Source organism: Halochromatium glycolicum, from assembly GCF_016584085.1.
Classification (GTDB): Bacteria; Pseudomonadota; Gammaproteobacteria; order Chromatiales; family Chromatiaceae; genus Lamprobacter; species Lamprobacter glycolicus.
Genome location: NZ_NRSJ01000021.1, coordinates 1 through 113,572 on the forward strand (window position 1 = coordinate 1; position 113,572 = coordinate 113,572).

Annotated in this window: 105 protein-coding genes, 1 tRNA gene and 1 pseudogene (1 of these 107 cut by a window edge); 34 read left to right on the plus strand and 73 right to left on the minus strand. The window is 64.8% G+C overall.

Going from position 1 to position 113,572, the window contains the following annotated elements; all coding sequences use genetic code 11:
* Positions 1–214 precede the first annotated feature (214 nt).
* The 10 genes from CKO40_RS12225 to mobB all read right to left on the minus strand — a co-directional run bounded on the left by CKO40_RS12225 (position 215) and on the right by mobB (position 8,876).
* Positions 215–421 (minus strand): PDDEXK family nuclease, encoded by a 207-nt coding sequence (locus CKO40_RS12225; protein WP_200346500.1) that lies wholly within the window; start codon positions 419–421, stop codon positions 215–217.
* A gap of 41 nt (positions 422–462) precedes the next feature.
* Positions 463–879 (minus strand): CBS domain-containing protein, encoded by a 417-nt coding sequence (locus tag CKO40_RS12230; protein WP_200346501.1) that lies wholly within the window; start codon positions 877–879, stop codon positions 463–465.
* 36 nt (positions 880–915) lie between these two features.
* Positions 916–1,152, minus strand: coding sequence for a hypothetical protein (locus CKO40_RS12235; protein ID WP_200346502.1), 237 nt, complete (start codon positions 1,150–1,152; stop codon positions 916–918).
* Between the two features lie 90 nt (positions 1,153–1,242).
* A complete protein-coding gene (gene nqrF / locus CKO40_RS12240; protein WP_200346503.1) occupies positions 1,243–2,463 on the minus strand; it encodes an NADH:ubiquinone reductase (Na(+)-transporting) subunit F in 1,221 nt (406 codons plus the stop codon).
* Positions 2,464–2,494: 31 nt separating this feature from the next.
* Entirely contained in the window at positions 2,495–3,103 is a 609-nt protein-coding gene (nqrE, locus tag CKO40_RS12245; RefSeq protein WP_200346504.1) for an NADH:ubiquinone reductase (Na(+)-transporting) subunit E, read from the minus strand.
* Positions 3,104–3,209: 106 nt separating this feature from the next.
* Positions 3,210–3,872, minus strand: coding sequence for an NADH:ubiquinone reductase (Na(+)-transporting) subunit D (locus CKO40_RS12250; protein ID WP_200346505.1), 663 nt, complete (start codon positions 3,870–3,872; stop codon positions 3,210–3,212).
* Between the two features lie 46 nt (positions 3,873–3,918).
* Positions 3,919–4,755 carry a Na(+)-translocating NADH-quinone reductase subunit C gene (locus CKO40_RS12255; RefSeq protein WP_200346506.1) on the minus strand — a complete coding sequence of 279 codons (837 nt, stop codon included), beginning with the start codon at positions 4,753–4,755 and terminating at the stop codon, positions 3,919–3,921.
* Positions 4,745–5,965, minus strand: coding sequence for an NADH:ubiquinone reductase (Na(+)-transporting) subunit B (locus CKO40_RS12260; RefSeq protein WP_200346507.1), 1,221 nt, complete (start codon positions 5,963–5,965; stop codon positions 4,745–4,747). The genes CKO40_RS12255 and CKO40_RS12260 overlap by 11 nt, the downstream gene beginning before the upstream one ends.
* 56 nt (positions 5,966–6,021) lie before the next feature.
* A complete protein-coding gene (locus CKO40_RS12265; protein ID WP_200346508.1) occupies positions 6,022–7,458 on the minus strand; it encodes a Na(+)-translocating NADH-quinone reductase subunit A in 1,437 nt (478 codons plus the stop codon).
* Positions 7,459–7,766: 308 nt separating this feature from the next.
* Entirely contained in the window at positions 7,767–8,876 is a 1,110-nt protein-coding gene (mobB, locus tag CKO40_RS25155; RefSeq protein WP_200346509.1) for a molybdopterin-guanine dinucleotide biosynthesis protein B, read from the minus strand.
* A 410-nt stretch (positions 8,877–9,286) separates the two neighbouring features.
* On the opposite strand from mobB, the gene CKO40_RS12275 reads away from it, so the two are divergent.
* The 3 genes from CKO40_RS12275 to CKO40_RS12285 all read left to right on the plus strand — a co-directional run bounded on the left by CKO40_RS12275 (position 9,287) and on the right by CKO40_RS12285 (position 13,461).
* Positions 9,287–9,952: an exopolysaccharide biosynthesis protein gene (locus CKO40_RS12275; protein ID WP_200346510.1), complete on the plus strand. Its 666-nt coding sequence runs from the start codon at positions 9,287–9,289 to the stop codon at positions 9,950–9,952.
* Between the two features lie 800 nt (positions 9,953–10,752).
* Positions 10,753–12,420 carry an energy-dependent translational throttle protein EttA gene (ettA, locus tag CKO40_RS12280; RefSeq protein ID WP_200346511.1) on the plus strand — a complete coding sequence of 556 codons (1,668 nt, stop codon included), beginning with the start codon at positions 10,753–10,755 and terminating at the stop codon, positions 12,418–12,420.
* 174 nt (positions 12,421–12,594) lie between these two features.
* Positions 12,595–13,461, plus strand: coding sequence for an ATP-binding protein (locus CKO40_RS12285; protein WP_200346512.1), 867 nt, complete (start codon positions 12,595–12,597; stop codon positions 13,459–13,461).
* 36 nt (positions 13,462–13,497) lie between these two features.
* On the opposite strand, the gene CKO40_RS12290 is transcribed toward CKO40_RS12285, so the two are convergent.
* A complete protein-coding gene (locus CKO40_RS12290; RefSeq protein WP_200346513.1) occupies positions 13,498–13,926 on the minus strand; it encodes a hypothetical protein in 429 nt (142 codons plus the stop codon).
* A 310-nt stretch (positions 13,927–14,236) separates the two neighbouring features.
* Between CKO40_RS12290 and CKO40_RS12295 the strand changes: the two genes are divergently transcribed.
* Complete coding sequence (locus CKO40_RS12295; RefSeq protein WP_200346514.1) at positions 14,237–15,442, plus strand: AI-2E family transporter; 1,206 nt, start codon at positions 14,237–14,239, stop codon at positions 15,440–15,442.
* A 246-nt stretch (positions 15,443–15,688) separates the two neighbouring features.
* On the opposite strand, the gene CKO40_RS12300 is transcribed toward CKO40_RS12295, so the two are convergent.
* The 4 genes from CKO40_RS12300 to sufB all read right to left on the minus strand — a co-directional run bounded on the left by CKO40_RS12300 (position 15,689) and on the right by sufB (position 19,906).
* Positions 15,689–16,126: an SUF system Fe-S cluster assembly protein gene (locus CKO40_RS12300; protein ID WP_200346515.1), complete on the minus strand. Its 438-nt coding sequence runs from the start codon at positions 16,124–16,126 to the stop codon at positions 15,689–15,691.
* A gap of 42 nt (positions 16,127–16,168) precedes the next feature.
* The gene (sufD, locus tag CKO40_RS12305) at positions 16,169–17,530 is read right to left on the minus strand and encodes a Fe-S cluster assembly protein SufD (protein WP_200346516.1); all 1,362 of its coding nucleotides are present in this window, start codon (positions 17,528–17,530) and stop codon (positions 16,169–16,171) included.
* Positions 17,527–18,279 (minus strand): Fe-S cluster assembly ATPase SufC, encoded by a 753-nt coding sequence (gene sufC, locus CKO40_RS12310; RefSeq protein WP_200346517.1) that lies wholly within the window; start codon positions 18,277–18,279, stop codon positions 17,527–17,529. The genes sufD and sufC overlap by 4 nt, the downstream gene beginning before the upstream one ends.
* 142 nt (positions 18,280–18,421) lie before the next feature.
* Positions 18,422–19,906: a Fe-S cluster assembly protein SufB gene (sufB, locus tag CKO40_RS12315; protein WP_200346518.1), complete on the minus strand. Its 1,485-nt coding sequence runs from the start codon at positions 19,904–19,906 to the stop codon at positions 18,422–18,424.
* A gap of 301 nt (positions 19,907–20,207) precedes the next feature.
* Between sufB and CKO40_RS12320 the strand changes: the two genes are divergently transcribed.
* From CKO40_RS12320 to CKO40_RS12330, 3 genes are all read left to right on the plus strand, one after another.
* On the plus strand, positions 20,208–21,263 hold the full coding sequence (locus CKO40_RS12320) for a Fe(3+) ABC transporter substrate-binding protein (protein WP_200346519.1): 1,056 nt from the start codon (positions 20,208–20,210) through the stop codon (positions 21,261–21,263).
* A gap of 184 nt (positions 21,264–21,447) precedes the next feature.
* Positions 21,448–23,130 carry an ABC transporter permease gene (locus CKO40_RS12325; RefSeq protein ID WP_200346520.1) on the plus strand — a complete coding sequence of 561 codons (1,683 nt, stop codon included), beginning with the start codon at positions 21,448–21,450 and terminating at the stop codon, positions 23,128–23,130.
* Positions 23,131–23,195: 65 nt separating this feature from the next.
* Positions 23,196–24,383, plus strand: a complete 1,188-nt coding sequence (locus tag CKO40_RS12330; protein ID WP_200346521.1) for an ABC transporter ATP-binding protein — start codon at positions 23,196–23,198, stop codon at positions 24,381–24,383.
* A gap of 834 nt (positions 24,384–25,217) precedes the next feature.
* On the opposite strand, the gene CKO40_RS12335 is transcribed toward CKO40_RS12330, so the two are convergent.
* Entirely contained in the window at positions 25,218–25,841 is a 624-nt protein-coding gene (locus CKO40_RS12335) for a L,D-transpeptidase (RefSeq protein WP_200346522.1), read from the minus strand.
* A gap of 98 nt (positions 25,842–25,939) precedes the next feature.
* On the opposite strand from CKO40_RS12335, the gene CKO40_RS12340 reads away from it, so the two are divergent.
* On the plus strand, positions 25,940–26,326 hold the full coding sequence (locus CKO40_RS12340; protein WP_242477003.1) for a nitrous oxide-stimulated promoter family protein: 387 nt from the start codon (positions 25,940–25,942) through the stop codon (positions 26,324–26,326).
* A 69-nt stretch (positions 26,327–26,395) separates the two neighbouring features.
* On the opposite strand, the gene CKO40_RS12345 is transcribed toward CKO40_RS12340, so the two are convergent.
* A complete protein-coding gene (locus CKO40_RS12345; RefSeq protein WP_200346523.1) occupies positions 26,396–26,974 on the minus strand; it encodes an NnrU family protein in 579 nt (192 codons plus the stop codon).
* A 205-nt stretch (positions 26,975–27,179) separates the two neighbouring features.
* On the opposite strand from CKO40_RS12345, the gene CKO40_RS12350 reads away from it, so the two are divergent.
* Positions 27,180–28,226 carry a M14 family metallopeptidase gene (locus tag CKO40_RS12350; protein WP_242477004.1) on the plus strand — a complete coding sequence of 349 codons (1,047 nt, stop codon included), beginning with the start codon at positions 27,180–27,182 and terminating at the stop codon, positions 28,224–28,226.
* 211 nt (positions 28,227–28,437) lie between these two features.
* Here CKO40_RS12350 and CKO40_RS12355 read toward each other — a convergent pair whose 3' ends face one another.
* Entirely contained in the window at positions 28,438–29,034 is a 597-nt protein-coding gene (locus tag CKO40_RS12355; protein WP_207173600.1) for an NUDIX hydrolase, read from the minus strand.
* 41 nt (positions 29,035–29,075) lie between these two features.
* Positions 29,076–29,879 (minus strand): MBL fold metallo-hydrolase, encoded by an 804-nt coding sequence (locus CKO40_RS12360; protein WP_200346524.1) that lies wholly within the window; start codon positions 29,877–29,879, stop codon positions 29,076–29,078.
* A gap of 120 nt (positions 29,880–29,999) precedes the next feature.
* Between CKO40_RS12360 and CKO40_RS12365 the strand changes: the two genes are divergently transcribed.
* The 3 genes from CKO40_RS12365 (at position 30,000) to phoR (ending at position 32,435) form a co-directional block, all read left to right on the plus strand.
* Positions 30,000–30,314 carry a hypothetical protein gene (locus CKO40_RS12365; protein ID WP_200346525.1) on the plus strand — a complete coding sequence of 105 codons (315 nt, stop codon included), beginning with the start codon at positions 30,000–30,002 and terminating at the stop codon, positions 30,312–30,314.
* 42 nt (positions 30,315–30,356) lie between these two features.
* On the plus strand, positions 30,357–31,037 hold the full coding sequence (gene phoB / locus CKO40_RS12370; RefSeq protein WP_200346526.1) for a phosphate regulon transcriptional regulator PhoB: 681 nt from the start codon (positions 30,357–30,359) through the stop codon (positions 31,035–31,037).
* A gap of 66 nt (positions 31,038–31,103) precedes the next feature.
* Entirely contained in the window at positions 31,104–32,435 is a 1,332-nt protein-coding gene (gene phoR, locus CKO40_RS12375) for a phosphate regulon sensor histidine kinase PhoR (RefSeq protein WP_200346527.1), read from the plus strand.
* A gap of 156 nt (positions 32,436–32,591) precedes the next feature.
* On the opposite strand, the gene CKO40_RS12380 is transcribed toward phoR, so the two are convergent.
* The 4 genes from CKO40_RS12380 to CKO40_RS12395 all read right to left on the minus strand — a co-directional run bounded on the left by CKO40_RS12380 (position 32,592) and on the right by CKO40_RS12395 (position 37,296).
* Positions 32,592–32,825 (minus strand): BolA family protein, encoded by a 234-nt coding sequence (locus tag CKO40_RS12380; protein ID WP_200346528.1) that lies wholly within the window; start codon positions 32,823–32,825, stop codon positions 32,592–32,594.
* A gap of 314 nt (positions 32,826–33,139) precedes the next feature.
* On the minus strand, positions 33,140–34,456 hold the full coding sequence (locus CKO40_RS12385; RefSeq protein ID WP_200346529.1) for a homoserine dehydrogenase: 1,317 nt from the start codon (positions 34,454–34,456) through the stop codon (positions 33,140–33,142).
* A gap of 286 nt (positions 34,457–34,742) precedes the next feature.
* Positions 34,743–35,957: an alanine transaminase gene (gene alaC, locus CKO40_RS12390; protein WP_200346530.1), complete on the minus strand. Its 1,215-nt coding sequence runs from the start codon at positions 35,955–35,957 to the stop codon at positions 34,743–34,745.
* 277 nt (positions 35,958–36,234) lie between these two features.
* On the minus strand, positions 36,235–37,296 hold the full coding sequence (locus tag CKO40_RS12395) for an Sfum_1244 family protein (RefSeq protein WP_200346531.1): 1,062 nt from the start codon (positions 37,294–37,296) through the stop codon (positions 36,235–36,237).
* A gap of 178 nt (positions 37,297–37,474) precedes the next feature.
* On the opposite strand from CKO40_RS12395, the gene CKO40_RS12400 reads away from it, so the two are divergent.
* Positions 37,475–38,029, plus strand: coding sequence for a hypothetical protein (locus tag CKO40_RS12400; protein WP_200346532.1), 555 nt, complete (start codon positions 37,475–37,477; stop codon positions 38,027–38,029).
* A 30-nt stretch (positions 38,030–38,059) separates the two neighbouring features.
* Here CKO40_RS12400 and CKO40_RS12405 read toward each other — a convergent pair whose 3' ends face one another.
* On the minus strand, positions 38,060–39,040 hold the full coding sequence (locus CKO40_RS12405; RefSeq protein ID WP_200346533.1) for a DMT family transporter: 981 nt from the start codon (positions 39,038–39,040) through the stop codon (positions 38,060–38,062).
* Positions 39,041–39,132: 92 nt separating this feature from the next.
* Positions 39,133–39,957, minus strand: a complete 825-nt coding sequence (locus CKO40_RS12410) for a DNA-formamidopyrimidine glycosylase family protein (RefSeq protein WP_200346534.1) — start codon at positions 39,955–39,957, stop codon at positions 39,133–39,135.
* Positions 39,958–40,701: 744 nt separating this feature from the next.
* On the opposite strand from CKO40_RS12410, the gene CKO40_RS12415 reads away from it, so the two are divergent.
* Positions 40,702–41,055, plus strand: coding sequence for a Fis family transcriptional regulator (locus tag CKO40_RS12415; protein ID WP_200346535.1), 354 nt, complete (start codon positions 40,702–40,704; stop codon positions 41,053–41,055).
* Here the strand turns inward: CKO40_RS12415 and CKO40_RS12420 are convergent.
* Positions 41,052–41,753, minus strand: coding sequence for an SDR family NAD(P)-dependent oxidoreductase (locus tag CKO40_RS12420; RefSeq protein ID WP_338074168.1), 702 nt, complete (start codon positions 41,751–41,753; stop codon positions 41,052–41,054). The genes CKO40_RS12415 and CKO40_RS12420 overlap by 4 nt on opposite strands.
* A 456-nt stretch (positions 41,754–42,209) precedes the next feature.
* On the opposite strand from CKO40_RS12420, the gene CKO40_RS12425 reads away from it, so the two are divergent.
* Positions 42,210–43,133, plus strand: coding sequence for an NAD(P)H-binding protein (locus tag CKO40_RS12425; RefSeq protein WP_200346537.1), 924 nt, complete (start codon positions 42,210–42,212; stop codon positions 43,131–43,133).
* A 94-nt stretch (positions 43,134–43,227) separates the two neighbouring features.
* On the opposite strand, the gene CKO40_RS12430 is transcribed toward CKO40_RS12425, so the two are convergent.
* The 4 genes from CKO40_RS12430 to CKO40_RS12445 all read right to left on the minus strand — a co-directional run bounded on the left by CKO40_RS12430 (position 43,228) and on the right by CKO40_RS12445 (position 48,020).
* Positions 43,228–43,698, minus strand: a complete 471-nt coding sequence (locus CKO40_RS12430; RefSeq protein ID WP_200346538.1) for a rhodanese-like domain-containing protein — start codon at positions 43,696–43,698, stop codon at positions 43,228–43,230.
* A gap of 130 nt (positions 43,699–43,828) precedes the next feature.
* Positions 43,829–44,476 carry a response regulator gene (locus CKO40_RS12435; RefSeq protein WP_200346539.1) on the minus strand — a complete coding sequence of 216 codons (648 nt, stop codon included), beginning with the start codon at positions 44,474–44,476 and terminating at the stop codon, positions 43,829–43,831.
* A complete protein-coding gene (locus CKO40_RS12440; protein WP_200346540.1) occupies positions 44,476–46,188 on the minus strand; it encodes a GAF domain-containing sensor histidine kinase in 1,713 nt (570 codons plus the stop codon). The genes CKO40_RS12435 and CKO40_RS12440 overlap by 1 nt, the downstream gene beginning before the upstream one ends.
* Complete coding sequence (locus CKO40_RS12445) at positions 46,185–48,020, minus strand: ABCB family ABC transporter ATP-binding protein/permease (protein ID WP_200346541.1); 1,836 nt, start codon at positions 48,018–48,020, stop codon at positions 46,185–46,187. The genes CKO40_RS12440 and CKO40_RS12445 overlap by 4 nt, the downstream gene beginning before the upstream one ends.
* A gap of 204 nt (positions 48,021–48,224) precedes the next feature.
* On the opposite strand from CKO40_RS12445, the gene CKO40_RS12450 reads away from it, so the two are divergent.
* Both CKO40_RS12450 and CKO40_RS12455 read left to right on the plus strand, forming a co-directional pair.
* Entirely contained in the window at positions 48,225–48,629 is a 405-nt protein-coding gene (locus tag CKO40_RS12450) for a S24 family peptidase (protein ID WP_200346542.1), read from the plus strand.
* Entirely contained in the window at positions 48,626–48,763 is a 138-nt protein-coding gene (locus CKO40_RS12455) for a DUF29 family protein (protein ID WP_200346543.1), read from the plus strand. Before CKO40_RS12450 ends, CKO40_RS12455 begins: the two co-directional genes overlap by 4 nt.
* A gap of 59 nt (positions 48,764–48,822) precedes the next feature.
* On the opposite strand, the gene pepN is transcribed toward CKO40_RS12455, so the two are convergent.
* Complete coding sequence (gene pepN / locus CKO40_RS12460; protein ID WP_200346544.1) at positions 48,823–51,471, minus strand: aminopeptidase N; 2,649 nt, start codon at positions 51,469–51,471, stop codon at positions 48,823–48,825.
* Between the two features lie 256 nt (positions 51,472–51,727).
* Here pepN and grxC point away from each other — a divergent pair, with 256 nt between their 5' ends.
* From grxC to CKO40_RS12475, 3 genes are read left to right on the plus strand one after another with little or no spacing between them, the layout of a single operon-like run.
* Positions 51,728–51,985 carry a glutaredoxin 3 gene (grxC, locus tag CKO40_RS12465; protein WP_200346545.1) on the plus strand — a complete coding sequence of 86 codons (258 nt, stop codon included), beginning with the start codon at positions 51,728–51,730 and terminating at the stop codon, positions 51,983–51,985.
* The gene (locus CKO40_RS12470; protein WP_200346546.1) at positions 51,982–52,389 is read left to right on the plus strand and encodes an RNA-binding S4 domain-containing protein; all 408 of its coding nucleotides are present in this window, start codon (positions 51,982–51,984) and stop codon (positions 52,387–52,389) included. The genes grxC and CKO40_RS12470 overlap by 4 nt, the downstream gene beginning before the upstream one ends.
* A 45-nt stretch (positions 52,390–52,434) precedes the next feature.
* Positions 52,435–52,899, plus strand: a complete 465-nt coding sequence (locus CKO40_RS12475; protein WP_200346547.1) for a hypothetical protein — start codon at positions 52,435–52,437, stop codon at positions 52,897–52,899.
* 13 nt (positions 52,900–52,912) lie between these two features.
* Here CKO40_RS12475 and CKO40_RS12480 read toward each other — a convergent pair whose 3' ends face one another.
* The 3 genes from CKO40_RS12480 to gmk all read right to left on the minus strand — a co-directional run bounded on the left by CKO40_RS12480 (position 52,913) and on the right by gmk (position 56,501).
* On the minus strand, positions 52,913–55,282 hold the full coding sequence (locus CKO40_RS12480; RefSeq protein ID WP_200346548.1) for a RelA/SpoT family protein: 2,370 nt from the start codon (positions 55,280–55,282) through the stop codon (positions 52,913–52,915).
* Positions 55,269–55,547 (minus strand): DNA-directed RNA polymerase subunit omega, encoded by a 279-nt coding sequence (gene rpoZ, locus CKO40_RS12485; protein ID WP_200346549.1) that lies wholly within the window; start codon positions 55,545–55,547, stop codon positions 55,269–55,271. The genes CKO40_RS12480 and rpoZ overlap by 14 nt, the downstream gene beginning before the upstream one ends.
* Before the next feature lie 306 nt (positions 55,548–55,853).
* The gene (gene gmk / locus CKO40_RS12490) at positions 55,854–56,501 is read right to left on the minus strand and encodes a guanylate kinase (protein WP_242477005.1); all 648 of its coding nucleotides are present in this window, start codon (positions 56,499–56,501) and stop codon (positions 55,854–55,856) included.
* Positions 56,502–56,693: 192 nt separating this feature from the next.
* Here gmk and CKO40_RS12495 point away from each other — a divergent pair, with 192 nt between their 5' ends.
* The 6 genes from CKO40_RS12495 to CKO40_RS12520 all read left to right on the plus strand — a co-directional run bounded on the left by CKO40_RS12495 (position 56,694) and on the right by CKO40_RS12520 (position 64,684).
* Positions 56,694–57,815: an aminotransferase class V-fold PLP-dependent enzyme gene (locus tag CKO40_RS12495; RefSeq protein WP_200346550.1), complete on the plus strand. Its 1,122-nt coding sequence runs from the start codon at positions 56,694–56,696 to the stop codon at positions 57,813–57,815.
* Positions 57,816–58,041: 226 nt separating this feature from the next.
* The gene (locus CKO40_RS12500; protein ID WP_200346551.1) at positions 58,042–58,554 is read left to right on the plus strand and encodes a hotdog domain-containing protein; all 513 of its coding nucleotides are present in this window, start codon (positions 58,042–58,044) and stop codon (positions 58,552–58,554) included.
* A gap of 101 nt (positions 58,555–58,655) precedes the next feature.
* A complete protein-coding gene (locus CKO40_RS12505; RefSeq protein WP_200346552.1) occupies positions 58,656–60,224 on the plus strand; it encodes a GGDEF domain-containing protein in 1,569 nt (522 codons plus the stop codon).
* 149 nt (positions 60,225–60,373) lie between these two features.
* A complete protein-coding gene (pap, locus tag CKO40_RS12510) occupies positions 60,374–61,930 on the plus strand; it encodes a polyphosphate:AMP phosphotransferase (protein ID WP_200346553.1) in 1,557 nt (518 codons plus the stop codon).
* Positions 61,931–62,235: 305 nt separating this feature from the next.
* Positions 62,236–63,981, plus strand: a complete 1,746-nt coding sequence (locus CKO40_RS12515; protein ID WP_338074169.1) for a PhoX family protein — start codon at positions 62,236–62,238, stop codon at positions 63,979–63,981.
* Positions 63,982–64,027: 46 nt separating this feature from the next.
* The gene (locus tag CKO40_RS12520; protein WP_200346555.1) at positions 64,028–64,684 is read left to right on the plus strand and encodes a thiopurine S-methyltransferase; all 657 of its coding nucleotides are present in this window, start codon (positions 64,028–64,030) and stop codon (positions 64,682–64,684) included.
* Between the two features lie 89 nt (positions 64,685–64,773).
* Here CKO40_RS12520 and CKO40_RS12525 read toward each other — a convergent pair whose 3' ends face one another.
* The 5 genes from CKO40_RS12525 to typA all read right to left on the minus strand — a co-directional run bounded on the left by CKO40_RS12525 (position 64,774) and on the right by typA (position 70,465).
* Entirely contained in the window at positions 64,774–65,502 is a 729-nt protein-coding gene (locus CKO40_RS12525) for a PP2C family protein-serine/threonine phosphatase (protein ID WP_200346556.1), read from the minus strand.
* A gap of 91 nt (positions 65,503–65,593) precedes the next feature.
* The gene (locus tag CKO40_RS12530; protein ID WP_200346557.1) at positions 65,594–66,199 is read right to left on the minus strand and encodes a DNA-deoxyinosine glycosylase; all 606 of its coding nucleotides are present in this window, start codon (positions 66,197–66,199) and stop codon (positions 65,594–65,596) included.
* A 209-nt stretch (positions 66,200–66,408) separates the two neighbouring features.
* Positions 66,409–67,311 (minus strand): DMT family transporter, encoded by a 903-nt coding sequence (locus tag CKO40_RS12535; protein WP_200346558.1) that lies wholly within the window; start codon positions 67,309–67,311, stop codon positions 66,409–66,411.
* A 137-nt stretch (positions 67,312–67,448) separates the two neighbouring features.
* Positions 67,449–68,504, minus strand: a complete 1,056-nt coding sequence (gene dusA / locus CKO40_RS12540; RefSeq protein WP_200346559.1) for a tRNA dihydrouridine(20/20a) synthase DusA — start codon at positions 68,502–68,504, stop codon at positions 67,449–67,451.
* A gap of 149 nt (positions 68,505–68,653) precedes the next feature.
* Positions 68,654–70,465, minus strand: coding sequence for a translational GTPase TypA (gene typA / locus CKO40_RS12545; RefSeq protein ID WP_200346560.1), 1,812 nt, complete (start codon positions 70,463–70,465; stop codon positions 68,654–68,656).
* Between the two features lie 296 nt (positions 70,466–70,761).
* Between typA and CKO40_RS12550 the strand changes: the two genes are divergently transcribed.
* A complete protein-coding gene (locus tag CKO40_RS12550) occupies positions 70,762–72,555 on the plus strand; it encodes an AAA family ATPase (protein ID WP_200346561.1) in 1,794 nt (597 codons plus the stop codon).
* A 30-nt stretch (positions 72,556–72,585) separates the two neighbouring features.
* On the opposite strand, the gene CKO40_RS12555 is transcribed toward CKO40_RS12550, so the two are convergent.
* Positions 72,586–73,491 carry a bile acid:sodium symporter family protein gene (locus CKO40_RS12555; RefSeq protein ID WP_200346562.1) on the minus strand — a complete coding sequence of 302 codons (906 nt, stop codon included), beginning with the start codon at positions 73,489–73,491 and terminating at the stop codon, positions 72,586–72,588.
* Positions 73,492–73,783: 292 nt separating this feature from the next.
* On the opposite strand from CKO40_RS12555, the gene CKO40_RS12560 reads away from it, so the two are divergent.
* The gene (locus CKO40_RS12560; protein WP_200346563.1) at positions 73,784–74,470 is read left to right on the plus strand and encodes a hypothetical protein; all 687 of its coding nucleotides are present in this window, start codon (positions 73,784–73,786) and stop codon (positions 74,468–74,470) included.
* 63 nt (positions 74,471–74,533) lie between these two features.
* Here CKO40_RS12560 and CKO40_RS12565 read toward each other — a convergent pair whose 3' ends face one another.
* Both CKO40_RS12565 and CKO40_RS12570 read right to left on the minus strand, forming a co-directional pair.
* On the minus strand, positions 74,534–75,586 hold the full coding sequence (locus tag CKO40_RS12565) for a biotin--[acetyl-CoA-carboxylase] ligase (RefSeq protein ID WP_200346564.1): 1,053 nt from the start codon (positions 75,584–75,586) through the stop codon (positions 74,534–74,536).
* A 15-nt stretch (positions 75,587–75,601) separates the two neighbouring features.
* Positions 75,602–77,521, minus strand: coding sequence for a M61 family metallopeptidase (locus tag CKO40_RS12570; protein ID WP_200346565.1), 1,920 nt, complete (start codon positions 77,519–77,521; stop codon positions 75,602–75,604).
* A 670-nt stretch (positions 77,522–78,191) separates the two neighbouring features.
* On the opposite strand from CKO40_RS12570, the gene CKO40_RS12575 reads away from it, so the two are divergent.
* On the plus strand, positions 78,192–78,803 hold the full coding sequence (locus CKO40_RS12575) for an ElyC/SanA/YdcF family protein (protein ID WP_200346566.1): 612 nt from the start codon (positions 78,192–78,194) through the stop codon (positions 78,801–78,803).
* A gap of 96 nt (positions 78,804–78,899) precedes the next feature.
* On the opposite strand, the gene CKO40_RS12580 is transcribed toward CKO40_RS12575, so the two are convergent.
* Positions 78,900–79,076: a PLDc N-terminal domain-containing protein gene (locus CKO40_RS12580; RefSeq protein WP_200346632.1), complete on the minus strand. Its 177-nt coding sequence runs from the start codon at positions 79,074–79,076 to the stop codon at positions 78,900–78,902.
* 110 nt (positions 79,077–79,186) lie between these two features.
* Here CKO40_RS12580 and CKO40_RS12585 point away from each other — a divergent pair, with 110 nt between their 5' ends.
* From CKO40_RS12585 to CKO40_RS12595, 3 genes are all read left to right on the plus strand, one after another.
* Positions 79,187–80,215 carry a diacylglycerol/lipid kinase family protein gene (locus CKO40_RS12585; protein WP_200346567.1) on the plus strand — a complete coding sequence of 343 codons (1,029 nt, stop codon included), beginning with the start codon at positions 79,187–79,189 and terminating at the stop codon, positions 80,213–80,215.
* A 292-nt stretch (positions 80,216–80,507) separates the two neighbouring features.
* Entirely contained in the window at positions 80,508–81,905 is a 1,398-nt protein-coding gene (gene sthA, locus CKO40_RS12590; protein WP_200346568.1) for a Si-specific NAD(P)(+) transhydrogenase, read from the plus strand.
* Between the two features lies 1 nt (position 81,906).
* Positions 81,907–83,364 carry a 2Fe-2S iron-sulfur cluster-binding protein gene (locus CKO40_RS12595; RefSeq protein ID WP_200346569.1) on the plus strand — a complete coding sequence of 486 codons (1,458 nt, stop codon included), beginning with the start codon at positions 81,907–81,909 and terminating at the stop codon, positions 83,362–83,364.
* A gap of 230 nt (positions 83,365–83,594) precedes the next feature.
* Here the strand turns inward: CKO40_RS12595 and CKO40_RS12600 are convergent, their stop codons facing one another.
* From CKO40_RS12600 to CKO40_RS12615, 4 genes are all read right to left on the minus strand, one after another.
* Complete coding sequence (locus CKO40_RS12600; protein WP_200346570.1) at positions 83,595–84,398, minus strand: DUF2189 domain-containing protein; 804 nt, start codon at positions 84,396–84,398, stop codon at positions 83,595–83,597.
* 268 nt (positions 84,399–84,666) lie between these two features.
* Entirely contained in the window at positions 84,667–84,855 is a 189-nt protein-coding gene (locus CKO40_RS12605) for a hypothetical protein (RefSeq protein ID WP_200346571.1), read from the minus strand.
* A gap of 492 nt (positions 84,856–85,347) precedes the next feature.
* Positions 85,348–85,746 carry an H-NS histone family protein gene (locus tag CKO40_RS12610; RefSeq protein WP_200346572.1) on the minus strand — a complete coding sequence of 133 codons (399 nt, stop codon included), beginning with the start codon at positions 85,744–85,746 and terminating at the stop codon, positions 85,348–85,350.
* 685 nt (positions 85,747–86,431) lie between these two features.
* Positions 86,432–86,516, minus strand: a tRNA-Leu gene (locus tag CKO40_RS12615).
* A 248-nt stretch (positions 86,517–86,764) separates the two neighbouring features.
* Between CKO40_RS12615 and CKO40_RS12620 the strand changes: the two genes are divergently transcribed.
* Positions 86,765–87,496 (plus strand): hypothetical protein, encoded by a 732-nt coding sequence (locus CKO40_RS12620; protein WP_200346573.1) that lies wholly within the window; start codon positions 86,765–86,767, stop codon positions 87,494–87,496.
* Positions 87,497–87,622: 126 nt separating this feature from the next.
* Here CKO40_RS12620 and CKO40_RS12625 read toward each other — a convergent pair whose 3' ends face one another.
* Positions 87,623–88,873, minus strand: coding sequence for an SPOR domain-containing protein (locus tag CKO40_RS12625; RefSeq protein WP_200346574.1), 1,251 nt, complete (start codon positions 88,871–88,873; stop codon positions 87,623–87,625).
* Between the two features lie 140 nt (positions 88,874–89,013).
* Between CKO40_RS12625 and CKO40_RS12630 the strand changes: the two genes are divergently transcribed.
* On the plus strand, positions 89,014–89,871 hold the full coding sequence (locus CKO40_RS12630; RefSeq protein ID WP_200346575.1) for an SDR family NAD(P)-dependent oxidoreductase: 858 nt from the start codon (positions 89,014–89,016) through the stop codon (positions 89,869–89,871).
* A gap of 43 nt (positions 89,872–89,914) precedes the next feature.
* On the opposite strand, the gene CKO40_RS12635 is transcribed toward CKO40_RS12630, so the two are convergent.
* The 25 genes and pseudogenes from CKO40_RS12635 to miaA form a co-directional block, all read right to left on the minus strand.
* Entirely contained in the window at positions 89,915–90,727 is an 813-nt protein-coding gene (locus tag CKO40_RS12635) for a TatD family hydrolase (RefSeq protein ID WP_200346576.1), read from the minus strand.
* Positions 90,728–90,736: 9 nt separating this feature from the next.
* On the minus strand, positions 90,737–91,108 hold the full coding sequence (locus CKO40_RS12640) for a PilZ domain-containing protein (protein ID WP_200346577.1): 372 nt from the start codon (positions 91,106–91,108) through the stop codon (positions 90,737–90,739).
* 18 nt (positions 91,109–91,126) lie between these two features.
* On the minus strand, positions 91,127–92,167 hold the full coding sequence (gene holB, locus CKO40_RS12645; protein WP_200346578.1) for a DNA polymerase III subunit delta': 1,041 nt from the start codon (positions 92,165–92,167) through the stop codon (positions 91,127–91,129).
* Positions 92,160–92,840, minus strand: a complete 681-nt coding sequence (gene tmk / locus CKO40_RS12650) for a dTMP kinase (protein WP_200346579.1) — start codon at positions 92,838–92,840, stop codon at positions 92,160–92,162. The genes holB and tmk overlap by 8 nt, the downstream gene beginning before the upstream one ends.
* Positions 92,840–93,871 carry an endolytic transglycosylase MltG gene (gene mltG, locus CKO40_RS12655; protein ID WP_200346580.1) on the minus strand — a complete coding sequence of 344 codons (1,032 nt, stop codon included), beginning with the start codon at positions 93,869–93,871 and terminating at the stop codon, positions 92,840–92,842. The genes tmk and mltG overlap by 1 nt, the downstream gene beginning before the upstream one ends.
* Entirely contained in the window at positions 93,868–94,830 is a 963-nt protein-coding gene (gene pabC, locus CKO40_RS12660) for an aminodeoxychorismate lyase (RefSeq protein WP_200346581.1), read from the minus strand. The genes mltG and pabC overlap by 4 nt, the downstream gene beginning before the upstream one ends.
* Entirely contained in the window at positions 94,790–96,028 is a 1,239-nt protein-coding gene (fabF, locus tag CKO40_RS12665) for a beta-ketoacyl-ACP synthase II (protein ID WP_200346582.1), read from the minus strand. The genes pabC and fabF overlap by 41 nt, the downstream gene beginning before the upstream one ends.
* A gap of 156 nt (positions 96,029–96,184) precedes the next feature.
* Entirely contained in the window at positions 96,185–96,421 is a 237-nt protein-coding gene (gene acpP, locus CKO40_RS12670; RefSeq protein WP_200346583.1) for an acyl carrier protein, read from the minus strand.
* 150 nt (positions 96,422–96,571) lie between these two features.
* A complete protein-coding gene (fabG, locus tag CKO40_RS12675) occupies positions 96,572–97,327 on the minus strand; it encodes a 3-oxoacyl-ACP reductase FabG (RefSeq protein ID WP_242477008.1) in 756 nt (251 codons plus the stop codon).
* Positions 97,320–98,264, minus strand: a complete 945-nt coding sequence (fabD, locus tag CKO40_RS12680; RefSeq protein WP_200346584.1) for an ACP S-malonyltransferase — start codon at positions 98,262–98,264, stop codon at positions 97,320–97,322. The genes fabG and fabD overlap by 8 nt, the downstream gene beginning before the upstream one ends.
* Positions 98,265–98,280: 16 nt before the next feature.
* Complete coding sequence (locus CKO40_RS12685; RefSeq protein WP_200346585.1) at positions 98,281–99,240, minus strand: beta-ketoacyl-ACP synthase 3; 960 nt, start codon at positions 99,238–99,240, stop codon at positions 98,281–98,283.
* Entirely contained in the window at positions 99,237–100,292 is a 1,056-nt protein-coding gene (gene plsX, locus CKO40_RS12690; RefSeq protein WP_276570814.1) for a phosphate acyltransferase PlsX, read from the minus strand. The genes CKO40_RS12685 and plsX overlap by 4 nt, the downstream gene beginning before the upstream one ends.
* A 122-nt stretch (positions 100,293–100,414) precedes the next feature.
* A complete protein-coding gene (gene rpmF / locus CKO40_RS12695; protein WP_200346586.1) occupies positions 100,415–100,591 on the minus strand; it encodes a 50S ribosomal protein L32 in 177 nt (58 codons plus the stop codon).
* Positions 100,592–100,633: 42 nt separating this feature from the next.
* Positions 100,634–101,215, minus strand: coding sequence for a YceD family protein (locus tag CKO40_RS12700; RefSeq protein ID WP_200346587.1), 582 nt, complete (start codon positions 101,213–101,215; stop codon positions 100,634–100,636).
* A gap of 64 nt (positions 101,216–101,279) precedes the next feature.
* Positions 101,280–102,413, minus strand: coding sequence for a sodium ion-translocating decarboxylase subunit beta (locus CKO40_RS12705; protein WP_200346588.1), 1,134 nt, complete (start codon positions 102,411–102,413; stop codon positions 101,280–101,282).
* 4 nt (positions 102,414–102,417) lie between these two features.
* A complete protein-coding gene (oadA, locus tag CKO40_RS12710) occupies positions 102,418–104,214 on the minus strand; it encodes a sodium-extruding oxaloacetate decarboxylase subunit alpha (protein WP_200346589.1) in 1,797 nt (598 codons plus the stop codon).
* 120 nt (positions 104,215–104,334) lie between these two features.
* Complete coding sequence (locus tag CKO40_RS12715; RefSeq protein ID WP_200346590.1) at positions 104,335–104,595, minus strand: OadG family protein; 261 nt, start codon at positions 104,593–104,595, stop codon at positions 104,335–104,337.
* A gap of 65 nt (positions 104,596–104,660) precedes the next feature.
* Positions 104,661–105,956, minus strand: coding sequence for an adenylosuccinate synthase (locus CKO40_RS12720; protein ID WP_200346591.1), 1,296 nt, complete (start codon positions 105,954–105,956; stop codon positions 104,661–104,663).
* Between the two features lie 83 nt (positions 105,957–106,039).
* Entirely contained in the window at positions 106,040–107,224 is a 1,185-nt protein-coding gene (locus tag CKO40_RS12725) for an ATP phosphoribosyltransferase regulatory subunit (protein WP_200346592.1), read from the minus strand.
* A gap of 11 nt (positions 107,225–107,235) precedes the next feature.
* Positions 107,236–107,421 carry a DUF2065 domain-containing protein gene (locus CKO40_RS12730; RefSeq protein WP_200346593.1) on the minus strand — a complete coding sequence of 62 codons (186 nt, stop codon included), beginning with the start codon at positions 107,419–107,421 and terminating at the stop codon, positions 107,236–107,238.
* Positions 107,422–108,168: 747 nt separating this feature from the next.
* A complete protein-coding gene (gene hflC / locus CKO40_RS12735; RefSeq protein WP_200346594.1) occupies positions 108,169–109,095 on the minus strand; it encodes a protease modulator HflC in 927 nt (308 codons plus the stop codon).
* Positions 109,095–110,270, minus strand: a complete 1,176-nt coding sequence (gene hflK / locus CKO40_RS12740; protein WP_200346595.1) for an FtsH protease activity modulator HflK — start codon at positions 110,268–110,270, stop codon at positions 109,095–109,097. The genes hflC and hflK overlap by 1 nt, the downstream gene beginning before the upstream one ends.
* 685 nt (positions 110,271–110,955) lie before the next feature.
* Positions 110,956–112,206: pseudogene (hflX, locus tag CKO40_RS12745) on the minus strand (ribosome rescue GTPase HflX); the annotation flags it as partial.
* Positions 112,207–112,263: 57 nt separating this feature from the next.
* Positions 112,264–112,515 (minus strand): RNA chaperone Hfq, encoded by a 252-nt coding sequence (gene hfq, locus CKO40_RS12750; protein ID WP_200346597.1) that lies wholly within the window; start codon positions 112,513–112,515, stop codon positions 112,264–112,266.
* A 154-nt stretch (positions 112,516–112,669) separates the two neighbouring features.
* Positions 112,670–113,572 carry the 3' portion of a tRNA (adenosine(37)-N6)-dimethylallyltransferase MiaA gene (miaA, locus tag CKO40_RS12755; RefSeq protein ID WP_200346598.1) on the minus strand. Its footprint extends 87 nt past the window's final position, so the window shows 903 of its 990 coding nt (coding positions 88–990); its start codon lies off the right edge, out of view; it ends in the stop codon at positions 112,670–112,672.

A 113,572-nucleotide genomic window follows, 5' to 3' on the forward strand; every position in this document is an offset into this window, starting at 1 on the left:
CGCGCAGCAGTCCCGCGACGCTGAGGTGCTGGCGTGAGAACGGACCACTCATCAATACCTGCCTCGCAGCTTGAGAAGGTCGTGGCAGTATACTGATTCGGCTTCAAAAGTTTACGAAAGATTTTTTTCGGCTCAAAGCCAACTTATTGTTTCTAAAGCAGATATTTTTGCGGCGGGAATTGCTGGGATTGCCGCGCCCGTTCAGGAGATGGGGTCAGAACAGATCCCGACAATCGAGGACCAGATCCGGCACGCTGGCGACCTCGACATGGGATCGATCCGTTACACGGAACCGAGCGCTGTAGCGCCCCCCATCGGGGGCACGATGAACATCCAGATGACCGCCTTGCAGGTCGATGAGCCAGACCTCCGGGATCTGGAACAGGGCGGAGCCCGAACGATTCGCCCTCGCGTGAAACAACAATTGTTCGGGGATGGCGGACGCGCTGCAGTGGTGACGGCTCAGATGCGATGCCGATCCGGCTGCCAGGCGACCTCGAGCTGCTTGAGCACGTCGCGGCGGCTGATGATCCCGATCAGCCGCCCCTGCTCCATCACTGGGAGCCGCCGGAAGTTGCTGCTCGCGAAGCGCTCGGCGACCTCGGTCACCGGCGTGTTCGCATCCACGGTGACCACGTCCGGGCTCATGAAGTTGGCGACATGGCCGCCGTCTTCGCTGTAGTAGCCAGCGCCGAGCGCGATCTGCATGCAGTCGCGCTCGGTGAGGATGCCGACCAGATTACCGACCTGGTCGGTCACCGGCGCACCGGACAGGCGCTGCTCGATCAGGATGCGCAGCGCCTCGAGCACGTCCATCTCCGGTCGCAACGTCACCAGTCCGCGCGACATCGCCTGTTTGGCCGTCTTGGTCTCTATCATCTGCGCGCGTCCTCTCCCAGCGGGCAAGGTTCGGAATCAGTCAGGCTCCGGCGTCTGGGCCGCGGGTCCTTGCGAGCGATTCGGACACACCCGACCACTGCGACAGGCGCCGCCACAATCTGAGCTTAGCCCAGGAATCTGATTCAGCCCACCGCAGCTGCCGGTGACAGCGCCGCGACCGGCAAGCACACCGGCGGCCAGCCCGGCAAAGGCCAGCGAGAAGAACAGCAGGGCGAACAGGAACTCGAGCATCGCGATCAAAACCGTAAACACTGGCTAAACACTGGCTAACGTTCATGGCACCGCGCGCCACCCCGGACGATGAATGGCGCGTGATTCACGGTAACGACACGTATCGCGACATCAGCCACCGAAGTCATCGAGCAGGATGTTGTCGTTCTCGACGCCGAGACTGTGGAGCATGCCGATCACCGAGGCGGTCATCATCGGTGGGCCGCACATGTAGTACTCGCAATCCTCCGGTGCCGGGTGGTCCTTCAGATAGCGTTCGTAGAGCACCGTGTGGATGAAGCCGGTCTCGCCCTGCCAGTTGTCCTCTGGTTGCGGCGACGAGAGCGCGATATGCCAACTGAAGTTGTCGTGCTCGCGGGCCAGGGCGTCGAAATCCTCTTGGTAGAAGATCTCGCGCTTGCTGCGCGCACCGTACCAAAAGGAGATCGTGCGCTGGCTTTTCAAGCGCTTGAGCTGATCGAAGATGTGGCTGCGCATCGGTGCCATGCCGGCGCCGCCGCCGACGAAGATCATCTCGGCCTCGGTGTCCTTGGCGAAGAACTCGCCGAAGGGCCCGGAGATGGTCACCTCGTCGCCCGGTTTGAGCCCGAAGATGTAGCTCGACATGATCCCGGGCGGGACGTCCGGGTGATCCGGCGGCGGGGTCGCGATGCGGACATTGAGCATGATGATGCCCGCCTCGTCCGGGTAGTTGGCCATCGAATAGGCGCGCGTCACCGGATGCTTGGTGCCCGCCTCGAGCTCCCAGAGATCATAGCGATCCCAGTCCTCGCGCAGGTGCTCGGGGATGTCGAAGTCCTTGTATGAAAGATGATACGGCGGACATTCGATCTGGATATAACCGCCGGCACGGAAGGCAACCTCCTCGCCCGGTGGTAGCTCCAGGATCAGCTCTTTGATGAAGGTCGAGACGCTGCGGTTGGAGCGCACCCGGCAAGTCCAGCGGCGCACCCCGAAGACCTCGCGCGGCAGCTCGATGCGCAGGTCGTCCTTGACCGCGACCTGGCAGGCGAGCCGATAGCCCTCGTTGGCCTCGCGCCGGTTGATCAGGCTGGACTCGGTCGGCAGCAGCGTGCCACCGCCCTCCAGCACGCGCACGCGGCATTGCCCGCAGGTGCCGCCGCCGCCGCAGGCCGAGGGCACATAGAGACCCGCATCGGCGAGCGCACCGAGCAGCTTGCGGCCGGCGCTGGTGACGATGTCGCGCTCCTCGTTGATGTCGATGTGGACATCGCCGGTCGGCACCAGGACCCGGCGCGCGCCGAGGATCAGCACCACGAGCGCGAGCACGACCGCGGTGAAGATCAGGATGCCGAGGGTCAGAGAGAGCATGGGGCGACCTCCAAGTACCGCATGGGCGCGCTCACAGCTGGATACCCGAGAACGACATGAAGGCCATCGCCATCAGGCCGGTGGTGATGAAGGTGATGCCGAGTCCCTGCAGCCCATCGGGCACATCGCTGTACTTGAGCTTCTCGCGGATACCGGCCAGCAGCACCAGCGCCAGCGCCCAGCCGAGCCCGCTGCCGAAGCCGTAGACGGTGCTCTCGGGCAGGTTGTAGCCGCGCTCGACCATGAACAGCGAGCCGCCGAGGATGGCGCAGTTGACGGTGATCAGCGGCAGGAAGATGCCGAGCGCCTGATACAGCGCCGGGAAGTAGCGATCGAGCGACATCTCCAGGATCTGGACCATCGCCGCGATCACGCCGATATAGGTGATCAGCCCCAGGAACGACAGATCGAGCTCGGGCAGGCCCGCCCAGGCCAAGGCGCCTTCCTGCAGCAGATACTGATGGATCAGGCTGTTGACCGGCACGGTGATGGTCTGCACGACGATCACCGCGACCCCCAGCCCGAGCGCGGTCTCGATGCGCTTGGAGACCGCCAGGAAGGTGCACATGCCGAGAAAGAACGCCAGCGCCAGGTTCTCGACGAAGACCGCCTTGAACAGCAGCGACAGATAATGCTCCATCAGTGATCTCCAGCCAGGCGCGGGCGCGCACCACCGCTCGGGCCGAAGCGGAGCACCGCGGCCCAGGCGCGCGCCGGCGTCGCACAACAGACTCGCGCCGCGGCCATCAGCTGCCCTCCGTGCGATGCACGATGTTGATACGGTATTCGGGCTTCTCGACCTGGGCCGGCTTCCAGGTGCGGATCGCCCAGATCATCAGTCCGATGATGAAGAAGGCGCCCGGGGCGAGCAGCATCAGCCCGTTCGGCTCGTACCAGCCGCCCTCCTTGACCAGGGGCAGCACCTGCGCGCCGAGCAGGCTGCCCGAGCCGAAGAGCTCGCGGATCGCCGCGACGCTGATCAGGATGACGCTATAGCCGATCCCGTGACCGAGCGCATCGAGGAAGGTCGGCCAGGGCGGGTTCTTCGACGCGAACGCCTCGGCCCGGCCGAGCACGATGCAGTTGGTGATGATCAGGCCGACGAACACCGAGAGCTGCTTCGAGAGCTCGTAGGCAAAGGCCTTGAGCACCTCGTCGACGATGATCACCAGCGAGGCGATGATGGTCATCTGGATGATGATCCGGATGCTACTCGGCATATGGTGCCGGATCAGGCTGATCAGGACGCTGGCGCTGACGATCACCGCGGTCAGCGCGATGCTCATCGTGATCGCCGGCGCCAGCTTGGTGGTGACCGCCAGCGCCGAGCAGATGCCCAGGATCTGCAGCGTGATCGGGTTGTTGTCGACGATCGGCTCGAGCACGAGCCGCCCGAATGTCTTCTCCATTGCGTATCGCCCCCTTCTGTCGTCGCCCCTTGGCTCAGCGACGGCCTCAGCCGCGATCGGATCGGATGCGGTCCAGGAACGGGCCGTAGCCGCGCTCGCCGAGCCAGAACCGCATCAGGTTGGCGACGCCGTTGCTGGTCAGCGTGGCGCCGGAGAGCCCATCGACCCGGTGCTCGGCGTTGGGCGAGGACGGATCGACCCCGCCCTTGACCACCTCGATCACCGGCTCGCCGTCCTCGATCAGCACCTTGCCCGACCACGCGGACAGCCATTGCTCGCTTGCGACCTCGCTGCCGAGGCCGGCGGTCTCGCGCTGCTCGTAGATCGTGAAGGCCTTGGCGGTGCGCCCATCGGGTGCCAGCGCGACCAGTCCATGCATCGTCGACCAGAGTCCGGCCCCATAGACCGGCAGGATCAGGGTCTCGAGCTCGCCGTTGCGGCGCACCAGGTAGACCGGCATCCGATCCGGGCGGCGATCGATATCGGCCGGGTCGCTGTCACCGAGCGCCGTGCTGGCAGACGGGTCCTGGGCGGCCTCGCGATAGGAATAGGTCAGCGGATCGGCGCCCTCGACGAACTCGCCACTGTCGAGGTCGACCAGCTGGGTCTCGATCTGGCCGAAGGCCTCGTCGAGCGAGCGCCCGCCCGTCGACAGCCCGGCCACGTTGACGATCTCCTCCTTCAGCGCCAGCGCCGCGTTGCGCTCCTGCAGCGGCCGCAGCGCCACGGCGGTGGCCGAGACCACCACCGAGCAGGCCAGGCAGAGCGCCAACGCAACGGCCAGGGTCTTGCGCGGATCATCGTTCGGGAGCCGGAACACCGCCAATAGGGGCCCGAGGCGTCCAGCCCGGGCGTTGTCGCGGATCGGCGCATCAGCCCGCATGACGCTTCGCCCTCCGCCGGATGTTGGCCTGCACCACGAACCAGTCGATCAACGGCGCGAACAGGTTAGCGAACAGGATCGCGAGCATCACGCCCTCTGGATAGGCCGGATTCAAGACCCGGATCATCACCGTCATGAAGCCGATCAGCGCCCCATAGATCCATTTGCCGGCCTCGGTCATCGACGCCGAGACCGGATCGGTGGCCATGAAGACCAGCCCGAAGGCGAGCCCACCGAGCACGAGGTGCCAGTGCCAGGGCACGGCAAAGGCAGGATTGGTCTCGCTCCCGAGCGCGTTGAATAGCAGGGCGCCGGCGACGACCCCGAGCAGCACGCCGGCCATGATGCGCCAGGAGGCGACGCCGGTGTAGAGCAGGAAGAGCGCGCCGATGATGATCATCAGCGTCGAGGTCGAGCCGATCGAGCCCTGGATGGTGCCGAAGAAGGCCTGCCACCAGCTGATCCCGGCGGCCTGGATCGCCGACACCCCGCCCTCGGCGGCAAGCATCAGCGGCGTCGCCCCGCTGAAGCCATCGACCGCGGTCCAGACGGCGTCACCGGAGATCTCGCTCGGATAGGCGAAGAACAGGAAGGCACGCCCGGTCAGGGCCGGGTTCAGGAAGTTCTTGCCGGTGCCGCCGAAGACCTCCTTGCCGATCACGATCCCGAACGAGATCCCGAGCGCGACCTGCCACAGTGGGATATCGGGCGGCAGGGTCAGCGCGAACAGGATCGAGGTGACGAAGAAGCCCTCGTTGACCTCGTGGTTGCGCACCAGCGCGAACAGCACCTCCCAGAAGCCGCCCGCGGCCAGGGTCACGATGTAGATCGGCAGGAAGTAGACCGCACCATGCCAGAAGTTGTCCCAGAGGCTGCCGGGATCATTGCCGCCGGCACCGAGTAGCCACAGCAGGCCGCCGCGCCAGCCCTCGACCTGCTCGATGCCCATCGCGGCCATCGCGCTGTTCGCCTGAAGGCCGATGTTGATCATCCCGAACAGCGCCGCCGGCAGCACCGCGATCCAGACGAAGATCATCACCCGTTTCAGGTCGATGCCATCGCGCACATGCGGCGTGCCGGCGGTCACCGTCGACGGCGTGTAGAGGAAGGTGTCGACCAGCTCGAACAGCGCCCCGAAGCGCTCGTAACGGCCGCCGGGGAGGAAATGCCGTTCCTGCCGATCGAGATACTTGCGCAGGGCCTTAATCATCCGAACCTCGGGCGCTGCTCAGGTGTTCGTCGCGGAGCGAAGAGCCGATCATTGCGTCAGTGATTCTCGTGCCAGATCTTCTCGAGGTTGCGCCGCAGCGCCGGCGCGAAGTCGTGCTTGCCGCAGTCGACGAAGCTGCACAAGGCCAGGTCCTCCTCGTCGAGCTCGAGCGCACCGAGCTTCTCGGCGGTTTCGAGGTCGTCGACCAGGAGCGCGCGCAGCAGCTGCGTCGGCAGCAGGTCGAGCGGCATCACCCGCTCATAGGCACCGATCGGCACCATCGCGCGCGGGCTGCCGTGCTGAGAGGTGCCGAGCGCCAAACGCCCCCCGGGCTGCAGCCCGGACCAGAACACGTTCAGCGACGAGTAGCGCCCTTTGCCGGGCTTGAGCCAGCCGAACCACTCGCGCTCGCGGTCCTCGGCCAGCACCGTGATCTGGTTGTGGAAGCGCCCGAGATAGGCGCTGGTGCCGACCGCATGGCGCCCGCTGAGCACCGAGCCCGAGATCACCCGCGCCTCATGCCGGCCCTGCAGCTCGCCGCTGATCAGATCATTGGTGCTGGCGCCGACGCGGGTGCGGATCAAACGCGGCTTGGCCACCATCGGGCCGGCCAGCGAGATGATCCGGGTCGGATCGATACGCCCGGTGCGGAAGAGCCGGCCGATCGCAATGACGTCCTGATAGCCGATGTGCCAGACGCTGCGCTGCAGCGAGGCCGGATAGAGGAAGTGGATGTGGGTGCCGACCAGCCCGGCCGGATGGGGGCCGGCGAACTCGACCGTCTCGAAGCCCGACGACGCCGGCACCGGCGCGGCCGCGCCCGTGGCCTGGACGCAAAAGCGCGGGCCGTCGGTGAGCTTCGCGATCACCCGCAGCCCGTCCGCGAAGGCCTCCCCGGCCTCGCCGATGACGAGACCGGGATCGGGCGCAAGCGGGTGCGTGTCGATCGCGGTGACGAACAAGGCCGCCGGGTTGCTGTCCGGCGGCGGGATCATGCTGAACGGACGCGTCCGGAACGCCAGCCAGGCGCCAGCGGCGAGCAGATTCTCGGTCACCTGCTCACGGGTCAAGCCCTCGAGCTCGTCGGCCGCGTACCGATTGAAGGTCTCTTGATCAGGCTCGGCCGCCTCACCGTCCCGGGCCTCGTCGAGCCGGATCACGATGGTCTCGAGCGCCCGGCGCGGACCGCGGTGGATGGCCTCGACCACCCCACTGCCCGGGGCCGTCGCGGCGACCTCGCGATAGGCCTTGCGGCGCGTGATCGGCTGGCCGAGCCGCACGCGATCACCCACCTCGATCTCCAGCGACGGCAAGCGCTTGACCCCGACGCAGTCGTAGCCGTTGTGGGCAACGTGGCGCATCGCCGGGCCGGCATCGATCACCGGGCTCGGCTCGCCGCTGAGCGGGATATCGAGGCCACGCTTGAGCTTGAAGCGCCGCGTTGTCGACTGCTGCGCCGAGCGATTGGCTGTGAGCGATTGGAAGACTGCCACTGAGATCGGAGAGCCGTTGCTTAGGTTGCAAGATTCAGACGCGCGTTCTCGCCAACGCCCGCCAAGGGGGGCATGAACATGACCCTGAGAGAACGGGGCACTCAGTGAGTACTTGGTAATATACGATCCCTTGCTCGGACGCGAGCGTCAAGTCTCGCGAGCCCTTCGCTACTCTCACGGTGTCGGGCGCCCGGCCGGTGATGATGCCGACTTCACCGGACAGGACGCCGTCATCGCGTGTTCGGCAGGTTCGGCTTCGGCGGCTGCAGCTGACATAGCAATGGATCGATGCGGTTAGTGCCCTGATATTAGTCAGCGCGGCCCGACGTTTCCAAGAAGTGGATACGCGCCGAGAGCTCGAGCGTCGCAGCGGCATGGGCGGCGTTGCGAACGGTCTTGCCGCACGCATAGACACCCTGTCGGGCAATGAGGCAGACCGGGGAAGAAGCAAGGGCTTGCGCCACCTTGCTCGGCGCCTCATCCAGCATGGCGTCTGACCTGACATCCAGCACTGGAACCGACCCAAGCAGACGCATGCCCTCAAGATCGGGCGGCTCGAAATCGCGCCCGGCAAAGCTCGCCGCAACCGAGTGCGGCCCACGAGAATGCAGGATCGCAGCGGTCTCGGGAGACTGACGATAGACGGCGCGATGGATTGGCGCATCCACCGCTACCCCGTTGGGCCAAGCACCGTCGAGCGAACAGGCGATCAGGTCCGCAACGCTCATCGCATCCGACAGCCCCGCGCTCGGCGTGATCCAGACATGCTCACCCCGGCGCACCGAGGCGCTACCGAATTCGGCTTCGTTGCTGCCGGTCAGGCGCAGGCGCGCGAGATGGCCGATCAGCGCCTCGCGCGGATCATCACTCCGGGCACGGGCCGGCGTGGCCTGCCGGCGCACCTGCTCGGCGATCAGGTCCGCCAACGCCTCCGGGTCGCTGAGCGGAACCACCGGCGGGTGCGGCCGCACCGCCAGCGGATCATCGCTCGCCACCGCGATGACCCCATCGTCCTGCGGATAGAGCGGCGCCTTGGCGACCGCCGCCCGGAACACCTCGATCTTCGGCACGGCTGCGCCGCGGAAGCCCTCGATCAACAGGAGATCGAGACTGTCCGCATCGAAGCGCGCCCGCAAGGCATCCAGCCCAGCCGGATGATCCTCGGCGCGCTGGTTGCTGCGGCTGAGCAGCGCCCAGTGCTCGCCCGAGACCAGCATGACCTGCCGCGCGCCGGCCGCCGCGACCTCATAGCTGTCCTTGCCGGGCCGGTCCAGCGCGAAGCCATGATGGGCATGCTTCAAATAGCCGATCCGCAGACCGCGCTGACGCAGTAGTGGCACCAGCTTGCGCAGCAGCGTCGTCTTGCCGCTGCCGCTCGGCGCCACGAACCCGATGGCAGGAATCGGTGGTGCATCCATCCGGGGAGCCCTCAAGCAAAGCGGTTAGGAGGCGGCTAGGAGCCCGAATCGCGCGCTGCCTCACGGACGAGGCGAGAGCAGCATGCAGCGAGCCGAGCGATCGCCCGTCACCGCGAAGCCTCGTCCCGAACAGTCTATCCGAAAGAAGACGGTCGATGTCTGGGCCCTGACGTCAGGGCGCTGACGTCAGGGCCCTCTGGGCGCCTTGCTGCAATGGCGAAGCAGGGGCTTGGCGATACCCTCCCCGGGCGCGAGAACGGCCGCGGCAAAACAGTTCGGCGGTGCATCCGGGGGTGGGTAAAGGCGAAGGCAAAAAAAGGGCGGCATCGTCGCGTTCGGCGCTGTACCATCCACGCCGGCTCCAGCGGGTCGCGCAACCGCCGAACCAGACATCTCCAAGGTCATCCTTCATGAACGACAACCCTGTCGACACAGCAACTGACGAGGTCGTCCCGCGCGGCGGCCTGATCGCGGCCCTCCAGGTCATCGCCGCCGAGGCCCCGGCGGAGGGCATGACCCTGCACGATTTCACCCACGCGCTCGGCGAGCGGGCCTTCGGTCTAATGCTGTTCGCGCTGTCGATCCCGGTCTGCATTCCGCTGCTCTACGGCATCCCGCAGATCGTCTCGCTACCGATGATGGCCGTCGCAATCCAGATGGCCCTCGGTCGTGCGGAGCCCTGGATGCCGCAACGCTTTGGCGAGCGGATGCTCGGCAAGGCCGGTCTGCAGCAGATGGCTGCGGGCGCCGGCAACTATTTCGGCTGGATCGAGCGCCTGGCGCGACCGCGTCTGCTGCTGTTGTCCGGGCCGACCGCGGAGCGGCTGGTGGGCGCCGTGTTCGTTGTCTTCCTCGCCAGCATCCTGATTCCCCTGCCAGCCACCAACACCCTGCCCGGCATCGGTATCGCGATCGCCTCCATCGGCCTCATCACCCGCGACGGCCTGCTGGTGCTCGCCGGCCTCGCCATCGGGGTCGCCTGGATCGCCCTGTTGCTCGTCGGCATCGCACTCTTCGGCCCCGCCTTCATCGATCTCCTCAAGGACGCGGTCAAGTCCCTTCTCGGCCTCGGCTGACGGCAGCGCGGCCTTAGGCGATTTCTGTCAAAGCTCATACCGCCTTGCTGGTCTTTTCGCTCGCCTTCTTCGTCGCGCCGCCGGTCACATAGCCCGGCTATGCTCCCGGCGACGCTCCTCGAAGGCAAACGAACATCCTGCGCAATTCGGTACGAGCTTTTCCGGCAATCGCCTTAGAGGCCCGATCGAGGCAGCCGCTTGACTCGCGCAACCTCCTGATCAATCAGGCTAAAAGGGGGCATTCTGTCAGGGCTTCTGACGCTGGCAGCCAACGCCCCCAAGTCCTTCGCAGCGCCGTGGCCGTGCGCAGCGCCATCGCAGCGCGAGCAGCGCATACCGGTTCAGCTCGACGAAGCGCCGTGCCCCGGGTCCTGCGGTCACTGACGCCTCGAGATTGTCGGTCACCACCAACCGCCGTCTTGAATCCCCCATCCGAACAGGCGCAAAATGAAGGGTTCGTGCCGCGGCGCGCTGCAGCGGGACCCCGGCTTCCGGCACCCAGTTTCTGCCACCCTGCGCGGCCACCCTGTGCGCCTGGGCAAGCGCATCAGCTGCGCTCGGCTGGCGCTTGAGCCACTGATCGCGCGGTTCCTTCCTTCGTGGCTGGGCGCCTCTTCGTGGCTGGGCGCCAATGGGGTGCCAGTGGGGGCGTGAGTGGAGGCGTCAGGGGGGCACCACTGAGGGGGCACCGGGCGAATCACGAAGCCTTGGAGCAAAGAGCAACGCCTGAGACCCGGTTTAGAGCGGGCCGGGCCGCATTGCTCGTCGCTGTTGGTCAATACTAGCCAGGTTGGATCGAGATGGCGCAATACATCTACACCATGAACCGGGTCGGCAAGGTCGTGCCGCCCAAACGCGTGATCCTGCGCGACATCTCGTTGTCGTTCTACCCGGGCGCCAAGATCGGCGTGCTCGGGCTCAACGGCGCCGGCAAGTCGTCGCTGCTGCGGATCATGGCCGGACTCGACACCGAGATCGAGGGCGAGGCGCGGCCGCAGCCCGGGATCAACGTCGGCTTTCTGCCGCAGGAGCCGCAGCTCGACGAGACCAAGGACGTGCGCGGCAATGTCGAGGAGGCGGTCGCACCGATCAAGCAGGCGCTCGAGCGCCTGGACCAGGTCTATGCCGCCTATGCCGAGGAGGACGCCGACTTCGATGCCTTAGCCAAGGAGCAGGCCGAGCTCGAGGACCTGATCGAAGCGACCGACGGGCACAATCTGGATCGAACGCTCGACCTAGCCGCCGACGCGCTGCGGCTACCGCCCTGGGAGGCGCAGGTTTCAAAGCTCTCCGGCGGTGAGCGCCGGCGCGTCGCGCTGTGCCGACTGCTGCTGTCGAAGCCGGACATGCTGCTGCTCGACGAGCCGACCAACCACCTCGATGCCGAATCGGTCGCCTGGCTCGAGCGCTTCCTCAAGGACTACACCGGCACCGTGGTCGCGGTGACCCATGATCGCTACTTCCTCGACAACGTTGCCGGCTGGATCCTGGAGCTCGACCGCGGCCACGGCATCCCTTGGCAGGGCAACTACTCGAGCTGGCTGGAGCAGAAGGAGAAGCGCCTGGAGCAGGAAGAGAAGGCCGAGCAGGCGCGCATCAAGGCGATGAAGCACGAGCTCGAATGGGTGCGCACCAACCCCAAGGGACGCCAGTCGAAGAGCAAGGCGCGCCTGGCCCGCTTTGAGGAGCTGCAATCGCAGGAGTATCAGGCCCGCAACGAGACCAACGAGATCTATATCCCGCCCGGTCCGCGCCTCGGCGATCTGGTGATCGAGGCCAACGGGCTGCGCAAGGCCTACGGCGATCGGCTGCTCTACGACGACCTCTCGTTCAACCTGCCCAAGGGCGGCATCGTCGGCGTGATCGGCCCGAACGGCGCCGGCAAGACCACGCTGTTTCGGATCATCACCGGGCAGGAGGCGCCCGACGCCGGCGAGCTGCGGGTCGGCGAGACGGTCGAGATCGCCTATGTCGATCAGAGCCGCGACGCGCTCGATGACAAGAAGACGGTCTGGGAGGAGGTCTCGGACGGCGCCGACAATATCATTGTCGGCAAGTACGAGATGCCCTCGCGCGCCTATGTGAGCCGCTTCAACTTTAAGGGCGCCGATCAGCAGAAGCGCATCGGCGACCTCTCGGGCGGCGAGCGCAACCGCGTCCATCTGGCCAAACTGCTCAAGAGCGGCGGCAATCTCTTGCTGCTCGACGAGCCGACCAACGACCTCGATGTCGAGACCTTGCGCGCGCTCGAGGAGGCCGTGCTCAACTTCCCCGGCTGCGTGGTCGTGATCAGCCATGATCGCTGGTTCCTCGATCGGATCGCGACCCACATCCTCGCCTTCGAGGGCGAGTCACAGGTGACCTGGTTCGAGGGCAACTATGCCGATTATGAGGCCGATCGCCATCGCCGCCTCGGCGACGAGGCCGATCAGCCGCACCGTATCCGCTACCGGCCGCTGACCGGCTGAGCGTCGGCGTGAGGTCGATGTCTCGCCCAGCCCCGATCGCGCAAACGCGGCCCGAGCGAGCCCGGCTCGCCTGGGCCCAGCGCGAACGCATCCCGCGCAGACGGACGCGGTTTGAACGGTCCCACTGTGAACAGCCGCGCCATCGTCCGAGCGCCTCGCGGCGAGGATTCGCTGATGGATGAGCTGACACGCCTGATCGGGCGCCTCGATACCCTGCTCGACCGCGTCGAGCCTTGGCTGCCGGCGCCGCGCGCGACCGACTGGAACGCAGTCGCCTGGCGCTGGCGCAAGGAGGGTCGGAGCGGCCATCTCGAAGCGATCCGCCGACCGCATCAGCTCGCGCTCGATGACCTCTGCTGCATCGAGCGCCAGCGCGACGAGATCGACCGCAACACGCGCCAGTTCCTCGCCGGCGGCGGCGCCAACAATGTGCTGCTCTCAGGCTCGCGCGGGACCGGCAAGTCGTCGCTGATCAAGGCCCTGCTCAGCACCTATCAGGATCAAGGACTGCGTCTGATCGAGGTCGACAAGGATGACCTGATCGATCTGCCCGGGATCATGGCCGAGATCGACGGCCGCCCCGAACGCTTCATCCTCTACTGCGACGATCTCTCGTTCGAGGCCTCGGAGTCGGCCTACAAGGCGCTGAAGGCGGCGCTCGACGGCTCACTCAGCGCCCCGCCCGAGAACCTGCTGATCTACGCGACCTCGAACCGGCGCCACCTGCTGCCCGAGTATCAGTCCGAGAATCGAGACGCGCGCATGGTCGACGGCGAGATCCATCAGGGCGAAGGGGTCGAGGAGAAGATCTCGCTCTCGGACCGCTTCGGGCTCTGGCTGTCATTCTATCCATTCAGCCAGGAGCAGTATCTAACCGTCGTCCGGCACTGGCTCGAACGGCTCGGTATCCGCGACCCCGATCCCGCCGCGACCGAGCACGCGGCCCTGCAATGGGCCCTGCGTCGCGGCTCGCGCAGCGGCCGCACCGCCTGGCAATTCGCGCGCGATTGGGCCGGCCGACGGACCCCTGAGACGCGCTGACGTCGGCAGCGCCCACAATACAAAGCCCAGCGCACGTTAGCTGGCGTTTGGTACCTGGACACCATGGTCAGCAAGCCACTGCACATCGAGCTGCCAGGTGACCCGCTCGACATCCGGCTGGCCCAGCACCAGACCTTGGGCGCGTTTCTGGTGATCGATCAGGTCTTGTTGGGCTGCAATGACCTTGGGATCATCCTGAGCCAGGCCAGCGAGCTCAGGATGGATGATCTCCAGAAAACGGATGGCCGGGACCTTAAAGTTGCGCGGCGAGGAGAGCGTTGCGACACCGTTGTCCAAGGACACCATCCGGAATTGGTACGGATACTCGGCGAGCTTTGCATCCGCCTCCAACATGTCGTTGATCTCCCATACGCGGGGCTGCCAGATCGACGAAATCCACCAGGCGACCAGCGCGATCACGACGACGCCGAGAACGATGCTGTAGTTGCGCGTAAACTTATCCATTCGATTTGCCTCTCTAAGGTTCAGCACTCAGCTTTGGCGCTGGAGCTTGGCATTGAGATTGATCACTCAGCTCAGGGGCTCAGCTCAGGGGCCCAGCTCAGGGGCTCAGCACCGCTTGAGTGCGATTTGCCATTGATCATCGCCTTACCGAACCGAGAACTCCATGAAAATGGTCAACAATGTGCTGCAACACCGAGCAGATGAGGCTGTCCGACCGGCCACCTCAGAACGACAAGCAGGGCACTGACCAACCCGTTCGAACGACGCTAGGTCACGCCACCCGCGCGGAAGCGGTCTCGAGGTCGAGCTGATGCGACAGGATGTAATCAACAAAGTGGTCTTGCTGATCTTGGTCGCAGTGATCTCACTGCTGTTCCTGACCATGATCCAGCAATTCCTGGTCGCGATCTTCATGGCTGCCGTGTTCGCGGCGATGACGCACCCGATCTATCTCAAGCTGAGCGAGTGGTTTGGCGGACGCCACTATCTCGCCTCGATTGTGACATTGCTGTTGCTGTTGTTCACCGTGCTGATCCCGGTGGTCGTGCTGAGCGCGGTCTTCGTCGGACAAGCCGTCAATGTCGGCCAATCACTGACGCCAATCGTGGTCGACTTTCTGAAAGAGCCGGGCAGCTTCGCCGAATTCCTGCAGCGAATCCCGTTCTATGAGGAATTGCTGCCGTACGAGGACGAGCTCACCTCCAAGGTCGCCGCCTCGGTCGAGGCGCTCGGCAAGATGCTCGTCGGTGGTCTGTCCTCGATCGCGCTAGGGACCGTCAACTTCCTGTTCGTGACGGTCGTCTTCTTCTACACCCTGTTCTTCTTCCTGATCGACGGCAAGGAGGTGGTCGAGGCGATTCGCTATTACCTGCCGCTTGAGGACCGGGACGAGCGGGTGATGCTGAACAAGTTCACCTCGGTGACCCAGGCGATGGTGACCGGCACGCTGTTGATCGGCGTCTTGCAGGGCGCGCTCGCCGGTATCGCCTTCGCCATCGCCGGCCTTCCGAACGCGGTCTTCTGGGGTACCGTGATGGCGGTGCTCTCGATCATTCCGGGGATCGGGTCAGCGCTGGTTTGGGCCCCGGCCTCGGTGATCCTGCTCGTGCAAGGGAACATCGGCGCTGGTATCGGACTCTTCGCCTTCTGCGCATTGGTGGTCGGCAGCATCGACAACGTGCTGCGTCCGATTCTGGTCGGAAAGCATACCGACATGCACGAGCTGATGATCTTCTTCGGAACCCTGGGCGGGCTATTCATGTTCGGGATGGCTGGCCTGCTTATCGGCCCCGTCATCGCGTCCCTATTCATCACGATCTGGGAGATCTACGGCGAGGCATTCAAGGACCTGTTACCAGCCGTGAACGCGGACAGCGATGAGGCCGAGGGCGAGACAGCGCCCGCAGCAGCCCATCAATCGCCGAACGAGAGCGACGAGGAGCAGGCCGTCATCTTCACCGACGACGAAACCGACCCCTCGCCGGATACCGACGAAGCACCGAGAAGCAGCAGTTGAACGACCACGCGCTTCGGCAGTTTCCAATCACCAACTCCACCCTGGCCTGATCGTCGCAACGCGCCAGTGCGACGATCATGGTGCGTTTAGGCGATTTCTGTCAAAGCTCATACCGCCTTGCTGGTCTTTTCGCTCGCCTTCTTCGTCGCGCCGCCGGTTACATAGCCCGGCTATGCTCCCGGCGACGCTCCTCGAAGGCAAACGACAATCCTGCGCCATTCGGTACGAGCTTTTCCGGCAATCGCCTTAGAGCATTCCGAGCGTCAGCTTCGCCTCGTCGGACATCGTCTCGGGGCTCCATGGCGGGTCCCAAACCAGCTCGACCTCGACCTCGCCCACGCCGTCGACGGTCTTGACCGCATCCTTGACCATCACGGGCATCATACCCGCGACCGGACAGGCCGGTGCGGTCAGGGTCATATCGACATCAACATCGCCGTTGTCGGCGATGTCGATCCGGTAGATCAGACCGAGATCGTAGATATTGACCGGAATCTCCGGATCATGGACATTACGCAGCGCCGCAATGATCGGCTCCCGCAACGCTTCCGGGTCATCCAACGCACCTTCAGGGCCGCTGTCCTCGGCCTCTGCAGTCAACGCCCCTTCCCCGGGCAGGTCATCGCGGTCGACCTGTGCCCGGTCACCCAGGCCAAAGCCGGCAAATCTGGCTAGTCGGTTCATCAGCGCATCACCTCGGCTGCATAAGAGGATCGATGATCGGGCTCACTCGAGCGGGGCCTGTTCAAGCCGCTGACCAACCTGTTCAGCGACATAGTCACGCAACGACTCGGGTCCGAGGGCGTCGATAATCTCGCCGGCGAAACCGAGACAGAGCATCCGCCGGGCGAGTGACGCCGCGATTCCGCGCGAACGCAGGTAGAACAGCATCTCCGGCTCGATCTGACCGACCGTCGTGCCATGGCTGCACTTGACGTCGTCGGCGTAGATCTCGAGCTGGGGCTTGGTATCCACCTCGGCGTTCGGTGACAGGATCAGATTGCGGTTCGACATCTCAGCATCGGTCTTCTGCGCATCGCGCGCGACATAGACCAGCCCATCGAACACCGCGCGTCCCTTGCCGTAGAGAATCCCTTTGAAGGTCTCGCGGCTAGCGCAGTTCGGCAATGCGTGGCGGACATCCATGTGATAGTCGATCAACTGTTGATCGCCGGCCAGATACAGCCCCTTCAGATCGCACTCGGCATGCTCGCCTGCGAAGCGGGTGACTAGATCGGTCCGCGCCCAGGTCCCACCGAGGCCGATGTTGGTCCCGGCATAACGGCAATTGGCCTCCTGGCTGAGGTACAGACCGGTAATGTGGAACGCATTGCGGCTCTCCTGCTGGATACGCGTATGCTTGAGCACCGCATCCCGGCCGAGCGCGATCTCGAGCACCGAGTTGGTGCAGTAGAGGGCGTCGCCGAGGCTGACATAGCGCTCGATGACCTGTGCCTGGGCGCCGTCACCGAGGCTCAGCAGGTTACGCGGTTGCGCGACCCGAGGCTCATCCATGCCGATCGATAGATGGATGACCTCGATCGGCCGTTCGGCGATGGCGCCGCGATCGAGCTGCAGTACTAGGCCGTCGTCGATCGCGGCGGTGTTCAGCGAGGCGAAGACATGACGCCCTTCACCGGCGATCCGCGTCAGGACGCCCTTCACCGAGGCCGGATCAGATTCGAGCAGATCGCGCAGGCTACCGATCCGGACCCCCTTGGGCAGCTCGCCAAGGCTTGAGAGGGCATCGGAGAAGCGGCCGTTGACCAGGACGACGCGATGCGCATCGAGCTCAGGGATCAGGAACTCACCGATATCGTCCGGCGTCAGCGCGGTGACCGGCTCATCGACATTGACGAAGCCCTGCTCGATCAGCTTACGCAGCCCGGTGTAGCGCCAGCCCTCCGACTTGTTGGTCGGCACCAGCTGGGTTCGCACGCGTGCTGCGGCCTGCTCCCGCTCCGACTCGAGCCAATCGATGCCGCCCGCGCTATTCTGATCACCGTTGCCGCCGAGCCCCTGGAGCCAGCCGGCAAAGGCCTCTGCCGCATCGGCCTGGCCCGTGCGTTGATGGACCGCCGCATTCATGCCGCTTCTCCCTCGACGATCCAGCCATAGCCCTTCTCCTCGAGCTCGAGCGCAAGCTCTTTGCCGCCGGAGCGAATGATCCGACCCTTGGCGAGCACATGCACGTGGTCGGGCTGGATGTAGTCGAGCAGCCGCTGGTAATGGGTCACGACGATCATCGAGCGCTCCGGGCTGCGCAACGCATTGACACCATCGGCGACGATGCGCAGGGCGTCGATGTCGAGACCGGAGTCGGTCTCGTCGAGGATCGCCAACTTCGGCTCCAACAACGCCATCTGGAAGATCTCGTTGCGCTTCTTCTCACCGCCCGAGAACCCGAAGTTGACCGGGCGCTTCAGTAGGCTGTCGTCGAGATGAAGGATCTTCAGCTTCTCCTTCATCAGCCGCATGAAGGAAACGGCATCCAATTCCTCCTCACCACGCGACTTGCGGATCGCATTCAGCGCCGCCTTCAGGAAGTACATGTTATTGACGCCGGGCAGCTCGACCGGATACTGAAATGCCAAGAACAGCCCAAGCCGCGCCCGTTCCTCGGGCTCGAGCTCGAACAGGTCTTCACCGTCCAGCTCAGCGCTGCCGCCGGTCACCTCGTAGCCCTCGCGGCCAGAGAGCACATGGGCAAAGGTGCTCTTTCCAGAGCCGTTCGGCCCCATGATCGCATGGACCTCGCCCGGCTTGACCTCGAGGTCGAGGCCCTTGAGGATCGGCTCGTCTCCGACGCTGGCCTTCAGGCCCTTTACTGACAACATCGTTCTACTCCAAATCGTGTATGGGCCGGCCGACCCTTAACGGCCGCGCTCAAAGCCCGCGCCTTCGTTGAATTCAGGATTGCCAACGCATGGGATAACGCATGGGATCGCACGCGGCAGGCGCCCCATGTGTCGGTCGGTATCAGCCCACCGCCCCTTCGAGGCTGATGCTCAACAGCTTCTGGGCCTCGACCGCGAACTCCATCGGCAGCTCGTTGAAGACCTCTTTGCAGAAACCGTTGACGATCATCGAGACCGCATCCTCTTCCGTCAGCCCGCGCGCGCGGCAGTAGAACAGCTGGTCCTCGCTGATCTTAGAGGTCGTTGCCTCGTGCTCCATCTTCGCACTCGGGTTCTTGACCTCGATGTACGGGAAGGTGTGCGCGGCCGATTGGTCGCCGATCAGCAAGGAATCGCACTGGGTATGGTTGCGCGCGCCCTCGGCCTTGCCGGCGATGCGCACCAACCCGCGATAGGCCTGCTGGCCGTGCTGGGCGCTGATGCCCTTACTGACGATCGTCGAGCTGGTGTTCTTACCCAGATGGATCATCTTGGTGCCGGTGTCGGCCTGCTGCATCCCCTTGGTCACCGCGACCGAGTAGAACTCGCCGACCGAGTCGTCGCCGCGCAGGATGCAGCTCGGATACTTCCAGGTGATCGCCGAGCCGGTCTCGACCTGGGTCCAGCTGATCTTCGAGCGCGCGCCGCGGCAATCGCCGCGCTTGGTGACGAAGTTGTAGATGCCGCCCTTGCCGTTCTCGTCGCCTGGATACCAATTCTGAACCGTCGAGTACTTGATCTCGGCGTCATCGAGCGCGATCAGCTCGACCACGGCCGCATGCAGCTGATTCTCGTCGCGCTGCGGCGCCGTGCAGCCCTCGAGATAGCTCACATAGCTGCCCTCATCGGCGACGATCAGGGTACGCTCGAACTGGCCGGTCTTGGCCTCGTTGATGCGGAAATAGGTGCTGAGCTCCATCGGGCAGCGCGTGTTCTTCGGCACGTAGACGAAGGTGCCGTCGGTGAACACCGCCGAGTTGAGGCCGACATAGAAGTTGTCGGTCGGCGGCACCACGGTGCCGATGTACTTCTGCACCAGCTCCGGGTACTCCTGTAGGGCCTCGGAGATCGAGCAGAAGATCACCCCGGCCTCGTGCAATTTCTCGCGGAAGGTGGTCGCGACCGAGACGCTGTCGAAGACCGCATCGACGGCGACGCCGGCGAGCGCCTTCTGCTCCTCGATCGGGATGCCGAGCTTCTCGTAGGTCTCGAGCAGCGCCGGATCGACCTCATCCAGGCTCTTCGGCCCGTCCTTCTTCTTCGGCGCCGAGAAGTACGAGATCGACTGGTAGTCGATCGGCGGATAGTGCACCGAGGCCCAGTTCGGGGTCGGCATCTCCAGCCATTTCCGATAGGCGGCGAGACGCCACTCGGTCATCCACTCGGGCTCACCCTTGCGCGCCGAGATGGTCCGGATCACGCCCTCGTCTAGACCGGGCGGCAAAGTCTCCGACTCGATCTCGGTGATGAAACCGTGCTCATAGCCGGCGTTCACCAGCTCATCGTACTGGCCGGTCGTCTCGACCTTCTCTTCGGCCGTGGTGGCCTCTGCAGGGATAGCGCTCATGGGAACCGCTCCGATACCTGAGTAGATTACTAGGTTTATAGTACGACGCAAATCCTCGGTTTCAAGGCCCGTCGTAACACAATCATCGACACCCCGGTTGAGGGGTTGCTGTTAGCTGGCGCAGAGATCATTGCCGGTGCGCGAACTTTCAAGCATCCGGCTCGGATATCGATCCGCCGTTAATCGCAACTGTTCTCATCACTCTTGTTATTTGTCTCGGGTTCACCCAAACTCGCCCTGGGTTTAGCGCATCGATCAGCTTGACCACTTCAACCAACCTCAACGGAGTCGAAAACCTATCATGATACCTTTCCATCACCATTCGCTCTTGGCCGGCTTGCCGCTGTTGGGACTTGCCCTGGCACTCGGCACGCCGCCTGCGCTGGCCGAGACCGAGGAGGTCAACCTCTACTCCGCCCGCAAAGAGGCCCTGATCAAGCCCCTGCTGGAGCGCTTCACTGACGAGACCGGGATCGAGGTCAACCTGGTCACCGGCAAGGCCGATGCACTGCTGCAGCGGCTCAAGAACGAGGGGCGCAACAGTCCAGCCGACGTGCTGCTCACGGTCGATGCCGGGAACCTGCACCGTGCCAAAGCGGCCGGACTGACCCAGGCATTCGAATCGGAAACCGTCACCGAGGCCGTTCCGGAAACCTACCGCGATCCTGAAGGGCATTGGACGGGCCTCTCGCTGCGGGCGCGCCCGATCATGTATGTGAAGGGCGAGGTCGACCCCTCTGAGCTCTCGACCTACGAGGCCCTGGCCGATCCTAAATGGAAGGGCCGCATCTGCATCCGCTCCTCGAGCAATGTCTATAACCAATCCTTGGTCGCCTCGCTGATCGCCGCAGACGGGACCGAGACGACCGAAGAATGGGCAGAGGGGATCGTCGCCAATATGGCACGCCCGCCCAAGGGCGGCGACCGTGACCAGATCAAGGCAGCCGCTGCTGGTCAATGCGATATCGCAATCGCGAACACCTACTACCTCGCTGGAATGCTGAAGTCCGATGATCCGGGCGAGAAGGAGCCGGCCGAGAAGGTCGCCATCTTCTGGCCGAACCAGCCCGGCTCCGGTGACGGACGGGGCACCCATGTCAATGTCAGCGGCGCCGCGGTCACCGCCGCGTCGGAGAACACGGACGCCGCGGTCGAACTGATCGAATTCCTGGTCAGTCCAGAATCGCAAGCCTGGTACGCGAAGGTCAACGGTGAGTATCCGGTCCGTGAAGGGGTCGAGATCAGCCCGGTCCTCGCCGAATGGGGCGAGTTCAAGGCCGACGGCCTTGACCTGGTGAAGCTCGGCGAGCTGAACGCCGCTGCCGTGAAGCTGATGGATCGCGCCGGCTGGAAGTAGCGACGATCTGCCGGCGCCGTTACGCTCGGGCCGCGCGGCGCCGGCGAGCCCCCTGAGCCTGGAGCAGATCGCTCAGCGAGCCCGGACACCATCCGCGCATGCGACTTGGGGGGCATCGCGAACCGCTATAAGATGCATCCCTCCCGCGTTTGTCTTCTCCCTGGCTCGATCCTCCTCCGCATACATGGCTGTCTCCGCTCCTGCCGTTGCCCGGCACGACCCCGTCGACCGGCGGCGCTTCGGGCAGCACCTCTGGCCGACGCTCGTGATCACGATCGCACTGCTGCTGGCGCTCCCGGTCGCGGTGGTCGTCGGCTTCGTCTTCGTCCCGGCCGGCGAGGTCTGGCAGCACCTGGTCGAGACGGTGCTGCCCGACTACGTGAGCAATTCGCTGCTGCTGATGCTTGGGGTCGCCCTCGGGACCCTGATCGGCGGCGTCGGCACCGCCTGGCTGACGAGCATGTGCCGCTTCCCGGGCCGCGCCCTGTTCGAGTGGGCGCTGCTGCTGCCGATGGCGATGCCGGCCTACATCATCGCCTACACCTATACCGGCATGCTCGATTTCGCCGGACCGGTGCAGACGCTGATCCGCGACCTGACCGGCTGGGGCTGGGGCGACTATTGGTTCCCGCAGATCCGCTCATTGCCAGGCGCCGCGCTGATGCTGTCGCTGGTGCTCTACCCCTATGTCTATCTGCTCGCGCGCGCGGCCTTCCTGAGCCAATCCCTGTGCGTGCTGGATGTCAGCCGCACCCTCGGCAACGGCCCCTGGCGGACCTTCTTTACCGTGGCATTGCCGCTGGCCCGACCGGCGATCGTCGCCGGGCTGTCACTGGCGCTGATGGAGACGCTGGCCGACTACGGGACCGTCCAGTACTTCGGGGTGCCAACCTTCACCACCGGCATCTTCCGGACCTGGTTCGGACTCGGCAATCCGGCCGCGGCGGCACAGCTCTCGGCGCTGCTGCTGGCGTTCGTGTTCGCGCTCATCCTGCTCGAGCGCTGGTCGCGCGGCCAGGCACGCTATCACAGCACCAGCCAGCGGCAGCAGTCGATTCGGCGGCTGCACCTGCGCGGCAGGCAAGCGGCGGCCGCGTTCGGCTTCTGCGCGCTGCCGTTGACCCTCGGCTTCCTGCTGCCCGCCGGCCAGCTCGCTGCCTGGTGGCTGACGGTGGCCGATCAGCGCCTGGATGCCGAGTTCGCGACGCTCGCCCTCAATAGCCTCGCGCTGGCCGCTGGTGCCGCGGTCCTGGCGCTCGCGCTTGCGCTCCTGCTCGGCTATGGTCACCGGCTGCGCCCCACCAAGCCGGTGCAGGCGGCGGTCCGCGTCGCCGGCCTGGGCTACGCGGTGCCCGGGACCGTGATCGCGGTCGGGGTGATGATCCCGTTCGCCTGGCTCGACAACAGCGTCGATGCCTGGATGCGCGCGACCTTCGGCGTCTCCACCGGCCTGCTGCTGAGCGGCACCCTGGTCGCCGTGATCTTCGCCTATCTGGTGCGCTTCCTGGCCGTCTCGCTGCAAACGGTGGAGTCTGGGCTCGGCAAGATCCGCCCGTCGATGGACGAGGCCGGGCGGGCGATGGGACTCAGGCCGCGGCAGGTGCTCGCGCGCATCCACATGCCGATGCTCCAGGGCAGCCTGCTGACCGCGCTGCTGCTGGTGTTCGTCGATGTGCTCAAGGAGCTGCCGGCGACGCTGATCCTGCGCCCGTTCAACTTCAACACGCTGGCGGTACGCGCCTACGAGCTGGCCTCCGACGAACGGTTGGCGGACTCGGCCCCGGCCGCGCTGACGATCGTCGCCGCCGGGCTGATCCCGGTGATCATCCTGAGCCGCTCGATCACCCGTTCCCGCGCCAGCCTCTGAGCCAGCCCCTAAGCAGAGAGCAGAGAGCAGAGAGCAGAGAGCAGAGAGCAGAGAGCAGAGAGCAGATGGAAGCAAACCTCGACCCCTCGGTAAAGGGCCTGAACGATCATGGCGACGCGCCACCCCAGGGCCTAAGCGGCTCGCAGCCGCTGTCTCAGGATCACCCGGCGGTCAGGTTGGCCGTGCGCGACGTCGATGTTGCCTATGGCGAGCAGCCGGTCGTCCGGGACGTCCGCTTCGAGCTCGAGCGCGGCACGATCGGCTGCCTGCTCGGTCCGAGCGGCTGCGGCAAGACCACCCTGCTGCGGGCCATCGCTGGCTTCGAGCCGGTCAGCCGCGGCCAGATCCTGATCCGCGGTCAGCGCGTCTCGCGCGCCGGCTGGACGCTCGCGCCCGAGCAGCGTCAGGTCGGCATGGTGTTCCAGGACTTCGCGCTGTTCCCGCATCTCACCGTCGCGCGCAATGTCGGCTTCGGCCTGCGCGCGCTGAGCCGGCGCGAACGGCAGCGTCGTATCGACGAGCTGCTGGAACTGGTCGGGCTGAGCCAGGCCGCGCGCCGCTATCCGCATGAGCTCTCCGGCGGGATGCAGCAGCGCGTTGCGCTGGCCCGGGCGATGGCCCCGCAGCCGGACATCCTGCTGCTCGACGAGCCATTCTCGAGTATGGATGCCGAGCTGCGCGAGCAGTTGGCGCGCGAGGTGCGCGCGGTGCTCAAGCGCGAGGACGTCACTGCGGTCCTGGTCACCCATGACCAGCTCGAGGCCTTCGCGATGGCCGACAGGATCGGCGTGATGAACGCCGGCAGCGTGCACCAATGGGATACCGGCTTCGGCCTCTATCATCAGCCGGCCGACCGCTTCGTCGCCGACTTCATCGGTCAGGGCGCCCTACTGCCCGCGCATGTGCTCAATGCGACCCAGGTCAGGACCGAGCTTGGCCGCATCAGCGGCGCGCAGCCGCATGGCCTCGAGCCGGGCAGCGCGGCAGAGGTGCTGATCCGCCCGGACGACCTGGTCTACGACGAGTCCAGTCCGCGGCAAGCCAGCATCGTCGAGCGCGCGTTTCGGGGCGCGGAGTTCTTGTACACCCTTCAGCTTGAGAGCGGCGCCGAGGTGCTCTGCCTGGTGCCGAGCCACCACCGGCACGCCGTCGGCGAGACGATCGGCATCCGGCTCGAGGCCGATCACCTCGTCGCCTTCGCCTGCCCAGACAGCGCTGCCCACCGCGGGCATCGAGAGGGGACCGCGCTGTAGCCATTCGGCCTGATCGCCGGACAGAAGGCGCCGGAACAGTCAGCATCGATAGGCTCAGCCTGCCCGGAAACCAGGGCGGGAGACTCTAGCACCTGGCGTGGCGCCTCCCCTGAACCTGAGACAGCCGGTTAGCAGCCGAGAACGCGCGGCGTTTCCTCACGCAGGGCATTGCGGCTTAGGCGATTCTGTCAAAGCTCATCCCGCCTTGTTGCTCCTTTCAACCGCCTTCTTCTCGCGCCGCCCGTCACGGAGCCCGGCCCGGTTCCCGACGACGCTTCTCTGACGCAAACGAAACGCTTACGCAATCCGGTGAGGGCTCGTCCGGCAGCCGCCTTAGACACCCTATCAAAATGCCCGCTTAGCCTACACAAGCTGCTGAATTTTCAAGCCGCAGAGGGCATTCTGTTAGGGCTTATTGGGGCAATGGCGGCTCAGCGCGCGTCGTCTTGCGAGTCGTCATCCGGTGCCGGCTCACGTTTTCGCACGATTGCAGGCCGCGGCGCCGGGCCCTCACCATCGCGAAACAACCAGACGAAGCCGCCAACCATCGCCAAGAAAGCGAGACCGAGAAAGACATTGGTCCAAAACATTGTACTAACCGAAAGCGCAGCCGATTATCAGTGACCAGATTGTAGCCCGAATCCCGGGCGGCGCGCCGCGCGGAGGGCGAAACCTCGATTGGTTGGTCGCATCCGGCGACCGCACCCGCGGCAGTGCAGCCGGGACGGCTCTCAGCGCAGGTACTGAATCCTGACCAGACCCTAGCCAGCTATGGAGCGCGTGATCGTTTCCAGCCCTTCGTCCGCCTGCATCCCTCTTCCCCCCGGGCGCCATTCAGTCCGCCACGACGATGCGGTCACCGACCCGGATACGCTCGAACACGAACCTGGCATCGGCATGCCGCAGCCGGACACAGCCGTGGGATTCCGGCTTTCCGGTGACATAGCCTTCATGGACCCAGTAGGGGCCGCGGAACTGGAGTGCGTACGGCATCGGTGTCGGCCGCTCGAAAAAGTTGGTGTAGCTACCAGAGCGCTTGTCGACATCCTTACGCTGAACGCGGTAGTCGCCTTTCGGCGTCGGGTGCTCCGGTGTCCCGGCCGAGATCGGGCCGGTCCAGACCAGCTCGCCGTCCTCGAAGTAGTGAAAGCGCTGCTTGGCAAGGCGGATATCAAGCTGTCGTTTCTCGGCCGGCGGCAACGCATCCGGATCAGGCGGCGGAGGATTCACCTCCTGCGAGACCGGCGGCGGTAAGGACGAATCGCCAATCGTTTCCGCCTTATTGGCCGACTCAGGCGCGGCCCCGGCATCGCCCCCCGACAGAGACGGGCTTGGCACTGCGGAGACGCTGGCCTCAGCCGGGATCGACGCACTCGGAGGAAGCGACGGATAGGGCTGTGCTGCGCAGCCCAGGAGCAGCGCGCAGCCGAGCGGCGCCAGCCATTGCAACCCCTGCATGGGGAATACCTCCGCGACAGTTCGGTCAACCTCGCTCAACGTCAGATTCGGTTGACAATTATCAAACCGCTCTAGTGCGGTTTCCCGATAATAGCCCCATGCAGATGCCAGTCCAACACCCCACGCCGCCGGCCAAGCCCAAAGCGAAGCGCTCGCGGCGACCGCCGAATCAGGGCCCCCGCATCCGCCGCGAGAAGCGCACGATCAGCGCAATGCTCGGCATCTACTGCCGAGATCACCATGCCGGGCGTCCAGGGTCTCTCTGCGCTGAGTGCGACGCACTACTGCGATATGCCCATCAACGGCTCGACAACTGCGCCTTTGGCGAGCTCAAGCAGCCCTGCAATCAGTGCAGTGTCCACTGCTACAGCAAGACGCTGCGCCCGCGCATCATCGAGGTGATGCGCTACGCTGGGCCGCGAATGACCTTGCGCTACCCGATCCTCAGTGCCTTCCATCTGCTCGACAAGCTCCGGGCGCATTGAGCATCGGGAGCCGCTCGGTCTGTCTGCACCCAGCGGCTCGAACCGCCCTGAACGAGGGCGCGGGGCCGTTCAGCCGAGAGGCGCGACCCCGAACAGCGCCTCGTGCCACCAGAACAGGAACAGCAGGTAGAGCAGAACGCCACCGCCGAGCGCGATCGCATCATTGAAGCGACCGGCTGGCGCGCCGGGCACCGGCGTCGGTGCACGCCGCTTCAGCGAGATCCGGTCCGTCACCGCCCATGCCAAGAAGCTGCCGAAGAGCAGCAGATCAGCGAGGGTCCCGTTGGCGAGTAGATGTGCCAGCGCCCAGACCTTGACCGCGAGCAGCATCGGATGCTTCGTCACCGTCTGGATCCGACCCGGCAGATAGGCGGCGAGCAGCAGCACGAAAACCGGCAGCATCAGCAGCAGTGTCACATGGCGCAGCCAGAGCGGCGCCTGGTAGATCAGAATCGGATCGACCGCGCGGCGCGCATCGGCGTAGCCGTTTACGATCAGTACCAGCCCGATGAGCGCAATCACCCCATAGACGGCCTTCCAGGGCAGCTCCCCGAAGCGTGCGACCATCCGGTCGCGCCAGGCAACGTCAACGATGGCCACCGAATGGACACCGAGGAACAGAATGAGACCAGCAATCAAGAGCAGCATAACGTGGCGTCTCCCAAAGTCGACTTACACCAGCGGCGTCGGGCGCGTCGACCCGGGTCACCGCAGGAAGGTTATTGTTGGATACGGATGGTAGATGGCGGGAGCTGATTCCGCTTCAGATGCTAGAGTACCCCATCAAGGGCCTTGCCGACGCCACTGCCGGTCCCACCGAGCCACCGAGCCACCTAAGGAGAAGCCTTCCCGCATGACCGCAGACTCGATGAGATTGCACGAGCTGGATCGACTCCCGGATGGACTGCTCGAGCTCAACAGCGCCGAACTGGCGACGCATCTCCAGGGTCCGACCCTGATCCACCTACCCGGCGAGCGCGAGCAGCCACTGTTTGTTTCGGTGCTGATCCACGGCAACGAGCCGGTTGGCTGGGATGCTGTACGGCTGTTGCTGCGCCAGTCGATCGAGCGCCATGGCCACCTGCGGCTGCCGCGGGCGATGAGCCTGTTCATCGGCAACGTGCATGCCGCGGCGGCGAATGCGCGCCATCTTCCGGATCAGCCGGATTTCAACCGCGTCTGGCCCGGCGCCGACACCCCCGCTTCGCCGGCCCACACACTGATGGCCCAAGTGGTCGAGCGCATGGCGCAACGTCAGGTCTTCGCCAGCATCGACCTGCACAACAACACCGGCACCAACCCGCATTACGCCTGCGTCAACCTTGTGGACAACCGATATCTCCACTTGGCGCGATTGTTCTCGCGCACGGTCGTCTTCTTCGTCCGCCCAAAAGGGGTCCAATCCCAGGCCATGTCTCGCCTGTGCCCAGCGACGACGCTGGAATGCGGACGTGTCGGCGATCGCCATGGCGTGGAACATGCGCGCGAGTTCATCGACGCCTGCCTCCACCTCGCGGAGGTTCCGGATCAGGCGCTGCCCCCTCAGGATGTCGACCTCTTCCATACGGTCGCCCAGGTGACCATCCCTGAGCATGTCAGCTTCGGCTTTCCGCCACACGATGCCCAGCTCATCCTGTCACCGGAGCTGGAGCGTTTCAACTTTCGCGAGCTACCAGCCGGAGCCTCATTCGCGCGCATCCGCGACGGTGGCCATGTCGTGGTTCGCGACGAGCACGGACGTGACGTGTCCGACCGGTTCTTCGCGGTCGATGATGGCGAGTTGAAGCTGCGCGAGCCAGCCATGCCCTCGATGCTGACCGCTGACGCCACCGTGATCCGTCAAGATTGCCTCTGCTACCTGATGGAGCGCTTCAGCCACCATCTCCCGCATCGCCATTGAGATGCAGACGAGTGAGACGCAGACGGCGCCGATGCGGGCAACCCCCCAGTTACCAGAGTAGGCTCGAGCCCCGCACAGGCTCCAGCACGACGCGACCAGGAGCTGTCCGTCATGGGCTTGCCGACGCTGACGCGAGCGGTCGCTCTGTCATCGGGAGCCAGTCCCTCTAGAGCAACCTGGCTGTGGCCGCATCGGCTCGCAGCGCGCCAGACTATTCGGCAACCGTCAGCAACTGATGGTCGACCAGGCTCTCGCTGCCTTGGCGCAGGAACGCAGCAGCGCGGTAGAGCCCGACCAAGGTCTTGGCGTCGGTGATGGTGCCGTTCAGACACCACTGCAGGACCTTGTCGAGCGCGACCCAGTGCACCTCGATCACCTCGTCTGCACCATGCCCGAGGTCGACCTCGCTGAGCCCACGCGCCAGGAACAGGTGGATGACCTCGGCGAAGACGCCGGGCGAGCTGTGCATCTGCCCGAGCGAGTCCCAGGTGGCCGCAACCAGACCCGCCTCCTCGGCAAGCTCCCGCTCGGCTGTCACCGCAGGGCCCTCACCCGGATCGAGCTTGCCGGCCGGGAGCTCCCAGAGCCAGCCGCCCGCAACATGGCGGTACTGCCGCAGCAAGCACACCCGCCGGCGCTCGTCCAGCGCAACCGCTGCCGCACCGCCGGGATGTCGGATGACCTCGAGATCGACCTGGCGCCCGTTGGGCAGGCGGACGCGCTCTACCCCAACGTCGACAATCTTGCCGTGAAATGCCGGCCGTTCAGCGATATCAGTCTCGATGTCGGTCGATTCGTCTAGGCTCAATATCGGATTCCCTGGCTTAAGATGGCCAAGCCTACAGCATACTACCAGCCAACCGCTCCAGGTAAAGGTTGAACGCGCCCGTCCCCGCTGGCAACGCTGTCGCCACCAGGACGGCGTTCCAGCGGAAAACGCTCGCCCGGACGTGCGATCCTGAAACCGGCCCGCTCGATCTGCTCGCCATCGCGCTCCGAGGCGTAATGATAGAAGACCATCCGCCGCCACTGTTCCAGATTATAGGCGATGCGGATCTCATCAAGCGCCGTATGGGACGGATTCGCGGCAGTGCTGCAATCATGAAAGACCCATTCGCCGCGTCGCGCGAAACGATTCAACACCTCCGGGATCGGGCAGGTATCACCGGTGAACAGGAACACACCCTCGAGGGCGAGCCCGAAGGCCGCGAGATACTCGTGATGCCGGACCGGGAAGACGGTGAAGCTCAGCCCGCGGTGCCAGAAGGCCTCCGAGACCGGGATCAACTGAAAGACATCCCAGAAGTTGCAGCCGCCTTCTGCGAGGAGGCTCGGGTAATCAGCGAGCCTGCGCTGGAGCACCGAGACCAAGCTCACGGGCACGAACAAGCGCACCGGTGTTGGCGTCTGGGCTGCGGTTGCGAGCCGATAGAACAGGCCCTCCAACCCGCCGATGTGGTCCAGATGGGCATGGGTGATGAACAGCGCCGAGGGCAGCGCGCCGTATTGCTCGAGGTACGCCGCGATCGTGTGGGGTCCACAATCGATCAACAGCGACGGCCGCTCGCCCGCTTCGAACACCGCGGCGGACGAGCCGAGCGAGACCGCCTGAGCGTTACCGACACCCAGGAAGCGCAGGCCCAGGTCTGACATGATTGACGGTCCAGGAAGGTTGAGGATGATCCAGCCCTGCGTCCACGGGCCAGCGAACAAAGGCGACTGCAGTCGAAACCGTTTCAGCGCCTCATCCTAACCAAGCGAGGTGACAAAATCATGGCGACCCGAAACGAATCGAAGACCCAACCCGGCCAATCCGAGAGGCCTGAGGACCACTCTGAGCCCTTACTTCCCAACCTGAGGCCTTGGAGCAGCCTCGAAAACGACGAAAAGACCAGGCTGCAAGTCGCCTATGGGCAGTGGCTCGACCAGCTGCCTCCGACCTGCTCGCTCGAGACCAAGATCGCTCGATTCACCGCCTGGCTCGAGCAGCGTGGGATCGACTACGACGCCCGTCATGACACCCGTCATGACACCCGTCATGACACGCGTCATGACGGGCGTCATCTGGCTGTAACGGATCGTACATAGAATGCGCGGCATCGCCCGGAGTGACAGCGCGAGAATCCGACTATGGCAACCGTAATGATCGTCGACGACGAGCCCGATATCCGCGAAGTGATGCGCTTCGCCCTCGAGGAAGGCGGGTTTCGCACCCTCGAGGCCGGCCATGCCGATGAGGCCCGCAAGCTGCTGCCCGAGCACCCAGACCTGGTGCTGCTCGACTGGATGCTGCCCGGTCGCTCTGGGCTCGAGCTCGCGGCTCAGCTCAAACAGAGCCCGAAGACCCGCCATGTGCCCATCATCATGGTCAGCGCGCGCGGCGAAGAAGAAGACCGTGTGAAGGGGCTGGACACAGGCGCCGACGATTACATCACCAAGCCGTTCTCGCCGCGCGAGATGGTCGCCCGCGTCAATGCGGTCCTGCGCCGCAGCCGGCCCGATGACATCAATGACCAGACCGAGATCGGCGGCCTGACGATCGACAATGTCAGCCACCGGGTGAGCGCAAACGGGATCGCGATCGATATCGCACCGACCGAGTACCGGCTGCTCCATTTCTTCATGACCCACGCCGATCGCGCCTTCAGCCGCTCGCAGCTGCTCGATCAGGTCTGGGGCGATCAGGTCTATGTCGAGGAGCGCACCGTCGACGTCCATGTGCGCCGACTGCGCAAGGCACTCGAGAAGACCGGACACGAGAACCTGCTGCAAACGGTGCGCGGGGTGGGTTACCGTTTCTCGGACAAATGATGCCGCCCCTGCCCGCCCAGTCTGCTGTCGGCCCCGCTGTCGGGCATCGCGCCCGCCACTGAAGCGATGGCCCGCGGCATCCCATTCGAGCTACTCCTCGTCGTCGCAGCCGGCATCGGGGCAGCGGTGCTGGTCCTGGCCGGCTTCAGCAGCTCCCAGGCGCTGCTGCTCGCGCTCCTCCCCGTGGTCGCCCGCCACACCTGGAACCTGTTCCGGCTCGCCCGGCTGATCCGGCGCCAGCACCGCCTGGTACCGCCGTTCCCGTTCGGGGTCTGGGGCGACATCTATCGCGCGATCGGGCAATACCAGCAGCGCGGCCGCAAGGGCCGCAAGCGCCAGCTGCGCTTCTTCCGGCGCTTCCGCGAGGCCGCGAACTCGGTCCCTGATGCGCTGGTGGTGCTGGATAAGAACCGCCGCATCGAGTGGGCCAACCCCGCCGCCCAGATCCTGATGGACCTGCACTGGCCGCGCGACGACGGCAAGCCCTTCACCGAGGTGTTCGCCCACCCCGAGCTCGCGGACTACATCCGCGCCGGCGAGTATGTCCGGCCGTTGGAGGTAGCGCCCGCACACAACCGGTCGATCATGCTCAGCATCCGGGTCGCCCCATTCGGCGAGCGCAAGAAGCAGCGCCTCGTGGTCGGTCGCGATATCACCAAGGTCTTCCATCTGAACCTGATCCGACGCGATTTCGTCGCCAATGCCTCACATGAGCTGCGGACACCGCTGACGGTGATCAGCGGCTTCCTCGAGACCTTGGTCGAGTCGTCACAGACAGCGCCCGGGCATCGGCGACCGCTCAATTTGATGCAGAATCAGGCCGAGCGGATGCGCCGCATCATCGAGGACCTGCTGACGCTATCGCGGCTCGAGATGGATGAGCATGCGAGCGATATCGCGCCGGTGGACGTTCCCTGCGAGCTCGAGCAGATTGTGGGCGATGCCTATGCGCTGAGCGGTGGACGCCATCGTTTCACGATCGATGTGGACCCCGACCTGTTCCTGCTCGGCAAGGATACCGAGCTCCGCAGCGCCTTCTCGAACATCCTCTTCAACGCGGTCAAGCACACGCCAGCGGCCACGCGGATCGCGCTGAGATGGGCGCAAACAACGGACGGCCCGGTATTCACTGTCCAGGATGACGGCCCCGGCGTCGAGGCCGAGCACATCCCCCGCCTGACCGAGCGCTTCTATCGGGTCGACAAGGCGCGCTCGCGCGAGTCGGGGGGGACGGGGCTCGGCCTGGCGATCGTCAAGCACGTCCTCAGCCGCCACGATGCCCGGCTGTCGGTCGCCAGCGAGCCTGGGCAGGGCGCGACCTTCACCTGTCACTTCCCACCCGGCAGCGCCATCATTGCCTCAGAACGCACCGGCGCCGAGGTCGAGCCATCCTGCTAAGGCGATTTCTGTCAAAGCTCATACCGCCTTGCTGGTCTTTTCGCTCGCCTTCTTCGTCGCGCCGCCGGTCACATAGCCCGGCTATGCTCCCGGCGACGCTCCTCGAAGGCAAACGAACATCCTGCGCAATTCGGTACGAGCTTTTCCGGCAATCGCCTAAGCCGGCCGCTGATCCGGTGTCAATGTCTTGATCGAGAGGGCATGGAGCTCGCCGGAGGCGATCTGCTCCCTGACCGTGTCCATCACCAATCGTTGCTTCTTGATCGGCGTGAGTCCGGCAAAGGCGTCACTGACCACCACCGCCTCGAAGTGGCTCCCGTCACCGGTGACCTCGACCTCGGCGTCGGGGAGCCCGGCCCGGATCAACTGTGCGACTGCTTCTGTTTGCATCATGCTGACAACTCGTCGTCTGGAGGGCGCGATCGGCCCGAAACATTCACTGCCGCCAATGTTGGGCTGTTTGGTCGATCCCCAACCCCTGTTCAGGACCTGCTCAGGACCTGCTCAGGACCGAGCTGCCAGACCCGCGAGCCGGGCCTTCCCACCGAACGCCCCACCAAACCGACCAGCCTGCACCGGCTCGGGACCGCTCGGGGCCGCACGCAGCGCGCTAGGCCCGCCTCGCAGGCGGGCAGCCGAAGGCGCTCGGGGCGGCACGGCGGCGATCATAGCCCCGCCTGCGCGCAGCCGAATCCGAGCCGGGCCTAGCCGTCGAGGGTCTCCATCCGCAGCCGCACGACCTCGCCGCTGACGCCGTCGGAGGCCTGGATGCGCGCGATGGCGCGATCCATCGCGGCCTCGCGCACGCGATGCGTCAGCAGGATCAGCGGCACCGTCATCTCGCCGGCGGCCGGCTCCTTCTGCTTGATCGCCTCGATGCTGATCCCCTCCTCGCTCAGGATGCCGGCAATGCTCGCCATCACCCCGGGCCGGTCGAGCGCGGTGATGCGCAGATAGTAGGCGGTCTCGACCGCCGCGATCGGCAGCACCGGGGTATCGGTCAGCTCGTCGGGCTGGAACGCCAGATGCGGCACCCGATTGGTCGGGTCGGTCGTGAGGGCGCGCACCACATCGACCACATCGGCCACCACCGCCGAGGCGGTCGGCAAGGCACCGGCGCCGGCGCCGTAGTAGAGCGTCGGCCCGACCGCATCGCCCTTGACCAGGACTGCATTCATCACCCCATCGACGTTCGCGATCAGACGCCGGTGCGGGATCAGGGTTGGGTGCACCCGCATCTCGATGCCGTCGGCAGCGCGCCGGGTGATGCCCAGGTGCTTGATCCGGTAGCCGAGCTCGGCGGCGAAGGCGACATCCTGCGGCTCGATCCGCGAGATCCCCTCGGTGAAGGTCTTGTCGAATTGCAGCGGGATGCCGAACGCCAGCGAGCCGAGGATCGTGAGCTTGTGCGCGGCATCGGTGCCCTCGACATCAAAGGTCGGATCGGCCTCGGCATAGCCGAGCCGCTGCGCCTCGGCCAGCACATCGGCGAACTCCCGCCCCTTGTCGCGCATCTCGCTGAGGATGAAGTTGCCGGTGCCGTTGATGATCCCGGCGATCCACTCGATCCGGTTCGCCGCCAGCCCTTCGCGCACCGCCTTGATGATCGGGATACCGCCGGCGACCGCCGCCTCGAACGCGACCATCACGCCCTTGGCCTGGGCGGCGGCGAAGATCGCGTTGCCGTGCAGCGCGATCAGCGCCTTGTTGGCGGTGACCACATGCTTGCCGTTCTCGATCGCCTTCAGCACCAGCTCGCGCGCCGGCGAATAGCCGCCGATCAGCTCGATGACGATATCGACCTCGGGATCATCGACGACCGCGAACGCATCGTCGCTGATGCGATCGATCTGCTCGATCCCCTCGATCCGCTCGGGCTCATACTGGCGGGCCGCGGCATGGGTGATGCGGATGCCGCGCCCGGCGCGGCGGGCGATCTCGTGGGCGTTGCGCGTCAGCACGGTGACGCTGCCACCGCCAACGGTCCCCAATCCCAGCAGGCCGATCTTGACCGGTTCCATAGACTCTCCTCAGTTCTCAATGCTGATCACGGCGACGCGGCCGCGCATGAATGATGCCCGTGTCGAGCGGTGTCGGCCGGGTGTCCGCTGCTTGGGGTGTCGATCGCCCGGACGGCGATCGCCAAGCCCCCATGGATGGGTTCACGGCGTCCCCAAGCAGCGGGCACCCGGCCGGCGCCGCGGCGGTTCAACTGGCGCCGCAGCGGTTCAGCCGGCGCCGCGGCGGTTCAGCTGGCGCCCCAGCGGTTCAGCCGGCGCCGCGGCGGTTCAACTGGCGCTACGGCAGTTAAGCCTCGGACGGCGACCCCGCCCGCGCATCCTCACGGAACATCTGCTTGATGCCGCGCACCGCCTGACGGGTACGATGCTCGTTCTCGATCAGGCTGAAGCGCACATGATCATCGCCATAGTCGCCGAAGCCGACCCCTGGCGAGACCGCGACCTTGGCATCGCGCAGCAACTTCTTCGAGAACTCGAGCGAGCCCATCGCCCGATAGGCCTCGGGGATGCGCGCCCAGACGAACATGGTCGCCTTTGGCCGCTCGACCGGCCAACCGGCATCGTTGAGGCCATCGCAGAGGCAGTCGCGCCGGCTCTGGTACATATCGCGGATCTCGCGCACGCAGTCCTGCGGCGACTCGAGCGCATGGATCGCGGCGACCTGGATCGGCGTGAAGGTGCCATAGTCGAGATAGGACTTGATCCGCGCCAGCGCCGCGATCAGCTGCGGATTCCCGCACATGAAGCCGATGCGCCAGCCCGGCATGTTGTAGCTCTTCGACATCGAGAAGAACTCGACCGCGATGTCCTTCGCGCCCTCGACCTGCAGGATCGACGGCGCCTTGTAGCCGTCGAAGACGATGTCCGCATAGGCGATATCGTGCACCACCCAGATGCCGTGCTCGCGCGCGATCGCGACCACCTGCTCGAAGAACGGCAGATCGACGCACTGGGTGGTCGGATTGCCCGGGAAGTTCAGCACCAGCATCTTCGGCCGCGGCCAGGAGTCCAGGATCGCCCGGCGCAGCTCCTCGAAGAAATCGACCTCCGGCGTCAGCCGCACATGGCGCACATCGGCGCCGGCGATGATGAAACCATAAGGGTGGATCGGATAGGCCGGATTCGGCACCAGCACCGTGTCACCGGCGCCCATGGTCGCGAGCGCCAGATGGGCCAGGCCCTCCTTGGAGCCGATGGTCACGATCGCCTCGCTGTCGGGGTCGAGCTCGACATCGTAGCGATCCAGGTACCAGCGCGAGATCGCCCGGCGCAGACGCGGGATGCCGCGCGAGACCGAGTAGCGATGGGTGTCGCGGCGCTGCGAGGCCTCGACCAGCTTATCGACGATATGTTGCGGCGTTGGCTGGTCCGGATTGCCCATGCCGAAGTCGATGATGTCCTCGCCACGCGCGCGCGCCGCCGCCTTCAGCTCGTTGACGATGTTGAAGACATAGGGCGGGAGCCGCTCGATGCGGCGAAAGCTCGGCTGCGGGGCGACCACGGAGACCTCGGGGTAGGAGCATTGAACGAATCTGACGAGTGTACCGCCGCGCCGCCCGGATCAAAAGCCAGCGGGGCTAGCAGACAATGGCAAGCGGCCAGCGCCGCGCGCGACAGGCATCACTCCGTTTGGCCCGCGGCTGCTTGGTGGCCAGGGCGAGCGCCTGCGCCAGGTCGGTGCCAACGTGGTGGACCGACGATCGGTCAGCCGTGCCGCTACCGGCCCTTTCAAGGACCCCGGGCGCCTTGCAGTCGATCAACGCGGCTCGCTCATCCCGTTACAGATGCCGATCCGAGACCAGGTCCCGGATCGGCCCGACCGCATTCGCCCCGTGCTGTCGATGCAGCGCGAGCATCGCCTCGCCGAGCTCGCGCCAATGATCCCGGCCACGCTCAGCGACCTGCCAGAGATCGCGCGGATCGCCGTTGGCGCGCCAGGCCTCGTAGGCATCGGCCAAGGCCGGGAAGATCGACTTGCGCATGTTGGTCAGATTGCCGAGATAGAAATGCAACGCCGCCGGCTGGGCCGCGAGATCCGCGCGCTCCAGCAGCCGCGGCAGGGTCACCAGGCAGTCGGCGAGGTGATCCCGGACCGCCCGCGCCATCAGCTCGGCCGGGGTCTGGGCCAGATCCAGCAGCATCTCACTCCAGTCTGCATCGCCGAGCGCAACGCCCGCCTGATGCTCGCCCTGCTCATGCAACAGCGCGTTGTCGATCTCGCGATCGGCCATCGCATCCAGCGCCGAGGCGAAATCGGCATCGAAGTCGTAGCAGGCGAAGGCCCGCCCCAGCGCGTTGTCCGGGCGGCTCCAACGCCAGCTCTCGAGCTTTTCCCAGAGCATCCGGCGCAGCGACTCCCGCCGCAGGAAGATCGTGCTGCCGAGTGACATCGCCGGCGGCGCGGTCAGATCCCGGGCATACTCCCCCGCCGAGATGTAGACGGCGCAGTCGCCGTTGACGGCGCGCCGCTCGAGGGCGCCGAGGAAGAAGTGTGGCTTGGCCTGATTGCCGAGCCCGCTGCTGTAGACCAGCCCCTCCGGAGCGAGGCGCGCATTGATCGCATCGGCATCGAAGGGGTCGAACCGCTCGCCCTCGATCTCGAGCGGGGAGAGATCGGCCTCGGCCAAGGACTCCCAGAGCTCCTCGCGCTCGGCCAGCCAGTTACCGACCGAATCCTTTTCAAGGACGGCATCGAAGGGCAGACGCTTCTCCCAGCGATAATACTCCCGCATCTTCATCAGATAGACGCAGAGCGAATAGTCGCCGCCGTGGCGGGCATCAGAGATGTGACAGTTGCGCTGGACGGTCTCGGTCAGCGCTTTGACCTGATGAGACTTCATGATCGGTGACCTGTTCTGCGAACGGGGCGGCCCCATCTGCGGAGCATTGCTCCGATCCGGGTCGACCCTTAGGTAAGGATCGAGTTTACCCAGCAAAATACTCAGAAATAAAGTCGGCTGGGCACGGGAGCCCCTCTCGATCCCGCCGACGCCCGGAGTCATCGACGAGGAATCCGATATGGCGTTACGTATCAAGAGCCACTGGTGGAACGACGAGCACGAGCGCTCGCTCGACGAGATCGGCGGCGCACTCGCCTTCATCGCCTGGCGTATCGCGGTCGACAAGGCGATTGCGCTGCATTGCGAGCGCTTCGTCTACCGCGATGACGCCCAGCGGCTGACCGTGATCCAGGAGTATCTGATCTTCTTGATCCAGATTGCGGACCGTCTCAGCCACGAACAGCTCGACGACGCCGAGCGTCGGGCGTTGATCACCGCGTTCGCGAAGAAGCTGGTCGTCCATGTCCAGGACAACAGCCAGGACCTGCTCGGCGCGGGCGATTACGGCTCACCGTTCCTCGATCGGCTGAACGCGCGCTCAGAGGAATACGCCGATTTCCAGCTCGACGACGAAGGACCGACCTACCCGTTCCTGCGCCACCTCGGCTTCGAGATCCAACAACTGATGGGCCAGGAGGAGGAGAACCGGTGGGTGATCGACCAGGTGATGGATAAGGACGGTTGGGACGCCTACAAACGCTTTGCAAAGGCCTTTCAAGACCTCTTCGAATGAGCCAGGGCTGGATGATCCCTGGCCATGCCATCACACCGATCGCGAGCCCTGCTCGGACCCAGCCGGCTGATCAGCCCGCTGAGCCGATCCCTGGGCGGCGCGGGCGCGCGGCGCGGCGGGCGCGCGGCGACGGGCGATCAGCACCCCGCCCAGGATCAGCAGCAGTCCAATGAGATGGCCCAGACCCAGCGCCTCGCCGAGAAACAGGATGCCGATCGCGACCGCCCAGAGCGGGATCAGATAGTTCAACTGTGAGGTGAACCCCGGCCCGGCCGTCTGGATCAAGCGGAAGTAGACCAGCATCGCCGTCGCTGTCGAGAACAACCCTAGGAACAGCACCGCCACGATCACCGAGGGAGTGAACGCCGCAGCGTCGAGTCGCGCAGGCCCCGACGCGATGGCGCCCGGCAGCGACAGCAATGCCGCGAACGCCGTCACCGCGGCCGCAGTGGTCAGGGCATCGGTTGTCGGGCGCAGCCGCGAGAGGATCGCCGAAACCCCGTAGCAGAGCGCACCGGCCAGAACGGCCAGCATCGGCAGCAGCGAGCCGCGGTCCCCGCCGATCGCCAACAGCGCCTCCGGTCCCAGCAGCATCACAACACCGGCAAACCCCAGCAGGAATCCGCCGACCCGGCCGCGAGTCAAGCGCTCGCCCGGCACAAAGAGATGCGCCAGCCCCAGGGTGGCTAGCGGCATCACCGCCATCAGGATGCCGGCCAAACCGCTGTCGATCGACCGTTGCCCCCAGGTGATTAACGAGAATGGCAGCAGATTACCGATCACCGCGATCAGCAGGAAGAAGAGCCAGGCGCGCGGCTGACGGGGCACAGGACGCCGCATTGCCACTGCGATCGGCACCAGCACCGATGCCCCGAGCACTAGACGCGCCGTGACGACCTGCGCGAAGGCCAGCCCTTCCACCGCGAGCTTAGTAAACAGAAACGACGAGCCCCACATCAGCGTCAGTGCGCCGAGCATGAGCCAGTCACTGGTCTCGCGTTCGGGCTTCATCACCCCCGCTCACCGTCACCCGACCCTCCGCTCTGCCGTGCCGAGCATTGATGTGCTTTGGGCATATCGCCCCCCACTGTGGCAAGCCCGTCTCAGCCCGCCGACGCGGTCGCTGGACGCGGCGGGAACGGAGGCTGGCAGCTTCCACACCAATAGGTCGAGCGCGGCTGCGCACCCAGTATCCCGCGCTGAATGCGCTCCTCGCCGCAACGCAAGCAAGTCTGACCGGAACGTCCATAGACCCAGAGATGTCCACGGCGGTCCCTCGCGGTTCGGGTGGTCCGCGGTCCGCCCCCGAGATTCGCTGCCAGCAGAACGGCCGCTCGATGATAGAGTCCGAGCAGCCGTTCATCGCTCAACTGGCCGAGGCAGCTGAGCGGCGAAACGCGCTCGATGAACAGGACCTCGGACTTGTAGACATTGCCGATCCCGGCGGCGAGACGCTGATCCAGTAGCACATCGACCACAAGGGTCTTGGGTTCCAGCATCCGCCGTGCACGCTGAGCCAACTGCGCCGGCTCGATCGATTCGCTGATCAGGTCATGACCGAGCCGCGCGCGCTGATCGGCGAGACGGAAGCCCTGCTGCGTTAGCCACTCGACCTCTTTTGCGTTGAAACAGACGTACTCCCAGTCCTCGGCAAGCACACGGATCGCGGCCTGCCGCGCCGGCCGCCGCCAGGGCTCGCCTGGCCGATAGCGATGCCAGCTGCCGTAAAGACCCAGGTGGCTGCGCAACACCCGGCCATCCCCCAGCGTCACGTAGAGGTGCTTACCCTGTGCGCTGATCCGTTCGATTTCGGCCGGCCCGGACGATGCTCCAAGTGCCGGATGCAGCAGGATGCGTGCAACCTGCCGGCCTGCGAGCGCCGAATCCAGAAAGCGCGCGACCTTGGTGATGGTATCGCCCTCAGGCATCGATCATGAGTTCCTTAAGGGATCGAACGGGTCGACGCCATCGGCCGACCGACGGCCAAAAAAAATCCCCGCCGGAGGCGGGGAACACGACAAGGAGTCAGAGAGCTTCTTGCGAAGCTCAGTCGGTTCGAGGGCACCGACGACCAAAAGTTCGCCTAACCGGCCGCAAGAACGCCTCTGAAATGTAAGGATTTGGACTGCATCCCAACGATGCACAGCCGAAGCCGGCTCAATGCTTGAAAACCTGCTGTCTCATCGCGATTCTTGTGCTAATCTCGAAGATGACAGGACAGTCGGGCAGGCACCGCAGCCCCACCCCTTTGACGATGCTTGCCCTCGAATGGAGTGAGGATGGGCCGGCGAGCGACGCCGCGGCCTAGACCTCTAATGCCTTGTAATGGCCGCTGAACCGGCAAAGACGGCACAACAGGATGTACACAGTAGTCTTGATGACTGCCCCACGATCAGCCGCCAAGGCATCACCCACAGTAGACAGTGGACGAATCCCCGCAACTGTCTGCTGAGATGTAGCAGGTCGTGGGCTCAAGACCAGACAGGTTGCAATCATGGGGTCGAATGATCCCTAGCGACCGGCAGCAGCTGACCGATCACCGATGGCATCCTGGCTGCGGTCCGCGGAGGCGATCTCGATGGCTTATCGCCTGCGTAACCCTGCCAAGGCGCTGCAGGCTTGCGGGCGATTGATTAGTGCCCCGCGCAGCGCCCCATCCCACGAGGTAGTGAATGAGCGTGCGAATCTCTGGAGATTTTCTAGCCTTGGATCAGCGCATCAAGAAGCTGATCAACCAAAACGCCCAAGCGATTCAGGACAGTTTCCCGGGGCGTCGTTACGACATCCAAGCCCGCATCGCCGAAGAATTCGATCAGCTGAACGGGCACCGCGTCCGCGTTGAGCTGATCGCGATCTCCCCTGATCGTCAACAGATCATGGTCAGAGAAGCAAAGAAGAAGGCCGATGAGTCGATCAAATCGGCCTTCACGAGCCTGAAATCGAAACTGCGCCGCCTTGGCCTGAAGCGACCTCAGCAGCACACGACCCCTCCGGTCGCCTCGACCGTCCCGGCCACGAGCACCTAAAGCAGTCGCAGCTCCGACAGACCGGCATCGAGCTGCAGCACCTGTCCGGTGACGAGGCTGTTCCCGGTCAGCAGCCAACGCACCGCATCGGCAATGTCCTCCGGCGTCGCAATCCGCTTCAGCGGATGGCGGTCTGCAGCCGTCTGACGCTTCTCATCGCTGTTCAACAGCCTTCCCGCAAGCGGGGTGTCGGTGATTGTTGGTGCGACCGCGTTGACCCGGATGGCCGGCGCCCATTCGGCGGCGAGCGATCGCGTCAAACCCTCTACGGCCCCTTTCGCTGCGGCAACAGATGCATGGAACGGCATGCCGGTCCCAACCGCGACGGTGCTGAACAGCACGACCGCCGCACGATCGCTGCGTTTGAGCGGTTCAGACACGGCCTGCAAGGTCCGCACCGCACCCAACAGATTGAGATCAAGGTCGTCGCGCAGCTCCTGTTCGCGCAGCCGGGTGAAGGGCTTCAGCCGAATGCTGCCGGGGCAGTAGACCAGGCCGTCGAGCCGCTCAGGCAAGCACTCGGCCGGGAACGGCTCCTTGACCGCATCCCAGACGACGCCGCGAGCGCCGCTGACTGCAGGCACCTTATCCGCAGATCGCGAGAGATGGGTCACTTGATGTCCCTGCTCGATTAGGGACCTGAGCAAGCTTTCGCCGACGCCCGAGCTCGCGCCGACGATCAGGATATGGTTGGTCACAGGGGCCTCCGGTGATTGAACAAGCATTCAGCAGCTAGCGAGACTCTGTTCTGGACATAACATTTACAAGCCTGACCTCGTACCCATCTCTGTCAGACAACCTTTAGTCACAGCAGCGCGTTTACTGATGGTTAGGTCCAAATCGCCTCCGCGGCATATGCCGGCCTGTTGTGCTGCGCACGCCATCCCCAGGTTCGTCCTAACCGCAGGGCTCGTGCAAAACAGCGGAAACCCCGAGACCGATGGTCGCTGCCGGCAATGGCCGTGGGGTAGGAGCCCGCTTGCGGGCGATCTTCGCCGCCGTGAGCGCGGCCTGCTCGCCCGCAAGCGGGCGCCTACAGCGCTGAGAGCCAGCTGGCAGGAAAAGGGTCTTCGGCATTTCTGACGCGATGCACTCGCGACCAAACTCGAGCTGCTGTGCAATCGACATTCAACAACCCCCTGAGGAGATGACTAATGAAGATCGGGATCATCGGCGGAACTGGATTCGTCGGCAGTTACATCGTTGACGCGCTCGCCGGGCGCGGCCATGAGCTCCAAGTGCTCACGCGACCAGGAAGCGAGCATAAGCTCGAGGCCCAGCCGGGCTGCACCGCCGTCCACGGTGATGTCTCAGACGAAGGCGCGATCCGCGCCTGCCTGGACGGCGCCGACGCAGCGATCTATCTGATCGGCATCCTGCGCGAGCAGCCGCAGCAAGGCATCACCTTCGACGCCCTGCAGCGCCGCGGCGCGGAGCGCACGATCGGGATCGCAGAAGCGCTCGGCGTCGAGCGCTTCCTGCTGATGAGCGCGAACGGTATCGAGACCGCCGAGACCCCCTACCAGACCACGAAGCTGGCAGCCGAAGACCGGCTCAAGGCGTCGTCATTGCAATGGACCATCTTCAGGCCTTCGGTGATCTTCGGGCCGCCGCGCGGAAAGATGGAGTTCTGCACGCAGCTCAAGGCCGAGCTGATCGACAGTCCGCTACCGGCGCCGCTGTTCTTCGCCGGGCTGTCGGCCTTTAATGCGGGCAAGTTCGAGCTGGCACCTGTGCATGTCGAGGATGTCGCCGCAGCCTTCGCGTTGTCGCTCGAGCGTGACGAGACGATTGGCCGGACTTACGAGCTCTGCGGCCCTGACCCGGCGAGCTGGAAGGCGATCTTGAAGGCGATTGCGGCCGCGACCGGGAAATCGAAGCTGATGGTGCCGGCGCCAGCGATGGTGCTCGAGCCGGTCGCGTCGGTGCTCGGACGCTTCAGCTGGTTCCCCGTCACTCGGGACCAGCTGCGCATGCTGCTCGCGGGCAATACCTGCGCTGACGACGGGCTGGGTCAGCTGGGCATCACTCCAAGACGCTTCGATCAGACCTCCCTCGCCTATCTGGCCGAGAGCTGACGCCGGGCACGACGCCCGACGGTCAAGACGACTGCACGCTCGATTACACTATGGGGAAGCGCCGCTTCGGGGCAGCGGCGCCTCGTTCCTTCGATCAAGCCGCCGCCGGTCGGTGCTGATCGGCGCGCAGCTTCGGCGTGAAGTAGACATCGGCCTCGTCGAGGTCGACATCGTTGCCGGCCCCGTCCACCAATGGCTGCTCGAAGTCCTTCCAACCGCGCACGCCGGTCTTGAGTGAGACCACGTTGGTGTAGCCGAGCACCTGCATCGAGCTCGCCGCCAGGATGCTGCGGTGGCCGGAGCGACACACCACCACCACCTCGCGGTCGCGCGCCTGGACCAACTCAGGCTCGGTCTCTTCGTAATCCCATTCGCAGGCGCTCTCGAGGATGCCGCGCGGCACATTGATCGAACCGGCGATATGCATCGCCTCGAACTCGTACGGCTCGCGGACGTCCACGATGAGGAGATCCGGGTTCATCTCCAGCCGGTCGACGAGATCCCAAGGCATGATCTCGCCCACGTCGGTCAAGCAATTACTGATCAGTTGAAGAAAATTCTTCATCGATTCACTCCTTAACGACTATCGGCCAGGGTGCGGTCGTCACCCCGGGCCCGCTGTTCGGTTTTGACCCCTGTCGGCCGCACTGCCGTCGGCACCCGGCCCGATGTGTGGCTCGACCTGGGCTCCAGGCTCATTCGCGCTCGCACAGCCCCTGCTCAACGGCCAGCACGGCGGCCTCGACCCGCGAGCGTACGGCGAGCTTGCGCAGGATGGATTTCACATGCAGCTTCACGGTGCCCTCCGAGATCCCGAGCTCGTGGCCGATCACCTTATTGCTCTGACCACCGGCCAGATGGCAGAGGATTTCCATCTCGCGCGGGGTCAGATCGGAGAAGGCGACCGGCTTCTCGACGACCTGCTCTGGCTCCTGCCGCAGCGCCCGCGCCAAGGCCCCGGTCAGCTCCGGCGCGACGACCGTCCGCCCGGCCAGGATGCCCTCCAGTGCGGCCACGAGGTCGTCCGGTTCCATGTCCTTGAGCAGGTAACCGCTCACGCCGGCCTGCAGGGCCTCGATCACATCACGCTCATCGGTGCTCGTAGTCAGCATCGCAACCCGCCGGTCAATCCCTTGCTGACGCATCTTGCGCACCAGATCGATCCCGCTCTCGCCGGGCATCCGCAGGTCCATGAGCACCACATCAGGCGCGCAATCGCGAGCCAGCTGCAGGCCGACATCGCTCTCACCCACCGCGTCGATCACCTCGATCCCGCGGCGTTCCAACAGCTCCAGCAGGCCGATCCGAAACAGGGCATGGTCGTCGATCAAGAGCACGCGCATCAGCTGACCGGCTCCTCGGAGGCGCTGCGCGCGCTCGGATTGAACACGAGCTCGACCCGGGTGCCCTCGCCGGGCTCACTCTCGATGTGCAGCGCCGCACCGATGCGCCGCGCCCGTTCCTCCAGGATCGACAGCCCGATGTGCTCGCCGGGATGGCCGCTGCGTCGCGGGGTGCTGAAACCGACCCCATCGTCCTCGATCAGCAGCACGTACTCACCGGTGGACTCGCGGGTCAGCAGCACCCGTACCGTCTGCGCCTGCGCATGTTTGCGCACATTGGTCAGCGTTTCCTGGACGATTCGCATGATCTGCAATTCCTCGGCCGCCGAGAGGTCGAACGGACGGCAGCCCATCTGGAACACGCAATGCACGCCGGTGCGCTGGCCGAAGCGTTGGGTGATCTCTTCCAAGGTTGGCACCAGCCCGCGCCGATCCAATGGCGCCCGGAAGCTCGCCAGCAGCTCGCGCAGCTCGCCGTGGGCCTCGTCGATGCCGTTGCGGATGCGTCGCAGGTCCGCCTGTACCTCGGCGGAGAGCGTCTGCTCGTCGAGCCCCTCGGCCAGCATGCGCACCTGCAGGCGCAGGCTTGCGAGGGTCTGCGCGAGCGAGTCATGCAGCTCGTGGGCGAGCGAGCTGCGCTCCTCAAGGATCGACAGCCGACGGGCCTCGTGGTCGGAGCGATACTTGGCGATCGCCACACCGATATGCTGGCCGATGGTCGCCAGCAGATCGAGGATGTCCTCGCGGCGGCTGATGCCGGGGCGCTCGATGAAGATGCTGTAGGCGCCGAGCAGCTCATCATGGTGCTTGAGCGGCACCGTCACGACCTCGAGCTCATCGCTGTCGAACATGCGCCGACCGTAGACCCGCGAGCAATAGCGCAGGTCGTTGTCGCAGACGATCTCGCCCGGGCAGAGCACGGTGCCGCACAGACAGAGATCGACCGGCGCCATATCCTGCTCGCGGACCAGATCGTCATCGAGCCCGATCGAGCCGACCAGGCGCGGACTCCCATCGGGCGCCACCAGCCGCACCGTCGCCGCGCGGCCATTGACCATCTCCTTGAGCGTGCGCAAGAAGCGTACCAGGAGCGCATCGACGCTCTCGGCCTGGGCGATTTCGGCAGCGACGTCGTAGAGGATCTTGAGCGAGGCGGTCTTCTGCGCCAGCCGCATGGTCTGGCGCGCGACCCGGGTGTCCATGTCCTCGTAGAGCTCGGTCAGCTCGGCGTTCAGGGTGCCGATATCGCGCGCCATACCGTCGAGCACGCCGACGTTCGACAGCGCCCGGCTCGCGCCCGGTTCGCCCTGACAGACGCGCGCGACGGTGTCCTCCAAGCTCACCAGCGGAACCAAAAGCTGGGTCTTGAGCCGGATGCCGGCCAGTATCACGGCCGCGATCCCTGCCGTCAGGAAACCAAAGCATAGCCATTTCGGCCAGCTCTGGACAGGCAGCGCGATATTGACCAGCAGCAGCATCAGCGCGCCGAGCAACGCTAGTACCACCGTCGCGAGCGGCCAGGCAAGCCGCGCGGCGACGAGGATCTGCCAAACGCGTCCACGCGGGCCAGCCCCGGCTGCCTGGCCGCTGTTCGCTTCCGCGCCGGCACGCCCGCTGCGCTCGGTGCGCGTTGCCGATGATGCGCCGGCGTGACCGGACAGCGACGCGACGCGGGACCTCGCACGGATAGCCGATGCGAGCCGCAATGTCATGGCCGGGCTCCCGGCCGGCGCGGTGCGCCATTCTCTGCCGGTTCGATCTCGCGCTCGCGCTGCTGCAGCTCCCACATCGCCGCATAGGCACCGCCCTGCTCAAGCAGCGCCCGATGTCCGCCTTGCTCGATCACCCGACCGCGATCCATCACCAGGATGCGGTCGGCATCGACCACGGTCGAGAGCCGGTGCGCGATCACGAGCGTCGTGTGGTTCTCGGCGACCTCGGCCAGGGTCTGTTGGATCGCCTGCTCGGTGCGGCTATCCAGCGACGAGGTCGCCTCGTCGAAGATCAGGATGCGCGGGCGCTTGAGCATCGCACGCGCGATCGCGACCCGTTGCTTCTCGCCACCGGAGAGCTTCAGGCCCCGCTCACCAACCACGGTCTCCCAACCGTCCGGCAGCCCTTCGATGAACTCGGCGATGTGGGCCAGCTCGGCCGCGTGCCTCACCTCCTTCTCGCTCGCGCTCGGTCGCCCGTAGGCCAGGTTGTAGCGGATGGTCTCGTTGAACAGCACCGTGTCCTGCGGCACCACGCCGATCGCCGCCCGCAGGCTGTCCTGGGTGACCGCGCGGATGTCCTGGCCGTCGATCAGGATGCAGCCCTGCTGCGGATCGTAGAAGCGGAACAACAGGCGCGCGAGCGTCGATTTGCCGGCGCCGCTGTGCCCGACCACCGCAACCGTCTCCCCGGGCTCGATGCGGAAATCGACCTCGTGCAGGATCGGACGCTCCGGCTGGTAGCGGAAGCCGACATGCTCGAAGCGCACTGCACCCTGATCGAGCGCCAGCGCCGGCGCATCCGGCGCATCGGTGACCTCGGGCTCGCGATCGAGCAGCTTGAACACCAGGTCCATATCGGCCATTGCATACTTGATCTGGCGATAGACGATGCCAAGGAAGCCGAGCGGGATGAACAGCTGCAGCATGAAGGCATTCACGAGCACCAGATCGCCGATGCTCATGCTGCCGCTGACCACACCCTGCGCTGCATAGAACATGATCAGGGTGACCCCGAGCGCGATGATGCTGCCCTGGCCAAAGTTCAGCAGCGACATCGAGCTCTGACTCTTGACCGCGAGGTCTTCCCATTCGGCGAGGGTCCCATCATAGCGATCGAGCTCGAGCCGCTCGTTGCCGAAGTACTTGACTGTCTCGTAGTTCAGCAGGCTGTCGAACGCACGGGTATTCGCCTGCGAGTCCAGCACGTTCATCTGGCGTCGATAATCCATCCGCCATTCGGTGATCGCGAAGGTGAAGCCGATGTAGACCACCACGGTACCGAAGGTGACCAGCGTGAAGATCAGGTCGTACTTGGTCAGCAGTACCGCGGCGACCAGTGTGAACTCGACCAGCACCGGGATCACGCTGAACACGAGATAGTTCAGGATCGTCGCGATCGAGCGCGTTCCCCGCTCCAGATCGCGACTGACGGCCCCGCTCTGTCGGCCTAGGTGATAGCTCAGCGAGAGCCGATGCAGGTGCGTCAGCACCCGGGTCGAGAGTCGGCGCATCGCCCGGAAGCGCACACGCGCAAAGACCACATCGCGCAGCTCATTGAACAGCGAGTTGCCGAGCTTGAGCGCGCCGTAGGCCAAGAGCAGACCGACCGGCAGCGCCAGCGCGGCCCCATTGGCCTGCTCGAAGGCGTCGACGATATCCTTGAGCACCATCGGCACGCCGACATTGGCAAGCTTGGCCAGGACCAGGCAGCCCAATGCCATCAACGCCCTGCCGCGAAACTCCGCGAGATAGGGCAACATGCCGCGAAGATTCTGGCTGTCGCGCCGATCGGTGTGGACGCGCTCGGTCGCAGCGTGGATTCGAATCATGATCGGGGGCGGTTGGATAGGCTCATGGTCTGCTAACGGGCCAGGGTCAGGGCCGTCTGACCCGATGCGCTGAGGTCTGCGTTGAGGTCAGTGGCGTCAATCCCACCTTGGTAGGTGCCAGAGTCCGTGCCGTTCGGGCGTGGCAAACGATCCATGCAGCGGGCGCGGCGCAAGCCATCCCGCAACCAGAAGTGAGGACGAATGATGTCAGAACCCATGCTCGAAGGCACCGGCTGCAGTATGCACGAGCCCTACGCGCTACAGGTGCTCGGGCCGGACATGGAGCCGGAGTTCCCGGACAAGTGCGTCGTGATCATCGAGCCGACCGAGCAATGCCGCAGCGGGATGTATGTCTTCGCCGAGGTCGAGGGCGTGCGCTGGTTCCGCCAATACCGGCGCAACGCGGATGGCCGGGAATGGCTGTTGCCGCTTGATGAGCGCTTCCCCTCAATCGAGCTGACAGGGCTTGACTGGAAGGTGCTCGGCGTGATCATCCAACGCAACATCCGTCGGTCGATCAAGCATTACGAATACCTGGACGCCGGCGAGCCGGCGAGTGCGCCACAGACCGCGATCGATGCGGTCGACATCACCCGGGAGAACGCATGAGCCATGACCGAGCCGACGCCGTGGAGCTCGCCAGCGATGAAACGGGACTCGCGCCAGACGGCTTTCCAGAACGATGCCCCTACGGCCCGGAGCAGGCGCTCGACAAGCATTACTACCCGCAGCCGCGAGACTGAGAGCGTCTGCCCTGCCTCGCCGCCGTTCAGCGCCTGATCGAACCCCCTGAGCGAACCCCTTACTCGAGGCTCTTCGAGACCACCTCGTAGACGTCGTTGGAGAGGCCCTCGACCTCGAGGATGCGCTCGAGCTGGGCGCGCATCTGCTGCTGGCGGCCCGCGTCGTAACGCCGCCAGCGCGTCATCGGATACAGCAACCGTGAGGCGATCTGCGGATTGAGCGGGTCCAACTCGAGGATGCGGTCACCAAGGAAACGATAGCCGCCACCGTCGGCCGCGTGAAAACGGACTGGATTTCCGGATGCAAAGGCACCGATCAGTGCGCGCACTCGATTCGGGTTTGTCAGCGAGAACGCCGGATGCTCGAGCAGTCGCTCGACGCGCGCCAAGGTATCCGGGCGGCTGCTCTGCGCCTGCAATGCAAACCACTTATCCAGGACCAGCGGTTCATCTGCCCAACGCTCGTAGAACCCGGCCAACGCCTGCTCGCCAGCGGCAGCGGTCTCCGCATCAGGGGCCTCGAGCAGTGTTCGCAGCGCAGCGATCACATCGGTCATGTTCGCTTGTCCGTCGAACTGCCGCTGCGCCTGCTCCAGGCCTTGGGCATCGCCGGCCCGCACCAGATAGGCGAGACAGAGATTCCCCAGCGCGCGCCGACCCATCGCGGCATGGCTCAGGTCGAAGCCCTCTTCGCTGCGGGTCCGCGCATAGACGGCCTGCAGCTCAGCGGCCAGACCGGAGCCGATCGCCGCCGCCAACGCCTGGCGCACACGATGGATGCCGTCGACATCGACCACCGTCATCTGCTCGCCGAGGTAACCCTCGGACGGCAGCGTCAAGACCTCGGCGAGCAGCGCCGGATCGGCCGTCTCATCCTGTAGAGCCTCCCTGAACGCGTCCAGAAAAGACGCTGGAACCGCCGTGGTCGCATCATCGACCATTGCCAGTAGAACCCGCTGCGCCAGCGTCTGCGCGGCGTCCCAACGATTGAAACCGTCGCTGTCGTGCGCCATCAGGAAACTGAGCTGCTCCTCGGTGTAGGGGTAGCACAGCTGGACCGGTGCCGAGAAACCGCGAAGCAGCGACGGGACCGGTCGCGTGGCGCAACCGAGGATCTCGAAGCGCTCGACCGGCTGGCGCAGTGCTAGGATGCGCGTACCAGGCGCCGGCGGTTGGGATTCGCCCGCGAGCTGCACGGGCATGTCCCGGCCTTCGGCATCGACCAAGCCTAACGCCAACGGGATGTGCAGCGGCTGCTTTTCAGGCTGCCCTGGCGTGCTGGGCGTGTGCTGACGCACCTCGAGCCGATAGGTCCCGGTCGCGGCATCGTAGTCATCCTCGCAGTCGAGCTGCGGCGTTCCGGCCTGGCTGTACCAGCGCCGGAACTGGGTCAGATCGATGCCGCCGCCCTCCTCCATGCAGGCGACGAAATCGTCGGTCGTCACCGCCTGACCGTCGAAGCGCTCGAAATAGAGGTCGGTCGCCTTTCGGAAGCGTTCCGGGCCGAGCAGGTTGGCCTGCATCCGCACCACCTCGGCGCCCTTCTCGTAGACGGTCGCGGTGTAGAAGTTGTTGATCTCGATGTAGGAGTCGGGACGCACCGGATGCGCCATCGGCCCCGAGTCCTCCGGGAACTGACGCGCGCGCAGCAGGCGCACGTCCTCGATGCGCTTGACCCCGCGCGAGCCCATATCGGCCGAGAACTCCTGGTCGCGATAGACTGTCAGCCCCTCCTTCAGGCTGAGCTGGAACCAATCACGGCAGGTGATGCGGTTGCCGGTCCAGTTGTGGAAGTACTCGTGGGCGACCACGCCCTCGATGCCGGCGAAATCGGCATCGGTCGCGGTCTCGGGCCGGGCGAGGATGTACTTGGCGTTGAAGACGTTGAGCCCCTTGTTCTCCATCGCGCCCATGTTGAAATGACTGACGGCGACGATATTGAACACGTCGAGATCGTACTCGCGACCGTAGCGCTCCTCGTCCCAGCGCATCGCCTTGATCAGCGAGCGCATTGCATGGTCGCACTTGTCCTCGTTGCCCGGCTCGACATAGATGCACAACGGGATCGCGCGGCCCGAGGCGGTCGTGAACCGGTCCTCGACCGCGACCAGATCGCCGGCAACGATCGCGAACAGATAGCTCGGCTTCGGGAACGGGTCCTCCCAGTGCACACAGCGGCGGCCGTCCGCGAGCGTTTCCTCGCCAGCCGGATTACCGTTGGAAAGCAGCACCGGGTAGCGCGCCGGATCGGCGACCAGACTGACCCGAAACCTGGCCATCACGTCCGGCCGATCGAGAAAATAGGTGATACGGCGAAAGCCCTCGGCCTCGCATTGGGTGCAGAGCATCCCGCCGGAGACATAGAGCCCCTCCAAGGCGGTGTTCTCGGCCGGGTTGATCCGCACCCGCGTCTGCAATCGGCACCGGTCCGGGACCCGGTGCACCAGCAGGTGATCGTCCTCGAGCTGATACTCAGCCGGGGTCAGCGCCCGGCCGTTCAGGCTGATCGCCTCGAGCGCGAGGTGCTCGCCATCGAGGCGGAGATCGCCGTTGCCACGCGTCGCAGCCGGGTTGCGGCGCAGACTCAGCTCGGCGTCGACAGCGGTCTGCTCGGCATCCAGCTCGAGTCTCAGCGACACATCGTCGATCAGGAACTCCGGTGGCTGGTAATCGCTGAGGCGGGTAACAGGCGGCGTAGTGCGGTACATCGGCGTGCTCGGTGGCTGCTAGGATGGGGAAACGGAACCGAGGTAGGCTCCAACGGCAGGCCCTTGGCGGCTCTGGTCCGATTATGACAGTCTTGGGTGATCCGGCCGCGTTGGGCCGATTTCAAGCAGCCTGCGCCGCCAGCGACTGCCTGGCAGGATACAGGGGCCAGGTGCATCCAAATCCAGGCCGAATCGATGGCCGAGGAGTTGAGAGGGGCCGCAAGCTGCCCAGATTAGAGGAGGTAGCATCACAATCATGCCCATCGTGCAAATGTACGCGACCGCATTCTGTCCGTACTGCGTGCGCGCGCGCAGGCTGCTCAAGCGCAAGGGTGTCGAGTTCGAGGAGATTCGGGTCGATCAGGACCAAGGCGAGATGCGGGCCATGATTCAGCGCAGTCAGCGCACGACGGTGCCGCAGATCTTCATCGCCGACCAGCACATCGGCGGTTATGACGATATGGCCGAGCTGGACCAGGCCGGCAAGCTCGATCCACTGCTGAGAGAGCCATGACGGCGAAGGACCAGACAGCGCCCGGCAGCGAGGGCCAGCGGCTGGACAAATGGCTTTGGGCCGCTCGCTTCTTCAAGACCCGTCCGCTCGCGGTCGAGGCGATCAACGGTGGCAAGGTCCATGTCGACGGCCAACGGGTCAAGCCGGGCCGAACCGTGCGCCCAGGCACGCGCCTGACCATCCATAAGGGTCAGCTCGAATGGGAGATTGAGGTCAAGGCGGTCTCGAAGCAGCGTCGGCCGGCGAGCGAGGCGGCTCTGCTGTTCACCGAGGACGAGGCCAGCCGACTGCGGCGCCAGGAGATCGTCCAACAGCGGCGCGCCGAGGCTCCAATCAAGCGCTCGGAACGGGGGCGACCCACCAAGCGCGATCGGCGGCGCCTCGAAGAGCTCACCGGCCGCTGACTTGGACAACGAGGACGGCACAACCAACGATCGGGGCGGGCGTCTATGGATAATCAGGTCTTCCGTGAAACCTATGACACCATCAACGAGCGTTTCTGCCCGTTCGAGAAGAGCATCCTGACCAACCAATGCGCCTGCAGCCGCGCCGAACGCTTCTGCATCGCCGAGCGCGAGGGTGTGCAATGCAACGCCGATGCCGCCCAAACGCGCTGCACGACGTTGCTGGAACTCCTGCGCGCGCAGGCACGCTTCGCGTTACGGACCACCGATGGCCAGTCGGCGCTCCCGCATGCCAAGGCGATGCGCGTCCAGGTGGGCGGATTACGCGGGGTCCATGCGGCCTTGTACCCCGATGACGAGGTGCCGATCAGGATCGATGACGTTGATGCGATCGTCGAGGCCGCCGTCGCGCGCTTCGGCAGTCTCGACGAGATCCCTTTCCAGGTGATCGTGCAGCAGATTACGGCCTATCGCGGGCGTCGACCGTTTCGCGAACGGCGACGCCGCTGAGGCGAGCATCGGCTCAGCGCTTACTGATCCCCTCACGGAGGCGTCCCGCGTTCGACAGCCGAATGATCCGCGTCACACTGGGGATTTGACGCAGCCGGCGCATGATCTCGGCCAGATGTCTGCGGCCGGTCACGTTGATCAGGAAGTCCAAGGTCGTCGTCATCCCGTCCTTGTCGCGTGAATGCACGTTCTCGATGTTGGACCCCTGCTCGGCGATCGCGGTCGCAATGGTCGCGAGCGCCCCCCGGCGGTTCCCAACATCGACCCGGATCTCGGTCGGAAACTCGGCTTGCGGGTCTTCGGACCACTCGACATCGATCCACTTATCGCGTTTCGAATGGAAATCGCCGAGATTGCGGCATTCGCTGCGGTGGATGACGATGCCCTTGCCCGGATTAAAGAGTCCAGCGATCGGATCGCCTGGAATCGGCCGACAACAGCGCGCGAAATGCACCACCATCCCTTCGGTGCCGCGGATCGCCAACCGACGTGCCCGGCCCGTTGGCTCGCTCTGCTGTGGCTCGGTCTCCGCTCCGGCCGCCTCGGCGGCCGGCACCGTCTCGGAAGGTCCTGCTAGGCGGCGCGCGATCAGCATCGGCATTCGGTTGCCGAGCCCGATCTCCGAGAACAGGCGGGCGCTATCGGCAAGACCGCATTCGAGCGCATGGGCGAGGATGCGGGGCTCGCCGATGTCCTCGAGCGTCACCCCGAGCGCCGCCAGCTCGGCACTCAACATGCGCTGCCCGAGCGCCTCGGCCTCGCGATTCTGAAGATTCTTGAGGTAGCTGCGGATGCTCGCGCGCGCCTTGCCCGTGACGACGAAGTTCAGCCAGGCGGCATTGGGCTTGGCGCCTGGGGCGGTAATGATCTCGACGGTCTGTCCGCTGCGCAACGCGGTCCGTAACGAGGCGAGACGACGGTCGATGCGGGCCGCGACACAGGTATTGCCGACATCGGAGTGGATCGCATAGGCGAAGTCGACGACGGTCGCACCCATCGGCAGGACCATGATGCGACCCTTCGGCGTAAAGACATAGACCTCGTCCGGGAACAGGTCGACCTTGACGTGCTCGAGAAACTCCTGGGAATCGCCCGATTCGCGCTGGACCTCGATCAGCCCCTGCAGCCAATCCTTCGCGGCGGCCTGCGGACCGCTGCCCTCACCGGCGCTCTTGTACATCCAATGCGCCGCGATACCGGACTCGGCCAACCGATGCATGTCAGCGGTGCGGATCTGGATCTCGATCGGGACCCCCTGAGGACCCACCAGGCCGGTATGCAGCGATTGATAGCCGTTCGACTTCGGGATGGCGATGTAATCCTTGAACCGACCCGGCACCGGCTTGTAGAGATCGTGAACCTGACCCAACACCCGGTAACAGGTATCGACCCGATCGACCACGACACGGAACCCGAACACATCGACCAGCTCATCGAACGCCCGCCCCTTCTCGCGCATCTTCCGATAGATGCTGTAGAGGTGCTTCTCACGGCCTGAGACCTCGGCCTCGATGCCTTCGGCGTCCAGACGCGCCCGCAGCGTCTGCTCGACCCGCTTCACCATCTCGCGCTGCCCTTGACGCTTCGCCTTGATCGTGTGCGACAGGACGGCGTGGCGCCAGGGCCAATGATGTCGAAACCCGAGCTCCTCGAGATCGACACGGATGCGGTTGATGCCGAGCCGATTCGCGATCGGGGCGTAGATCTCGAGGGTCTCGCGCGAGATCCGCCGCCGCTTGGCCGGCATCATCGCATCCAGCGTGCGCATATTGTGCAGCCGGTCAGCGAGCTTGATCAGGATGACGCGAATGTCGCGCGTCATCGCGAGCATCATCTTGCGGAAGCTGGCGGCCTGCGCCTCGGCGCGCGAGGGAAAGTCGATCTGTGTGAGCTTGCTGACGCCATCGACGAGCTCGGCGACGGCCTCACCGAAGCGATCGGCAAGCTGTTCCTTGCCCGTCGCGGTATCTTCGATCACATCGTGCAGGATCGCCGCCATCAAACCCTGGTAATCCATGCGCATCTCGGCGAGGATGCGCGCGACGGCAATCGGATGATAGATGTAAGGCTCACCGCTTTGGCGCGCCTGCCCCTGGTGCGCCTCAGCGCCGAACAGGTAGGCGCGATAGACCTCGCTGACCTGATCGCGCGGGAGATAGGCCTCGAGCTCCGCGAGCAGATCGCTGATCAGAAAACGCGGCCCTGAGGGAGCCGCCGCTACCTCGAGGTCAGAGCGTCCGGCCCCGGACCCAAGCTGGTCATCCGGCTGCGCGACTTCCCGCTGGTTCGGCACCCGTTCATGCAGCAATGCGCGCGACGTCGGCAGCGCGACCGCAGGGGCACCCCATTCGGGTGGATCGGGTTGCGCCTCAGTCTTCTGCATCCCGCGATGCAAGCTCCTCGGCCAGCGCACGCTCAAGCGCCTCGGCCGCATCCTGCGCCGCCCGGTCACCCTCCTCGAGCGTCTGCGGCTCGATCAGACCCGCGGCGACCTCGCGCAGCGCCATGACGGTCGGCTTATCGTTTTCCCAAGGCAATAAGGGCTCGACACCCTTGGCGAGCTGCCTTGCGCGTTTGGTCGCGACCAGGACCAGCTCGAAGCGGTTATCGACGTGTTCGAGGCAGTCCTCAACAGTAATCCGAGCCATGCAAATACTCCAGAACAATGCCGGAAGACGCGCTGCCGAATCGCGGCCGCGACCCGATCAGCGCGCACTTCGTCAAACTGAGACCAAGCTGCGTATGCGAAGTTGCCCCAAGCGCGCCGAGTCAAGACCGCGGAAGGCAGCCGGAGGGTGAGCGCGGTTCAGCGCGGTGGCAGATTCAAGACAACAGCAGAGGCATAAAACGTTACCAGAAATACGTCGGAACAGCACGTCTAGCTTGACAATCACCGCTTGGCGCCGAACACAAACAGGCATTGGCGCCGGTCTTCTCACGCTCGGGGCTCGCAGTTAGGATTCGAGCATGGATCGCAATGGCTCGCGCAAGCGCGCTGCCTGTTGGGCGGTGCGCAGGCGCTCGGCCGTCACGATGCTGCGCAGCTCCGAGAGCGCCTGATCAAACCGGTCATTGACGACGAGATACTGATACTCGCTCCAATGCGAGAGCTCATCTCGGGCCTTGTCCATCCGCTCGCGGATCACGGCGTCACTGTCTTGCCCTCTTCCGCGCAGGCGTGCATCGAGCGCCGACAATGACGGCGGCACGATGAACACTGAGACCGACTCGGGAAAGCGCTGCCGCACCTGGCGCGCGCCCTGCCAATCGATCTCGAGCAGCAGGTCCTGCCCGCCATCGAGGGTCTCGCGCAGCGTTGCGGCGGCGGTACCATAGGCATTGCCGAACACGCGCGCGTACTCGACGAAGGCATCGGCAGCGACCATCTGCTCGAAGGTGTCTTGGTCGACGAAGTGGTAATGCTGGCCGTCGATCTCACCGGACCGACGTGCCCGCGTCGTGTAGGAAACCGACAGCTGCAGGTCCGCATCACCCTCGAGCAGCGCTCGGACCAGACTGGTCTTGCCGGCCCCTGACGGCGCGGACACGACGAACAGGATACCCTGGGGCGACTTGGTCGCCGCCATCTCGGTTGCGGACATAGCTCTTCCTGTTTGGTGCGGGCTTGGTGCGGGCTTGGTGCGGGCTTGGCACGGGATTGGCCCAACGAACTCACGCATTATGCTGAGCGAGCGCAGCGCGACAAGCAACCGCAGCGACGACCTCAGCCTTTCCCCGACGCGGCATTGCTGGCAGCATGATCGGCCACTCCTAACCGAATAATCATTGCCGCAATGCACCCCGAATTCGCGCTCGACCCGAACCTGCTCTATCTGAATCATGCTGCGATCGCGCCCTGGCCGCAACGCACGGTCAAGGCCGTGACCCAGCTCGCCACGGAGAGCGGGCAGCTCGGTTCAAAGCGCTATCTGGACTGGCTCCGGGTCGAGCAGCGGCTGCGCGAGCGCGCGGCGCGCCTGCTCGGCGCGGACTGCGCCGATGAGATCGCCCTGCTGAAGAGCACCTCGGAAGGGCTCTCGTTCATCGCTCAGGGGCTGAGCTGGCAGCCCGGCGAGAACATCGTCTCGATCGCGCAGGAGTTCCCGTCGAATCGCATCGTCTGGGAGGCCCTCGCCGATCAAGGGGTTGAGATGCGGACGCTCGACCTCGACGCCAGCAGCGCACCGGAGGCGGACCTGCTCGCACATTGCGACGCCCAGACACGGCTCGTCGCCATCAGCTGGGTCCAGTATGCGCGCGGACGGCGCCTGGATATCGCGTCGCTGGCGCATCGCTGTCGTGAGCAAGGCATCCTGCTCTGTCTGGATGCGATCCAGGGGCTCGGCGCGCAACCATTCGATCTCGCCCGCAGTCCGGTCGACTTCGTCGTCGCCGACGGCCACAAGTGGCTGCTCGGCCCCGAGGGCCTGGCGCTGTTCTGGTGCCGCCCCGAGCTGCGCGATCAGCTCAGGCTGACCGAGCACGGTTGGCACATGGTCGAGGACATGGGCGCCTTCGATCGCACCGATTGGCAGCCGGCCCCGAGCGCGCGCCGCTTCGAGTGTGGCAGCCCCAACATGCTCGGCATCCATGCCCTGGAGGCGAGCCTGTCGCTGCTCGAAGAGGTCGGCCTCGAGACCATCGCCAGCGCGATCGAGGAACGCACCGCGCGGTTGGTCGAGCTGATCGACCAGGCCGGCTTCGAGCTGCTATCGCCGCGCGAGACCGAGCAGCGCGCCGGTATCGTCACCTTTCGGGTGCCGGATGTCGACCAGGCCGCCCTCTATCAGCGCCTGATGGCGCAAGGCCTGATGTGCGCGAGCCGCGGCGGCGGCCTGCGCTTCTCACCGCATTTCTATACGCCCGAGCAACATCTCGAGCGCGCGATCGCGCTCACCAAGCGGGCTTTGACCTAGAGCCCCGATCAAAACGGCCGTTTGACTTGAGCAAGCTCCTGAATTCGCTCGCAGCCTGAATTCGCTCGCAGTAGGAGTCATTTCTGTTCGGGCTTCATATGCAACGGCGCTTGGCCGCTGCGCCGATAGACTCTCTCGACGACGCCCCCCGAAGCGCTTCAGTCGATGCTGCGACGAGACCCTTGAGCCCTCTGAACCTTAAGCCCTTGTGACAGGGAAGATCCTGATGTCCGACCGCCCCACTGACCAGCCCACTGTTCAGCCCAGTGACCAGCCCAGCGACCATCCAAGCCCCATCGACCAGCCGCTCACGGCGTCGCCGGAGAAACTGCACGCGTGGCAGCTTGCACTGCGTGTGTTCGCCGCGCCCGCCGACACCAATCCCTATGGCGACATCTTTGGCGGCTGGCTGCTGTCGCAGGCCGATATCGCCGCCGCCACGGTCGCCGTCGCCCGGGCCCAGGGGCGGGTCGCCACCGTGGCGATCCAATCGTTTCAGTTCCTGGCGCCGGTGCAAGTCGGCGACCTCGTCGATCTCTACGCCCGGCTGCAGGCGAGCGGCAAGCGCTCGGTGACCGTCGATGTCAGCATCTGGGCCCGGCGCGCCTCCAAGCCCGGCCAGACGCGAGAGGTCGCCCAGGGCCGTCTGGTCTTCGTCGCCGTCGATGCCGAGGGCAAGAGCCGGCGCCTGCCGCCGCTCGCCGATGCGCCGATTGACCCCCTCGCTGAGCCGCTCTAGCATCTACGGGTGGCGTGGCGATCAGCCGCCTCGATCACCATACCAATCGACGAGAGAACGCCCACCTCAGCGGGCGATGATTGCAGTAAGGCACCCGCGCCATGAAGCCCATCGGGTTTTGGAGACTCAGCGCACTGTGGGGCGGGAGACCCGCCCCGTCGAGACGGTCTCTACTGCACTACGCAACGCTGCTCGTCTTTTCGGTCGCGCTTCAGCTCATCCTGTTCAAGCTGTCGGCGTTTCTCGCCTACAATACGCACGCGAGCTTCTGGTATGCGCCGGCGGGGCTCTCGGTCGCCCTGTTCCTGCTGCTGGGCGGTCGCGCCTTTCCGATCGTGCTCTGCTGTGTCGCGGCGACGACGCTGCTGAACGACCCGACCCTCGGGCCAGGCGTCGACCCGGCCCAATCGGTCCTTCGGCTCCTGGGCTATCCGCTTGCCCACGCCCTCCCCTACTGGGCCGGCGTGTCCCTGCTGCACCGGGCGACTCATGGCGTGTTCAACCCGCGCAATCCCGGGCAAATCATGCGCTTCCTGTTCGTGATCCCGATCGCCGCGGGCGGCGCCGCGTTCCTCGGGGCCTACCTCCAACATCTGTTGGATGGCACGCCCTACACCCTGATGCTGCACATGGTGGCGGTGCGGTGGATCGGCGACATGGTGGCGGCGCTCTGCCTCAGTCTCGCCCTCGTCTACCTGCATCTGATGTTGCTCGAGCTGATCGGCGCGGACCTTGGCTACCGGTTCGTCTACGACGACGATGTCCACCCGAAACGCCTCGCTAGCCGGGATGCCCTCTATGTGCCGTTGGCGTTGCTCTTCTTTTCCATCGGCATGTATCTGGCCTACACCTACCCCGAGCAGTTCGGGCTATCACTCCCTGTGTATGCGATGGTCATCTCCCTGCTCTGGACCATCTACAAGGCCCGCTCGCCGGTCGTCTACGTGGTGCCGGCGGTGTCGACCTTCGCGCTCGCCTATACGGCCTCGGCCTTTGGTTTGCTCGCCAAGGCCCCCGAGTACCAGGTCGCCATGATCGCCGTCGGGTCGATCGCCTATTTCACCAATGCCGCGGTCTCGAGCCAGCGCAGGGCCCTAGCCCTGTCGGAACAGGTGAACCGCCGGCTCCTCACCGAGATCAGGGAAAAGGAGTCTCTTCAGACGTATGCGGATGACCTCCACCTCAAAGCGAGCCGCGATGCGCTCACCCGAACATTGAACCGGGCGTTTTTCGAGGAGGCGTTCCCCAACCTCTACAGCCGCAGCGTCCGCCAGGGAACACGACATTGTCTCGCCTTCGTCGACCTCAACGACTTCAAGCATGTGAACGACCGCTTCGGTCATCACGCCGGCGACGAGGCGCTCAAGGCGATCGCCCGCATCCTGATGGACCGCTCACGCAAGGGCGACACCGTCGCCCGCTACGGCGGCGACGAATTCGTCGTGCTCCTGCCGAACGTCGCCACCCCGCATCAGGCCGACGCCATCATCGGCCAGTGGAAGCAGGCGGTCGCGGCCTGCCGCGTGCAGGGCTATCCGGAGCTGAGACTGTCGATCAGCGTCGGCCGCGCCCTCTTTCCCAGCTCGTCGCAAGACGAGACCGAGCAGAGCATCCTGCAGGCCGCGGACCAGGAGATGTATCAGGACAAGATGCGAATGAAAGCAGTCTAACGCCGGAGCGCGCCTAATGATCGGCTGGTCGCCACCGCCGGCAAGAGCCGGCCCCTGCCGCCGCTCGCCGATGCGCCGGGGATGGGCTAGCATGCATTGCATTAGGCTGTTCTGTGATGGCAGCCAACACGCTCAAGTCAGAGGCAGCAATGTTCGAAGCAGCGAAGGTTGGCCGCTCGGTCAGCAAGCAAGATTTCAAAGCCCAGCGCGACGAGCTGCGGACCCAGTTGCTCGAGGCCCAGCGCGAGCTCACCGAGAGCCGCATTCCGGTGATCGTGATCGTGGCCGGGGTCGAGGCCGCCGGCAAGGGCGAGGTCGTCAATCGCCTCAACGAATGGCTCGACACCCGCGGCATGCAGACCTTCGCGTTCTGGGACCAGAGCGACGAGGAGAACGAACGCCCCCGATACTGGCGCTTCTGGCGCACACTGCCGGCACGCGGCGAGATCGCGATCCTGTTCGGCGGTTGGTACCTAGCCCCGATCGAGCACCGTTTCGCCGGCCATTGCGACGACGCAGCGCTGGATGCCGAGCTGGCGCGGATCGTCGATTTCGAGCGCGCCCTCACCCAAGACGGCAACCTGGTCGTAAAGTTCTGGTTCCACTTGTCCGAGCCCGATCAGAAGGCCCGGCTCAAGGAGCTCTCGCGCGACGATCGCAGCCGCTGGAAGATGCTGCCAAAGAAATCGAAGTTCAGCGAGCAGTATCAGCTGTTCGAGTACATCGCAGAGCGCGTGATCCGCCAAACGGATCGCGGCATCGCCCCCTGGTACCTGATCGAGGCCGAAGACAAGCGTTACCGTGATCTCACGGTCGGTAAGACCCTGCTGCAGGCGATCCGCGCCCGATTGAAGCAGCCGCTGCCGATCGAGCCGCCCGCGACCGCCGATCCGCTCGAGCTGCCGGAATCGACGAGCGCCCAGATCACACTGCTAGACCAGCTCGACCTGTCACAGAGACTCGAACGAGATGAGTACAAGACGTTGCTCAAGCAGTACCAGCGTGAGGTCAACGATCTTGCCTGGCGGGCCTATAACCAGAAGCGCTCGATCGTGCTGGTCTTCGAGGGCGCCGATGCCGGCGGCAAGGGCGGCGCGATCCGCCGCATCACCAGTGCCGTCGATGCGCGCCTCTACCGCACCATCCCGATCGCCGCGCCCACCGACGAGGAGAAGGCCCATCATTACCTCTGGCGCTTCTGGAGGCACCTGCCGCGCGCTGGGCACATGATCATCTACGACCGCTCCTGGTACGGCCGTGTGCTGGTCGAGCGCGTCGAGGGCTTCGCGAGCGAAACCGAATGGCGGCGGGCCTACAGCGAGATCAACGAGTTCGAAGAACAGCTGGTCGAGAACGGAGCGGTTCTACTCAAGTTCTGGCTTCAGGTCAGCGAGGACGAACAGCTGCGGCGCTTCCAGGATCGTGAGCAGACCCCCTACAAGCAGTACAAGATCACCGATGAGGACTGGCGCAATCGCGAGAAATGGCCGCTCTACAAGCTCGCCGTCAATGAGATGGTCGCCCGTACCAGTACCGAGTACGCCCCCTGGACGCTCGTCGAAGGCGACGACAAGCCGTTCGCGCGGATCAAGGTGCTCCGAACCCTCTGCGAGCGCCTGCGCACCGCCCTCGACAACAGCGCGGCTCCAGTACCCGGCAGCGGGATCACGCGATGTGGTTATCAGACGACCCAGGAGGCTACTTGAAGAGCGGTCATGGCCGCCCCTGAGCCGGCAGCCCCAACCAGACTCTGAATAGCTGCCGCATCGCCGCCTCTTGTCCTCATCGCTAGCGTCCGAGCGGTCATCATCTTGCAATGCCACGTTAATGCCTTCAGCGATCGTGATCGCGAGTCTTCGCTGCGATCAGACCAGGGCTTCTGTTCGACACTCCCGCGGAGATGACAATGCGCACTCGTCTTTCATACGCTGCTATCGGGGCACTCTTCACGATTGGCCTCAGCACGGCCGCTCATACAGGAGAGATCGCCTTCGCTGAAGCACCGATACCAGTGACCGACGCACAGAAGCGCGCGATCCTGACCTCGGAGTACGCCATCGTCGATGGTGCCCGAGTCCCCATCAGCTACCACAGCATCCTCCGTTCCGGAGACAGAGGAGCGAATGATCCTAACGGATTTCGGTTCGGCCAGCTCTATGACATCAGCGGCTCGCCTCTGCTGAGCGAAGACGGATCACCACGGATCGCGAACGGAAACGACTTCACCTCGTTCCTCGAAGGCAATGACGGTGACCTCTACATGGTCTCTCACTTCGAGTCCAGGCCCGGCGCGGTCTATCTGACCGAGCTCGCCCAGGATTCCGAGACCGGCCTGCTCACGGCCTTGCGCACGCGCCCGCTCGACCTCTCGCGGTTCAATGGTGGCTGGGTCCACTGCGCCGGAAGCGTCACGCCCTGGGGCACGCACCTCGGGTCAGAGGAATACGAACCGGACGCAAAACAGTGGCGCGATGACGAGATCAGCGACTACAACGCCTCGATGGCACAGTATTTTGGTGCTGACCCGTCGAACGCTCGTTCGGTCATGAATCCCTATGACTATGGGTACCCGATTGAGATCGATGTATCGGACTACGACAACGTCGAGATCGCTAAGCATTACGCAATGGGTCGGATTGCCCTCGAGCTCGGATACGTGATGCCCGATCAAAAGACGGTCTACCTGTCCGATGATGGCACCAACGTCGGCCTGTTCCGATTCGTCGCGGACCGACCGGGCCAGCTCGATGCCGGCAGCCTCTGGGTCGCACAGTGGAATCAGAAAACCCCGTACGGTGCCGGCGTGGCAACACTGAACTGGGTCGCTCTCGGCTGGGCGACTGATGGGCAGGTTCGCGACTGGATCAACCGCTATACCTTCGCCGACATCTTCGACGAGGCCGAACCGCTCTCCGAAGACGACAAAGACCTGGGCACCTGCCCAGAAGGCTACACCTCGATCAATGCCGGCCACGACGATGGCGACCACCAATGCCTTGCGCTTCGCGACGTCAATGCGGACGGTGTGATCAACTACACCGATGAAGCAATCGCCTCACGGCTAGAAACGAGGCGTTGGGCAGCGATGCAAGGCGGCACGACCGAGTTCCGGAAGATGGAGGGGATCACCTATAGCCCCGACCATCATCAGCTCTTCATCGCCATGTCCGAGGTCGATCGCGGCATGCTCGACTTCGCGCGCACCGGCAAGGAGTCGCCGTATCCCAAGTATGACGTCGGCGGCCCGAACCACATCACGTTGAAGAATGGAAATGTCTGTGGCGCCGTCTACGGGCTGCACCTCGATGGCCATCACACCGCGTTCGATCTGTTCCCGGTCATTACCGGTACCCCGTTAACGGTCGACTATGGCGCCGCTGCCGAATCGCCCGAGTTCGAGGGTGTCAACAAATGCGACCTCGATGGCATCGCCAACCCGGACAATATTACCTATGTGCCCGGATACAGCACGCTGATCATCGGCGAGGACACCAGCTCTGGCCACCAGAACGATATGATCTGGGCGTTCAACACCGAAACGCGCGAGCTGACGCGCATTCAGACAACGCCTTACGGCTCGGAGACGACATCGCCATACTTCTATCCGAACATCAATGGCTTTGCCTACCTGACATCGGTCGTTCAGCATCCCTACGGCGAATCGGACCGAGATCAGCTCAAGAACCCAAGCGACCGGTTCGGCTACACCGGTTACCTGGTTCTGCCGGCGATGGGGGAACCGCAACGCGTTCAGTGACTTCCGTTGAACCCGGTTGTTTCGCCGAGGCTGATCAGATTCTGTGATGGACGCAAGCTTTTGGCAACGCCGTTGGCAACGCGGTGAGATCGGCTGGCACCAGGACGAGATCAACCGCCACCTTACCGAGCACTGGCCCCAGCTCGGGGTCCCGGCGACGACGCGCGTCTTCGTGCCGCTGTGCGGCAAGGCACGCGACCTGCTCTGGCTGGCCGCGCAGGGGCACCGAGTGCTCGGGGTCGAGATCAGTGATCTCGCCGCCGAGGCATTCATTCGCGAGAACCGGCTCGATGCGCAGCGCTCCAACACCGGCGCGTTTCAGCGTCTCGACGCCGGCGACATCGTCCTGCTTGTCGGTGACTACTTCAGCCTTCAACCGCATCAGCTCGATGATGTCGGAGCGGTCTACGACCGCGCCTCACTGATCGCACTCCCCCCGCACCAGCGACCGAACTATGTCCGCAAGCTTGCTCGGCTGCTGGCTCCGGGCACGCGCTCGTTGCTGATCACGATCGACTACGACCCGCGCCGGATGAGAGGGCCGCCGTTCGCGGTAAGCGATGCTGAGGTGCACCAGCTCTATCGGCAGGCGTTCCAGGTCACCCATCTCGGCGATCACGATGTCCTGGCCGAAGAGCCGGGTTGGCGCCGGCGGGGGCTGGACTGGATGACCGAGCATCTTTACGCGCTGACGCGAAGCTGAGCTCAGGCCAAGATCGCGCATGCGCCCGGCCGCACCGATCATCTCGGGTGGCATGAATGCACTGCGCCCACCGGCCGGCGGTGGGCCGGTCAGGCGACGCAGACGACCATTACGGTGACATTGTCGTGGCCGCCGCGCTCGATCGCCGCCGCAACGAGCGCTCGCGCCGCCTGATCCGGCTTCGGTCGCTCACGCAATACAGCCGCGATTGCATCATCGCTCAGCTCATCGGTCAGGCCGTCGCTGCAGAGCAGGAAGCACTCAGCGCCGGCCAGCCTGCCGGTGATCCGCTCGACCTCAACCGGGCCTGGATCATCGCCGCCGAGCACTCGGGTCAGGATGTGTCGGGCTGGGTGATGATCGGCTTCGTCAGAGCCAATCGCCCCCTGCTCGACCAGCGCTTGAACAAAGGAGTGGTCTCGCGAGAGCTGCCGCAGCTCGTCGCCATCGAAACGGTAGGCGCGGCTATCACCAACCCAAGCGATCTCGTACTGGTCCCCTCCGATGCGCAGCGCTACGACGGTCGAGCCCATACCGGCCCCGCCGCGGCCTTCGGCGACGCCGGCGTGGATCGTCCGATGGGCCTCGGCAATCGCTTCGACGAGCTCGCCTCCACCGTTCAGCCCATCGCGGACCGTCTTCACCACGAGCGCGCTGGCAACCTCTCCACTGCTCGCCCCGCCCATGCCATCGGCGACGAGCCAGAGACCGAGCTCGGGATGGGCGGCACAGCTGTCCTCGTTATGGTCCCGAACACGGCCCGTATCGGTCTGACTGGCGGCCGTTATCGACCTTTCGCTGCCGGAAACCGCGCTCATCGCTCATCCCTCCAACAGATTGATTGCACGCACCGCGAGTGGGGCGCCTCATTAAGAAGCCCTCACCGAAAGGCTCCTGCGGCCAGTTAGATCAGTCGCTTGCGCGACTCGAACGGCCGTTTTGATCGGCCTTCATAGAAGGTTCGCCGAGCCACTGCAAGATCTCACGCCAAGCGGCCAGCTTCTGATCAAGGCTCAGCGTCGCATGGGCCGGACTCGTCGACGGGAGACGATGACACCGGATGCCCTGATGTTTCAACGGTAACGCCGGCCGCACCCGCCGTCGGTATTCACGCTCGGCGGTGCCGCCGTTAAAGACTAGCCGATCGATCTCAGGATAGGTCGCGAAAAAGGCCGCGAAGTCATTGACCACGATGCTTTGCTGCCGAATCGCTTGATCGAGGCTACCAGGCCGTTCACAGAAAGCGATCACGTCCCAGAGCGCGATCCGATGGGCGACCAGTGCGGCGCATCGCTCGGCATAGCTCGCAGTCGGCGCGACACCGAGCAATTGGCAGAGGATCGGCCAAAAGCCGTTGCGCGGATGGGCATAGTACTGCCCCTGAGAGAGTGACATCTCACCGGGCATCGAGCCTAGGATCAACAATCGCGCGCCCTCCCCAACCACCGGTGGGAATGCTGCCTTCAGCCTGTCCTGGGCCGAGCTCACTTCAGCTCGCCCGATCTGAGGACCCATTTGCGTTTCACAGCAATCCGTTCTCAACCTCTCTGCCCAAGATCAAAACCAGTAACCAAGATCAGACCCTTGCGATCGACGGGCCGTCCCTTCGGGCTTATAGCAGGCTCGACACCGTTCGGCAGGCCCGGCGCGAACAGTTTTGGACCGCCCGATGAGATTGCGATTGGGCGGCCGCAGCTCGTCTCGTGGAGACAGCTCAGCCGAGGCTACGCCAGCACGATCACGAACACGCCTGCCAGCATCAACAATCCGCCCGGCGCACGCGACCGCAGATTGGCCTCCTGGAACAGCCAGGCCCCATAGAGGATGCCAAAGAGCAGGCTGCTGCGTTTCACCGCAATCATATAGGCGACCTCAATATGCCGAAGCGCAAGGAAGTGCGTCACCACCATGACCCCATTGAGCGCGGCGACCGTGAGAACCGCTGCGGGCCGGCTGGCCAAACGCTGCCAGGACGCCCGCCACGAGACCGGGGTACTGCCAACTGGCAGAAGCACCAGCAGCGGGATTGCGAGCAGGCCGATGATTGCGAAATAGAAGGCGCCAAACGGGGCCGATGGCAGATAGAGCAAGGCCGCCTTGCCGAGCGTCGAGGTCACGCCGTAGAGCAGTGCCACCCCGAGCATCATGCGCGACCCGGCCTCCCAGCGGATCGCGCCCAGCGGCCGCAGCCAGGTGCGCCAATCATCGCGCCGCGCATGCTCCAGATTCAGCAGCCAGGCCCCGACGACGATCAGCAGGACCCCCGCAAGCCCGAGCAGGCTCACCCGCTCGCCCAGCACAACCGCAGCGATCGCCATCGAGAACACCGGCGTGAACGCCAGATACGGCAATGTCAGCGACAGCGGATGATCCCGGATCGCCGCCATATAGAGCAGCATCGCCGCGATCTCCAGAGGCACCAGCACCAGCAGCCAGCCCCAGAACGCCGCCGGCAAGCTGCCGAGGTCAGGCAGCCAGAACAGCAGCGGCGACAACAGCGCTCCAGTCAGCGTGAAACGGATCAGGGTCAGCTCGCGCGCCGTGAACCCCTGCAGCCAGGCCTTGGTCGCCGCATCGGCCGAGGCCACACTCAGGGCGCAGAGCAACGCGAGCGGCAGCCAGGTCATCGGTCATCGACCGCGGCAATGCCCGCCAACGCGAGAGACATCAATACCGTCTCCCGAACGCACTGACCGCCGAGCAACGCCACGCCCGGTGAGTGCCGGACTCCCTCCCTGCCCGACTGCAAGCGCCTGCTCCGGCATCAATCGATGGCAACGCGTCGATCCGCCTCAGCCTCCACCTCCGAGGCAGCATTTTCCAAGGCCTGAGACGGCGCTGGGATCGCCACCGGGATCGGCGTCAAGACGCATTGCGCGGCCGCATCCAGCACCTCGATCCCGGCCCCGGGCCGATGCGCCCGCTCGCTCAGCGTCCGCCGCCAGGCCTTGGCACCGGGGCGGCCAAGAAAGAGCCCGAGCAGGTGCCGCGTCATCGCGGCCAACGGCACGCCCGCGGCCAGTTGGCGCTGCACATAGGGTCGGAAGGCGCTCAGCAGATATTCCGGCGTCGAGACCGGATTCGGCGCACCGAAGAGGCGCCGATCGGCATCGGCCAGGACCCAGGGGTTCTGATAGGCCTCGCGCCCGATCATCACGCCATTGAGCGAGGGGAGCCATTCCTCGACCTGCGTCAGCGTCGTGACACCGCCGTTGAGCACGATCGGCAATCTGGGGAAATTCTGCTTCAGCGCGACCACCCAATCCCAGCGCAGCGGCGGCACCTCGCGGTTCTCGCGCGGGCTCAGGCCCGAAAGCCAGGCCTTGCGGGCATGAACGATCAGCGCGTCGCAGCCAGCCGCGGCGACCGCCTCGGTGAACGCGACCAGCTCCGGATAGCTGTCCTGGTGATCGATCCCGATCCGGCTCTTGACCGTGACCGGGATCGTCACCGCCGCCTTCATTGCCGCGACGCAATCGGCGACCAGCGCCGGCTCGGCCATCAGGCAAGCGCCGAAGCGCCCGTTCTGGACCCGGTCCGACGGACACCCGACGTTCAGGTTGATCTCGTCATAGCCCCAGTCCGCGCCCATCCGTGCGCACTGAGCCAGCTCGGCCGGATCGGAGCCGCCGAGCTGCAGCGCGACCGGGTGCTCGGCCGGGTCGTAGCCTAGGAAGCGCTCCCGGTCGCCATGGATCAGCGCGCCGGTCGTAACCATCTCGGTGTAGAGTAGGGTATGGCGCGAGATCAGCCGCGCAAAGTACCGATAATGAGAATCAGTCCACTCCATCATCGGTGCAACAGACAGCTTTCTATCCATAAAATCAGACACCTAAATAAGCGCTAAGCTTAGATCAGCGCCCGCAGGATCAACGATATGATCCCGGCCAACACCGCCCCGAGCATCCATTTCAACAATGTGAGGTCGGTACGAAGAAGAACGACCAGTCATCGCTTCGACCCGCCCCGTCAACCACGCCCCGCCCGCTTGCGCTCATGCTCCTTCAGAAAACGCTTGCGGATGCGGATCGCGCTCGGGGTCACCTCGACCAGCTCGTCGTCCTCGATGAACTCGAGCGCCTGCTCGAGCGTGAAGCGCACCGGCGGCGTCAGCAGGATGTTCTCATCGGAGCCGGCCGCACGGATATTGGTCAACTGCTTGGCCTTGAGCGGATTGACGACCAGATCGTTGTCCCGTGAGTGGATGCCGACCACCTGCCCCTCGTAGACCTCGTCACCGGGCGCGACCAGCATCCGGCCGCGTTCCTGCAGATTGAACAGCGCATAGCCGAGCACCTTGCCCTGGGCGTTGGCGATCATCGCCCCGTTGCGGCGCTTAGCGATGCCGCCCGAGTGCGCTGGGCCATAGTGGTCGAACACATGATATTTGAGTCCGGTACCCGAGGTCAGCGACATGAACTCGGTCTGGAACCCGATCAGCCCGCGCGACGGGACCTCGTAGTCGAGCCGTACCCGGCCCTGCCCGTCCGGCACCATGTCCTTGAGCTCGGCGCGGCGCTCGCCGAGCGCTTGCATGATCGCGCCCTGGCTCGACTCGTCGACATCGACGGTCAGCTGCTCATAGGGCTCGCAGATCTGGCCGTCGATCTCGCGGAAGATCACCTCGGGCCTCGAGACGGCCAGCTCGTAGCCCTCGCGGCGCATGTTCTCGAGCAGGATCGACAGGTGCAGCTCGCCGCGGCCGGAGACGCGGAACTTCTCCGGATCATTGCCCTCCTCGACCCGCAGCGCGACGTTGTGGATCAGCTCGCGCTCGAGCCGGTCCTTGAGCTGGCGACTGGTCAGGTACTTGCCGTCCTTGCCCGCGAACGGCGAGGTGTTGACCTGGAAGGTCATCGAGACCGTCGGCTCATCGACCGTGAGCGCCGGCAGCGGCTCGACCGCGGCCGGGTCGCAGAGGGTATCGGAGACGTTCGGCGCGTCGATCCCGGTCAGCGCGACGATCTCCCCGGCATGGGCGCTCGCGACCTCGTAGCGATCGAGCCCGAGGTAACCGTAGACCAGACCGACCTTGGCCTTGTGGGTATCGCCGTCGCGCTTGATGACGGTGATCGGCTGGTTCGGCCGGACCGTGCCGCGGCGGATGCGCCCGAGCGCGATCGCGCCGACGAAGCTCGAATAGTCGAGGGTCGAGATCTGCATCTGGAAGGGCGCATCCGGGATCACCTCGGGCGGCGGGCAATGCTCGACGATCGCCTCGAACAGCGGGGTCATGTCGCCGTCGCGCACGGCCTCGTCCGGGCCGGCATAGCCGTTGATCGCGGAGGCATAGATGATCGGGAAATCGAGCTGCTCGTCACTGGCGCCGAGCCGATCGAACAGATCGAACACCTGATCGACCACCCAGCTCGGCCGGGCGCCGGGCTTATCGATCTTGTTGACGACGACGATCGGCCGCAGCCCATGCTGGAACGCCTTGCTGGTCACGAAGCGGGTCTGCGGCATCGGCCCCTCCTGGGCATCGACCAGCAGCAGCACCGAGTCGACCATCGACAGCACGCGCTCGACCTCGCCGCCGAAGTCGGCATGGCCCGGGGTATCGACGATATTGATGCGGTAGCCGTTCCAGTCGATCGCGGTGTTCTTCGACAGGATCGTGATCCCGCGCTCGCGTTCGAGGTCGTTCGAGTCCATGACCCGCTCGACCGGGCCGAAGCGGTCGCCGAGCGTCCCGGACTGGGCCAGCAGCTTGTCGACGAGGCTGGTCTTGCCATGATCGACATGGGCGATGATGGCGATGTTGCGCAATTGCTCGGTCACAGAAACAGATACTCCAATGCGGCCAGCGGCGGATGCAGCCGTTGGCCGACACGAGGGCGATGAGAGGAAAGCAAGACGCGCCGCGCAGGCTGGCAGGGCCAAGGCAGAGCAGCAGAATCGCCGCCTATTATGCACCGAAACACGGCGCACTCAGACAGGATTCTGCCACATCGCAGCCACGCCCCTGCTGCGCGCGAGCACATTCAGCATGGAACCAACCCTGCGCCATGGGCACAATGGGGATGCCGCACTGCTGCCCTATACTGCCCGCAGTCCTCGCTGCTCGCTGACCAGCCATGAAGTTCCCCTACGGCACCGCTGATTTCCACGCCATCCGCTGCGAAGGCTACTACTACGCCGATCGCACTGAGCGTATCCGTACGCTGGAAGAAGCGGGCAAGCAGCTGCTGTTTCTGCGCCCGCGCCGCTTCGGCAAGACCGCCTGGCTGACCACGCTCGAGAACTATTACGACCTGGCGCGCGCGGCGGAATTCGACGCGCTGTTCGGCTCGCTCGCCATCGGCCAGGTGCCCACCGCGCGGCGCAATCACTACTTCGTGCTGCGCTGGGACTTCTCGATGGTCGATGCCAGCGGCAATCTGGCTGAGATTCGCCAGGCGTTGCACAACCATCTCAATGCCCAAGTCGCTGACTTCGGGGTGCGCTATGCCGATCAGCTTGGTCGCGAGCTGCGCTATCACCCCTACGATGGCCTGGTTTCCTTCCGCTCTGCGGTCAGCGCCGCCCGCGCCCGGGGCCATGATCTCTACCTGCTGATCGACGAGTACGACAACTTCGCCAACGAGCTGATGCATGGGCGCCGCGCCGATTACGACGCCCTGGTCTCGGGCGAGGGCCTGCTCAAGACCCTGTTCAAGGCGGTCAAATCCCTGGCCTCCGGCCAAGGCATCGACCGGGTGTTCATCACCGGGGTCTCGCCAGTGGTGCTGGCCGACATCTCCAGTGGCTACAACGTCGCCAAGGACCTGAGTCTCGATGCCCGCTTTGTCGACCTGTGCGGCTTCAGCGAAGACGAGATCGCTGCGGTGCTGCACCAGCTCGGCGCTGAGCAGCAGCACGCGCCCGCCTGGTCCGCGCGCATGCTCGAGACCATGCGGGTCTGGTACAACGGCTACCGCTTCGGCTATGAGCCCGGCCCGGGGCTCTACAATCCGACCCTGGCGCTGTACTTCTTCGAGGCCCTGGCGACCACCAGCGCGCCGCCGCGCGAGATGCTCGATAGCAACCTCGCCATGGATCGCAACCGCATCGACTTCGTCGCCGGCCAGCCGCATGGGGAGGCGCTGATCGGCGCCGCGCTCGATCCCGAGCACCCGCCGGTGATCGCCAGCCTGGCGCACCGCTTTGGTATTGACGACCTGCGGCGTGCGCCCAGGGATGCGCCGTATCTGGGCTCTTTGCTGTACTTTCTCGGCGCGCTCACGCTCAGGGACCAGGACGCGATGGGGCGTCTGATGCTGGGCATCCCCAACTTGGTCATTCGCAAACTCTACATCGAGAAGTTCCGCGACCAGCGCTTTCCCAACTACCCCGAGCGTGAGCGCCTGCGCGCGGCGGCCGAAGGCCTTTACACCAGCGGTGAGCTCGCCCCCTTGGTCGAGGTGCTCGAAGCCAACCACCTGCGCGTGTTCGACAACCGCGACTATCGCTGGTCCAACGAGCTGACCATCAAGACCGTCTTTCTCATCGCCCTCTTCGCCGACATCTTCTACGTGATGGACTCGGAGACCGCCATCGCGCGGGGCCATGGCGATCTCTCGCTGATCGTGCGCGAGGAGATGCGCCGCTTCGCCCTGCTCGATCACCTGTTCGCGTTCAAATACCTGAGCCTGCAGGACCTCGGCGAGACAGCAGAGGCCCTGCGCGCGCAGCCGCGCGAGGCGCTCAGCGCTCAGCCCAAGGTGGCCGCCTGCCTGGACGCGGCCGAGGCCCAGCTGGCCCGCCACCGCCGCGGCCTGGAGCAGGCCTATGGCGAGCGCCTGCATTTGCACACCCACGCGGTGGTCGCACTCGGGTTCGAGCGCCTGGTGTGGCGCAGCCGCTCCGGTCCGCCGGCGTTAGCCGGTTAGCCAGACGGACCGAAGCCACCGCCTGGCCGGCTATGCCGGCCGCCTTGACCACCAGGCCGCGAGCAGTGAGCCGGACAGGTTGTGCCAGACCGAGAACAGGGCCCCCGGCAATGCCGCGGCGGGCGCGAAGTATTTGACCGCGAGCGCCACTGCGAGCCCGGAGTTCTGCATCCCGACCTCGACTGCGAGGGTGCGCGCGGTACGCTCGTCGCCGGTCGCGAGCCGGCCGATGCCATAGCCGGCACTGAGCCCAATCGCGTTATGGACGATCACCGCGAGCGCGACCGTCCAGCCCAGGCTCGCGAGATTGTCGCGGTTCAATGCGACCACGATCGCGATGATCACGACGATCGCCAATACCGAGATCACCGGAAATAGCGGCTGCACCCGCACCAGCCAGCGGTGGGCGAGCGAGTTGACCAGCACCCCGAGTCCGACCGGTAACAGTACGACCTGGAAGATCGACTGCAGCATCGACCAGACCGGCACCGGCACGCGCTCACCGACATAGAGCCAGGTCAGCAGCGGTGTCGCGCCGATCGCGAGCAGGGTCGAGACCGTCGTCAGCGTGATCGACAGCGCCACATCGCCGCGTGCCAGGAAGCAGACCACGTTCGACGCGGTCCCGCCCGGACTCGCACCGACCAGCACCAGCCCGGCGAGCAGTGCCGGCGGCAGCCCGAGCGTCAGCCCCACCAGCAAGGCCGCCAGCGGCATCACCCCGTACTGCAGCGCAATCCCGAGCCCGACCCGAGCCGGTCGCCGCAGCACCTGCGCGAAGCTGCGCCAGGTGAGGGTCATCCCCATCCCGAACATCACCAGCCCGAGCAGCGGCACGATCGCCGGCTTGGCGGCGACGAAGGGCTCTGGCTGAACGTAGGCGAGCAAGGAGCCGAGCAGCGCCCAGAGTGGAAATAGTGTCGTGATGGCTTGCATGAGACAGCTTGCATGCGACAGATCGAGAGCACGGAGTCGGGACAGGTGGAAGGCCCGGTGCGCCCGCCGAGATACAGGCCCCACCAAGCTATAGCCATTCCGCCTGATCGCCGGCCAGAAAGCGCCGGAAAAGTCAGAACCAATGGGCTCAGCCTGTCCGGAAACCAGGGCGAGTGACCATAACCCGACGAGCTTGGGCTGGTTCCGTGACGCACCGCTGTCCGGACCAACCCGCTACAATGCCCCGCTGATCGTTCTAGATTACCGCGGGTCAGCCGCAAAAGGAGCCGCCATGCATCAGTCAACGCGCCAGCGCATCGTCCCAAGCGACGACCCCAGCCCCCGAATGGCAGACCATCCAGTGCGCAACCTCGTCGGGCTCGCCTCCCTAACGATCGCGGCGGCTTTCAGTCTCGCCGGCTGCGGGTCCGAGCCGCGCATGAGCGAGCCGCTCACCCAGCTGGGCAATCCCTTCAGCCGTCCGAGCGAGTCCGGGTTTCGGGCCATGGCCAAGGCGAGCTGCGGCGACAAGAGCGTCGGTGAGACCACGGTGGCCGAGCTCATGGAGGGCGACACCGTATTCAACGACCTGACCAGCGCCCTCTACCGCGGCGACATCTCGAACGACGAGTTCCTGAACCAGGTCCTGCTCGCGCATCCGGCTGCAAACGCGAATGTACCGGCCACCGGCTGCATCATCGATCAGCTCGCCCAGTGTTTTGCCGAGGAATGCAAGGCCCAGGCCAACGCCGAGCAAGCCGCAACCGAACAGCCGGCTCAGAACGAGACCGAGGAGCTTGCCGCCGGCGTCGATGTCGACCCCGTCGATCTACCTTCGACAACGCCCCTGACGGACCCTGTAATGGAGTCGGATCGCGACTCGGGTCGCGACTCGGGTCGCGACAGCGTAACAAACCGGTCCGAGGCCGATCAGGTGGAGACGACCCCGGCGGAAGAGGAGCCTACCCCGCTACCTTAAGCGACTGCCCAGCGATCACTTCCCGGTTGACGCCACTCAACGACCTGCCGCGCCGACGCCGATTCAGGACGGCGTCGGTCTCAAACTGACCTCACCGGCAGCGAAGCTCCGCACGCCCTCGGGCCGTTGGAGCCGAAGTGCGCCCTGTTCGTCGATCCCGAGATAGACGCCGCGGATGCATTGGGCCCCTGTTAGGATCTCGACCGGTGCGCCGGGATAGGCATCGAGCGCCCGCCACTCGGCCAGGAACGGCGTCAGCCCTTGGTGACGATAGCGATCGAGTGCCGCGAGCAGCGCGCTGATCAGCCAAGCCGCAGCTCGGTTGCGCGACGGCAGCTTGGTACCGGGCGTCTCCGTTGTCAGCACCTGTGACAGGTCCGCCCAAGGCTGCTTGATGGCTGCGGCATCGACCCCGGTCAGACGCAGATTGACCCCGACTCCGACCACCGCATAGCTTGGCCCCTGGGACTCGCCGCCGACTTCGAGCAGCAGTCCGGCGAGCTTACGCCGACGCCAGTGGACATCGTTCGGCCACTTGAGTCCGACCTCTCTGGCGCCCAGCCGCCGCAGGGCCGACGCCACGGCGACGCCGCAGGCCAGGCTCAGGCCACCGAGCTCGGCCGGCGCCAGGGAGAAACGCCAGAGCACCGATAGATAGAGGTTGCGACCGTACGGCGAGACCCAGGTGCGTCCGAGCCGACCACGCCCGGCGGTCTGCCGCTCGGCCAGGCAGACGTCGCCGCGATCGAACCCTCGGGCATCACCAACCGGTTGCTCCGCACCAAGGCCGGAACGGGCGCGCTCCAGCAGGACGCTGTTGGTCGAGCCCACACTGTCGAGGATCTCGAGCCGGTTCAGACGCCCCAGCGCCTCAGGGTCCAAGGCCGCGCTGAGCCGCGCTGGCTCCAACAGCTCGAGCGGTTCACTCAGCCGATAGCCGGTGCCGCGCACGGCCTCAATCTCGAGACCGAGCTGGTTGCGGGCCTGGCCGATGAGCTTCCAGACCGCTGTCCTGCTGATACCAAGCCGCATCGCAATCGCATCACCGGAATGCGGCTCACCGTCGGCGAGCAAACGCAGAACCTGCGCCAGCCGCTCCGATAGAGTCTGTGACATCGACCGCAGCGCCGGTTAAGCGGTCACCGAGGCCAGCCAGTCCCGTCGCGCCGCCAGCACCGCCGCCGGCGCCTCGTCGTCGAGACAGAGCTCGCAGGTGTCCGCAGGCGCCGGCTGCGGCACGACCTCGAAGCGCATGAGCTCGTCGCGCCGAAACGCATGGACGCTGACCGGCACGGCGCCGGCGGCGCTCGCGCGCGTCAGTAGCGCATCCAGGTTCGCCGCCGTCGCCCGCAGCCCATCGACCGCGACGATCAGATCACCCGGGGCGAGGCCCGCCTGTTGGGCCGGCCGACCGTCCAGGACCACGGCGAGGCGCGCCTCATTCCCGTTCGGCTGCAGTCGGGCGCCGAGCTCCGGACGCTCGTCGATCGGCTCGAACCGCTCCACGCAGCCGCCGGTATCCTCCGGATTGCGCGCCGGGCGCAGCCGCATCGCGACACCCACCGTGGTCAGCAGTCGCGGCAGGTCCAGGTCCTCGGTCGAGTCGAGCGCATGGTCGAAGAACGCCGTCAGGTCCGTTCCGGCGAGCTCCGAGGCCAGATGCTCGATCTCGCGCTCACCGACGCCGACACCGGTGCGGCCGAAGTCTCGCCAGAGCACCCGCATCAGGTCATCGAGCCGGCAAGCACCGCCGGTGCGCTCCCGCAGCGTCAGGTCTAATGCCAGCGCCGTTAGGGCACCCTTGGCGTAGTAACTGACGATCGCATTCGGCGCATTCTCGTCCTGCTTGTAGAACCTGGTCCAGGCATCGAAGCTCGATTCTGCCGTGCTCTGGCGTAGGCGGCCGGGATTGCGCAGCACACGGCTGATGACACCCGCCAGCAGGGTCAGATAGGCGCTGGCATCGATCACACCGCTGCGCACCAGCGCCAGGTCGTCGTAGTAGGAGGTGATGCCCTCGAACCACCAAAGCAGCCTCGTGTGGACCTCGCGCTCGAGCCCTTGCTCAATGAACGCCTGCGGGCGGATGCGCTTGACGTTCCAGAGGTGGAAATACTCATGGCTGCACAGCCCGAGGAAACGCTGATAGCCCTCGCTCGGCTTGCCGGGCGGTGCGAGCGCCGGTGCCGTTACAGCGGCGGAAGCGGTACTCGCTGTCGCCGCGTTCGCGGGCGCCCCACCGGTGGGCGGCAGCGGAGCCGGGAGATCGTCCCGATTCGCTATCAGGCTCGAGCTGTAGCGATGCTCGAGGCCGCCATAGCCGTCGCCGACGAGCTGGGTCAGGAACAGGTAGCGGTCGACCGGCAGCTCACCGAATAACGCCGCATGCTCCTCGCAGATGCGCGGCAGATCGAGCGTCAGGCGGGCTAGATCGGCGCGGTGACGGCCACTGAATACCATCCAGTGCGGCACCCCGTTCACCTTGAACGCGATGCGGTCGAAGACACCCATCTCGACCGGATGATCGATCAGATCCTCGTAGTCCTCGGCGATGTACTGGCCGAACCCCCAGGGCTCAGCACCAGCACGCTTGAGACTGGTCGCGACCTGCCACTGGGCGTAGGCCGTACCCGGCGGCGGCCGCAGCTCGACCCGGCAAGGATGCTGTTCGAGCTCATGCACCTTCGGGAACAGACTCGCGCCATTGAAGTAGGCGTGGGTTTGATCGAGATGGGCGCCGCGCACCGAGAGGTCCCAGGCGTAGACCTCGCAGCGCACCTCGACCGACCCCTGCACGCCGGCCAAGCGCCAGGTCTGCTTGTCGAGCTTCTCGACCGTGACCGGTCCCGCTGCTGTTGTGGCACTGAGGTGCACGACATTGCGCGCGAAATCCCGGATCATGTAGCTGCCTGGTATCCAGGCCGGGAATGACAGCGTCAGGGTCTCGGAACCGCTATCCGGGATCGCGAGCCTCACCTCGAAGCAGTGCGCATGGGGTCGAAATGGCTCAACGCGATAGTGGAGCAGCGGCTTATCGGGCGTATCCGTCATCAATAGCGGCCTATCGTTTAGCAAGCAGGTTGCCGATCGCAAGCAGGTTGCCGAGCCGTCGCGGCGCTGGCAGCCCGATCGATTGCGTGAAGGCGCCAAATGCTTGCAGATGAGTCAAGTGTTTGTGTGCGGCGCAGCAAGATCATAGCTCGACGGTCTCGGGCCCCGCCTCGCCGGGTGGCGGTGGGAGCCTCAGCGAGGCTCTGCCAGGCACACTGAAGCCGGCTAGGATCGATCAACGCTAAAGATCTCGCCGGCTGTTGAGATGCCGGCTGAATCGAGCCGATCAATCGCAGCAGCCTGATCGACCGCCCGAGCTCGTGAGTTTTCGCGCCGTACCGCGCTAAAATCGGCGGCTTGCGCCCCGCAACCGCGAGCTTGCATCACGCGATCGCCGAGGATGCCTAATCCAGCTCAGTCATCTCCACAAGCGAGCGCCTCGCCTCGAGACCGCGAGCTCGAAGGGGCTACCGTCGAGCACGAGAGCAACTCGCAGACGGGCGCCACCGAGACTGACGCGAACGCGGGCGCGTGCGCGTCGTCAGGCCCCGATTCCAACACGCCAGCGCAGGCAGGCGGACATTGGTCACGGCGGCTGCGCTGCGGGGCATGGTGGCTCGGGATCGGTCTGCTGTCGCTGATCGCTGTACTAGCCTGCATCGATCTATCGGTGACGCTTGCGACACGGGATGCGATCGCGAGCGCGATCGACGAGGTCGAGCCCACGCCGGTCGCATTGATCCTCGGGACCGCACGGACCCACCGAGGCAAACCGAACCGGTTCTATCGAGCGCGCATCGAAGCCGCTGCAGCGCTGTTCCATCAGAAGCGCGTGCGCGGAATCCTGGTCAGCGGCGACAACGCGACCCGCCACTACAACGAACCGATCGCGATGCAAAAGGACCTCGTCGCCCTGGGTGTCCCGGCCGAATACATCACCCTCGACTATGCTGGCTTCAGGACCCTGGATTCGATCGTCCGGGCCAAGAAGGTCTTCGGGCTCGAGCAGGTGCTCGTCGTCAGTCAGGCATTCCATGCCGCGCGGGCGATCTTTCTGGCCCGACACTTCGAGCTCGAAGCACGCGGGTTCGCCGCGGCCGATCCACCCCGCTCCGGTTTCCAGTCCGGCTTCTTCAGTGTGCGCGCGCGCGAGGTACTGGCCCGTGCAGCGGCCATCCTTGATATCGTCACCGGACGGGGACCGCGCTTCCTCGGCAAGCATGAGACCGTTCGGCTGCGCGATGAACCAGCCCGCGAGATCCAAGCGCTGAAGCAGTCTTGACCCATTGCGCCGCAACGGGCGAGGACGCGCGTCGCCTGCCCTGCAACGACGGCTAGGATCGTCTCATTCTCCGGGGTGGTTGGCTGCGATGATCGTTTAGCTGGGCCCGAATAACAGCCAGAGGATCAGGCCCAGCAACGGCAGCATCAGGATCACGACAATCCAAAGCACCTTTGCTAGGGTACCGGCGCTGCTTTGGACGATCTTGACGAACGCGTATACCACGATGATCAGGTGTAGGAGCCCGAGCAGCCCGCCGACTTCAATGCCCATCACGTCTGTTTCTCTCCAGTCGATCGATCCCGCCGCCCGAGGGCAAGCGGGCACCAAGGCCGGCACCGGATGCCGCCATCGAGCACCCTTGCACCGCGTAGCCGTACACCATGTCGCACGCCGTCATCGTCGTCAACCGCCGCGCCGGAGCCGGTGCATCCGAGGTCCAGGTCCTCTCACAGCGCCTCAGTGAGCGCTTGCAAGAGCGCGGTGTCACAACCGAGCTGATCCGCTTCGCAGAGCAGACGCCGGGCGTGCTCAGTTGGCGCGGCGCGCTCGACCGTGCGCTCGTGGAAGGCACCGGTCGGGTCTATGTGCTCGGCGGCGATGGGACCGTGCTCGCAGTGGCCGCGAGGCTTGTCGGCAAGCCGACGCCGCTCGCCATCATTCCGCTCGGCACCGCGAACCTGCTGGCCCGTGACCTCAGGATCCCGTTGCAGCCAGAGCAGGCGGTCGACACCCTCGCCGAGCTGACCGACGACGCGGTGCAGTCCATCGATGTCGGCCGCGTCAACGGGCATCTCTTCCTCTGCGCCTCGATGATCGGACTCACGACCCGGCTGGCGCGTACCCGTGAGGCAGTGCGCGGTCGCGGCCTGCTGCGGATCGTTCTGCGCTTCATCAGCAAGGGGATCTGGTTGCTGCGCCGCTACCCATACCGGCGCCTGCATCTGTTCACGAACGGTCAGCCGATCAAGGTCAAGACACGCGCACTGGTCATCACCAATAACCCAGTCGGCGAGGTCATGCGCCCCTATCCCAGCCGTCCCCGCCTCGACACCGGCCTGCTCGGGATCTACGGCATCCACAAAGGCCCTCTGCATGAGCTGCCGCGCCTGGCCTTCCGGTTGCTTTGGGGCCGCTGGGCCGATGATCCGCGCTTCTTCCACTATCGGTCCGAAACAATCCGGATCGAGACCGGCCGCGAGCGCAAACTCACTGTGATGAACGATGGTGAGCGTCTGCGCATCCGCTCGCCGCTTCAGTACGACAGCCTGCCCGCTGCGCTGCGGGTGTTGGCGCCGCCTGCGGGGGCCGGGGCGGCCTCTAGCCGCGGCGAGAGCGGACCCAGCCAACGAGGGCTGAACCGAGGCTTCGCGAGTCTGTTGCGCGGCAGAGAGGGCAGATCCTCGCGCTAAGAAACTGTCCATCAACGTCTTCCCGATTTGAGCGGGCACTGTTGGACGATCATCGGGAAGTAGAGAATGGACAGCCACTAACGTTCATGGTACGGCGCCACCCCGGACGAGGAATGCCGCATGATTCACGGTAACGCGCATACCGGTGCGCCGCCCCGGAGAATGAAACAAGCTGCATCCCCGCCAGTGTGCAGGGTGTGCGATAGGCGTATGCAAGCGGATACCACAACCGCCTGTGCTAACCTGAGGCTTTGGCAACGAGGCGCCGCGACGCGCCGAGGCGAAACGCAGTATGGCAGTCCGTGCATTCGACACGGTCGTGATCGGCACCGGCCCGGCCGGTGAAGGCGCGGCGATGAAGCTGGCCAAGACCCCGCAGCGGGTCGCGGTGATCGAGGCCCACGACAAGGTCGGCGGCGGCTGCACGCACTGGGGCACGATCCCGAGCAAAGCGCTGCGCCACTCGATCCAGATGCTCGCCGACTACCGGCGCAATCCGCTGTTCCAGCACACCCTCGATCAGGTCGAGGTCCAATTCCCGGACCTGCTGCGCGCCGCCGACTCAGTGATCGACCATCAGGTGCGCACCCGCTACCGCTACTATCAGCGCAATCGGGTCGAGATCCTGTTCGGCCGGGCGCGCTTCATCGACCCGCATCAGCTCGAGGTCCTGCGACCCGACGGCGTCGCCGAGGTGGTCAAGGCCGACAACGTCGTCATCGCGACCGGCTCGCGGCCCTACCACCCACCGGATGTCGACTTCAGCGATCCGCGCGTGCACGACAGCGACTCGATCCTCGGCCTCGCGCACACCCCGCGCAGCCTGACCATCTACGGCGCCGGCGTGATCGGCTGCGAATACGCGTCGATCATGGCCTGTCTCGACGTCAAGGTGAACCTGGTCGATACCCGCGACCGGCTGCTGTCGTTCCTCGACAACGAGATCACCGATGCGCTGAGCTACCACCTGCGCGAGCAGGGCGTCGTGATCCGCCACAACGAGCGCTACGATCAGGTCGAGCCGGACGACGACGGCGTCGTGCTGCACTGTCACTCGGGCAAGAAGCTCAAGACCGAGATCCTGCTCTGGGCCAATGGGCGCAGCGGCAACACCGAGGACCTGGGGCTGGACGCGATCGGCCTGACGCCGAACAAGCGCGGCCAGATCGAGGTCGACAAGTCCTACCGGACCGAGCTCGGGCATATCTATGCGGTCGGCGATGTCGCTGGCCCGCCGGCACTGGCCAGCGCCAGCTATGATCAGGGCCGCTTCGTCGGCGCCGTGATCGCCGACGGCGAATGCGACTGGTCGCTGATCGACGAATTCCCGACCGGCATCTACACGGTGCCCGAGATCAGCTCGGTCGGGCGCACCGAGCGCGAGCTGACCGCTGAGCAGGTCCCTTACGAGGTCGCCCAGGCGCACTTCAAAAGCATCGCCCGCGCCCAGATCACCGGCCACACGGTCGGCATGCTCAAGCTCTTGTTCCACCGCGAGACCAAGGCCATCTTAGGCATCCATTGCTTCGGCGAGCAGGCCTCCGAGATCGTCCACATCGGCCAGGCGATCATGTCGCAGCCCGGTGAGGCGAACAGCATCGAGTACTTCGCCGAGACCACCTTCAACTACCCGACCATGGCCGAGGCCTACCGGGTCGCGGCCCTGAACGGGCTCAACCGATTATTCTAAGATGCCCGAGCTGCTCAGCCTCTCGCGCGCTGCCCGGCTCGCCGGCGTCACCCGCGCCGCGATCCAGAAGCACATCCGCCAAGGCGATCTGCAGACCTTCGAGGGCCAGGTCGCGATCAGCGATCTGCTGCGGGTCTACCCGAGTGTCAGCCTCGAAGAGAGCGGCGATCTCGAGCGCGTCGAGCAGATCAAGGCCGAGGCCATCCCGCGCAGCCACGATGACGATACCCGGCTGCCGAGCTCGGATGTGTTGATCAGCCGCATCAAGTCCCTGGCCGATGCGCTGGTGCAGCGGGTCGCGCGGGTCGACGCGCTCGAGGGGCTGCTCGACGAGGTCCGCGCGCAGATCGCCGAACTGCCGCGCGATGATCCGAACGCCCTCGACCAGCTCGGCGACTGGCTGCAACAGCGCCGCGCCGCGCTCGTCGACGAGACCGCCGGCAGCGCCGAGGCGCGGGTGCTGGCGAAAGACACCTTCCTGCGCATCATGTCGGCAAATGTCAAGATGATCCCGTCTGGCCACGAGTTCCTGGTCGACGGCAACGAATCCATCCTCGAGGCCGCGGTCCGCTCTGGGCTGCGCCTCAACTACGGCTGCGCCAATGGCAACTGCGGCGAGTGCAAGGCGCGGCTGATCTCGGGCGAGGTCCACCGCATCCGCGAGCACGACTACGTCCTGAGCCAGCGCGAGAAACAGATGGGCTACCTGCTCACCTGCTCCAACACCGCGGTCACCGATGTCCAGCTCGAAGCCGCCGAGGCCCACTCACCGGCCGATCTCCCGGAGCAAGAGATCAATGCCCAGGTGCGCAAGCTCGAGCGCCAAGGCGAGACCCTGATGCTGCTGCATGTGCAGACCCCGCGCACCAACACCTTGCGCTTCATGGCCGGCCAGCGCGCGCGGCTGCGGCTGGCCGACGGCGCCGAGCGCGAGCTGCCGATCGCCAGCTGTCCCTGCAACGGGCGCAATCTCCAGTTCTCGGTCCGCCGCGGCGAGGATGCCTTCGGCCGCGCCGTCTTCGAGACCCTCGGCGCGCGCCAGCCGATCACCCTGATCGGTCCTTGCGGCGATTTCGTACTCGCCGAGGACGCCACCGAGCCGGCGGTGTTCATCGCCATCGACGACGGCATAGCGCCGATCAAGAGCCTGGTCGAGCATGCGGTGTCGATCGACAGCATCGAGGCGTTTCACCTGTATTGGTCGATCTCGGCCTCCGAGATGCACTATCACGAGCCCTGGTGCCGCGCCTTGCGCGACGCGCTCGACAATTTCGCATTCACGCCGCTGGTCGAGGCCGCCTGCAATGACCTGCTCGCGCTGATCGAGTCCGACCTGAGCGCCCCGGACAAGGCGCGCTTTTATATTGCCGGCCCGAGCAGCGCGGCAACCACGGTCGCCACCGCGTTGAGCGAGGCGGGTATCCCCGCCTCCCGGATCGCGACCGAGCGCATCGAATAGGATTGCGCAACGGGCCGATCGCGCTTCGCATCCGGGCTGTGGCCTGCTTGCCAGAGCGCAGCGCGGCCTGCACCGCGGCCGAACTGCACGCAGTCAGCAGGCCGCAAGCAAATGACCGCTCATCGCGGTGCTCGCCGGGTCCGGGTTCTGGCTTGGTCAGCAGGTCGCAAGCAGATGACCGCCCCGGTCGGAGCAGCCAGCAGGCCCGCGACCTGGAGATTTGCGCGCGTTCAGTGCGACTCGCCGACCAAGTCCCGGTAGGCGTACCAACTCGCGTAACCGAGTAGCGGGAAGATCACGAGCATACCGACGAACGCGGTCAAGGCCCCGATCACCATCAACCCGACGATGACACCGGCCCAGCGCAACATCGGACCGATGTTGAGCGTCACCGCCCGCCAGCTTGCCTGAACACCGGCAATCGGTCCCGCATCCCGATCGACGATCAAGGGCACTGCAATCGCACTCGCAGCGAACACCGCTGCCGCCAACAAGGCGCCGCTGGCCAGCATGAAGACCGTCGTCAGTGGGTCAACGCCACCGCCCAGCACCGTGACGTATCCGCTCGAGGTCGGCGCCAATGTCGTTACCTTGATCGCAAACAGCACGACCGAGGCCATCATCCAGACCGCCACCACGAACACCAGGAAGAGTCCGAACAGCGCCAAGCTCGAACGACGTTCGCCATAGAGCGCAAAGCTGGCACGGATGCCGATCTGCTCACCGGCCAGGTGGCGCCGGGCGGTCACATAGAGGCCGGCGGCCAGGAATGGCCCCAGCAACAGCAATGCGATCAGGAACTTCACCGTAAAGCCCGGCATCGCCCGGCTCATCATCAGTGCGGCAAACCCAGCCGACGCGCACAGGAGCCCGTAGAACAGGCTCACGAACGGCGTCTTGGTCAGGGTCGCCCAACCCTGCCGCAGCCAGCGCCGGTAGGCATCCGGCGGCACGGTCTGGATCGGCAGCTCGCTCGCCTGGACTAAGTCATGCTCGGTATCCGTTGCCGAACGGTCAATCGATTCTGTACTCATACGCTATCACCCCGTTGGCGACAGGCCACTTCTCGTCCTGTCGAACGATACGGCTGCCGCAGTTGACGATTCGCAATTCAGCAATCATCAGAATATAAGCGTATGGTGATAAACGCAAGCAAACTTCGCCGAAGATGGGTTCGGCGCGGCTACCTTATGGAAATCCAGGGCATGTCCGATCGAACAGCCCCGGTTCCTGTCTGCTGAGTGTGGCCGTGAATCACGCGAACGCTATCGTCCGGGGTGGCGCCGTACCATGAACGTTAGGTTAGGCCGCGACGCGACCGGCAACGCGGTTCTGCCGCGGTGGTAGGAACACCGTGCCTCGCCCGAACCGATTGATCGCCTCATTGCGTACCCATTTTGGTGCATCTGCGTAGAAGCGCACGTAGGTAAATCCACAATCGCCGCGCTCGATGATCTCCACCCAGTCGCCGAAATGATTTGTTGTCGTCATCTCCTCTCCTATCATTGTTCTGCTCAATGCGCTGAACCCATGCCGCAGGATGCAATAATCGCTTTACCGTCAGTAACTTATATCAATTGGAGCTGGCCCGGCCAGCGGCACGGCAGCAACTGCGAATTATCATTGCAGCAGCAGATAATAGCTCTGCCGTGCCCGGACTCTAACCTTGTCCGAACACACTACGCAACTTTTGTTCCGGACTCGATGCCACAACAACGTTGCTGGAGATGACGTTGAGCTGTCGGCAAGGCCTGTGACGGCTCCCTGCCTTGGCTTCCCAGCGCCGGCCTTCGGACCGACGCCCAAACCGATCGGCCGCGCGCTTAGGCGATTGCCGGAAAAGCTCGTACCGAATTGCGCAGGATTGTCGTTTGCCTTCGAGGAGCGTCGCCGGGAGCATAGCCGGGCTATGTGACCGGCGGCGCGACGAAGAAGGCGAGCGAAAAGACCAGCAAGGCGGTATGAGCTTTGACAGAAATCGCCTTAGGCCGCAACCCGCACGAGGTGCTGCTCCTTGAATTCGGCCCGGTGCTCGGCCGATGTCGGATCGTAGCCGTTCGCACTCATCTTCTCGACCAGCCAGTTCGGCAAACGGCCCCGAATATAGGTGTTGCTCGGATTGTCGGGATCTGCGTAGCGTGCATAGCTGGCGTTCGCTTCATTCGCCGCAGCGCGGCGACGCTTGCGCCCAAGCACGAGCAGGGTGATTTCTTCCAGGTCATAACCACGCTCGGAGATCATCTGCCTGATCTCATTCGCCAGCGTGCGCTTTTCCTCTTCGCGACGTGCCTCAAGGGCGCGCGCCAGAGCCTCTTTCTCGGCACTTAGATTCTCGAGATGAGCCTTCAATTCTTGAGCGCTGAGTTGTTCGTAGTTCTCCATCAATAGACCTCGTTGGAAGAGTCGCTACTTCTGTCTTTCAGGTAAGACGGTTTTCGGGACACCGCTTGATTGCCGCGGTGAACACTGGGACGCGATCATTCCTGGATGACAGAAAAATTTCAAGTGTTTGTTAGCGATCGGGGCGAATAGGAGCGCCCAGGCGGCGTTTATTGCGATTCGTCAATCAATTGTCAACGGTGAGACCTGACAAGGCGTTACTTGTTCCGGGATCTGGACGCTCAGGCGTTCAACTCCCTGGCAACGGCTGTTGAACAACAGCCTCAGGTGCATTCGATAGGCTGATCCAGCAACTCACAATGCGATGGAGGCACCATTCGATGCGGCCGATTGGAAACAAGGCGGAGCGGCTACGCCGCGGTGTCCTCGCATAGCCGTAGCGGCCGCCAAGGGCCGATTCGGTCGAGGCCCCAGCAAGGCTGTAGCCAGCCCTTGTCTTTCGGGCCGCAGTGGCGCGAACCGAAACGGACTATTCACACAGGGAGCGCGCGGCGAATGTGGCGACGACGGTCAGGCATCGCTGCGCCGTTGGAGGTAGCTGCCGCTGGACGTAGCTGGGGTCGTGCGAGCGCGCAGGGCACGGATGGCTTGCCGAAGGAACCGGAGGTCGTCATCTGAACAAGGCAGAGATGACGTCATCCTCAACAGCTAAGGCATTGATTGCAAATGGTGCGCGAGGGGGGACTCGAACCCCCACGGGTTACCCCACTGGAACCTAAATCCAGCGCGTCTACCAATTCCGCCACCCGCGCCTTGATCTGATGGGTCGACGCTGATCCGATCGGCCCTCACAGCGATACGAGGAGACCGACCCGAGAACGACTGGGAAGGAAGCATCTTCAGTCGGCACCGGACAGAACGGCACCCAGACCATCCTCTAAGTGTAACGGCTTCGGTAGCGCAGGTCACCTGATCGGCTTGTTGCCGATACCAACCGAGTGCTTGCTTTTTGCGGCATGACGTAGGAATGTCGGCGTCCATTCACTGTTGGAGTCTCCTTATGCGAACATTGCGTTGGTTATGGCTTCTGGCCCTTGCGCTCTCGGTGAGCGGCTGTATCAAGGTCGACCAGACGCTGACGTTGGAGGATGATGGGTCCGGTACCCTGGATATCCGCTATGGGATGTCAGAGCAGACGATCTCGCAGCTCGAGACGATGGAGCAGATGGGCCAGGCGATGGGCGACAACGCCGGCACCGATCTTGGGATGGATACCGAAACGCCCTTCGACTTCGATTTCGATGAAGAGGATGTTCGCGAGCGCTTCGAGTCCGAGCCCATCAAGGGCGTCGAGCTGGTTTCGACCAACGCCGAAACCATTGACGGCTGGCGCTATATGAACCTCAAGGTCAGGTTCGACAGCTTGGCCGCCTTGGCCAAGACCGACCTCTTCGAAGACAGCGAGATCAGTCTCACACGGGACGCCGAGGGCCACTATGTGCTGCGGCAGCGCAGCGGTGACGCTGAGCCTATGCCCAGTGATGATTCAGCTGAGGACCCGATGCAGACACAGATGATGCAGCAGATGGCAGCGATGTTTGCAGGGATGCGGATCGCCAACCGTGTGAGCGTTCCCACCGAGATCATCGAGACCAACGCCACCGAGGTCGAGGGCCGCACCGCCTCCTGGGTGTTCGACATCGACGAGGAACCCTCGGTGCTGAGCAAGCTTGAGCACCTCGACATGCGCGTCGTCTTCTCCTCAACGGGTGCCTCGATCGACGAGCTCTGATCCGAGAAGCGCCCTGTGATGATGCCTGCACACCGGAGCCTGCACACCGGACCTCATCTTCCCCCATCGAGCAGGCAAAGGCATCGTTGGCCAGCGCGCTTCAGCGTGCGAGTGCGCGCAACCTGGCTAGGGTTGCGCGTCCTGGCGCTGCATCACCTCGAGCTCAACGCCCTCTGGCAGCTTTCGAATCCAGGGTTCGAGGGCTGCCAGCTCGGGCGGCAGAGACCGCATCGCATCCTGGGCCGATGGCTGGTCCGGATGCAGGCTATGGAAGAGCACGAACCAAGGCCGGCCGCGAAACCGCTCCTCGCGGATATAGACCTGCTCCGGCAATGAGTGATCGGCGATGAAGTCATCAAGCCGGACGCGATCGTAGACGCCGATCAGCTGCAGCACGAACGGCCGTTCCTCGAGTTGGATGCGGCTCGGAGCCGATTGAGCCTCCGCGGGCGGTTCGGCGGTTGCTGTTGGTTGGCTCGTTTCCTTATCAGCCGAATCGCTATTCGCATCGGCATCGGCATCGGCATCGGCATCGGCATTTGCATCGGCATCACTACCCTCCCCGCCGTCGTCAACATCGCGCGAACGCACTGCGGGAGACGCAACCTCGAGCGCTAGGCGCTGGTACTCCTCCTCAACCTCACGCCAGCGGCGATCGATCATCGAATCGAGCATCGCCACAGCACCGAACGCGACGAGGTCCTGCTGGTCCGCCGTGGCATCATCGACAGCTCCATCAGCGCCCGCGGTGCTAGAAGGTGCCGCGGCGATGGTCTCCGGCGTCGCCGCGGTTTCTGTTACCGCATTCGCCGGCGCTTCGCTCCCGGCCTGGACTGCAGCGAGATCGTTGCTCAGGCTGGCAACCCGTTGGCGCAGCATCGAGAGTTGATCCTCCATCCCTTCGGCGCTCGCCTCGCGCGCCGCCGGGGTAGCGCTGCTATCCGATTTCGAGCCACGACTGGCGCTCGCAGGCGGTGTCGCGACGAACGCTGTCACCCGTTCCTCCAGCCGCGCAACCGCATCCGCTAGGGCGCGTGACGTTGCGCCGAGCCGATACTGCAGATAACCGACGGCGACGGCCGTCAGGAGTATGATCAGGCCTGCGGCGAGGGCAAGCAGGACGCGTTGCCGGCGGCACTGCTGCAGCATCTCGCTCCTGTTCGTCTCGATCGCCCGCTGCATCTGCGTCGCCGTTCGGCGCCGTTCGTCGTCGACTGCGGCAATCCGCTCGACAAGCGATGACTGCAGCGTCTCGAGCCATTGGCCGTTGATCCCAGACGCGGTTGACGGGTTGGATGGTTCTGCCGAGGCGTCGTGGTGAAGAAACCCCGCAGCATCCGGTGGCTCCGGCGAGTTTGGAGGTATCGGCGGCACCATGGGTGCAATCCTTGTCGGCTTTGGTCGAAATCTTGCATCATCAGCCAAGCGCGACAGAATGCCAAGCGCTCGATTCCGGGTACCGAGACCCGAAACCCGGGCGCCGCTGGCTCGATAGACCCCTTGCATGAGGAGCCTCGATGGATCTCAAAGACAAGACCGCATTGGTGACCGGCGCCAACTCCGGCCTCGGCAAAGCGATTTCACGCGCACTGGCAGCCAGGGGTGCGCGGGTACTGATGGTGGCCCGAGACCCTGAGCGCGGCGAGCAGGCGCGCGCGGAGCTCGAGGCCGCAACGGGCAATGAGCGGCTGGAGCTGTTGATCGCCGATCTCAAATCGCAAGCCCAAGTCAGGCGCCTTGCCGAGGAGGTCAAGGAGCGGGCACCGGCATTGGACATGCTCGTCAATAACGCCGGTACCGCATTCCCCAAACGCTGTATCACCGAAGACGGCATCGAATGCACGCTCGCCGTCAACCATCTGGCACCCTTCCTGTTGACGAACCTATTGCTCGAGTCCCTGAAGGCAGCCGCCCCGGCGCGCATCGTCAACGTCGGGACGCGTATCAACTATTCGATGGAGCTTGGCGACCTGAACTGGGAGGGACGATCATTCAGGATGATGCGTGCCTATGTCGAATCGAAGCTCGGTATGCTCCATTTCACGCGCGAGCTCGCCAAGCGCATCAAAGGCACGGGCGTCACCGTCAACTGCGTATTTCCGGGCGTATTCAAATCCAACCTCGGCGGGACTGACGGCGCCCAGGGGTTTTTCTGGAAGGCGGTGAGCCTCTTGGTTGGCTGGGCGCTCGCGCAACCAGAGAAGGCAGCCGAGCGGGTGATCTATCTGCTCGAATCGCCCGAGGTCGCCGATGTCAGCGGTGAATATTTCGGCGACTGCGAGATCATCTCGCTCCCTGCACAGGTAGGAGAGCCTGCTGCGAACGCCCGGGTTTGGGAGATCAGCGAGCGGCTAGCCAACCTGGACGAAGGCTAGCGAAACGGATAGCGAGTGCTCAGTCTGAGGCGCGAGCTGCGTCTCAGCTTGCTCTGGCCTTGACCGGGTCGACGCGCTGCTCGGTCGCCCGCTCAAACAGCGTAAAGAAGTTCGCGCTCGTGATCTCGGCGACCTGCTCCACCGGAAGATCGTGCAGCGCTGCGATCTGCGCCGCGACATGGGGAACGAAGCGCGGCTCGTTCTTCTTACCCCGATGCGGGACCGGCGCCAGGTAGGGCGAATCGGTCTCGATCAATAGACGGTCCAACGGAACCCGCGCCGCAACATCGCGCAGGTCACCGGCGTTCTTAAAGGTCAAGATCCCGGAGAACGAGATATAGAACCCGAGGTCCAATGCCTGGCGAGCCATCTCCCAGTTCTCGGTGAAGCAGTGCATCACACCGCCGGCCGCTCCCGCATCTGAAGCGCGCATCAGCTCGATCGTATCAGCGCGTGCATCGCGGGTATGGATGATCAGCGGCTTGCCGACGGCGCGCGCTGCCGCGATATGGGTCTCGAAGCGCCGGCGCTGCCAGTCGAGATCGCCATCATTGTAGTGATAATCGAGTCCGGTCTCGCCGATCGCGACCACTGCTGGATCGGAGGCCATCTTGATCAGCTGCTCTACCTCCGGCTCTGCAGCCGACTGCTCGTTCGGATGGACACCGACGGACACCGAGATATCGCCGTAGTCGGCGACGAGCCGTCGCATCGGCCCATAGTGCTCGAGGTCGATGCAGACGCAGAGCATATGTTGCACCCCGTCACGGCGGGCCTCGGCGATCATCGCGTCGAAGTCGCCCGCATAGGGCGACAGATCGACCCGGTCGAGATGGCAATGGGAATCGACGAACATTATGCGTCCTCACATCGTGTGGGTTGGGCGCTGCGCCTCGGCACCACCGGGTAGGTATTGCTCGAACTTGCGACGCACATCGCTCTTGTCCTGCTCGTTGAACTGGACCCCAACGCCCGCGGCGCGGTTGCCCTCCGATCCGACCGGTGTTACCCAAACCACGGTCCCAGCGATCGGGATGCGCTCGGGCTCGTCCAACAACTGGACGAGCAGGAACAGCTCGTCGCCGAGCCGATAGGTCCTCGTGGTCGGCACAAACAGGCCGCCGTTCTTGATGAATGGCATATAGGCCGCGTGCAGCGCCTTGCGATCCTTGATGACCAGGCTGAGGATACGGCGCCGACCGCCGGAACTGTCGGTTTGGCTCGAGGTTTGGTCCATCGGCAGTGCTCGCTGAACCTATGGCCGCCGCTGCATGACCAGTGCCCAGCGCACGAGGAGCGATTCGAGCAGGAGCTGCTTGTTGAGCGGCGCGTCGGACAGGCCATGCGCCCGATACAGATGCTGCAGCAGCCGATGGCCTTCCCGAGGATCGAGGCGTGGCGCAAGCGCTTCAAGTACCCCCTGAAGATCGAGATTGGTCAGGCGCGTGCCGCCCGTATCCGCGGAAAGCCGTAGCAAGTCACCGACCCAATCAATCATCAGCGCAGTCAGATCGGCGGTCTCGAACGACTGCCATTCAGCGGCAAGCGCGATGGGGTCCCGCTGCCCCTTGCCGATCGCGGCCAACCCGTCCATGACGGTCTTGCGGGCCTCGAGCTTGCCACTGAGCGCCAGATCCAGCGCCCGTAATGGCGCCCCGTGCGCCACCCTCAGACAGAGCCTCCCGTCATGCTGTTGCTGCGGGGCCTGATCACGCAAGCGCGCAGTCAACCAGGGCAGCGCATCCTGCTCGCGCGGCACCGAGAGCTCGATCGACTGGCAGCGGCTCCGAATGGTCTGCGGCAATCGTTGGGGGCGCTCCGAGACCAGTATCCAAATGCTCGAGCCGACAGGCTCCTCGAGTGTCTTCAACAGGCTGTTTGCGGCGAATGCGTTCATCGCCTCGGCCGGGTGGAGCACCAAGACCTTCGAGGTCCCACGGGTCGGCGTCAGACCCTCACGGCTGCAGACCTCGCGGACCTGATCAACGCGGATCTCGCCGCTCGCGCTAGCCGAGTCCGGCCCGACCAGGACCCTGTCAGGATGATTCCCGGCGTCGAGCAAGCGACAGTCGGCACAATGACCGCAGGGTCGGTCATCGGGACAAGGCTCGCCGCAGAGGACCAGGCGGATCAGCTCTTCGAGCAGACGGTGCTTACCAACCCCTGCCGGCCCGCTGATGAGCAGCGCCTGGCCGAGCCGGTCGCGACGATGCGTCTGTCTGAGCCGTCGCCAGGTCGGCTCCAGCCAGGGCGGCAAGGCATCATCGGCGCAACCGGAGCCTATGTGCTCACTCATCGCTCAACCGGGCATCGCTCAACCGGACATCGCTCAACCGGGCATCGAGCAGCCGCCGTGAGACACACCGGCGGACATCCGCCGCAATCTCGGCGGCCGGCCGATCGGCTGGAATCACCTCGATACGGTCGGAATGCTGCTCAGCAAGGAGCTGGTATGCCGCCTGAACGCGCTCGAAGAACGCCAGATCCTCGCGCTCGAACCGATCCATCGCCGAGCGGGCATGGGCGCGTGCCAGTCCTTCGCGGACAGGAAGGTCAAACAACAGTGTCAGGTCCGGCTCGAGCCCGTGCTGCACAAAGCGCTCGAGCCAAGCGATACGCTGCCAATCCAGCTGCCGACCTCCGCCCTGATAGGCGTAGGTCGCATCGGTGAACCGGTCGCAGAGTACCCAGCGTCCGGCAGCCAGCGCCGGCTCGATCCAATGCGCGATGTGATCGGCTCGGGCAGCGAAGACCAAGAGTAGCTCCGCATCCGGCGCGATTCCGGTATTCGCCGAATCAAGGAGTAGCGCCCGGACCTGCTCGGCTGTCGCAGTGCCGCCAGGCTCGCGGGTGACCAGCGGATCGACACCTCGATGCCGCAGCCAATCGAGCAATAGCTCGAGCTGCGTGGATTTGCCAGCACCTTCAACACCTTCGAACGTGACGAAACGGCCGCGCTCGGTTGCCATCAGGGCGACTCCCGCAGCGCGCGACAAGGCTGGTTGAGCTGATAGTGCCGCACGGCGCAGTTGTGCTCCTCGAGCGTCGCAGAGAAATAATGGCTGCCATCACCCTTCGCCACGAAGTAGAGGGTGTCACCATCGGCTGGATGCAGGGCCGCATGGATCGCCTCGCGTCCGGGCAGGGCGATCGGCGTCGGCGGCAGACCGTCGATTACATAGGTATTGTACGGGGTCTCCTCGCGCAGATCGGCACGGCGGATATTGCCGTCGTAAGCATCCCCCATCCCATAGATGACCGTCGGGTCGGTTTGCAGGCGCATGCCGCGCTGCAAACGCCGAACGAACACGCCAGCGATAGCCGGACGTTCCTCGGCGACCCCCGTTTCCTTCTCGATGATCGACGCCAGGATCAGCGCTTCATAGGGGGTCTCGATCGGCAAACCCTCTGCACGCTGTTCCCACTCCTCGGCAAGGACCGATCGCATCTGTTGATGCGCGCGCCGCAGCAGCTCGACATCGGAGCTGCCGCGCATGACCAGATAGGTATCCGGAAACAACCATCCCTCCGGATGGGCGGCGTCGATGCCGACACGCTCCATGATCTCGGCCGTCGGCAACCCGACCAGTTCGTGCTGCAGCGCCGGATGATCGGCCAGTCCAGCGACGGCCTCATCGAAGGTGCGCCCCTCGATCAGTGTGACCGGATACTGGATCGAACGACCGCTCGCGAAGCGTTCTAGGAGATCCACCGGGCGCGCATCCGCGGAGACATCGTACTCGCCGACCTTGAGCTGATCCTGCAGGCCCTTCTGATAGGCGAGCGCCGCGAAAAAGTAGGGATCATCGATCACGCCTTCAGCGGTCAGCCGCTCGGCGAGCGCAAAGAGCGTCGTGCCCGGGGCGATCTCGATCAGGCCTTGGTCATCGTCGAGCGCGACCGGGGTCCTCAGGAACTGCTGATACTCCACCCAAAGGATACCGAGCACCGCGACCCCGACCAGTATCAGCGACAGCAGTCCGCCAGCAAGGACCCTCACTGATCCGCACCCGGTCGCAGCAGCTGGGCCTGGACCCGCTCGAGCAATGGCCACGGCAGCCTCGACGGGTCCAGCTCATGATCCTCAACGAACCGAATCGGCCAGATCCCCATCAGCGCGTTGGTCAGCACGGCCGCAGGCGCCCGAATGAGGTCCCCAAGCGTCAGCCGACGTTCATGAACCGCCAGCCCAGCGCGGCTGGCCTCAGCCAACAAGCGCGCACGGGCCGTCCCGGCGACCCCGTTACGATCGATCCGTGGCGTATGCAAGCCATTGTGATCGATCATGAAGAGATTCGTCATCGTGCCGCACACCAGGGCGCCTTCGGTGTCCAGCATCAGGCCCTCGTCGATCGCCGGATCGGACCACTCAGAGCGCGCCATGACCTGCTCGAGCCGATTCAGGTGCTTGATGCCGGCAAGCTGAGGGTTGATACCGAGTCGGCCATGGCAGATCCGAACGCGTGCGCCGCGCGCGAAGATCCGATCATCGGCTGCAGACGCCGACTCGGTCAGTATCAGGATCCGCGTCGGCTGTGGATTCGGCGGCAGACGGTATCCGCGTTGCGAGGGGCCGCGTGTGAGGATGATCTTCAGCGTCCCTCGTGCGACGCCATTGCAAAGGGCCGCGGCCTCACGCTGCAGCCGAGCCGGCGATGGCAGCGGGAGACCTAACCGGACCGCACCGAGCGCCAGCCGATCGAGGTGGGCGAGCCAGCAGCAGGGCCGCTCAGCCCGGACCGCCAATGTCTCGAACAGACCGTCACCGTACGCGAGCCCCCGGTCCGAGACCGGGACCTCCGAGATCGCCTCCCCGTTGACGAGGCAGCGGACCGCGCTTCCGAGCTCCGCTTCCGAGCCCGGACTCGCAGCGAGCGCCTCGGGCTGCGGCCTCTCGGGTTGGGCCGGCGCCGTCTGGTTAGACGCGTTTGAAGACCAGGGTGCCGTTGGTTCCTCCAAAGCCGAACGAGTTGCTCAAGGCCACATCGATCTTCATCTCGCGCGCCGTATTCGGCACGTAATCGAGATCGCAATCGGGGTCCGGCGTCTGATAATTGATCGTCGGAGGCGCCACCTGATCACGGATCGCGAGCACGGTGAAGATCGCTTCAGCCCCGCCCGCGGCACCAAGCATATGACCCGTCATCGACTTGGTCGAGCTGACAGCGAGCCGATAGGCACCGTCACCGAAGGTCCGCTTAATCCCCTTGGTCTCGGCGATATCGCCCGCCGGCGTCGAGGTACCATGGGCATTGATGTAGTCGACGGCGCCCTTGTCGAGCCCCGCGTCCGCCAACGCCAGCAGCATGCATTCGCTCGCGCCATCCCCGGTCAGCGAGGGCGCCGTCATGTGGTAGGCATCCGAATTCATGCCCACGCCCACGACCTCGGCATAGATCGTGGCGTTACGGGCCTTGGCATGCTCATACTCCTCGAGCACCATCACGCCGGCGCCATCGCTGAGCACGAAGCCATCGCGATCCTTGTCGAAGGGCCGGCTCGCCCCCTGCGGGTCATCGTTGCGAGTGGAGAGTGCGCGGGCCGCAGCAAAACCGCCCAGGCCAACCGGGGAGGTCCCCATTTCAGCACCACCGGCGACCATCGCATCGACCACGCCATGACGGATCATATACGCGGCATCGCCGATATTGTGGGTACCGGTCGCACAGGCGGAGACGATCGAGTAGTTTGGCCCCTTGAGGCCATACTTGATCGAGAGATCACCTGCAACCATATTCACGATGTTGGCCGGCACGAAGAAGGGCGAGATCTTGCGCGGCCCGCCCTCGAGATAGGCACCATAGTTGTTCTCGATTCCAGTGATGCCGCCGATCCCGGAGCCGATCACAACGCCGATGCGACGGCAGTTCTCCTCGGTCACCTCGAGGCCGGAATCCTCGATGGCCTGGATACCCGCAGCGATCCCATAATGGATGAAGGCATCCATTTTACGGGACTCCTTCTTGGAGATGTATTGCGTCACGTCGAACCCATAGATCGGTCCGCCGAAACGGCTGCTGAAGGAGCTCACGTCAAAATGGGTGATTGGTTGTATCCCGCTGCGCCCCGCAAGGATGTTGTCCCAAGCGGACGGAATGTCGAGACCCACCGGCGCAACGATACCGAGTCCGGTGACGACTACCCTTCTGCCTGACATGAAATACCCCTCAAATCGAGTGAGCCACGAGCAACCTGTGGCCGCTGCAGCACCGGAACCGAGCTTGCAAACTGTCCCGAAACACACGCCCTCGGCGAAACCGCGCCAACAGGGCCGAGCCTGTCGGGCTCGCGCCGCCTCTGCGCGATAGGCACCTTAACCGAGATGCTCGTTGACGTAGTCAACCGCCTCTTTGACCTTGGTGATCTTCTCGGCGTCTTCATCCGGGATCTCGGTCTCGAACTCCTCCTCCAAGGCCATAACGAGCTCGACCGTATCCAACGAATCGGCACCCAGATCATCGACGAATGAGGCGTCCATGGTGACCTCCTCTTCCTTAACGCCGAGCTGCTCGACGACGATCTTACGCACCCGCTCTTCAACGCTACTCATGATTGGTTTACCCTCAGGATGTAGAGACACGTCACCCCCGCGATCAGAGGCCGCGCCATTTTAGAGACAAACATCAGCAGGCGAAAGCTCATTCAGCTGCGAGCTAACACCCTAAACGATTCATCATTCTTGTTATCAACCGGAACTCGATCAGACCATCAGCATGCCGCCGTTGACATGAATGGTTTGACCGGTGACATAGGCCGCGCCTGGAGATGCCAGAAACGCGACCGCAGCGGCGATCTCGCCGGGCGCCCCAAGACGTCCGAGCGGGATGCTCGAAAGGAGTGCCTCGCGCTGACCCTCGGGCAGGTCCCGCGTCATGTCGGTGTCGATGAAGCCGGGCGCTACCGCGTTGACAGTGATACCACGCGGACCGACCTCACGCGCGAGTGATTTGGTGAAGCCGACCATGCCGGCCTTTGCAGCAGCATAGTTGCACTGACCGGCATTGCCGCTGGCGCCGACCACCGAGCTGAGATTGATAATGCGTCCGCGGCGCGCCTTGGTCATCGGGCGCAAGCAGGCCTTGCAGAGCCGAAAGACGGACGACAGATTGGTATCCAGGATCTCGTCCCACTCGTCCTCTTTCATCCGCATCAACAGGTTATCGCGCGTGATCCCAGCATTATTGACCAAGATGCTCGGCATCGCACCGAGCTGGCTCTCGATCGCAGCCAGCGTTGAATCGATCGAGCCCTGATCCCTCACATCAAGACGGAGACCGATTCCAGCCATATCGGCTGCAGCGAACCGGTCTGCGATCCGAGATGCACCGCTATCGGTCGTTGCGGTACCGGCAACCTTCGCACCAAGCCGGCCGAGCTCGGCCGCGATCGCCTCGCCAATCCCTCGGCTTGCGCCGGTTACCAGCGCGATCTCTCCAGCAAGAATCAATTCATCCATTTGCGCTCGCCTCCACCGCCTTAGACAATCCTTCCGGGTCAAACAACGGCAGCGTCATCAACCGTTTATCGATCCGCTTTACCAATCCGGTCAAGACCTTGCCAGGACCCGCCTCGATTGCGAGCTGAACCCCGCGGTCGGCGATAGCCCTCACGGTCTCCACCCAGCGCACTGGGCTATACAGCTGCCGCATCAGCAGGTCTCGAATCTGTTCGGGAGACTCTGCAGCCTCGACGCTGACATTGTGCAGCACTGGGATCGATGGCGCATGCAGTTCGGTCTGCTCGAGTCGGGCTGCGAGCTGCGCTGCCGCATCCCGCATCAAGGCACAGTGGGACGGGACGCTCACCGGAAGCAGCACGGCACGCTTCGCGCCGGACGCCTTCGCCGCCTCGACCGCTCGCAGCACCGCGTCGCGTTCGCCCGCTATCACCACCTGGCCAGGTGCGTTGAAATTGACTGGCTCCAGAACCTGCCCTGACGCCTGCTCTCGACAAACCAGCGCGACCGCCTCGTCATCGAGGCCAAGCACCGCAGCCATCGCACCGACGTCCGCTGGCACCGCCACCTGCATCAAGCGCGCGCGCTCGGCAACGAGCCCGACGGCGTCAGCGAAGGTCAAGGCGCCAGCGCAGGCGAGTGCACTGTACTCGCCGAGACTATGCCCCGCCATGACCGAGGGCATTGCACCACCCTGCTCCCGCCAGCACCGCCAGACCGCAACGCCGGCCGCAAGCATTGCCGGCTGAGTGTGCTCAGTCTGATTCAATGCCTCCTCCGGCCCGGACTGGACGAGCGCCCAGAGATCGTAGCCGAGGACGTCCGAGGCCTCATCGAAGGTGGCGCGCACCTGCGGATGCGCCTGCGCCAGTTCGGACAGCATGCCGACCGACTGCGAGCCTTGACCGGGAAACAAGAAGGCGGGATGCGTGCTCATGCAAAGCTCCAGAGTCTCAATAACGCAGCAAGGCGGAGCCCCAGGTAAACCCGCCGCCGAAGGCCTCCATCATCACGGTCTGGCCGCGCTGGATACGGCCATCCCTGACAGCCTGATCAAAGGCGAGCGGAATCGACGCCGCTGAGGTATTGCCATGCGCATCGACGGTGACCACGACCTGCTCCATCGCCAGATCCAGTTTCCGTGCGGTCGCCTGAATGATCCGAAGGTTGGCCTGATGCGGCACCAGCCAGTCGATGTCGGCGCGGGTCATGCTATTGGCGGCGAGCGTGTCATCGACAATGGCGCCGAGCGTCGTCACCGCGACACGAAAGACCTCGTTGCCCTTCATCTGCATGTAAGGCGACCCGTTTCCGCCGTTCCCGATACCAGCAGGAACCTGCAGCAATTCCCGGTAGGCACCATCCGCATGCAGGTGCGTCGAGATGATTCCCGGCTCGTCCGCCGCGCCGAGCACGACCGCTCCGGCGCCGTCACCGAACAAGACGCAGGTGCCGCGGTCGGTCCAATCGAGGATGCGCGAGAGGGTCTCCGCACCGACGACGAGTGCCCGCTCGGCGCTCCCGGTTCGGATGAACTTCTCGGCCACGGCCAGCGCATAGATGAAACCGGTGCAGACAGCCTGGACATCGAATGCGGCGCCACCGTGATTATCAAGCCGCTCTTGAAGCAGGCAGGCGCTGCTCGGAAAGGTCTGATCAGGGGTCGTGGTCGCGACGATGATGAGATCGAGCTCTGCCGGCGCAACACCGGCCGCATCCAACGCCGCACGCGCTGCACGCTCGGCCAGGTCGACACAGGTTTCATCATCGGCCGCAATGTGGCGCTGACGGATTCCAGTGCGTTCGCGAATCCAGGTATCGGAGGTATCGACCAGCCGCTCGAGCTCTTGATTGGTCAGCACCTTCGCGGGCAGCGCACCGCCCGTACCCAACACCTGGGCGAACCGGTTCACGCCGAAACCCTGGCCGGCCCGGCCAACAACGCCCGCGCTTCGCCGAGATGATTCTCGACCTCACGCTCGATTCGCGCGATCACACGCGATCGAACCTCTTGATCGGCGATCCGCAGCGCATGCTCGAAGGCAACGGCATCGGCCCCGCCATGGCTCTTGATGACGATCCCGCGCAGCCCGAGCAAGCTGGCGCCGTTGTAGCGCCTCGGGTCCACCTCGTCGCGGAACCCCCGCAAGACCGGCAGCGCCAGCAAACCCGAGACGCGGCTCAGCAGTGTTCGCTTGAAACGCCTCTTGAGCATCTGCGCGATCAGCTTCGCGACGCCCTCGCTCGCCTTCAGCGCGACATTGCCGACAAACCCGTCCGAGACGACGACATCCACATCACCGATATAGATATCGTCGCCTTCGACATAGCCCACATAGTTCAGCGAGCTCGCGACGAGCAGCTCATGGGCGGCACGGACCTGGTCATTCCCCTTGATCTCTTCAGCGCCGATGTTGAGCAGGCCCACCCGAGGGCTACGCACATCCTGGACGGCCCGCACAAGCTCGCTGCCCATCACCGCAAACTGGAACAGATGCTCAGCGCTGCAATCGACATTCGCACCGAGGTCGAGCATATGGGTCTGCCCCTTCAGCGCCGGGATCGCCGTGATGATCGCTGGACGATCGATATGCGGAAGGGTCTTGAGGACGAAACGTGCTGTCGCCATCAACGCACCGGTGTTGCCAGCGCTCACGCAGGCATCGGCCTCACCCTGCTTGACGAGATCGATCGCAACGCGCATCGACGAGTCCTTCTTGCCGCGCAGCGCCTTCGAGGGCAGCTCATCCATGCCGACCTCTTCAGAGGCATGGCGGATCTCGATACGCTCGTCCGAACGCGCCGAGCCCGGAAGATAGGCCCGAATCGCTTCCTCACGCCCGACAAGGATCAGCCGCCGGTCCTGGCGCTCACCAAGAAAGCGCAGCGCAGCGGGAACGACGCTCTCCGGCCCGTGGTCACCGCCCATCGCATCCAACGCAAGGGTCTGTCGAGCAGCAGCCAAAATGGGGGAACTCCTTAGACGAGAAGAGCTCGGCCAGCGCCAGCATAGCGGACGCTGGCCGCGCTTTGCAGCGGGGCATCAGGCCTTACGATCTGACCCATCAACCGTGATGCACGGAGCGTTCAGTCTTCTTTGTCGACGACCTTACGGCCACGATAGAAACCGTCTGGCGTCACATGATGGCGACGATGAATCTCGCCCGTCGTCCCGTCCTCGGACAGGGTTGGGCGCGAGAGCGCATCGTGGGAGCGGCGCATGCCGCGCTTGGAAGGGGTTTTACGGTTTTGCTGAACAGCCATTTCGATCTCCGCCTGGGTCGATTTCTCGGGTGGCGCATCGCCCTATTCGTTGTCTTCTCGCCGGGCCTTGAAGTGCGCCAAGGCCGCGAATGGATGGGCCTCGACCGCCGCATCCGCCTCGTCTACTGCGCCCTCGTCCGTATCAGCGCCGGGAATCGTCGGCGGCACACAGTCCGAGTCTGGATGGCGCGGGATCGCCGGGACCGCCAAGATCAGCTCATCCTCGACAAGATCCGCTGGACGCAGCAAGCGATTATCGAGCAGCAGCGGATCATAGTGATCCGGCAGGGCATTCGCCTCGTCGACGCCTTCGACCAGCGCCAGCCGAACCGGCGCATCCACCGGCAGCCGATACCCTTCATTACAGCGCTGACAACGCAGCGGCAGCTCTGCGCGGATGCTGCCGACAACCACCGCGCGATCATCCTCGTCGTGCCCGAAGGTCAGTCGATAACGCGCCTGCTCGGATTCCGAAGCCCGCCCGTCTAAGCCCGGAAGCCGCTCGTCATCAACGAGCAGGGCGTTGAGCCTTGGCAGCCTTGCCAGGCTCAGCTCACCTTCGAAGACGGCCTCCTGGGCGGCCGCCCGACGTGGGTCAATGAGGTCCGGCAAACAAACCGACATAAGCCTTTAATCATAATACAAAGGCATCGCGTCTGTCAATTCAGAGGCGCCCCTAGCGCAGGCCTCAGCTCCCGGTCAGCGCAAGGAGCACGCCGGCCGCGACCGCTGAACCAATAACCCCTGCTACGTTCGGCCCCATCGCATGCATCAGCAGGAAGTTATGATGGTTCTCGTCCAGGCCAACCCGATTCACCACACGCGCCGCCATGGGCACCGCCGAGACGCCGGCGGCGCCGATCAACGGATTGACCTTACCGCCGGTCGCCCGGTACATGATCTTGCCCATCAGTACGCCGGCGGTCGTGCCGATCGAGAAGGCGAGCGCGCCGAGCACCAGGATACCGAGCGTCTCGACGGTCAGGAACTTGTCCGCGGACAGCTTGGAGCCGATCGCCAGCCCCAGCATGATCGTCACGGCATTGATGATCTCGTTCTGCGCCGCCCGGCTGAGGCGCTCGACCACCCCGCTCTCGCGCAGCAGGTTGCCGAAGGTGAGCATCCCGATCAGCGGTGCCGCCGAGGGCAGAACCAACGCGCACAGCAGCAGTACCACGAACGGGAACAGGATACGTTCCAAGCGCGAAACCGGACGCAGCTGCTGCATCACAACCACCCGCTCTTGCTTGGTCGTCAGCAAACGCATGATCGGCGGTTGGATGATCGGTACCAGCGCCATGTACGAGTAGGCAGCGACGGCGATCGCGCCAAGCAGATCAGGCGCCAGACGCGAGGCGAGAAAGATCGCAGTAGGCCCATCAGCACCACCGATGATCGCAATCGCCGAGGCATCCTGCAGCGTAAAGTCGAAGCCCGGAATGAAGTTCAGCGCGACCGCCCCGATCAGCGTCGCGAAGATCCCGAACTGCGCGGCGGCGCCGAGCAGAAGTGTCGACGGACGCGCGATCAACGCGCCGAAGTCGGTGAGCGCGCCGACGCCCATGAAGATCAGCAGCGGGAAGACACCGGTCTCGACACCGACCTCGTAGACCATCCCGATCATCCCGTCGGGTCCGCCGATCCCGGCGATCGGGATATTCGAGAGGATCGCTCCGAAGCCGATCGGCACGAGCAGCAAGGGCTCGAACTTCTTGGCAATCGCCAGGTAGACCAGCCCGCAGCCCACCGCGATCATCAGGGCCTGCCCCCAGTCCATGTTGGCGATGCCCATGGACTGCCATAGCTTCAGGAGCTCATCCATTGATTCAGCCCAAGGCAAGCAATGGTGCGCCGAGCGCGACGCTGTCGCCCTCCTTGACGCGGATCTCGGCGACGCTCCCAGCCGATGGCGCCCGCACCTCGGTCTCCATCTTCATCGCCTCGAGCACGAGCAATACATCGCCCGGCCCGACAGTCTGACCAACCCCAACCGCAACGCGGACGATGTTGCCGGCCAAGGGGGCCGTGATCACCCGGCCCTCGATCGCGGTTGGAACCTCATCCGCCGTCTCCACCGAACGCACCTGATCCACGATGCCCTGCGGCGAAACGGTGACGTCATAACCCTTGCCGTTGACCTCGACGCGATAGGATTCCGGCCCGCCGTCACTGACAGGCGTCGCTGCCGGCGCCGCCTTCGCAGGCGCCGCCTCAGCGGCGTCGAGCTCCCAAGGCGGCGGCTCGAAGGCCGATGCATCCCCGCGGTTCTCGAGGAACTTGAGACCGACCTGCGGGAACATCGCGTAGATCAGCACATCGTCGACGGCCGCATCGGTCAGCCTGATCCCGCGCGCCTTCGCGATCTCGCGGAGCTCTGCCGTCAGCCGGTCCATCTCTGGCGACAGCTCATCGGCCGGACGGCCGGTGATCGGTTTCTCACCATCCTTCAGCACGCGCGCCTGCAGCTCGGCGTTCACCGGCGCCGGCGTTGCACCATAGGCGCCCCGCAGCACCCCGGCGGTCTCGTTGGTGATGCTCTTGTAACGCTCGCCCATCAGCACATTGAGGACCGACTGGCTGCCGACGATCTGCGAGGTTGGCGTCACGAGCGGGATGAAGCCCAGGTCCTCGCGCACCCGGGGGATCTCGGCCAGGACCTCGTCCATTCGGTCCTGGGCGCCCTGCTCACGCAGCTGGTTCTCCATGTTCGTGAGCATGCCGCCAGGGACCTGAGCGACCAGGATGCGCGAGTCGACGCCGCGCAGCGAGCCCTCGAAGCGCGCGTACTTCTTGCGGACGTCGCGGAAGTAGGCCGCGATCTCCTCGAGCAACAGCAGATCCAGTCCGGTATCGCGCGGCGTCCCGTCGAGGATCGCGACCAGTGATTCGGTCGGCGAATGGCCATAGGTCATGCTCATCGATGAGATCGCGGTGTCGACCATGTCGATCCCGGCCTCGGCGGCCTTAATGTAGGTCGCCGTGCTCATGCCGGTCGTCGCATGGCACTGCATCGCGATCGGGATGCTGCAATGCTCCTTGAGCCGGGTGATGAGCTCCTTACAGACGTAGGGCCGCAGCAGGCCGGCCATGTCCTTGATGCAGAGCGAGTGGCAGCCAAGGTCCTCGAGCCGCCGTCCCATGTCGACCCAGTAGTCGATGTTGTGGACCGGGCTGACCGTGTACGACATCGTGCCCTGGGCATGGGCGTCGGTCTCGAGTGCAGCACGGATCGCTTGCTCGAGATTGCGCAGGTCGTTCATCGCATCGAAGATGCGGAATACCTCGACGCCGTTCTTGGCCGCACGCTCGACGAAGGTGTCCACCACATCGTCGGCATAATGCCGGTAGCCGAGCAGGTTCTGTCCGCGCAGCAGCATCTGCTGACGGGTATTCGGCATTGCGGCCTTGAGCTGACGCAACCGCTCCCACGGGTCTTCACCGAGATAGCGGATGCAGGCGTCAAACGTCGCGCCGCCCCAGCTCTCCAGGGACCAATAGCCGACCTGATCGAGCTTCGAGGCGATCGGTAGCATATCCTCGATGCGCATGCGCGTCGCCAACAGCGACTGATGCGCATCCCGCAGCACGACGTCGGTAATGCCGAGGGGTTTCGATTCACTCATGGGCTGTCTTCCGGTTTGGGGTCCATCTAGCGACCAGGATCTCTGGGTCCCGAATCCCCTCTGGGTACCGACTCCAGGGCATCAGCCGCCGTGCAGGGACGAGAGCGAGCAATCTCCAGTTCATCGCCGGCTCGAGCGATAGCGCGCGATCGCGGCGCTGATCACGGCGATCAATTCGTCGTTCGATGCGCTGACCGCGTCGCTGCCCGTCGACACTGCCGCCGAGGGCGCAGACGCCTCTGGCAACCCCGGGGAGAGCCGCCCGGCGATCCAAGACATGGCACGTAACAGGACCACGAGCAGCAGCAGGAAGCTGAACACGATGCCCATGCCAATGGCCATCAAGCTCAAACTCTCGTTAATCAAACTCGTCTCGGGCATCTCACTCGGCTCCGCGATGGATGAACCAAGCCTGGCATCGCGAGGCAACCAGCCGCTGGAGACGCTCAGCCCGCGAACGGATCACGGATGACCACCGTTTGCGTCCGGTCCGGTCCGGTCGAGACGATCTCGACCGGCACCCCGCCGAGCTCGCCAAGGGTTTCGAGGTACCGCTGTGCCGCCTCTGGCAAGGCGTCGATCGACTCGGCGCCGACCGTCGAGGTCTGCCAACCCGGCAGCTCGATGTAGCGCGGCTTGCAACGGGCGAGCTCGTCGGCGGTCACGGGCGGCGCATCGAGCTCACGACCATCGAGCTCGTAGGCAACGCAGATTCGCAGGCGCTCCATCCCGTCGAGTACGTCGAGCTTGGTGACGCAGAGCCCAGAGACGCTGTTGACCGCAAAGGCGCGTCGCAGCGCAACCATGTCCAACCATCCGCAACGGCGCTTGCGCCCGGTCGTTGCACCGAACTCATGCCCGCGTTCCCCGAGCAGATCGCCCTCGGCATCGAGCAGCTCGGTCGGGAAGGGCCCGCCACCAACACGGGTGGTGTAGGCCTTCACGATCCCGAGCACGTAGTCGAGGTCGAGCGGACCGACTCCGCTGCCGCTCGCTGCACCACCGGCGGTCGTCGTCGACGAGGTCACGTACGGATAGGTCCCGTGATCGATATCGAGCAGGGCGCCCTGAGCACCCTCGAACAGGACGTTCGCGCCGCTGCGTCGCAAACGGGCCAGCTCACCGGTCACATCGGCCATCAAGGGCAGGATCTGCTCACGCTGCGCGAGCGCCTCGTCGAGACTGCAACCGAAGTCGACCGGATCGGCACCGAAGCGGTGCTGGAGCACGAAATTGTGCTCGTCCAGCACCTCGCGCAGCCGCTCCTCGAACTGCAGCGGATCAACGAGCTCGCCAAGGCGGATGCCTCGGCGTGCGATCTTATCCTCATAGGCCGGCCCGATGCCGCGCCCGGTGGTACCGATCGCCTTGGCCCCGCGAGCCTGCTCACGCGCGGCATCGAGGGCGATGTGATGCGGCAGGATCAGCGCACAGGCGGGGCTGATCCCGAGCCGCTCACGCACCGGCACCTCGCGCTGCTCGAGCATCGCGACCTCGCTCAGGAGCGCCTCCGGCGAGAGGACGACGCCGTTACCGATCAGACAGCGGACATCTCGGTGCAGGATGCCCGACGGGATCAGGTGCAGGATGGTCTGCTCACCATCGATCACCAGCGTATGCCCGGCGTTGTGTCCGCCCTGAAAGCGGACCACCGCACCCGCCCGCTCGGTCAGCAGGTCGACGACCTTACCCTTGCCCTCGTCACCCCACTGGGTACCGATTACGACGACATTCTTACCCATGAAAGCCCCTTGTCTTACGACTCTCTACCGAGCCGAGGTTACGAGCTGGCGATGCAGCCTTCGAGCTGGTCACGACTCAGGCGTCAGCCTGGAATCAGCCGCCAGTCACCGTCGACGCGCGCCAGCTGCTCGCAACAATTGAAGTCCCGCGGCGCCCCTTTCTGGCCGGGCAGCGCATAGATCACCCGGCGTCCCTCGGCGCGCAGGCGCTCGATATAGCGTGCCAGGGCCGGGTCCGCATCCCAGGGCGCCAGCACGCCGTCACAGGCCTGCACACTGGCGCCGCCCTCTCCGGAGAGCGCAATCAGCCCCTTGAGATCAGCACTGAAGCCAACCGCGGGGCGGGCCCGGCCGAACACCCGTCCGATCTCGTCATAACGCCCGCCTCGGGCGATCTCCAGGCCCCAGCCAGGCACGAAGGCCGCAAACACGACCCCCGTCTTATAGGTGTAACCCCGAAGCTCGGCGAGATCGAAATGCACCGGCAGGTCGGGCAACCAACGTCCAAGCTCTTCGGCTACCTGCTTCAGACGATCGATGGCAGCCCTTACAGGGCCATCAGCACCGCTCAGGATCGAGCTCGCGCGCGCCAGCGCATCGTCGCCGTTGAGCTCCACCAACGACAGCAGCATGTCACCGACCGAGCCAGAGACGCCGGTCTCGGCAATGATGGTCTCAACCTCAGGACCCGCCTTGCGCTGCAACGCATCGAACAGGCGCAGCTCGTCACTGCGCGACAATCCCGCCTGCTGGATCAGGCCACGATAGACGCCGACGTGGCCGAGGTCCAGGTAAGGCGCTTCGATACCCGCAGTCTCCAGCGTTCGCACGAGCAGGCGCAAGACCTCGACATCGCTCGAAGGCCCATCATGTCCATAGACCTCGGCACCAATCTGCAACGGGCTGCGGCTGCCGGCGAACCCATCGCTGCGGGTGTGCAGTACCGTGCCGAGGTAGCACAGCCGCGTCGGCAGGTCCCGCCGCAGATGATGCGCATCGATACGGGCGACCTGCGGGGTCATATCGGCCCGAATCCCGAGCAGTCGGCCGCTCAACTGATCCGTCAGCTTGAAGGTCTGCAGGTCCAGGTCGCGCCCCGTCCCTGTCAGCAGGCTCTCCAGGTAGTCGATGAACGGCGGGATCACGAGCTCATAACCCCAGCTCTGATAGAGGTCGAGCAGGCGACGCCGTAATCGCTCGAGCTCAGCAGCACGGGCGGGCAGCACTTCTTCGATGCCGGTCGGCAACAGCCAACGCTCGTCGTTCATCGGCTTCGGACTCAGTTGATCAGATACAGCAGAGCAACGCCGCTGAGCATGCTCACAAGCCCCGCGACGCGCAGCTCGCGCGCCTCTTGCGAGGCGACCTGCAATAACAGCCGGCGGAACAGATTGGGCGCGATGAACGGCATCAGCCCCTCGATGACAAGCATCAGCGAGAGCGCCAGCAGCAATGCATGCCACATGGGGATAGCTCGACGTGCAACTCGGGCGTCTGGATGTGTTAGCGGCGTCAGAGGTCCTGGAGGCCTGGAACAAGACGCGATGATTACAGAACCCTGTTGAGCTGTCCATCCGGCGCGTCAGGGCATCGCAAACCACAGCGCGTGACTGCCGATGCCCCAGGCCAGAGACGCTTGCAAGAGACGCTTGCAAAAACAGGTCAGACGATTGACAGCAGGGTCGAGCCATACCCGACTCGAAGACCGAACGGACGGCGCCGGCGCGCGGGCAGGTCCGAGACGGCCAAGGCACTGTCCCACCGTGGCGCGGTGAGATGCCCTCTCGACCCGAGCGGTCGACAGTCGACGGCGATGGCCAACCGCCACAAGATCGCAGTCAAGCCAGGCCCTTGCCTGACCCGGACCAGTGCGCAGCGGTCAATGGCCGCACCGAGATGCATGCAAGGCGGCCGAATCCATTTGGCCGCCCTGCACAGAGACCTGCCTGCCCGCGCGATTCGCGGACTAACCTACGAGGCCCTATCAAATGCCTGGCTAGCCTGCACAAGCTGCTGATTGGCTAAGCCGTAGAGGGCATTCTGTTAGGGCTTCTAAGGCGATTTCTGTCAAAGCTCATACCGCCTTGCTGGTCTTTTCGCTCGCCTTCTTCGTCGCGCCGCCGGTCACATAGCCCGGCTATGCTCCCGGCGACGCTCCTTGAAGGCAAACGAACATCCTGCGCAATTCGGTACGAGCTTTTCCGGCAATCGCCTAAGGCTGAGACGCCATTCCCGGAAGGCTCGCCGAGTCGGTCAGGCTTGCCGAGGTACCAGGGTCCTGCGAGTTGAAGAAGCGGAAGAACTCCGAATCGGGAGCAAGCACGAGCGTGCTGTCCTTCTGCGCGAAGGTACGCCGGTAGGCATCCAGGCTTCGATAGAACGCATAGAAGCTCGGGTTCTTCTGGTAGGCGTTCGCATAGATCTCGGCCGCCTTACCATCGCCCTGACCGCGGGTTTCCTCGGCCTCGCGATAGGCATCGGCGATGATCACAGTACGCTGCCGATCCGCGTCGGCGCGGATGCGCTCAGCCGCCTCCGCACCCTTGGCGCGCAGGTCGCGCGCGACGCGCTCTCGCTCAGCCCGCATCCGGTTGTAGACCGACTCACTGACCTCCGGCGGCAGATCGATCTTCTTGACTCGGACATCCAGCACCTCGACGCCGAGCTCGGCGGCCTGGGTGTCGGTCTCCTTCGTCAGCGCCTTCATCAGCTCGATACGGTCCTCTGACACCACCTCTTGAATGGTGCGCTTACCGAACTCGTCGCGCAGCGCGGTGTTGACCCGTTCCGAGAGCAGGCGCTCGGCCCGACCGCTGTTGCCGCCAGTCGAACGGAAGAACTGGGCGGCGTTGTCGATGCGCCACTTGGTGTAGGAGTCGACGATCACATCCTTCTTCTCGATCGTCAGAAACCGTTGGGGACGCGAGTCGAGCGTCTGGATGCGTGCATCGAAGTGCATGATGTTGTTCAGCAAAGGAACCTTGACATGCAGTCCCGGCTCGTAGCCGCTGCGCACGATCTCACCGAGCCGCAGCTTGATGGCCGTCTCCCATTGCTGCACCGTGAAGGTCGATGCGTAGACGATCAGGGCCAGCAACGCAACAGCAGCAGGAATGAGGATCTTCTTGGTGTCATCCATTAGCGCGATCTCCGCTCACGAGAGACATCACGGATCGGGGTCGATGCGGTACGCGAGCTGTCTTGAGTGTTGCTGGAACGATCGAGCATCGAGGTCCCGGACGACGAGGATGCCGATGTCTGCTGCTTACGCATGATCTGGTCGAGCGGAAGGTACATCAGGCTGTTGCCCTGCGGCACGTCGATCAGCACCATGTTGCCGCCGCTCAGCACCGATTCGATCGTCTCCAGGTAGATACGTTCCCGCGTCACCTCGGGCGCCTTCTCGAACTCGGTGCGAATCGCATTGAAGCGCGAGGTCTCACCTTCAGCCGAGGCTATCACGCGATCCCGATAGGCCTTCGCATCGGCAACGGCCCGCGCCGCTTCACCTCGTGCTTGCGGCAGGATCTCGTTGGCATAGGCCTCTGCCTTGTTCTCGAGCCGTTCCTTGTCCTCGCGCGCCTTGATCGCGTCATCGAATGCGTCCTTGACCTGCTCCGGGGGCTTTGCAGGCTGCATGTTGACCGAGGTCACGAGCAGGCCCGTCTTGTATTCGTCCATCAGGTCCTGCACGCCCTGCTGGATCATCGCCGCGACCGCGCTGCGGCCCTCGGTCAGGATGAAATCGAGCTTTGACCCGCCGATCGTCTTACGGACGACGGTCTCGGTCGCATCGCGCAGCGTCTTGGTTGGCGCCTGGTCCTGAAACAGGAAGTTCGCGGCATCCTGGATGCGCGACTGCACCGTCAGCTCGACGTCGACGATGTTCTCGTCCTGGGTCAGCATGGCCGCCTTGTGACTGAACGAGGAGATCTCATCGACGTTGACGATCTCGACACGCTCGATCGGCCACGGGATGTGCCAATGCGGCCCCGGGGCGGTCGTCTTGACGTAAGCACCGAATCGCAGCACGACACCGCGCTCGGCGGGATCGACGATGTAGATACCGGTGAATAGCCAGACCACGAAGAGACCGGCCAGGATGATGCCGATGGTCTTGAAGCTGATGTCCGCGGCGCTTGGCCCGCCGCCACCACTGCCCGATCCCTTGTTGCCACCGAACAGGCCGCTCACCCGCTCCTGAAGCTTGCGGACGATCTCATCGAGATCAGGCGGCCCACCCTGATTGCCAGGGCCGCCCTGGTTGCTACCCCAGGGGTCCCGGTTGCCACCTCCCGGTTCATTCCAGGCCATAGTTGCTCCGATTCATCTGTGTTGTACCGTGACAGTCTTTCGCACGCCAGCAATGAGAGGCGACCCATCCGTGAGCCGGGCCTCGGCGAGCTGCAGGCAGTGCTCAATCCTCAGTCAAGCGCTTCGTTGCTTCCGCGACCTTTGCCTATCACCCGAGCCGACGCTAACCCAGACAGCGTGACCAGGTCGAAAGTGCCGCCCAGGTATCGCTTATCAAGCATGCGCTCTCCGCATTCGAACCCGACATTGTACGTTGGCAGGTCTCGGGGCCACAACGGACGCGACCAGAAGACCCATTGGTCCTGCAGGGCCTCTGCAGCCAAGGCCGTTCGCCTCACAGCTTCCGCAACGGCTCAGGCGCGTCGGGGGACGCCTAGTCCGACCACTGGGAGCTGCCATTGCAGAGCATGTCCGGAAGATCGCCCGTCTCAACGGTGGACGCCGGGACGGCGTGCGAGTCGGATTGCGGACGTATCTGGGCGCCATGCGCATCGCCCGGCTTGGAACCCTCACCGTTGCCGCCAGGATACGACCCCGTCGACTGCAGCACATCCAGCGCCGGAAGGGTCGTTGCTGGCGCTGAATCGACTGCCTGCTGTCCAGTGTGCCCGTCATCGATCTCCCCGCTGCGCACACCACCCATCGCCTTCTGATCGGCTAGGCGGCCGCGCTGCCAGCGCCGATCCTTCTGCAGCACACGCTGCAGCTGATGCTGTGACACCTCGACCCGCATACGCCAGCCTCCGGCATCGGTTCCGGCGTCTTCAAGCACACGGGCATGCTCGAACAGCCAGGCACGCAGCCCCCCGTCTTGTGGGCCGAGCAGCAAGGATTCCTGCGCGACCTCGCCGCGTAGTCGTTCGCTCAGCGCCTGCAACAGCAGCTCGACGCCCTCGCCGGTCTGCGCAGACAACCAGACCCGCCAAGGCCGACCTTCGGCATCGCGATCCAGACGAGGGCGTTGATCCGCATCCAGGTCGATCTTGTTGTAGGCGAGCAGCTGCGGGCGTTCCTGGGCGCCGATCTCGTCGAGCACGGACTCGACATCGCCGATCCGCCGGTCACGCTCTGGCGACGAGGCATCGATCACGTGCAGTAACAGCGACGCCTCGCGCGTCTCCTGGAGCGTCGAACGGAAGGCCGCAACAAGCTCATGCGGAAGGCCGTTGATGAAGCCGACCGTATCGGCAAGGACCACTGCTGGACCATTGGGCAGCGACAGCCGGCGCAGCGTCGGATCGAGTGTCGCGAAGAGCTGGTCGGCCTGAAACACCCCGGCCTCGGTGAGCCGATTGAACAGCGTCGACTTGCCGGCATTGGTATAGCCGACAAGCGAGACGGCCGGGATCTCGGCCCGGTCCCGCGCACGCCGTCCTTGACCGCGCTGTGTCTCGACATGGGAGAGCCGCTCGTTCAGCAGCGCGATCCGCCGACCAAGCAGGCGGCGGTCGGTCTCGAGCTGGGTCTCACCGGGTCCGCGCAGGCCGATCCCCCCCTTCTGCCGCTCCAGGTGGGTCCAGCCGCGCACCAGTCGCGTCGAGAGATGCTTCAGCTGTGCGAGCTCGACCTGCAGCTTGCCGTCGGCCGAGCGCGCGCGTTGGGCGAAGATATCGAGGATCAGCCCGTTGCGGTCGAGCACGCGGCAGGCGAGCAGGCGCTCGAGGTTGCGTTCCTGGGCCGGGCTGAGCGCGTGATCGAAGATGACGAGCTCAGCACCGGCGGACGCAACCAATCCCCGCAGTTCCTCGGCCTTGCCGGAGCCAATGAAGAGCCGCGGATCAGGGGTACCGCGTGACCCGCCGAGGGTGCCGACCACCTCGGCGCCCGCCGCTTTTGCCAGCAGCTGGAACTCTTCGACCGCATCGGGTGGGACCGGTTCTCCCATCGCAATCTGGACCAGCAGCGAGCGCTCGCCGCCCTGCGGACGCTCAAACATCTGAGCACCCGCCGGGCACAGCGGCGCTGGTCAAGGGCTCGCGGACTCGCATCGAGATCAGCTGTCATCCTCCTGTGCGACGCCCTCCTGCGGTTGCGGTAGCTTCACGTTACGCGTCGGCACCACAGTGGAGATGGCGTGTTTGTAGATCATCTGGCTGACATTGTTCTTCAGCAGCACGACGAACTGGTCAAACGACTCGATCTGACCCTGTAGCTTGATTCCGTTCACCAAGAAGATCGAGACCGGAATCCGTTCTTTGCGCAAGGCATTCAAGAATGGGTCTTGCAGACTTTGCCCTTTGGACATGGGCGCTTCCCCTTATTGTTTTATCAGGTGCTGTCGGGACGACGACAGCACCTGAGAATACTGCAGTTAAACGTTGCACGATAGCACAGCGGCAAGGGCCTATGCGGCTGCAAAGCGCAAGGGGCCCGCCGAACGGCGGATCGGACAGCAGCCCTCAACCGGCCTCGAGGAAGGCCCGCACCCGCTCGAGCGTATCGCGCTCGAGCCCCTCTTGATCCCACAGCCAGTTGCAGTCCGACTCGGCACGAAGCCAGGTGTACTGGCGTTTGGCCAGCTGGCGCGTCGCCGCGACGGCCTGGGCATGCATCTCAGCATCGTCGAGCGCACCTTCGAGGTAGGCCCATAGCTGACGGTAACCGACACAGCGCATCGCAGGACGATCCGCATCGAGATCGCTGCGCGCCCGGAGTCGTCGCACCTCGTCCTCGAACCCGGCCGCAAGCATCGCATCGAAGCGCCGCGCGATGCGCTGATGCAGGATCGCCCGATCGCGCGGTGAGCGCGCCAGCTTGAGCACCCGATACGCCAACCCGCTTTGCGACCCGCCGGTCCGAAGCTCGCTCATCGGACGACCGGTCACCAAGAACACCTCCAGTGCACGCTGAACGCGCTGCGGATCATTCGGATGGACCTGTGCGGCCGTCGTTGGGTCCACCTCGGTGAGCCAAGCGTGCATCGCTGCCGCGCCGCGGCGCGCGTGTCGCTCGGCAAGGCCTGCGCGGACCTGCGGCTGCGCCTCTGGCAGCGGTGATAGACCACCCGCCAATGCACGCCAGTAGAGCATGGTGCCGCCGACCAGCAGCGGAACCCGACCTGCCGCCGTAATCTCGCCCATCGCCGCAAGCGCATCGGTGCGAAACCGTGCCGCCGAGTAGGATTCGGTCGGCTCACAGATGTCCACGAGCCGGTGTGGATGACGCGACAGCACCTCGGGTCCAGGCTTCGCGGTCCCGATATCCATGCCGCGATAGACCATCGCCGAATCGACACTGATCAGATCACACGGGAAGTGCTCGGCGACCGCCAAGGCCAGCTCGGTCTTGCCGGAGGCGGTCGG

Bases quoted from the DNA above. Each gene is read 5' to 3' on its own strand.
- CKO40_RS12230 (WP_200346501.1), bottom strand. From the start codon at position 879: ATGATAGAGACCAAGACGGCCAAACAGGCGATGTCGCGCGGACTGGTG.
- nqrF (WP_200346503.1), bottom strand. From the start codon at position 2,463: ATGCTCTCTCTGACCCTCGGCATCCTGATCTTCACCGCGGTCGTGCTC.
- nqrE (WP_200346504.1), bottom strand. From the start codon at position 3,103: ATGGAGCATTATCTGTCGCTGCTGTTCAAGGCGGTCTTCGTCGAGAAC.
- CKO40_RS12250 (WP_200346505.1), bottom strand. From the start codon at position 3,872: ATGGAGAAGACATTCGGGCGGCTCGTGCTCGAGCCGATCGTCGACAAC.
- CKO40_RS12255 (WP_200346506.1), bottom strand. From the start codon at position 4,755: ATGCGGGCTGATGCGCCGATCCGCGACAACGCCCGGGCTGGACGCCTC.
- CKO40_RS12260 (WP_200346507.1), bottom strand. From the start codon at position 5,965: ATGATTAAGGCCCTGCGCAAGTATCTCGATCGGCAGGAACGGCATTTC.
- mobB (WP_200346509.1), bottom strand. From the start codon at position 8,876: ATGGATGCACCACCGATTCCTGCCATCGGGTTCGTGGCGCCGAGCGGC.
- CKO40_RS12275 (WP_200346510.1), top strand. From the start codon at position 9,287: ATGAACGACAACCCTGTCGACACAGCAACTGACGAGGTCGTCCCGCGC.
- ettA (WP_200346511.1), top strand. From the start codon at position 10,753: ATGGCGCAATACATCTACACCATGAACCGGGTCGGCAAGGTCGTGCCG.
- CKO40_RS12285 (WP_200346512.1), top strand. From the start codon at position 12,595: ATGGATGAGCTGACACGCCTGATCGGGCGCCTCGATACCCTGCTCGAC.
- CKO40_RS12290 (WP_200346513.1), bottom strand. From the start codon at position 13,926: ATGGATAAGTTTACGCGCAACTACAGCATCGTTCTCGGCGTCGTCGTG.
- CKO40_RS12295 (WP_200346514.1), top strand. From the start codon at position 14,237: ATGCGACAGGATGTAATCAACAAAGTGGTCTTGCTGATCTTGGTCGCA.
- CKO40_RS12300 (WP_200346515.1), bottom strand. From the start codon at position 16,126: ATGAACCGACTAGCCAGATTTGCCGGCTTTGGCCTGGGTGACCGGGCA.
- sufD (WP_200346516.1), bottom strand. From the start codon at position 17,530: ATGAATGCGGCGGTCCATCAACGCACGGGCCAGGCCGATGCGGCAGAG.
- sufC (WP_200346517.1), bottom strand. From the start codon at position 18,279: ATGTTGTCAGTAAAGGGCCTGAAGGCCAGCGTCGGAGACGAGCCGATC.
- sufB (WP_200346518.1), bottom strand. From the start codon at position 19,906: ATGAGCGCTATCCCTGCAGAGGCCACCACGGCCGAAGAGAAGGTCGAG.
- CKO40_RS12320 (WP_200346519.1), top strand. From the start codon at position 20,208: ATGATACCTTTCCATCACCATTCGCTCTTGGCCGGCTTGCCGCTGTTG.
- CKO40_RS12325 (WP_200346520.1), top strand. From the start codon at position 21,448: ATGGCTGTCTCCGCTCCTGCCGTTGCCCGGCACGACCCCGTCGACCGG.
- CKO40_RS12330 (WP_200346521.1), top strand. From the start codon at position 23,196: ATGGAAGCAAACCTCGACCCCTCGGTAAAGGGCCTGAACGATCATGGC.
- CKO40_RS12335 (WP_200346522.1), bottom strand. From the start codon at position 25,841: ATGCAGGGGTTGCAATGGCTGGCGCCGCTCGGCTGCGCGCTGCTCCTG.
- CKO40_RS12340 (WP_242477003.1), top strand. From the start codon at position 25,940: ATGCAGATGCCAGTCCAACACCCCACGCCGCCGGCCAAGCCCAAAGCG.
- CKO40_RS12345 (WP_200346523.1), bottom strand. From the start codon at position 26,974: ATGCTGCTCTTGATTGCTGGTCTCATTCTGTTCCTCGGTGTCCATTCG.
- CKO40_RS12350 (WP_242477004.1), top strand. From the start codon at position 27,180: ATGACCGCAGACTCGATGAGATTGCACGAGCTGGATCGACTCCCGGAT.
- CKO40_RS12360 (WP_200346524.1), bottom strand. From the start codon at position 29,879: ATGTCAGACCTGGGCCTGCGCTTCCTGGGTGTCGGTAACGCTCAGGCG.
- CKO40_RS12365 (WP_200346525.1), top strand. From the start codon at position 30,000: ATGGCGACCCGAAACGAATCGAAGACCCAACCCGGCCAATCCGAGAGG.
- phoB (WP_200346526.1), top strand. From the start codon at position 30,357: ATGGCAACCGTAATGATCGTCGACGACGAGCCCGATATCCGCGAAGTG.
- phoR (WP_200346527.1), top strand. From the start codon at position 31,104: ATGGCCCGCGGCATCCCATTCGAGCTACTCCTCGTCGTCGCAGCCGGC.
- CKO40_RS12380 (WP_200346528.1), bottom strand. From the start codon at position 32,825: ATGCAAACAGAAGCAGTCGCACAGTTGATCCGGGCCGGGCTCCCCGAC.
- CKO40_RS12385 (WP_200346529.1), bottom strand. From the start codon at position 34,456: ATGGAACCGGTCAAGATCGGCCTGCTGGGATTGGGGACCGTTGGCGGT.
- CKO40_RS12395 (WP_200346531.1), bottom strand. From the start codon at position 37,296: ATGAAGTCTCATCAGGTCAAAGCGCTGACCGAGACCGTCCAGCGCAAC.
- CKO40_RS12400 (WP_200346532.1), top strand. From the start codon at position 37,475: ATGGCGTTACGTATCAAGAGCCACTGGTGGAACGACGAGCACGAGCGC.
- CKO40_RS12405 (WP_200346533.1), bottom strand. From the start codon at position 39,040: ATGAAGCCCGAACGCGAGACCAGTGACTGGCTCATGCTCGGCGCACTG.
- CKO40_RS12410 (WP_200346534.1), bottom strand. From the start codon at position 39,957: ATGCCTGAGGGCGATACCATCACCAAGGTCGCGCGCTTTCTGGATTCG.
- CKO40_RS12415 (WP_200346535.1), top strand. From the start codon at position 40,702: ATGAGCGTGCGAATCTCTGGAGATTTTCTAGCCTTGGATCAGCGCATC.
- CKO40_RS12425 (WP_200346537.1), top strand. From the start codon at position 42,210: ATGAAGATCGGGATCATCGGCGGAACTGGATTCGTCGGCAGTTACATC.
- CKO40_RS12430 (WP_200346538.1), bottom strand. From the start codon at position 43,698: ATGAAGAATTTTCTTCAACTGATCAGTAATTGCTTGACCGACGTGGGC.
- CKO40_RS12435 (WP_200346539.1), bottom strand. From the start codon at position 44,476: ATGCGCGTGCTCTTGATCGACGACCATGCCCTGTTTCGGATCGGCCTG.
- CKO40_RS12440 (WP_200346540.1), bottom strand. From the start codon at position 46,188: ATGACATTGCGGCTCGCATCGGCTATCCGTGCGAGGTCCCGCGTCGCG.
- CKO40_RS12445 (WP_200346541.1), bottom strand. From the start codon at position 48,020: ATGATTCGAATCCACGCTGCGACCGAGCGCGTCCACACCGATCGGCGC.
- CKO40_RS12450 (WP_200346542.1), top strand. From the start codon at position 48,225: ATGTCAGAACCCATGCTCGAAGGCACCGGCTGCAGTATGCACGAGCCC.
- CKO40_RS12455 (WP_200346543.1), top strand. From the start codon at position 48,626: ATGAGCCATGACCGAGCCGACGCCGTGGAGCTCGCCAGCGATGAAACG.
- pepN (WP_200346544.1), bottom strand. From the start codon at position 51,471: ATGTACCGCACTACGCCGCCTGTTACCCGCCTCAGCGATTACCAGCCA.
- grxC (WP_200346545.1), top strand. From the start codon at position 51,728: ATGCCCATCGTGCAAATGTACGCGACCGCATTCTGTCCGTACTGCGTG.
- CKO40_RS12470 (WP_200346546.1), top strand. From the start codon at position 51,982: ATGACGGCGAAGGACCAGACAGCGCCCGGCAGCGAGGGCCAGCGGCTG.
- CKO40_RS12475 (WP_200346547.1), top strand. From the start codon at position 52,435: ATGGATAATCAGGTCTTCCGTGAAACCTATGACACCATCAACGAGCGT.
- CKO40_RS12480 (WP_200346548.1), bottom strand. From the start codon at position 55,282: ATGCAGAAGACTGAGGCGCAACCCGATCCACCCGAATGGGGTGCCCCT.
- rpoZ (WP_200346549.1), bottom strand. From the start codon at position 55,547: ATGGCTCGGATTACTGTTGAGGACTGCCTCGAACACGTCGATAACCGC.
- gmk (WP_242477005.1), bottom strand. From the start codon at position 56,501: ATGTCCGCAACCGAGATGGCGGCGACCAAGTCGCCCCAGGGTATCCTG.
- CKO40_RS12495 (WP_200346550.1), top strand. From the start codon at position 56,694: ATGCACCCCGAATTCGCGCTCGACCCGAACCTGCTCTATCTGAATCAT.
- CKO40_RS12500 (WP_200346551.1), top strand. From the start codon at position 58,042: ATGTCCGACCGCCCCACTGACCAGCCCACTGTTCAGCCCAGTGACCAG.
- CKO40_RS12505 (WP_200346552.1), top strand. From the start codon at position 58,656: ATGAAGCCCATCGGGTTTTGGAGACTCAGCGCACTGTGGGGCGGGAGA.
- pap (WP_200346553.1), top strand. From the start codon at position 60,374: ATGTTCGAAGCAGCGAAGGTTGGCCGCTCGGTCAGCAAGCAAGATTTC.
- CKO40_RS12520 (WP_200346555.1), top strand. From the start codon at position 64,028: ATGGACGCAAGCTTTTGGCAACGCCGTTGGCAACGCGGTGAGATCGGC.
- CKO40_RS12525 (WP_200346556.1), bottom strand. From the start codon at position 65,502: ATGAGCGCGGTTTCCGGCAGCGAAAGGTCGATAACGGCCGCCAGTCAG.
- CKO40_RS12530 (WP_200346557.1), bottom strand. From the start codon at position 66,199: ATGGGTCCTCAGATCGGGCGAGCTGAAGTGAGCTCGGCCCAGGACAGG.
- CKO40_RS12535 (WP_200346558.1), bottom strand. From the start codon at position 67,311: ATGACCTGGCTGCCGCTCGCGTTGCTCTGCGCCCTGAGTGTGGCCTCG.
- dusA (WP_200346559.1), bottom strand. From the start codon at position 68,504: ATGGATAGAAAGCTGTCTGTTGCACCGATGATGGAGTGGACTGATTCT.
- CKO40_RS12550 (WP_200346561.1), top strand. From the start codon at position 70,762: ATGAAGTTCCCCTACGGCACCGCTGATTTCCACGCCATCCGCTGCGAA.
- CKO40_RS12555 (WP_200346562.1), bottom strand. From the start codon at position 73,491: ATGCAAGCCATCACGACACTATTTCCACTCTGGGCGCTGCTCGGCTCC.
- CKO40_RS12560 (WP_200346563.1), top strand. From the start codon at position 73,784: ATGCATCAGTCAACGCGCCAGCGCATCGTCCCAAGCGACGACCCCAGC.
- CKO40_RS12565 (WP_200346564.1), bottom strand. From the start codon at position 75,586: ATGTCACAGACTCTATCGGAGCGGCTGGCGCAGGTTCTGCGTTTGCTC.
- CKO40_RS12570 (WP_200346565.1), bottom strand. From the start codon at position 77,521: ATGACGGATACGCCCGATAAGCCGCTGCTCCACTATCGCGTTGAGCCA.
- CKO40_RS12580 (WP_200346632.1), bottom strand. From the start codon at position 79,076: ATGGGCATTGAAGTCGGCGGGCTGCTCGGGCTCCTACACCTGATCATC.
- CKO40_RS12585 (WP_200346567.1), top strand. From the start codon at position 79,187: ATGTCGCACGCCGTCATCGTCGTCAACCGCCGCGCCGGAGCCGGTGCA.
- sthA (WP_200346568.1), top strand. From the start codon at position 80,508: ATGGCAGTCCGTGCATTCGACACGGTCGTGATCGGCACCGGCCCGGCC.
- CKO40_RS12595 (WP_200346569.1), top strand. From the start codon at position 81,907: ATGCCCGAGCTGCTCAGCCTCTCGCGCGCTGCCCGGCTCGCCGGCGTC.
- CKO40_RS12600 (WP_200346570.1), bottom strand. From the start codon at position 84,398: ATGAGTACAGAATCGATTGACCGTTCGGCAACGGATACCGAGCATGAC.
- CKO40_RS12605 (WP_200346571.1), bottom strand. From the start codon at position 84,855: ATGACGACAACAAATCATTTCGGCGACTGGGTGGAGATCATCGAGCGC.
- CKO40_RS12610 (WP_200346572.1), bottom strand. From the start codon at position 85,746: ATGGAGAACTACGAACAACTCAGCGCTCAAGAATTGAAGGCTCATCTC.
- CKO40_RS12620 (WP_200346573.1), top strand. From the start codon at position 86,765: ATGCGAACATTGCGTTGGTTATGGCTTCTGGCCCTTGCGCTCTCGGTG.
- CKO40_RS12625 (WP_200346574.1), bottom strand. From the start codon at position 88,873: ATGGTGCCGCCGATACCTCCAAACTCGCCGGAGCCACCGGATGCTGCG.
- CKO40_RS12630 (WP_200346575.1), top strand. From the start codon at position 89,014: ATGGATCTCAAAGACAAGACCGCATTGGTGACCGGCGCCAACTCCGGC.
- CKO40_RS12635 (WP_200346576.1), bottom strand. From the start codon at position 90,727: ATGTTCGTCGATTCCCATTGCCATCTCGACCGGGTCGATCTGTCGCCC.
- CKO40_RS12640 (WP_200346577.1), bottom strand. From the start codon at position 91,108: ATGGACCAAACCTCGAGCCAAACCGACAGTTCCGGCGGTCGGCGCCGT.
- holB (WP_200346578.1), bottom strand. From the start codon at position 92,167: ATGAGTGAGCACATAGGCTCCGGTTGCGCCGATGATGCCTTGCCGCCC.
- tmk (WP_200346579.1), bottom strand. From the start codon at position 92,840: ATGGCAACCGAGCGCGGCCGTTTCGTCACGTTCGAAGGTGTTGAAGGT.
- fabF (WP_200346582.1), bottom strand. From the start codon at position 96,028: ATGTCAGGCAGAAGGGTAGTCGTCACCGGACTCGGTATCGTTGCGCCG.
- acpP (WP_200346583.1), bottom strand. From the start codon at position 96,421: ATGAGTAGCGTTGAAGAGCGGGTGCGTAAGATCGTCGTCGAGCAGCTC.
- fabG (WP_242477008.1), bottom strand. From the start codon at position 97,327: ATGGATGAATTGATTCTTGCTGGAGAGATCGCGCTGGTAACCGGCGCA.
- fabD (WP_200346584.1), bottom strand. From the start codon at position 98,264: ATGAGCACGCATCCCGCCTTCTTGTTTCCCGGTCAAGGCTCGCAGTCG.
- rpmF (WP_200346586.1), bottom strand. From the start codon at position 100,591: ATGGCTGTTCAGCAAAACCGTAAAACCCCTTCCAAGCGCGGCATGCGC.
- CKO40_RS12700 (WP_200346587.1), bottom strand. From the start codon at position 101,215: ATGTCGGTTTGTTTGCCGGACCTCATTGACCCACGTCGGGCGGCCGCC.
- CKO40_RS12705 (WP_200346588.1), bottom strand. From the start codon at position 102,413: ATGGATGAGCTCCTGAAGCTATGGCAGTCCATGGGCATCGCCAACATG.
- oadA (WP_200346589.1), bottom strand. From the start codon at position 104,214: ATGAGTGAATCGAAACCCCTCGGCATTACCGACGTCGTGCTGCGGGAT.
- CKO40_RS12715 (WP_200346590.1), bottom strand. From the start codon at position 104,595: ATGCCCGAGACGAGTTTGATTAACGAGAGTTTGAGCTTGATGGCCATT.
- CKO40_RS12720 (WP_200346591.1), bottom strand. From the start codon at position 105,956: ATGGGTAAGAATGTCGTCGTAATCGGTACCCAGTGGGGTGACGAGGGC.
- CKO40_RS12725 (WP_200346592.1), bottom strand. From the start codon at position 107,224: ATGAACGACGAGCGTTGGCTGTTGCCGACCGGCATCGAAGAAGTGCTG.
- CKO40_RS12730 (WP_200346593.1), bottom strand. From the start codon at position 107,421: ATGTGGCATGCATTGCTGCTGGCGCTCTCGCTGATGCTTGTCATCGAG.
- hflC (WP_200346594.1), bottom strand. From the start codon at position 109,095: ATGGATGACACCAAGAAGATCCTCATTCCTGCTGCTGTTGCGTTGCTG.
- hflK (WP_200346595.1), bottom strand. From the start codon at position 110,270: ATGGCCTGGAATGAACCGGGAGGTGGCAACCGGGACCCCTGGGGTAGC.
- hfq (WP_200346597.1), bottom strand. From the start codon at position 112,515: ATGTCCAAAGGGCAAAGTCTGCAAGACCCATTCTTGAATGCCTTGCGC.